At 74.1% G+C, this 115,343-nt stretch carries 55 protein-coding genes (1 of these 55 running past the window's edge); 46 read left to right on the top strand and 9 right to left on the bottom strand.

Translation table 11 applies throughout. The features are described from left to right. The 3 genes in view from AB0D44_RS10890 to AB0D44_RS10880 are tightly spaced (each overlapping or abutting the next) and all read left to right on the top strand, a layout consistent with a single transcriptional unit that may run on beyond the window. Positions 1–6,673, top strand: partial view of an amino acid adenylation domain-containing protein gene (locus AB0D44_RS10890; RefSeq protein WP_362587664.1) — the 3' portion only. 635 nt of this gene lie to the left of the window's left edge; only the last 6,673 of its 7,308 coding nucleotides appear in the window; the start codon falls outside the window, past its left edge; the stop codon is at positions 6,671–6,673. Further along, positions 6,670–12,630 (top strand): amino acid adenylation domain-containing protein, encoded by a 5,961-nt coding sequence (locus AB0D44_RS10885; protein WP_362587661.1) that lies wholly within the window; start codon positions 6,670–6,672, stop codon positions 12,628–12,630. The genes AB0D44_RS10890 and AB0D44_RS10885 overlap by 4 nt, the downstream gene beginning before the upstream one ends. Continuing rightward, positions 12,627–15,956: an amino acid adenylation domain-containing protein gene (locus AB0D44_RS10880; protein ID WP_362587658.1), complete on the top strand. Its 3,330-nt coding sequence runs from the start codon at positions 12,627–12,629 to the stop codon at positions 15,954–15,956. Before AB0D44_RS10885 ends, AB0D44_RS10880 begins: the two co-directional genes overlap by 4 nt. A gap of 64 nt (positions 15,957–16,020) precedes the next feature. Here the strand turns inward: AB0D44_RS10880 and AB0D44_RS10875 are convergent, their stop codons facing one another. Then, positions 16,021–16,776, bottom strand: a complete 756-nt coding sequence (locus AB0D44_RS10875; protein ID WP_362587655.1) for a 2OG-Fe dioxygenase family protein — start codon at positions 16,774–16,776, stop codon at positions 16,021–16,023. 352 nt (positions 16,777–17,128) lie between these two features. Here AB0D44_RS10875 and AB0D44_RS10870 point away from each other — a divergent pair, with 352 nt between their 5' ends. The 4 genes from AB0D44_RS10870 (at position 17,129) to AB0D44_RS10855 (ending at position 22,771) form a co-directional block, all read left to right on the top strand. Further along, complete coding sequence (locus AB0D44_RS10870; protein WP_362587652.1) at positions 17,129–18,949, top strand: prolyl oligopeptidase family serine peptidase; 1,821 nt, start codon at positions 17,129–17,131, stop codon at positions 18,947–18,949. Beyond that, positions 18,946–19,107, top strand: coding sequence for a hypothetical protein (locus AB0D44_RS10865; RefSeq protein ID WP_362587649.1), 162 nt, complete (start codon positions 18,946–18,948; stop codon positions 19,105–19,107). The genes AB0D44_RS10870 and AB0D44_RS10865 overlap by 4 nt, the downstream gene beginning before the upstream one ends. Continuing rightward, positions 19,107–20,207, top strand: a complete 1,101-nt coding sequence (gene rsgA, locus AB0D44_RS10860; protein ID WP_362587647.1) for a ribosome small subunit-dependent GTPase A — start codon at positions 19,107–19,109, stop codon at positions 20,205–20,207. The genes AB0D44_RS10865 and rsgA overlap by 1 nt, the downstream gene beginning before the upstream one ends. 155 nt (positions 20,208–20,362) lie before the next feature. After that, positions 20,363–22,771, top strand: coding sequence for an AAA family ATPase (locus tag AB0D44_RS10855; protein ID WP_362587644.1), 2,409 nt, complete (start codon positions 20,363–20,365; stop codon positions 22,769–22,771). A 115-nt stretch (positions 22,772–22,886) separates the two neighbouring features. On the opposite strand, the gene AB0D44_RS10850 is transcribed toward AB0D44_RS10855, so the two are convergent. Further along, complete coding sequence (locus tag AB0D44_RS10850; protein ID WP_362587642.1) at positions 22,887–24,671, bottom strand: 3-hydroxyacyl-CoA dehydrogenase NAD-binding domain-containing protein; 1,785 nt, start codon at positions 24,669–24,671, stop codon at positions 22,887–22,889. Then, positions 24,668–26,035 (bottom strand): crotonyl-CoA carboxylase/reductase, encoded by a 1,368-nt coding sequence (gene ccrA, locus AB0D44_RS10845; RefSeq protein ID WP_362587696.1) that lies wholly within the window; start codon positions 26,033–26,035, stop codon positions 24,668–24,670. Before ccrA ends, AB0D44_RS10850 begins: the two co-directional genes overlap by 4 nt. A gap of 184 nt (positions 26,036–26,219) precedes the next feature. On the opposite strand from ccrA, the gene AB0D44_RS10840 reads away from it, so the two are divergent. The 8 genes from AB0D44_RS10840 to AB0D44_RS10805 all read left to right on the top strand — a co-directional run bounded on the left by AB0D44_RS10840 (position 26,220) and on the right by AB0D44_RS10805 (position 33,375). Next, positions 26,220–26,987 carry an alpha/beta fold hydrolase gene (locus tag AB0D44_RS10840; RefSeq protein ID WP_362587640.1) on the top strand — a complete coding sequence of 256 codons (768 nt, stop codon included), beginning with the start codon at positions 26,220–26,222 and terminating at the stop codon, positions 26,985–26,987. Then, positions 26,984–28,006, top strand: coding sequence for a beta-ketoacyl-ACP synthase 3 (locus tag AB0D44_RS10835; protein ID WP_362587638.1), 1,023 nt, complete (start codon positions 26,984–26,986; stop codon positions 28,004–28,006). Before AB0D44_RS10840 ends, AB0D44_RS10835 begins: the two co-directional genes overlap by 4 nt. 140 nt (positions 28,007–28,146) lie before the next feature. After that, positions 28,147–29,412, top strand: a complete 1,266-nt coding sequence (locus AB0D44_RS10830) for a beta-ketoacyl-[acyl-carrier-protein] synthase family protein (protein WP_362587636.1) — start codon at positions 28,147–28,149, stop codon at positions 29,410–29,412. Further along, positions 29,409–30,653: a ketosynthase chain-length factor gene (locus AB0D44_RS10825; protein WP_362587632.1), complete on the top strand. Its 1,245-nt coding sequence runs from the start codon at positions 29,409–29,411 to the stop codon at positions 30,651–30,653. The genes AB0D44_RS10830 and AB0D44_RS10825 overlap by 4 nt, the downstream gene beginning before the upstream one ends. 56 nt (positions 30,654–30,709) lie before the next feature. Next, positions 30,710–30,976 (top strand): acyl carrier protein, encoded by a 267-nt coding sequence (locus AB0D44_RS10820; protein WP_362587629.1) that lies wholly within the window; start codon positions 30,710–30,712, stop codon positions 30,974–30,976. A gap of 149 nt (positions 30,977–31,125) precedes the next feature. Continuing rightward, entirely contained in the window at positions 31,126–31,389 is a 264-nt protein-coding gene (locus tag AB0D44_RS10815; protein ID WP_362587626.1) for an acyl carrier protein, read from the top strand. A 2-nt stretch (positions 31,390–31,391) separates the two neighbouring features. Further along, positions 31,392–32,471, top strand: coding sequence for a hypothetical protein (locus AB0D44_RS10810; protein WP_362587623.1), 1,080 nt, complete (start codon positions 31,392–31,394; stop codon positions 32,469–32,471). Further along, the gene (locus AB0D44_RS10805; protein ID WP_362587620.1) at positions 32,464–33,375 is read left to right on the top strand and encodes an MBL fold metallo-hydrolase; all 912 of its coding nucleotides are present in this window, start codon (positions 32,464–32,466) and stop codon (positions 33,373–33,375) included. Before AB0D44_RS10810 ends, AB0D44_RS10805 begins: the two co-directional genes overlap by 8 nt. Positions 33,376–33,509: 134 nt before the next feature. Here the strand turns inward: AB0D44_RS10805 and AB0D44_RS10800 are convergent, their stop codons facing one another. Then, complete coding sequence (locus tag AB0D44_RS10800; RefSeq protein ID WP_362587617.1) at positions 33,510–33,962, bottom strand: nuclear transport factor 2 family protein; 453 nt, start codon at positions 33,960–33,962, stop codon at positions 33,510–33,512. Positions 33,963–34,209: 247 nt separating this feature from the next. On the opposite strand from AB0D44_RS10800, the gene fabG reads away from it, so the two are divergent. From fabG to AB0D44_RS10675, 25 genes are all read left to right on the top strand, one after another. Continuing rightward, positions 34,210–34,995, top strand: coding sequence for a 3-oxoacyl-ACP reductase FabG (gene fabG, locus AB0D44_RS10795; protein ID WP_362587614.1), 786 nt, complete (start codon positions 34,210–34,212; stop codon positions 34,993–34,995). A 22-nt stretch (positions 34,996–35,017) separates the two neighbouring features. Continuing rightward, on the top strand, positions 35,018–35,980 hold the full coding sequence (locus tag AB0D44_RS10790; RefSeq protein WP_362587611.1) for an aromatase/cyclase: 963 nt from the start codon (positions 35,018–35,020) through the stop codon (positions 35,978–35,980). Between the two features lie 232 nt (positions 35,981–36,212). Then, on the top strand, positions 36,213–38,717 hold the full coding sequence (locus tag AB0D44_RS10785; protein WP_362587608.1) for an FkbM family methyltransferase: 2,505 nt from the start codon (positions 36,213–36,215) through the stop codon (positions 38,715–38,717). A gap of 15 nt (positions 38,718–38,732) precedes the next feature. After that, positions 38,733–39,584, top strand: a complete 852-nt coding sequence (locus AB0D44_RS10780) for a 3-hydroxyacyl-CoA dehydrogenase NAD-binding domain-containing protein (protein WP_362587605.1) — start codon at positions 38,733–38,735, stop codon at positions 39,582–39,584. A gap of 68 nt (positions 39,585–39,652) precedes the next feature. After that, positions 39,653–39,907 carry an acyl carrier protein gene (locus tag AB0D44_RS10775; protein WP_069924400.1) on the top strand — a complete coding sequence of 85 codons (255 nt, stop codon included), beginning with the start codon at positions 39,653–39,655 and terminating at the stop codon, positions 39,905–39,907. A gap of 21 nt (positions 39,908–39,928) precedes the next feature. After that, positions 39,929–41,107, top strand: coding sequence for an acyl-CoA dehydrogenase family protein (locus AB0D44_RS10770; protein ID WP_362587602.1), 1,179 nt, complete (start codon positions 39,929–39,931; stop codon positions 41,105–41,107). Between the two features lie 3 nt (positions 41,108–41,110). Next, positions 41,111–42,196, top strand: coding sequence for an HAD-IIIC family phosphatase (locus AB0D44_RS10765; protein WP_362587599.1), 1,086 nt, complete (start codon positions 41,111–41,113; stop codon positions 42,194–42,196). 65 nt (positions 42,197–42,261) lie between these two features. Further along, positions 42,262–54,018 carry an amino acid adenylation domain-containing protein gene (locus AB0D44_RS10760; RefSeq protein ID WP_362587596.1) on the top strand — a complete coding sequence of 3,919 codons (11,757 nt, stop codon included), beginning with the start codon at positions 42,262–42,264 and terminating at the stop codon, positions 54,016–54,018. Continuing rightward, positions 54,011–54,868 (top strand): alpha/beta hydrolase, encoded by an 858-nt coding sequence (locus tag AB0D44_RS10755; protein ID WP_362587593.1) that lies wholly within the window; start codon positions 54,011–54,013, stop codon positions 54,866–54,868. Before AB0D44_RS10760 ends, AB0D44_RS10755 begins: the two co-directional genes overlap by 8 nt. A gap of 15 nt (positions 54,869–54,883) precedes the next feature. Next, complete coding sequence (locus AB0D44_RS10750) at positions 54,884–56,179, top strand: cytochrome P450 (protein ID WP_362587590.1); 1,296 nt, start codon at positions 54,884–54,886, stop codon at positions 56,177–56,179. Between the two features lie 7 nt (positions 56,180–56,186). Beyond that, the gene (locus AB0D44_RS10745; RefSeq protein ID WP_362587587.1) at positions 56,187–56,729 is read left to right on the top strand and encodes an antibiotic biosynthesis monooxygenase; all 543 of its coding nucleotides are present in this window, start codon (positions 56,187–56,189) and stop codon (positions 56,727–56,729) included. Positions 56,730–56,807: 78 nt separating this feature from the next. Next, the gene (locus AB0D44_RS10740) at positions 56,808–57,320 is read left to right on the top strand and encodes a DinB family protein (RefSeq protein WP_362587584.1); all 513 of its coding nucleotides are present in this window, start codon (positions 56,808–56,810) and stop codon (positions 57,318–57,320) included. Between the two features lie 125 nt (positions 57,321–57,445). Beyond that, positions 57,446–58,630: a macrolide family glycosyltransferase gene (locus AB0D44_RS10735; protein ID WP_362587581.1), complete on the top strand. Its 1,185-nt coding sequence runs from the start codon at positions 57,446–57,448 to the stop codon at positions 58,628–58,630. A 167-nt stretch (positions 58,631–58,797) separates the two neighbouring features. Next, positions 58,798–60,042 (top strand): helix-turn-helix transcriptional regulator, encoded by a 1,245-nt coding sequence (locus tag AB0D44_RS10730; RefSeq protein WP_362587578.1) that lies wholly within the window; start codon positions 58,798–58,800, stop codon positions 60,040–60,042. 89 nt (positions 60,043–60,131) lie between these two features. Continuing rightward, positions 60,132–60,302: a hypothetical protein gene (locus tag AB0D44_RS10725; RefSeq protein ID WP_362587575.1), complete on the top strand. Its 171-nt coding sequence runs from the start codon at positions 60,132–60,134 to the stop codon at positions 60,300–60,302. Continuing rightward, positions 60,295–60,507 (top strand): hypothetical protein, encoded by a 213-nt coding sequence (locus AB0D44_RS10720; protein WP_362587572.1) that lies wholly within the window; start codon positions 60,295–60,297, stop codon positions 60,505–60,507. The genes AB0D44_RS10725 and AB0D44_RS10720 overlap by 8 nt, the downstream gene beginning before the upstream one ends. 867 nt (positions 60,508–61,374) lie before the next feature. Beyond that, entirely contained in the window at positions 61,375–62,079 is a 705-nt protein-coding gene (locus tag AB0D44_RS10715) for a hypothetical protein (RefSeq protein ID WP_362587569.1), read from the top strand. 51 nt (positions 62,080–62,130) lie between these two features. Beyond that, on the top strand, positions 62,131–62,547 hold the full coding sequence (locus AB0D44_RS10710) for a hypothetical protein (RefSeq protein WP_362587566.1): 417 nt from the start codon (positions 62,131–62,133) through the stop codon (positions 62,545–62,547). 843 nt (positions 62,548–63,390) lie between these two features. Beyond that, positions 63,391–65,028 carry a family 1 glycosylhydrolase gene (locus AB0D44_RS10705; protein WP_362587563.1) on the top strand — a complete coding sequence of 546 codons (1,638 nt, stop codon included), beginning with the start codon at positions 63,391–63,393 and terminating at the stop codon, positions 65,026–65,028. An 82-nt stretch (positions 65,029–65,110) separates the two neighbouring features. Beyond that, complete coding sequence (locus AB0D44_RS10700) at positions 65,111–77,092, top strand: SDR family NAD(P)-dependent oxidoreductase (RefSeq protein WP_362587560.1); 11,982 nt, start codon at positions 65,111–65,113, stop codon at positions 77,090–77,092. A 195-nt stretch (positions 77,093–77,287) separates the two neighbouring features. Then, on the top strand, positions 77,288–88,168 hold the full coding sequence (locus AB0D44_RS10695) for a type I polyketide synthase (RefSeq protein WP_362587557.1): 10,881 nt from the start codon (positions 77,288–77,290) through the stop codon (positions 88,166–88,168). After that, positions 88,165–100,341, top strand: coding sequence for an SDR family NAD(P)-dependent oxidoreductase (locus AB0D44_RS10690; protein ID WP_362587554.1), 12,177 nt, complete (start codon positions 88,165–88,167; stop codon positions 100,339–100,341). The genes AB0D44_RS10695 and AB0D44_RS10690 overlap by 4 nt, the downstream gene beginning before the upstream one ends. Before the next feature lie 86 nt (positions 100,342–100,427). After that, the gene (locus AB0D44_RS10685; RefSeq protein WP_362587551.1) at positions 100,428–101,993 is read left to right on the top strand and encodes an MFS transporter; all 1,566 of its coding nucleotides are present in this window, start codon (positions 100,428–100,430) and stop codon (positions 101,991–101,993) included. Between the two features lie 104 nt (positions 101,994–102,097). Further along, positions 102,098–102,280 (top strand): DUF5302 domain-containing protein, encoded by a 183-nt coding sequence (locus AB0D44_RS10680; RefSeq protein ID WP_362587548.1) that lies wholly within the window; start codon positions 102,098–102,100, stop codon positions 102,278–102,280. 302 nt (positions 102,281–102,582) lie between these two features. Then, positions 102,583–102,993: an acyl-CoA carboxylase epsilon subunit gene (locus AB0D44_RS10675; RefSeq protein WP_362587545.1), complete on the top strand. Its 411-nt coding sequence runs from the start codon at positions 102,583–102,585 to the stop codon at positions 102,991–102,993. 146 nt (positions 102,994–103,139) lie between these two features. Here AB0D44_RS10675 and AB0D44_RS10670 read toward each other — a convergent pair whose 3' ends face one another. After that, positions 103,140–104,546 (bottom strand): MFS transporter, encoded by a 1,407-nt coding sequence (locus AB0D44_RS10670; RefSeq protein ID WP_362587542.1) that lies wholly within the window; start codon positions 104,544–104,546, stop codon positions 103,140–103,142. A 151-nt stretch (positions 104,547–104,697) separates the two neighbouring features. On the opposite strand from AB0D44_RS10670, the gene AB0D44_RS10665 reads away from it, so the two are divergent. Then, a complete protein-coding gene (locus AB0D44_RS10665) occupies positions 104,698–105,696 on the top strand; it encodes a DMT family transporter (RefSeq protein WP_362587539.1) in 999 nt (332 codons plus the stop codon). 123 nt (positions 105,697–105,819) lie between these two features. Here the strand turns inward: AB0D44_RS10665 and AB0D44_RS10660 are convergent, their stop codons facing one another. Next, positions 105,820–108,573 carry a PKD domain-containing protein gene (locus AB0D44_RS10660; protein ID WP_362587536.1) on the bottom strand — a complete coding sequence of 918 codons (2,754 nt, stop codon included), beginning with the start codon at positions 108,571–108,573 and terminating at the stop codon, positions 105,820–105,822. A gap of 307 nt (positions 108,574–108,880) precedes the next feature. Here AB0D44_RS10660 and AB0D44_RS10655 point away from each other — a divergent pair, with 307 nt between their 5' ends. Continuing rightward, on the top strand, positions 108,881–109,204 hold the full coding sequence (locus AB0D44_RS10655) for a hypothetical protein (RefSeq protein ID WP_362587534.1): 324 nt from the start codon (positions 108,881–108,883) through the stop codon (positions 109,202–109,204). A 103-nt stretch (positions 109,205–109,307) separates the two neighbouring features. Here AB0D44_RS10655 and AB0D44_RS10650 read toward each other — a convergent pair whose 3' ends face one another. Both AB0D44_RS10650 and AB0D44_RS10645 read right to left on the bottom strand, forming a co-directional pair. After that, the gene (locus AB0D44_RS10650) at positions 109,308–110,348 is read right to left on the bottom strand and encodes a vWA domain-containing protein (RefSeq protein WP_362587532.1); all 1,041 of its coding nucleotides are present in this window, start codon (positions 110,346–110,348) and stop codon (positions 109,308–109,310) included. A 181-nt stretch (positions 110,349–110,529) separates the two neighbouring features. After that, positions 110,530–111,264, bottom strand: a complete 735-nt coding sequence (locus AB0D44_RS10645) for a helix-turn-helix domain-containing protein (RefSeq protein ID WP_362587693.1) — start codon at positions 111,262–111,264, stop codon at positions 110,530–110,532. Between the two features lie 234 nt (positions 111,265–111,498). Between AB0D44_RS10645 and AB0D44_RS10640 the strand changes: the two genes are divergently transcribed. From AB0D44_RS10640 to AB0D44_RS10630, 3 genes are read left to right on the top strand one after another with little or no spacing between them, the layout of a single operon-like run. Then, positions 111,499–112,164: a DUF4097 family beta strand repeat-containing protein gene (locus AB0D44_RS10640; protein ID WP_362587529.1), complete on the top strand. Its 666-nt coding sequence runs from the start codon at positions 111,499–111,501 to the stop codon at positions 112,162–112,164. 26 nt (positions 112,165–112,190) lie between these two features. Then, positions 112,191–113,153, top strand: coding sequence for an ATP-binding cassette domain-containing protein (locus AB0D44_RS10635; RefSeq protein ID WP_362587526.1), 963 nt, complete (start codon positions 112,191–112,193; stop codon positions 113,151–113,153). Beyond that, on the top strand, positions 113,150–113,926 hold the full coding sequence (locus tag AB0D44_RS10630; RefSeq protein ID WP_362587523.1) for an ABC transporter permease: 777 nt from the start codon (positions 113,150–113,152) through the stop codon (positions 113,924–113,926). Before AB0D44_RS10635 ends, AB0D44_RS10630 begins: the two co-directional genes overlap by 4 nt. A 129-nt stretch (positions 113,927–114,055) precedes the next feature. Here the strand turns inward: AB0D44_RS10630 and AB0D44_RS10625 are convergent, their stop codons facing one another. Then, positions 114,056–114,511 carry a hypothetical protein gene (locus AB0D44_RS10625; protein ID WP_362587521.1) on the bottom strand — a complete coding sequence of 152 codons (456 nt, stop codon included), beginning with the start codon at positions 114,509–114,511 and terminating at the stop codon, positions 114,056–114,058. A 111-nt stretch (positions 114,512–114,622) separates the two neighbouring features. Between AB0D44_RS10625 and AB0D44_RS10620 the strand changes: the two genes are divergently transcribed. Beyond that, the gene (locus AB0D44_RS10620; RefSeq protein WP_362587518.1) at positions 114,623–115,252 is read left to right on the top strand and encodes a class I SAM-dependent methyltransferase; all 630 of its coding nucleotides are present in this window, start codon (positions 114,623–114,625) and stop codon (positions 115,250–115,252) included. Positions 115,253–115,343: the final 91 nt, after the last annotated feature.

Genomic DNA, 115,343 nt, shown 5'->3' with positions numbered 1-115,343 from the left:
GCACGGCACGGCCGGCCTCACCGGGGCCCTGCCCCGCTGCGTGGCCGCCGTACTCGAGGCCCTCGCCGCCGACCCGCGCCGCAGCCCCGACGCCATCGACGTCCTCGGCGCCGCGCTGCGCGCCGAACTCCTGGACCTCGCCGCCCTGCCGGCCCCCGCCGCCTTCGGCGCCGCCACCCTGACGCGCCTGTTCGACGAGGCCGTGCGCCGCACCCCCGACGCCGTCGCCGTCACCGGCGAGGGCCGCACCCTGACCTACCGGCAGCTCGCCGCCGAGGCCGGGCGGGCCGCCGCCGCGCTCACCGCGCGCCACGGCACCGGCCCCGGCGACGCGGTGTGCGTCCTGGCGCCGCGCGGCGCCGGGCTCGTCACCGGCTTCCTCGCCGTCCTGCGCACCGGCGCGGCCGTCGTCCCCCTCGAACCGCGCCAGCCGGCCGCGCGCGTTGCCCTGCTGGCCCGCCTCAGCGGCGCCCGGCTCGCCCTGCGCGCCGAGGGCGTCGGCCCCGCCGACGCGCAGCTGCCCGTACCGGTGGCGGACCTTGCCGACCTGCTCACCGACGGGCCGGCGGACGTCACGGCGGACGGGCCCGCGGACGGGCCGGCGCGGGACGCGGCGGACGCGGCCGAGCCCGGCGCCCCCGCGATGATCCTGTTCACCTCGGGATCCACCGGCACCCCCCGGCCCGTCGCCGTCCACCACGACCAGCTGAGCCACAAGGTGCTCACGGGGGCCCGCGCGATCGGCATCGACGCCCGGACCCGTACCGCGATGCTCTCCGCGGTCACCTCCGACGCGACCGCCTTCCAGGTCTTCACCACGCTCCTGGCGGGCGGCACCCTCGTCGCCGTCGGCGACCCCGACCGCCTCGACCCGGACGCCCTGTGGCAGCGGGTGCGCGACGGCGAGGTCAACCTCGTCAACTGCGTGCCCGGCCTCTTCTCCGTCCTGCTGCGCGCCCTGCCCGAGGACGGCGAACTCCCGCTGCGCCACCTGCTGCTGGGCGGCGACACCATCCCGCGCGGCCTGCTGCCGCGCACCGTCGGACGGCTGCGCATCGGCACCTTCGCCAATCTGTACGGGCCCAGCGAGGCCACCGTCGACGCCACCATGTTCATCCGCGACGGCGCGATCGCCCAGCGGCTCGACCGGGTCCCGGCCGGCCGCCCCTCGCCCGGCTACGGCGTCTTCGTGGTCACCCCCTCCGGGGAGCTCGCCCCGCCCGGCGTACCCGGCGAGATCCAGATCGCCGGACCCGGCGTCGCCCCCGGCTACCGCGGTGACGCCGAGGCCACCGCCGTCCGCTTCGGACGCTCCCCGCACGCCGGCGACGCCCCCGTCTTCCGCACGGGGGACCAGGGCCGCTGGAACGCCGAAGGCGAACTGGAGTTCCTGGGCCGCTCCGACGGCCAGGTGCAGATCTTCGGCACCCGGGTCGAGACCGGCGAGGTCGAACAGACCCTGGTCCGTCACCCCGGCGTGGTCGAGGCCGTGGTCGTGCCCCGCACCGCCGCCGACGGCACCGTGACCCTGCACGCCTGGTACGTGGCCCGGCCCGCGCCCTCCGGCGCCCGGCTCGAGCCCGCCGCGCTGGCCGGCTGGCTGCGCGAGCGGCTGCCCGCACCGATGCTCCCGGCCGCCCTGCACCGGCTCGGCACCCTGCCGCTCACCGTCCACGGCAAGGTGGACAGGGCTGCGCTCCTCGCGCTCCCCACGGCCCCGCGGGGCCCCGTGTGGCAGCCCGCCGACCCCGTCGAACGCCTGGTGTACGAGGCCTGGACCGAGGTGCTGGGCCGCCCGCCGCTCTCCGCCCACGAGGACTTCTTCCGGGCCGAGGGACACAGCCTGTCCGCCGTCCAGCTCGTCGCCACGCTGTGCGAGCGCACCGGCCGCCCCGACGCCGCCCGGGTCCACGAGGTCTTCGACCTGCGGACCCCGGCCGAGCTGGCCGCCCTCCTGCGCGAACGGGGGGCGCTGCCCCGCGGCCGCGCCGAAGGCACCCCGGCCCGGGCGCAGGAAACCGCGCCCGCCCCCCGCCCCGGGGACACCTTTCCGGCCTCCAACGCCCAGCGCCGGATGTGGCTGCTGGACCGGATGGACCAGTCGCCCGTCCCCCCGTACACGATGGTCGAGGCCTACCGGCTCGAGGGCGTGGTGGACGAACCCCGCCTCGCGGCCGCCGTCGACGCGCTGGTGGCCCGGCACGCGTCCTTGCGCACCGTCCTGCGCCAGACGCCCGGCGGCCTGACCCAGGTCGTCCTCGACCCGCCCGTCGGCGTCCTGCGGACCGAGCGCGACACGACGCCCGAGGAGGCCTTCGCGCGGGCCTGCCGCCACCGCTTCGACCTCGCCGAGGGCCCGCCGGCCAAGGTCGTCTGGGTGCCCGAAGGCCCGGCCGGCGGCGTCCTGCTCTTCACCGTGCACCACGCGGTGTGCGACGGCTGGTCCTTCGGCCTGCTGATGCGCGACCTGCTGAGGTCGCTGACCGGCCCGTCCACGGCCCCGGAGCCCGCGCCCGCGTACAGCGAGCACACCGAACGGCTCGCCGCCCGGCTGGCCGGTCCGCAGGGCACCGCGCACCGCGCGTACTGGCGGGAGCGGCTCGCCCGGCTGCCCGAGCCGCTGGAGCTGCCCGCCGACCGCCGCCGCCCGGCCGCCCGCAGCGCCGCGGGCGGCACCGTACGCCTCGCCCTCGACCCGGAACTGGTCGAAGCGCTGGGCGAGCTGTGCCGCGAGAACGCGGCCACCCCCTTCATGGGCTTCACCGCGGCGCTGCGCGTGCTGCTGTGGCGGCTGTGTGCGGAGCCGGACGTCCTGCTGGGCACCGTCGTCGCGGGGCGGCCCGACCGGCGCTCCGCCGAGACGGTCGGACTGTTCGCCAACACCGTCGTCCTGCGCACCCCGGTGGACACCGGCGGCACCTTCCGCGAACTGCTGGCCGCCGTGCGGACCACCGCGCAGGAGGCCATGACCCACCAGGAATACCCCTTCGAGCAGCTCGTCGAGGACCTCGCGCTGCCCCGCGACCCCAGCCGCAACCCCGTCTTCGACGTGCTCGTCGAGACCGCCCTGGACGACGCCGTCGAAGGCGGGCCGGGCCTGACGGTCCGCCACCTCCCCTTCGAGCAGCCCGTCAGCGACTTCGACCTGGCCTTCAGCTTCCGGGACGGCCGGGCCGGGGACGCCGGCGAACTGTGGGTCGGCTACACCGACGACCTCTTCGACCGCGACAGCGCCCGGCGGATGGGGGAGCGGCTGGTCCACCTCCTGACCGGCCTGCTCGCCCGCCCGGACGCCCCGCTCGCCGAGGTGCCCGTGCTGCCCGCAGCCGAACGGCGGTTCCTGCTCGACGAGGTCAACCGGACCGCCGCCCCCTTCCCCGAGGACCGCACCCTCCTGGACCTGGTCGAGGCGCAGACCGCCGCGGGCCCCGACCGGCCCGCCGTCGTGCACGGCACCACGGTCCTCACCTTCGCCGAGCTCGACGCCCGCGCCGAAGCCGTCGCCACGCGCCTGCGGGAGGCCTGCGCCGCGGGCCCCGGCGCGCTGGTGGCCGTGGTCACCGAGCGCACCGAGTGGATGGTGGTCAGCGCGCTCGCCGTCCTGAAGACCGGCGCCGCGTTCGTCCCGCTGGACCCGGAGCAGCCCGGCGACCGGCTCGCCTTCGCCCTCGCCGACAGCGGGGCCCTCGCGGTGCTCGCCGACGGCGGCCACCACGCCAGGACCGCCGCCCTGACCGCCCTGCCCGTCCTCGACCCGCGCACGGCCGCGTCGGGCGGCGGCGCTCCCGACGGGCTGCCCCCGGCGCGCCGGGCCACCCCGCGCGACCTCGCGTACGTCATCTACACCTCGGGTTCCACCGGCCGCCCCAAGGGCGTCATGGTCGAGCACCGCGGCATCGTCAACACCGTCCACTACCGGGCCGGCTACTACGGGTTCGGGCCGGACGCGGCCGTGCTCCAGGTGCCGCCGCTGCACTTCGACAGCGGGGTCAACGACGTCTTCTCGGCGCTGGTCGCCGGCACCCGGGTCGTGGTCCTCGGCAAGGACCGGCTCCTGGACGTCGAGCACGTGGCCGAGGAGATCGGACGCAACCGCGTCACGCACATCATGCTGGTCCCCAGCCTCTACCAGTTGATGCTGGAACGCTGCGCCCCGCGGCTGGTCTCGGTCCGCCAGATCGTGCTCGTCGGCGAACGGCTCCCCGAGGCGCTCGCCGCCCGCCACGCCGAACTGCTCCCGCACACCGTCCTCTACAACGAGTACGGGCCCACCGAGGACAGCGTGTGGACCACCGTCCACAAGATCACCGACCCGGGTGCGGACGTCCTGATCGGCCACCCCATCGCCAACAAGACCGTCGACGTCCTCGACGCCCACGGGGACCTGGCCCCGGTCGGCGTCCCCGGCGAACTGTGCATCTCCGGCGCCGGACTGGCCCGCGGCTACCTGGGCAACCCGCAGCTGACGGCCGACCGGTTCACGCCCCACCCGCTGCGTCCCGGCCGGCTCATGTACCGCACCGGCGACCGCGCCGCCCGCCGGCCCGACGGCAACCTGCTCTTCCTCGGCCGCATCGACGACCAGGTCAAGATCCGCGGCCAGCGGGTCGAGCCGGGCGAGGTGGCGGCCGTCCTGGCCGGGCACCCGGACGTACGGCGCTGCGCGGTCGTGGCGGCGGCGGACGAGCGCGGCGAACCGGGGCTGGTCGCCTACGTGGTGGGCGCGGCCGCCCCGGGCGCCTTGCGGGCCTACCTCGCCGGGCGGCTGCCGGCCGCGATGGTGCCCGCGGCGTACGTGCAGATCGACGAGCTCCCGCTGAACGCGAACGGCAAGCTCGACCGCCGCGCGCTGCCCGCCCCGCACCGCGAGGAGCGCGCGCCGCGCGCCGGCCTGAGCCCCGCCGGGGAGCGGGTGGCCAAGGTCTGGGAACAGGTGCTCGGCGTGCCGGTCGCCGACCCCGACGCCGACCTGTTCTCCCTCGGCGGCCACAGCCTGACCGCCGCCCGCCTCGCCGCCGCGCTCCAGGAGGAGTTCGGCGTACGGGTCCCCCTGGTCACGGTCTTCCAGCAGCAGACGGTGCGGGCCCTCGCGGCCGTACTCGAAACGCCGACGGCCGACGCGGCGGCGGGCGCGGCAGGCACGGCCGCCACGCCCGCCCCGGCGGCCGTTGCCGCCGTGCCTGCCGTGCCTGCCGTGCCTGCCGTGCCTGCCGTGCCTGCCGTGCCCGCCGTGCCCGCCGCGCCCGCCCCGTCCCGCGCGGCCGCGCCCCCCGCGGAGCTCGGGTCCGCACCCGACGGGGTCGTCCTGCCGCTTTCCCGGGCCCAGCGCCGGATCTGGATGGCGGCCCGCACCAGCCCCAGCCCGGTCGCCCTCAACATCACCGACGCCGTGCGGGCCGGCCGGGCGCTGGACAGCGGCCTGCTGCGGGAGGCCGTCACCGCCCTGGCCGAGCGGCACGAAGTGCTCCGCACCCGGGTGGCCGTCGTCGACGGCACCGCCCGGCAGATCGTCATGGACCGCCTCCCCGACGGTCCGCCGCTGACCGTCGTCCGCGTCGGCGCCACGGACGGGGAGGTCGCCGACGCGGTGACCGCCGCCCACGGCGAGCCCTTCACCCTCGCCACCGGACCGCTGTTCGCCGTCCGGCAGCTGACCGGCCACCCCGGCGGCGACGTCCTGGTGATCACCGCCCACCACCTCGTCTACGACGGCGACAGCGCCGTCCTCGTCGCCCGTGACCTGCTGGCCGCCTACGAGGCCCTCGAGGCGGGAGCACGGCCCTGGGACGGCCGCCCCGCCCGCCCGTACCGGGACTGGGTGGCCGAGGAGGCCGCCTGGCTGGAGGGTCCCGAGGCCGCGCGCCAGCGCGCGTACTGGACCCGCACCCTCGCCGGCCCGCTGCCCCGGCTCGACCTGCCCGGGGCCGGACCCCGTACGGGCGCCGGACGCCAGGGCGCGGGAGTGGTCCGGCGCGCGCTGCCCGCCGCCGTGCTGCACGCGGCGGCCGAGGGCGGCGCCGCCACCCCGTTCACCGCCCTGCTCACCGCCTGGGCGCTCGTGCTGCACCTCCGCTCCGGTAGCGCCGAGGTGATCATCGGCTGTCCGGCCGGTACCCGCGACCGCGCGGACACGGCCGAGGTCGTCGGCTGCTTCGTCAACGCCCTGCCGGTGCGGCTGGCACCCGGCGAGGCGCACAGCACCGCCGAACTGCTCACCCAGGTCCGCGACCGGCTCGCCGAGGCGTACGACCACGCCCGCTTCCCCTTCGACACCACGGTCATGGAGATCGCGGAGCGCCCCGCCCCCGGCCGCCGCCCCGTGTACGACGCGGGACTGAGCTGGGAGACGGCCGAACGCCTCGACGGCGGGCCCGCCTTCCTCCCCGCGGACCCCGCCCAGGCCCCGCTCAGCGACGACCTGCGGATCTACGCGAGCGAGCGCGACGGCCGGGTCCTGCTCGAACTCGCCTACGACCGGGCGCTGTTCACCGAGAGCACGGCAGGCGAGCTGCTCGACGAGGTGGTCGGCGCCCTGCGCTGCCATCCGAACTGGTACCTCGCCGTCCCCGGCCGCCCCGGGGACCGGACCGCGGACGGGCTCGCGGCGCACCGCGAAACCTCCTGCACCGACGAAACCGACCGACTGCAACCCGCAGGGAGCGTACGGCCATGACCGCAGCACCCCTCCAGCTCCCCCAGCCGCCGCTGGCAGGCGCCCCCACCGTGACGCGGGAACCGGCCGCCGCGGCCACGGCGCTGCGGCCCCGGCTGACCCGTGAGAGCGTCCCCGGGCACACCAGGCGCAGCCTGCCCCTGCCCGCCGCCGCCCGTACCTCCCTGCGCCGGGCCGGCGGCCACCCCATGGACGAACTGGTGCTGCTGTGCGCCGCGGCCGCCCTCGCCCTGGCCGCCGCCGAGGACACCGACACCCCGGCCCTGACCGTCGCCGGCCCCGCGGGTCCCGTCGGCATCACCGTCACCACCGCCCCGGCCGGCGGCCAGGAGGGCGCGACGGTCGCGGCCCTGCTCGGGCGGATCCGCGAGGAGCTGCTCGCCGCCCGCCCCGCCGGAGCCCGCGCCGGCACCCTCACCGTCGCCGCGCAGGGCGCGGACCGGCCCGCACCGGCCGGCGAAGCGCTGCTGCTGACCCTGGAGGGCTCCGGCGAGGACCGCGTCCTGCACGCGGACGTGGACACCGGGCGCTGCGAAGCCTGGTTCGCGGACGCCGTGCTGCGCGTCGCCGCCCACCTGCTGGCCCAGCTCGGCGACCCCGGCCGCGAACTCACGGCCCTCACCCTGACCGACGCCACCGACCGGGAGACCGTCAAGGGCTGGGGCCGGGCCGGGTTCTGGCCGCCCGCCACCGCCACCACCCTGCTGGAGCGCCTGGAACGCGGCCACCGGGCGGGCGGCGAAGGCCTGGCCGTCGTCACCGGCGGGGGAACGGACCGCGGCCCCGCCGAACTGGGCCACGCCCAGCTGCGCGCCGAGTCCGTGCGCGCCGCCCGCCGCCTGCACCACGCGTACGGGGTGGGCCGCGGCGACCGGGTCGCCCTGCTGGTCGGCAAGGGCCGCCACGCGCTCACCGCACTGCTCGGCACGGTCCGGGCCGGCGCCGCCTACGTACCGCTGGACCCGGCGCAGCCCGAGGAGCGGCTCGCCGCCGTGCTCGCCGACGTCGGCGCCGCCGCCCTGGTGGCCGAGCCCGAACACCTCGAACTGGCCCGTGCCCTGGCCGGGCGCACGGGGCTGCGCCTGCTGTCCGCCGCCGACCTGGCCGCGGACACCCCGGAGCTCGCCGCCCTGCCCGAGGACGAGCCCGAGCCGCCGCGCCCCGAGGACGTGGCGTACGTCATCTACACATCCGGGTCGACCGGCCGCCCCAAAGGCGTCGTCATCCGCCACTCGGCGATCGACGGCTACCTCGCCTGGAAGCACGACTACCACCGGCTGTCCCCCGACACCTGCCTGCTCCAGGTGCCCGCGCTGTCCTTCGACAGCTCCGTGTCGGACGTGTTCTCCGTGCTCGGTGCGGGCGGCGCCCTGGTCCTGGTCGACGGGGTGCGCCGGCTCGACGGGGCCCACCTGCGCGCGCTCGCCGAGCGGTACACGGCCACCCACATCACCCTCGTGCCCAGCCTCTACGCCGCCGTCCTCGACGAGCTGGCCGCCGCGGGCACGCTGCGCGTGGTCACCGTCGCGGGCGAGGCGATGCCCGGCGAACTCGTCGCCCGCCACCAGCTCCAGCTGCCGCGCACCCGCCTCGTCAACGAGTACGGGCCCACCGAGAACTCCGTCGGGGCCACCGCCTTCGACTACCCCGCGCACCCGCTGCCCGGCACGCCGATCGGCTGGCCGCTGTCCCACACGGTCGTCGAAGTGCTCGACGGCGCGGACCGGCCGGTGCCCCCCGGCTTCCCCGGCCAGCTGCACTTCTCCGGCCCCGGGCTCGCCGACGGCTACCTGCACCGGCCGGAGCTGACGGCGCAGGCCTTCCCCGCCGCGCCGGAGCAGCCCGGCGGCCGGCGCTACCGGTCCGGCGACCGGGGCTGGTGGCAGCCCAACGGCACCCTGCAGTTCCTCGGCCGGGCCGACGACCAGGTCAAGATCCGCGGCAACCGGGTCGAACTCGGCGACGTGGAGGCCGCCCTGGCCGCGCTGCCCGCCGTCGAGGCGGCCGTCGCCGTGATCTGCCGCGGCGCCGGCGGCCAGCCCTCGCTCGTCGCCTTCGTCACCGGCCCCGCCGCCGCGACCCCCGCCGACGTCCACGCGTACGCGGGCACCGTGCTGCCCGCGCCCCTGGTCCCGGACCGCGTCCTGCCGCTGGACCGGGTACCGCTCACCACCAACGGGAAGATCGACCGGCGGGACCTGGCCGAGCGCGCACAGGCGGCCGCTGCGGCCGCCGAACCGGCGCCGGCCGCCTCGCCCGAGGCCCCGCAGAGCCTGGAGGAGCGCGTCGGCGCCGTCTTCCGGGAGATCCTCGGCGTCGACGAGATCGGCCCCGACGACAACTTCTTCGCCTGCGGCGGCCACAGCCTGCTCGCCGTCGACGTCATCGCCGCCCTCGAACAGCGCCATGGCCTGCTCCTGGGCATCGACGAACTCCTCGACGGCCCCTCGGTCCGCGAAGCCTGCGCGGCCCTGCGCGGCCGCGGCGCGGACGACGCCGGGCCGGGGACGGCCGCCGGGGCCGAGGAGGGCGCCGACCACCCGCTGTCCGCCGCCCAGCGGCAGCTGTGGACCCTGTCCCGGCTCGACGACGGAGCGGACAGCGTCCACCACCTCACCGACGTCTTCCGCATCGACGGGCCGCTGGACGAGCGCCAAGTCGCCCAGGCCCTCGCCGACGAGGCCGCCTGCGCGCAGCTCCTGCGCGCCCGCTTCTTCGTCCGCGACGGCGAACCCCGCCAGCGCTTCGTCTACGGGGACCGGCCGCCGCTCACCGTCCTGTGGCCGGCAGCCGGCACCGATCCCGCCGCCACCCTGCGCGCCGAGGCCGGACGCCCCTTCGACCTGGAACGGCAGCCGCCGCTGCGCGCGCTCCTGCTGCGGTTCTCCCCGACCAGCGCGCTCCTGGCGCTGACGGTCCACCACATCGCCTGCGACGGCGAATCGGCCGGCCTGCTGGCCGAGCGGGTCTTCGCCCGGCTGCGGGCGCTGCGCACCGGCACGGCCGCCCCCCGCCCCGCCGACGGCAGCTACCTCACGCACATCGCCCGGGAGGCCGCCGCCCTCCAGGGCCCCGAGGCGGAGCGGGACCGCGCCCACTGGCACGCCGAGCTGGCCGGCCCGCTGCCCTTCCCGCTGCTGCCGGCCGACGGCGCACGCGGCGCCGCGCCGGGCCCCGGCGGCTCGAGCCGCCTGCGGCTCTCCGCACGCGACAGCCAGGCCGTGCGGGCGCTCGCGCGCACCTGCGGCACCAGCATGTTCGGCACCGGGCTGACCGCCCTGGCCGAACTGCTCCGGCGGTTCACGGGCGAGCAGCGGATCCTCGTCGGCACCCCCGTCACCCGCCGAGACGACCCCGCCTACGCGGGGGTGATCGGCCCGTTCCTCAACACGGTGGTGCTGACCTGCGAGGTGGCACCGGAGCTCGGGTTCGCCGAGCGCGCCGTCGCCACCCGCTCCGCGGTGGCCTCGGCCATGGCCCACCGCGCCCACCCCTTCGAGCGGCTCGTGGCCGAGCTGCCGGGCGCCCGCGACGGCGGCCGCACGCCCCTGTTCACGGTCATGTTCACCGCCGACGAGCGCGGCGCGGCCGGCACCGGCGACGGCAGCGAGCTGGACGCCGGGCCCGGACTGACCGTCCGACGCGAGCGGTACGCCGACGACGCGAGCGAGTTCGAACTCAGCTTCCACCTGGACAACTCCGCGGAGCTGCTCGAGCTCACCGCCGAGTACGACGGCGCGCTGTTCAGCGCCGCCCGCGCCACCCGGCTGCTGCGGCACTGGGCCGACCTGCTGCTGCGGGCCGCCGCCGACCCCGGCCGCACCCCGGCCGGTACGCCGCTGCCCGACGCCGAGCGCGCGGAACTGGCCGCCCTGGCCGACAGCGTCGCCGCCCACCCCGGCGCCCGGATCACCGACGCGGCGGGGCGGCCCGTCCCGGTCGGCGTCCCCGGCGACCTGAGCACCGTCGCCGGGGCGACCGGGCTGCGCGCCCACTGGTCGGAGCGGGGCGAGCTGGTGCCGCGCGGCCGCGCCGGGCGGCTCGTGCCCGACCCGGACCGCCCCGGCACCCACCTCGACCCGGCCGAGGCCGAACTGCTGCTGCTGGCCCACCCGTCGGTGCGCTCCGCCGAGGTCCGCGCCGCGGAGCCGGGCGAGCCGGGACCCCTGACCGCCCACGTCACCGCGCACCCGGGGCACACCGTGAGCCCGGGCGCGCTGCGCACCCTGCTGCGCCGGGCCCTGCCGCTGCGGCTGACCCCGGCCACGGTCCACGTCACGACGGAACCGGACGGGCAGGCGCAGGCGCAGGCGCCGGAGCCGGTGGCGCGGCAGCCCCTCGCGGGCTGCGCCGCGGGCCCCGTCGCGCTCGTCGCCCAGGCCGTCGCCGAGGCGCTCGGTCACGAACGGGTCGGACCGGACGAGGACTTCTTCGACCTCGGCGGCAGCTCCCTGGACGCCGTCGCCGTGGCCGCCCGGCTGCGGATCTCCCTCGGCCGGGACGTCTCGCCCCGGCTCGTCTTCGACTCCCGCACCCCGGCGGCGATCGCGGGGGCCATCGGCGACTGCGGCCCCGCACCGGCCGCCGTCGCAGCCGCCGTCGCCGAGCACGACGGCCCGGTGCGCGGACCGGCCGGCGGCCCCGTACCGCTCAGCACCGAGCAGGCCGAGATCTGGCAGGCCCTGCAAGGCGGCGCCGCCCCCGCCGCGTTCGTCGTGTTCGAGGCGCTGCGCGCCACCGCCCGCAGCGTCGACCCACACGCCCTGCGCCAGGCGGTCGAGCACACCGCCGCCCGGCACGACGCCCTCTCCTCCCGGCTCGTCGCCACCGAAGCCGGCCCCCGCTGGCAGCCGCTGACCGTGCCCCGCACCGGCTGGGCCGAGGACGACCTGTCGGCGCTCCCCGAAGCCGACCGGGCCGCCGCGCTCGACGCGCTGGCCCAGCGCCACCTGGAGGAGCCCTTCGACCTCGCGGCCGGACTGCTGCTGCGGGCCCGGCTGGTGCGCCTGGCCGCCCACGAGCACGTCCTGCTGCTCGCCGTGCACCACATCGCCGTCGACGGGCGCTCCATGGAGCTGCTCGTGCACCAGACGGCGGCCGCCTACGAGGATTTCGCCGCCGGACGCTGGCCCGCGGACCCTGCCGGCGAGCCCCCGCTGCGACTGGCCGACGTGGCCCGCTGGCAGCAGGAGCGCACCCCCGCCGGCGGCGACGAGGACTGGCGCCGCGCCCTGGCCGGCGGCGAGCCGCCGCGGCTCCCGCTGCCCTACGACCGGCCCCGCCTGGTGCGCGGCGCACTGATGCCGACGGAACTGCCCTTCGCGTTCCCCGCCCCCGGCGCCGGGGCCTTCGGCCGCGCCGGAGGCCTGAGCCCGTTCACCCTCGGCCTCACCGCACTCGTCGAGGCCCTGGCCCGGGGCGGCGACGGCACGGACGGGCCCCCGGACGAGGTGTGGCTCGCCACCGTCCTGTCCACCCGCTCCCGGCCCGGCCTCGCGGACGTCGTGGGCCCGCTCACCGGCACCGCCCTGCTGCGCGTGCCGCTCGCGGGCGCCCGCACCCACCGCGAGCTGGCCCGCGCCGTCGGGCACGCCCTGCTCGCCGCCCACGACAGCCCCGCCGCGAACCTGGGCGCCGTGGCCGCCCTCGCCGAGGGCGAGTTCGGCGTGGACCGGGCCCGGCTCAGCCAGGTCCTCGTCGTCGCCCAGGAGGACGCGGCCCCGGCCCCCGGCGCCCTGTTCACCCCCGACGGCTCCATCGCCGCCACCCGACCCACCGCCACCGCCTTCGACCTCGTCTGGTCGCTGCGCACCGGGGAGGACGACGCGGACGGTGTCCTCACCTACAAGGGGGAGCTCTTCGACGACGCGACCGCCCGGGGGCTCGTGGAGCGCACCCGGCAGGCCCTGGCCGCGCTGGTCTCCCACCCCGACACGCCCTGGAGGGAGCGGCCGTGACCCCGGCTCCCGGCCCTCGCGCCGTACCCGCCGACGCCGAGGCCGTTGCCGTGACCGCCGACCCAGGCACCCCCGGCGACCCCGGCACCCCCGCCGGGAGCCCGGCGGCCTGGCAGCGGACCCTCGCCGCGCTCAACGACACGGCCGCCCCCGTCCCGGACGGGCCGGTGGCCGCGCTGCTCGCCGAGCGGGCCCGACCGTTCGCCGGCCGGCCCGCCGTGGTGGCCCGCGGCCGCGCCCTCACCCACGGCGAACTGCACACCCGTGCCGAGGAGCTGGCGGTCCGGCTGCGCGCCCGCGGCGCCGGGCCCGGCGTACTGGTCCGGGTCTGCCTGCCCCGCTGCGCGGAGCTGGTCGTGGCCGTCCTGGCGGTGCTGCGGGCCGGCGCCGCGTACGTGCCGCTGGACCCGGACCACCCGGCCGAGCGGCTCGCCCAGCTGGTCGACAGCGCCCCCGCGCCGCTCACCCTGACCACCGCCGCACTGGCCGGGCTGTTCCCCGGCCCGGGCGTGCTCACCGTGGACCTCGACGCGCGCGACGCCCTCGACGCCGCGGCCGCGTCGCCCGCCGCCGGGGAGGCCGTCCCGCCGGTCGGCGGGCCGGCCCCGGGCCCGGACGACCTCGCGTACGTCATCCACACCTCGGGCTCCACCGGCCGCCCCAAGGGCGTGGCCATCGAGCAGCGGTCCCTGGTCAACCTGCTGGAGGCCACCGCCGTCCCCTTCGGCCTCGGCCCGGACCGGCGCGTGCTGCAGTTCGCGAGCCCCGCCTTCGACGTCTCGGTGTGGGAGATCCTCGCGCCGCTGTGGGCCGGCGCGGCCGTCGTCGTCTTCGACGAGCCCGTCGCCTCCGCCGAGGCCCTGGCCGCGCTCGTGCGCGAACGCCGCGCCGACACCGTCTTCCTGCTCGCCGCGCTGCTGGCCCTGCTGGACCCGGCCGCCTTCCCGGACGTGAGGACGGTCGTGACCGGCGGCGAGTCCTTCAGCCGGGCGCTGGTGGACCGCTGGGCCCCGGGCCGGGACCTGATCTACGTCTACGGGCCCACCGAGGCGACCGTCTTCCAGTCCTGGCACCGGTGCCCGCCGGGCCTCCCGGACGAGCCGCCCACCATCGGCCGCCCCATGGCCAACCTGCGCTACTCGGTGCGCGACGCCTCCGGGGCGCAGGTCGGCCCGGGCGTGGAGGGCGAACTGTGGATCGGCGGCACCGGCGTGGGCCGCGGCTACCTGGGCCGCCCCGACGAGGGCGCGGCACGGTTCGTACCCGACCCCGACGACCCCCGTCCCGGGGCCCGGCTCTACCGGACCGGGGACCTGGCCCGCCACCGCCCGGACGGCACCCTCGACTTCCGCGGGCGCGCCGACCGGCAGGTGAAGATCCGCGGCTTCCGCATCGAGCCCGGCGAGGTGGAGGCGGCGCTCGCCGCGCTGCCGGGCATCGCGGCGGCCGCCGTGGTCGTGCCCGACGGGACGGCGCAGCCGCTGCTCGCCGGATACGTCGTCACCGACGGCCCGTTGCCCGGCGACTGGCGGGCCCGGCTGTCGCAGCGGCTGCCGTACTACATGGTCCCGGCGGCGGTGATCCCCGTGGAGCGGATGCCCAGCACCCCCAACGGGAAGATCGACCGCCGCGACTTGGCCGCCCGCCCCCTGCCGGACACCCCGTCCGCGCCGTCCGGAGCGGACACCCCGTCGGGGGAGCCCGGGCCGTCAGGAGGCGAGGCGGACGACGCCGTACGGAGCGTGCTGCGCGGCCTGTTCGCCGAGGCGCTCGGCCGGCCCGTCGCGGACGACGGCGACTTCTTCCTCCTCGGCGGGACCAGCCTCGCGGCCGCCTCCCTGGCCGCGGCGGCCGCCCGGCGGCTGTCCGCGCCGGTGCGGCTGGTCGACGTGTTCGACTGCCCGAGCGTCGCCGCCCTCGCGGCGCGCCTCGCTCCCCGCGCCGGCACCGCCTCTGCCGGGGCACCGGCCACCGGTGCCCCGGCCGTCGGGGGGCAAGGGCGGGCCTCCGCGGTCCAGCGCTGGCTCTGGCTGGAGGACCGCACCCGGGGCGCGGGGACGGCGGGCACCGCCGCCTACCACGTGCCGATGCTGCTGGACTGCCACGGCGCAGCCGATCCCGCGGCCCTGCGCGCCGCCTTCGCCCGGCTCCAGGAACTCCAGCCGCAGCTGCGCACCGTCTTCCGCGAGGAGCACGGGCAACCGGTGCCCGGCCCCGCGCCCGCGCCCGCCCGCCTGGAGGTCCTCGACCTGCCCGACGAGGCCGCGCGCGAGGCCCTCGTACGGGAGTGGGCCCACCGGCCCTTCGACCTGGCGGCCGGGCCGCTGGTGCGGGCGGCCCTGCTGCGCCTCCCCGGCGGCCGCGACCGGCTGCTGGTCGTCCTGCACCACATCGTCGCCGACCAGACCTCCCTCCAGGTCATCGCCCGCGCGCTGGCCGGGGCCGGCGGGCAGCAGGCCGAAGCCGCCCCCGATCTGGCCCTGCCCGGCCCGCACGAGCTGTCGTACGAGACGCAACTGTCCTACTGGCGGCAGCGGTTGACCCCGGCGCCCGCCCCCCTCCCGCTGCCCGTGGACCATCCCCGCACCGGCCCGGCCGGCCGCGGCACCGCCGTCACCACCGTCCGCCTCGACGCGCAGGAGCTCGGCGCGCTGGAACGGCTCGCGCGCGGCCACCGCACCGGCCTGTTCGGCGTGCTGGCCGCCGCCGTGGCCGCCGGCCTGCACGGGGCGACCGGCGCCTGCGACCTCACCCTCGGCACCGCCGTCAGCCGCCGCACGGCCCTCGGTCCGGCCGACGCGGCCGTGGGCTGCCACGTCAACACCGTGGTCCTGCGGACCGCCGTCCACGGGGAGCTGCCCTGCGCGGAGCTGATCGCGGACCTCGCCGCCCAGGCGGTCGGCGCGATGGACCACGGCGGGGTGCCCTTCGGCGAGCTGGTGCGCGCCCTGGACCCGCCGCGCGTGCCCGGACGCAATCCGCTCTTCGACGTGTGGGTGACCCTCTGGGACGAGATCGACACCGGGCCGGGCGCGCTGCGGCTGACGGGCGGTCCGATCCCGCTGGACGAGGGCCTGTTCGACCTCTCGTTCCAGTTCGCGCGGTCGGCGGACGGCTTGACCCTGCTCCTGCAGTACGACCGCGCCCTCTACGAACCGGACACGGCCCGGTCCCTGGCCGAAGGGGCCGCCCACGCCGCACGGCGGCTCGCCGCGGCCGGCCCGCGGGCCCGGGTCTCCTCGCTCGCCCCGCAGGCCCCGGCGCCGCAGACCCCCGCCGCCCGCCCGGCGTTCGCCGGATTCTCCTGGGGGGATCCGCGGCCCTGAGCGCGCCGCGGCGCCCGGGCGGTCCGCTGCCCCCCGAGCGCGGGGGGCAGCGCCGGGGGACCGGTCAGCCGATGCGGCGGTAGCTGGTGAGCAGCATGTCGCGGTAGCCGTGGGTGCGGCCGGCCGCCGGGTCCAGGCGCACCGGCTCGGTGCCGTGCAGGATGCGGCGGTCGTCCGCGTACAGCGAGTCCAGCGGCGCCGCCAGCAGCGGGCGGGCCAGCGGGCGCTGCTGCGGGTCGCAGACGATGCTGCGGCCGCCGGTCACCCCGGCGCGGCCGATCAGGTGCAGGGAGATGTAGTCGAAGCCGTCCCGGTGCACGCCCTCGGGGGACGGCAGCCCCTCCTCCTGGGCCCTGGCCCGGATGCGCACCAGGTGCACGTCCACCTCCCAGTCCAGGGTCCGCCCGGGCTCCGCGCCGGCCAGTTCGGAGAACACGTCGACGCCGTGCAGCAGCAGCCGGTGCAGGAACGGGTTGACCCGCACCGCTCCGGTGACGGGCGCGAACCAGCGCGGCGAGCCGCCCGCGAAGGGGTTCACCTCGGCGCTCTGGTAGTAGGGGCCCGGCGGGTGCGCGCGCAGCATGCCCTGGGAGGCCGTCCGGTGGGTGTAGCGGACGTGCCGGCGGAAGCGGTACGCCCCGCCGTCGGCCAGGTACGCGTCCGGCTCGAGGTCCTCGTAGGCCTGGCTCAGCTGCCGGAACGCCTGCGCCCCGGGGCCGGTGTCGAAGCCGGCTCCCGGGGCGAAGACCCAGCCCTGCTTGCGGATCGCCTCCCCGATGTCCGTGCGGGTCAGCGGGCCGGGAAGAACTGCGGAGGGCATATGAGGTCTCCTTGCATCAGCCTCTTCGAATGCGGAGAAATTCGGCCGGGCGGCTCGGGGGAGTGGCTCTGCGCCGCCCTTCGGCCGATTTCCCGATGGATTCCGGCTCGCTGCCGAGAATCGCGGTCTGCGTCTTCAATCGGTAGGGGTCGAGCCTGCTGCTCAGGCCATTGAGCTCCGGTGACCTGCATCGATGGTCTCCTTCGCCCGGTCCTCAACTCCTGTCCGAAGAAAAGGAAAAGGAATGCGCGAAGCGCAGGTACGGTGCCTCGGGAATGTCATCCCGCCGCCCTGTGGCTCGAATTGGATATTCGCTCTTCCTAGGCCTGTTGGTCGTCTGCATAATGGCCTGGTGACTGTATATACCGCTGCGCTCGAGCCGGAGTCGAGACCGGTGGACCGGTGCACCGCGCCCGCCGTCGAGCTCCCCTTCTGGGGCCGGCTGCGGCCCGAGGTCTGCGCGCTGCGGGGCAACGCCACGGGCACCGCGCAGTTCTACCTCTGGGACCGGGCCGGCGGCGGGATCCGCCAGCTCACGGACGCCCCGCACGGGGTCGAACTGGGCCTGCTCGACCCGGCCGGACGCTGGCTGTGGTGGTACCACGACGCGGACGGCACCGAGCACGGCACCTGGATGCGGGCCCCGCTGCGCGGCGGCCCCGCAGTCCCCGCCCTGCCCGGCGTCCCGCCCGGCACCCCCGAGGGCCTCGCCGTCGGCGCCTCGGGCCTCGCCGTCGCCGGAATCACCGCGGCCGACGGCCGTACGGGCATCCACCTGCTCCGGGCCGGCGCGGACCGGGCCGAACCCCTCCACTGCGCGGACACCCCGCTCTTCCTCGGCGGCCTCAGCGACGACGAGGCGTACGTGCTGGTGCTGCACGCCGAGTACGGCGATCCGCAGCGGCCCTCGCTGCGCGTCCTCGACCAGGACGGCGCGCTGGTGGGGGAGTTGAGCGACTGGCCGCACGGCGGGCTGCACGTCGTGCCCTACGGCTCCCCCTTCCTGCCCGGCGGCCGGCTCGTGCTGGCCACGCACACCCGCGGCGGCCGCCCCGCCCCCCTGCTGTGGGACCCGGTCACCGCAGAGGTCCGGGAGATCGACACCGGCCTGCCCGGCGACGTACGCGCCCGGTTCGTACCCGACGGCACCGCACTGCTGCTCCACCACCGCACGCACGGGCGCAGCGAGCTCTACCGCTACCGGCTCGCCGACGGGCACCTGGAGCAGCTGCCCGTGCCGCGCGGCACCGTGCACACCGCCGTCGCCCGGCCCGACGGCGACTGCTGGTACACCTTCTCCTCGGCGTCCACCCCGCCCGTCCTGCGCGACCTCGCCGGCAAGGAGCTGCTGTCCGTGCCCGGACCGGTCGTCCCGGCCGCCCCGGTCACCGAAGTCCCCGTGCCGCACGACGAGCTGACGGTCCCGGTCTTCCTCAGCGTGCCGGCCGCCGGCCGGGCCCCCTACCCGACGGTCTTCCTGCTGCACGGCGGCCCGCACACCGCCGACGGCGACGAGTACAACGGCCCTGCCGCCGCCTGGAACGACGCCGGCTACGCGGTGGCCCGCGTCAACTACCGGGGCTCCGCCGAGAACGGCACGGCCTGGCAGTTCGCCCACCGCGAGGACGTCGGACACACCGAACTCTCCGACGTGGCCGCCGTCCGCGCCCACCTGGTCGCATCCGGCGTCGCCGACCCCGGCCGCTGCGTGCTCGCGGGCAGTTCCTGGGGCGGCTACCTGACCCTGCTCGGCCTCGGCACCCAGCCCGGCCTGTGGGCCTGCGGGCTCGCCGAAGGCGCCGTCGGCGACTACCCGGCCGCCTACCGCGAGCAGCTGCACAGCCTGCGCTGGGTGGACCGCGCCATGTTCGGCGGCACCCCCGACGAGGTGCCCGAGCGCTACGCCGCCGCCTCCCCGCACACGTACGCCGACGCGGTCCGCGCACCCCTGCTGGTCCTGGCCGGAGACCGCGACGCCCGCTGTCCGGTCGGCCAGATCGAGTCGTACGTACGGGCGCTGGCCGCCCGCGGTGCGGACGTCGACCTGCGGCTGCGCTCCACCGGCCACGCCAGTGCCCGCGCCGAGGTCGGCGCGGACGCCATGTCAGCCCAGATCGCCTTCGTGCGGAGCCGCATCGGCGACGCCGCACCGACCCGGAAGCAGGACGCATGACCGAGCAGAACACCCCCGGCAACGACGCCGCCGCCTCCCGCCACGACGCCGCCCCCGCCCCGCGCCGCCGCTTCACCGTCCAGCGCGGCGGCTGCGGCTGCGAGGGCAAGCCCTCCCCGACCGCCCAGGCCAAGCCCCAGCCCACGGAGAACAGCTGATGACGTCGGAACCCGACTTCGCCGCACTCGCCCCGCTGGGCTGGCGGGAGGACCTCGCCGCCGCCTGGCCCGAGCACCTGGCCGCACTCGGCGGCCGCACACCGGGGGAGACCCGTTTCCCCGGCCGCGTCGGCCAGGTCGACCGCGGCGCCGCCACCGTCCTGACGCCCGGCGGCGAGCTGCGCGCGCAGCTCGGCCCCCGGCTGTTCAAGGACGGCGAACCGCCGCTGGGCGGGGCCCAGCTGGCCACCGGCGACTGGGTCGTGGTGGGCGGCCCCGCCCCCCACCTGATCCTCGACGTCCTGCCGCGCCGCTCGGCCTTCGTCCGCGGCACCGCGAACCGCAGGACCGAGTCCCAGATCGTCGCCACCAACGTCGACACCGTCTTCGTGGTCGCCGCCCTCACCGGCGAACAGCGGCTGCGCCGCATCGAGCGCTACCTGGCCGTCGCCTGGCAGAGCGGCGCCCAGCCCGTCGTCGTACTGAGCAAGGCCGATCTGCACCCCGATCCGGCCGCCGCGGCCGAGGAGGTCGAGCGCATCGCGCTCGGCTCCCCCGTCCACACCGTGTCTTCCCGTACCGGCGAGGGCCTCGACGCCCTGGACCGGTACGTCGAACCGGGCCGCACCGTCGCCCTCGTGGGCCTGTCCGGCGTCGGCAAGTCCACGCTGACCAACCGGCTGCGCGGCGAGGAGGTGCTGTCCACCCAGGAGGTCCGCTCGGACTTCAAGGGCCGGCACACCACCACCCACCGCGAGCTCGTGCCGCTGCCCGGCGGCGGCCTGCTCATCGACACCCCCGGCATGCGGGCGCTGGCCGTGTGGGACGCCGAGGAGGGCATCGACAAGGCCTTCGCGGACGTCGAGTCCCTCACCGGGGACTGCCAGTTCCGCGACTGCCGCCACCAGGACGAGCCGGGCTGCGCCGTCCGCGGCGCGGTCGTCACCGGCTCCCTGGACGCGGACCGGCTCGGCAACTGGGAGAAGCTCCGGCGCGAACAGCGCATGCTGGAACTGCGCCAGGACGCCCGCGCCCGCTCCGAGGACAAGCAGCGCATCCGCACGCGGGCCCGGGCCCTGAAGAAGCGCCCGCACCGCTGACCCCCGGACCCCCCCCGTCCGGTTCCGTGCCCCCCCGGCTCCGCGGCTCCGCGCCTTCCCGGCCGGGGCTCGAGCGAGCCTCAGGCCACCCACCAGCGGCTTTTCCCCCGGCCCCGGCACACTGCCCAGAGCGGCACCGCACGGGGGGAGAGCCGATGACACCAAGGCCGCAGGAACTGGTGCGGCGGGACCGGGAACTCGCCGGGCTCCGGGAGCTGCTCGCGGTGACCCGGCGCGGCGAGGGCCGGGCCGCCCTGGTCACCGGCAGTCCCGGCACCGGCAAGACCGCGCTGGTGCGGGCCTTCACCGCCGAGGCGGCGGACGCCGGGGCCTTCGTCCTGCACGCGTCCGCCTCCCCGGCGGAACAGGGCATCCCGCTCGGTGTCGCCGGACAGCTGCTCAGCGCCGTACCCGGATTCGCCGGACCCGATCCCGAGCCCGAACCGGCCGCCGCCCTGCCGGTCGTACGGGACGTCCTGACGGAGCTGGCCGCCACCGGCCCGGTCGTCGTCGCCGTCGACGACATCGAGTACACCGACGAACTCTCCGCGCGCTGCCTGCTGTACCTGTGCGGCCGCATCGGAGCCGCGCGCATCATGCTGCTCGGCGCGGGCTCCACCGATCAGCCACCCCACCGGCCGGCCGCCGCGCTGCCGGTCGCCGAACTCGCCCGCCACCCCCGGTGCCTGGCCGTCGCCCTCACCACCCTCGACGAGGACGGCGTCGCCGCGTTCCTGCGCGCCCCGGACGGCGGGGCCCTGGACGCGGCCGAGGCCCGGCGGCTCGCCCCCGCCTGGCACCGGGCCAGCGGCGGGAACCCCCGGCTGCTGCACGCCCTCGCCGAGGACCGGTTGCAGTGCGGACCGCTGCGCTCCCTGCGCCCGGTGGCCGCCGCCGCCTTCAAACGGGCCGTCACCGGCTGCCTGCGCCCCGGCGGCACCCGGGACGCCGCCCGGGCGCTCGCCGTACTCGGTCCCTCCGCCACCCTCACCGCCCTCGCCCGGCTGCTCGGCGTCCACGAACGGGCCGTGGGACCGCTGATGGACGTCCTCACCGACACCGGACTCCTGGACTCGGGACGGTTCCGCCACGAGGCGGCGCGGGCCGCCGTTCTGGAGGAGCTCCCGCCCCACGAGAGCGCCAGGCTGCACGCCGAGGCCGTCGCGCTGCTGCGCGCCGACGGCGCCGGGGCCGAGACCGTCGCCCGGCACCTGGTCGCCGCCGACGGGCCGGGCCCGGCGGCCGCGGAGCCGTGGGCCGTCGACGTCCTGGCCGAGGCGGCCGAGCAGGCCCTGCGGGCCGCCCGGCCCAAGGCGGCGGCGGGCTTCCTCGACGCCGCGCACCGCCGCTGCCCCGACCCCGAACGCCGGGCGGCGCTGCTCGACGCGCTGGCCGGCGCCGAATGGGAGAGCGACCCCGCCGCGGTGACCCGCCACCTCCCGGCCCTCGAACAGGCCCTGGACGAGGGACGGTTCGCGGCGGACCGGGCCGCCGGCCCGCTCGGGCTGCTGCTGTGGCACGGCCGGCCGGACGCCGCGGCCCGCGCCCTCGACACCCTCGACGCCGAGGGCGGGCCGGGCGGGGGAGAGCGGGCCCGGCACCTGCGCGCCGGGGCGGCGTACGTCTATCCGGAACTGGGCCGGGCGGACGGCCCGCGGCACGACCCGGCGGGCGGCCCGGTGAACGGCCCGGAGCACGGCCGGGCGAACGGCCCGGCCGACGAAGCCGACCGTACGGCCGCCGTGGAACGGGCCGCCGCGGCCCTCGTGTCGCGCCAGCACCCGGCTCCCGGTGTGACGGCGGCCCTGTGCGCCCTGCTGTACGTCGGCGAGAGCGACCGGGCCGAGCACTGGCACGCCCTGCTGCGCGAGACGCGGACCACCCCGGGAGCCCTGGACACCCCGGCCCGCCGCGCGGTGTCCGCGGCTGCCGCCGCCCTGGTGCACGGCCGCCTGGGCCGGCACGCGGAGGCGGCCGCCGAGGCGCAGCGCGCGCTGGGCCTGCTGGCGCCCGAGGCCTGGGGGATCGCCGTCGGGATGCCGCTGGCCGCGGCGGTGCTGGCCGCGACCGGGCTCGGCGAGCACGAGGAGGCGGCCCGGCTGCTGCGCGTGCCCGTACCCGAGGCGATGTTCCGCACCCGCGTCGCCCCCCACTACCTGCTCGCCCGCGGCCGGTTCCGGCTCGCCGCCGAGCAGCCGGTGGCCGCCCTCGGCGACCTGCACGCCTGCCGGGACCTGATGGCCCGCTGGGGCATCGGGCCGTGCGAGGCCCTGGACTGGAGCACCCCGGCGGCCCGCCACCAGGACCCCGTCGCCCGGCTGAGCCGGGCGGAACGGCGGGTGGCCCTCCTGGCCGCCCAGGGCTGCACCAACCAGGTCATCGCCGCCCGCCTGTTCGTGACCGCGAGCACGGTCGAGCAGCACCTGACGAAGATCTACCGCAAACTCCACGTCCGCTCCCGCACCGACCTCGCCCCCCTGGTCGGCCCGGGCCCGCCGCCCGTCCCGACACGGCGCGGTGGCCGCACGCCCGTCGGCGCAGGGGCAGAAACCTGCACCACCTGACGCGAGTCCCCCAGCCCCTCGTGGCCAACGTGTACTGCTCGGACTGACGCCATGTGAGGGCACCTGCGCTGACCGCCGGGGCCGCCTCGCAGCGGCCACGGCGGCGGACCGCCGTTCAGCCGCGGCGTTCGCCGGTGCGGAAGCCGCGCTGGTTCTTGCGGCCGAGCGCGCCCGCCGCGACCAGCTCGGACAGGGACTGCGACGGCACCAGCTCCGGGAGGCCGAAGCTGTCGTAGAGCCGTTCCTGGATGGCGAGGGAGACGTCCAGCCCGATCGTGTCCAGCAGGGCGAACGGCCCCATGGGGTAGCCGTACCCCTGCTCGAGCGCCGCGTCCGTCGCGGCGATGTCCGTGCCGGCCCGCTCGAGCAGGTCCAGTGCGTCACCGAGGTACGGGAACAGCAGCCGGTTGACGATGAAGCCGGTCCGGTCCGGGCACTCCACGGCCGTCTTGCCCAGGTCGCGGCACAGGGCCCGCGCGGTCGCCAGCGCGTCCTCGTGGGAGTCGGGGGTGTGCGCCAGCTCCACCAGCCGCATCACCGGGGCCGGGTTGAAGAAGTGCAGGCCGATCACGTCGGCCGGGCGGCCCGAGGCCTCGGCGCACGCCGCGACGGACAGGCTCGAGGTGGTGGTGGCCAGGACCGTGCCCGGTGCGCAGACCTCCCCGAGGCGGCCGAACAGGGCCCGCTTCGCGTCGAGGTCCTCGACGATCGCCTCCACGACCAGGTCGCACCCGCCGAGCGCCGCGAGGTCGTGGGAGGTCTCCAGCCGGCCCAGCGCCGCCTCCCGCTCCGCGGGAGCGATCCGGCCCCTGCGCACCCGGCGGGTCAGCGAGTCGCCGACCGCCGTCAGGGCCCGCTCGGCCTGCTCCGCGCCGCGCGCCACGAGCACGGTGTGCCGGCCGCCGACCGCCAGGACCTCCGCGATGCCGCGGGCCATGGCGCCCGAGCCGACCACGCCGACGCGGGTGACCGGCCGGGCCGTGCCCGCGCCGGGGCCGCCGGCCGCAGGGGTCACCACGGCGCCCAGTTCGTCGTAGGCGGCGAAGCCCTCGCCGCTCTTGCGGCCCAGACGGCCGGCCGTGACCATCCGGCTGAGCAGCGGCGACGGTTCGAACGCGCAGTCCCCGGTGCGCCGCCAGCGGGCGAGGAGCGCCGCGTGGACCGAGTCGATGCCCATGAGGTCGAGCGTCTCGAGCGGGCCCAGCGGAAGACCGCAGCCCAGCCGCATCGCGGTGTCGATGTCCCGGGCGCTCGCGTAGCCCTCGTCGCACAGGATCGCGGCGCGGTTGAGGTAGGCCAGCACCAGGTCGTCGGCGTCCGCGGCCGACGGGGCGGCGACGGCGGCCGGCCGCAGGCCGAGCTCCGCCACCAGGGTGTCCAGCGCCGCCGCGGTGGCGGCCGAGGCCAGCGGGGAGTGGACGGGCAAGGCGGGCCCGCCGGCGGCGGGCGGAGTGAAGAACCGCAGGCCCGCGACCGATCCGGGACTGCCCGAGGCGATGGCCAGCCGGGGCACGGACAGGGTCGTGGTGGTGGTCAGTACGGGCACGCCGGGCGCGCACCGGGCGACGACGTCGCGCAGGACGGCCCGCTTGACGGCCTCGTCCTCGCCGACGGCCTCGATCACCAGCTCCGCCCGGGCCAGCGCGGCCGGGTCCGTGGTCAGGGTGACGGCGGGCCGCGCGGCCCCGTCCGCACGCCCGGACCCCTCGGCCCCGTCCGCCCCCTCCGCACGCGCGGCGTCGGCGGCCTTGAGCCGCCGGGCGGTGCGGTCCAGCGCATCCAGGGCGGTGTCGACCGCGATGACCTCGTGCCCGGCCTCGTGGGCCAGGCGCAGCAAGGCCTCGCCGACCGTGCCCAGTCCGACGATCCCGGTGATCGGGGTGCGCTGCGCGGCGGTCACTGTCCGGCCTCCCGGCTCTCGGCGCCGCCGTCGGTACGGAACCGGTTGATGGCCTCGAGGTGCGTGGCGCGCAGCTCGTGGTTCCGTACGCCCAGGCCCTCGGCCGGGGCCAGCGCGAGGACGCCGACCTTCCCGTGGTGCAGGTTCTGGTGGACCTCGTACGCGGCCTGGCCGGTGTCCTCCAGGCGGTGGACCTTCGACAGGGTGGGGTGGATCTTGCCCTTGGCGATCAGCCGGTTGGCCTCCCAGGCCTCGCGGTAGTTCGCGAAGTGCGAGCCGACGATCCGCTTCAGCGACATCCACAGGTAGCGGTTGTCGAACTCGTGCCGGTACCCGGAGGTCGAGGCGCAGGTGACGATCGTGCCGCCCTTGCGGGCCACGTACACCGAGGCGCCGAAGGTCTCGCGGCCCGGGTGCTCGAAGACGATGTCCACGTCCTCGCCGCCGGTCAGCTCGCGGATGCGCTTGCCGAAGCGCTTCCACTCCCTCGGGTCCTGGGTGTCCTCGTCCTTCCAGAACCTGTAGCCCTCGGCGCTGCGGTCGATGATCGCGGTCGCGCCCATCCGACGGCAGATCTCGGCCTTCTGCGGACTGGACACCACGCACACCGGGTTGGCGCCGCCGGCCAGGGCCAGCTGGGTGGCGTAGGAGCCGAGGCCGCCGCTGGCTCCCCAGATCAGGACGTTGTCGCCCTGCTTCATGCCGGCGCCGTTGCGGGAGACCAGCTGGCGGTAGGCGGTGGAGTTGACCAGGCCGGGGGAGGCGGCCTCCTCCCACGTCAGGTGCTCGGGCTTGGGCATCAGCTGGTTCGACTTCACCAGCGCCAGCTCCGCCAGGCCGCCGAAGTTGGTCTCGAAGCCCCAGATGCGCTGCTCCGGGTCGAGCATCGTGTCGTTGTGGCCCTCGGCGGACTCCAGCTCCACGGACAGGCAGTGGGCCACGACCCGGTCGCCGGGCTGCCAGCGGTTCACGCCGGGGCCGGTGCGCAGCACCACGCCGCACAGGTCGGAACCCAGCACGTGGTACGGGAGGTCGTGGCGCCTGGTCAGTTCGCTGAGCCGGCCGTAGCGCTCCAGGAACCCGAAGGTCGCCAGCGGCTCGAAGATCGAGGACCAGACGGTGTTGTAGTTGACGGCGCTCGCCATGACGGCGATCAGCGCCTCGCCGGGGCCCGGCTCGGGGGTGGGCACGTCCTGCAGGTGCAGCGACTTGCGGGGGTCCTTGTCCGCGGTCGCCATGCCTTCGAACATGCCGATGTCTTCCTTGCGGACCACATTGCCGCGGTAGCTCTCCGGCAGCCGCAGGTGCTGGAAGTCACCCGGGGCCGCGTCCTCCGAGAGCAGAGCACTGATGATCTCGTCCACGTGATGTCCCTTGAAGTCGAGGAGCGCCTCAGCCAAACGTAGGAACCGGCTCCCCGGACCCGGCACCCCAGACGTTCCCCTAGGCCTGGGCGGCGCCGCGGCCAGGGGGGTTCCAGGGGATCCGGACGCGGCGGCGCCACCCGCAGGCTGGGTATCGAGCTCTGTCCGGGAATGAGGAGATCCGATGACGCGAACGACCGACGGAAGTCCCTGGTTCAGGAACTACCGGCCCGCCCCGCAGGCGCCCGTCCGGCTGTTCGCCCTGCCGCACGCGGGCGGCTCCGCAAGCTACTTCCACCCCCTGGCCACCGTGCTCTCACCCGCCGTGGACGTCTACGGGGTCCAGTACCCCGGCCGCCAGGACCGCCGCTCCGAACCGGGCGAGACCTCGCTGGAGCGGCTCGCCGACCGGATCGCCGCCGAGCTCCTGCGGCTCGACGACGGCCGCCCGTACGCGCTGTTCGGGCACAGCATGGGGGCGATGCTGTCCTTCGAGGTGGCCCGCCGGACGGAAGCGGCCGGGCAGGGCCCCGCCCACCTGTTCGTCTCCGGCCGGCCGGCCCCGTGCCAGGACAGCTACGAGGCGTGGTTCCCCCGCACCGACGAGGAAGTCGTGCGCGAACTGCGCGCCCTGAACGCGACGGACGACGGACTGCTCGACGACCCGGAGGTGCGGCGCATGCTGCTGCCGCCCCTGCGCACCGACTACCGGGCGGTGCGCGAGTACCGCTTCCGGCCCGGGCCGCCGCTGCGCACCGCCCTGACCGCGCTGACCGGAGACGCCGACCCCATGGCCGAGGTCGGCAAGGTGGACGCCTGGCGCGCCCACACGGACGCCGCGTTCGAGCTGTGGGTGCTGCCGGGCGGCCACTTCTACCTCAGCGACCGCCTCGAGGAGGTCGCGGCCGCCGTCACCGACGCGCTGGTGCGGCCCTCGGCGGTGGCCGCGTGAGCGTCCACTCGCCCGGCCTGGGATCCATCGGCATCCTCGGCACCGGCTCGTACCTGCCCGAGCGGATCGTGCCCAACGAGACGATCGCCGCCCGCGTCGGGGTGACCCCCGCGTGGATCGAGCGCAAGACGGGGATCAGGGAGCGGCGGTACGCGGCCCCGCACGAGGCCGCCTCCGACCTGGCGGCCGAGGCCGCCCTGCGGGCCCTGCAGGACTCCGGCACCGACCCGCGGGACCTCGCCTGGATCGTCGTCGCCACCTCGACGCCCGACCACACCCAGCCGGCCACCGCCGCCCTCGTACAGCACCGGATCGGCGCCGACCAGGCCGCCGCCTTCGACGTGAACGCCGTGTGCAGCGGCTTCGCCGCGGCCCTGCACACCGGCGCACGGCTCCTCGCCGCCCCCGAGGCGGACGGCCGGCGCCGCCCCGTGCTGGTCGTCGGCACCGACGTCTACTCCCGCATCGTCGACCCCGCCGACCGCAGGACGGCCCCCCTGTTCGGCGACGGCGCGGGCGCCGTGGTCCTCGGCCCCGTACGCGAGGGGTACGGCCTGATCGGCACCGGCCTGCGCACCGACGGCAGCCTGCACGCCCTGATCGGCGTCGGCGCCGGCGGCAGCCGCAAGCCCGCCGCCCTGAAGACCGTGGCCCGCGGCGAGCACTACTTCGCGATGCGCGGGCGCGACGTGCGCGACTTCGTCGTACGCGAACTGCCCGGCGCGGTCGAGGAGATCCTGCGCACCTTCGGCGTCGCCCCCGGGGAAGTGGCCCACTTCGTCCCGCACCAGGCCAACGGCGAGATGCTCCGCTCCCTGACGGGCCCCCTCGGCCTGACCCGCGCCACGGTCCACCTGCCGGTGGAATTCCACGGCAACACCGGCGCCGCCTCCATCCCGCTGGCCCTGGACCACGCCGTACGCGGCCCCGGCGGCCCGTCAGACGGCGACCTGGTCCTCCTCGCGGGCTTCGGCGGCGGCATGAGCGTGGGGACGGCGCTGGTCCGCTGGGGTGGCTGATTCCCGTCGTCCTCGACGGGTCTTGGACCGGTCTTCCAGCCGGGCTCCAGGCCGAGCGGCGAGGCTCGCAGTGCTGAACCCGTCGTGCGGTGCGAGCCCGCCCGGTGCCGGGCCTGGAGGAGAACAGTGAAGGACAGTCGATGAGACGGGTAGTCATCACCGGTATCGGGGTCGTCGCCCCGGGAGGGGTGGGCACCAAGGCGTTCTGGGAGCTGCTCACGGCCGGCCGGACGGCGACCCGCGCCATCAGTCTGTTCGACGCCTCCTCCTTCCGGTCCCGCGTCGCGGCCGAGGCCGACTTCCACGCCGCCGACCACGGCTTCGACGCGCGCGAGGCCGCCCGCCTTGACCGCGCCGCCCTGTTCGCGCTCACCAGTGCCCGCGAGGCGATCGCCGACAGCGGCGTCGCCGACGCACTGGACCCGCTGCGCACCGGCGTCAGCCTCGGCAGCGCCGTCGGCTGCACCACCGGGCTCGACAACGAGTACGCCGCCGTCAGCGAGCTGGGCCGGCTCTGGAACGTCGACCACTCCCGGGCCGTGGCCCACCTCTACGACTACTTCACCCCCAGCTCGCTCGCCGCCGAAGTGGCCCGGGACAGCGGCGCGCAGGGGCCCGTCTCGCTCGTCTCCACCGGCTGCACCTCCGGGCTGGACTCCATCGGCCACGCCGTCGAGCTGATCCGCGAGGGCAGCGCCGACGTGATGGTCACCGGAGCCACCGAGGCGCCCATCTCACCGATCACCGTGGCCTGCTTCGACGCGATCCGCGCCACCTCGACCCGCAACGACGACCCGGCGACCGCCTCACGCCCCTTCGACCGCACCCGCAACGGCTTCGTCCTCGGCGAGGGCGCCGCCGTGCTGGTGCTCGAAGAGCTGGGCCGGGCCCGCCGCCGCGGCGCCCGCATCTACGCCGAGGTCTCCGGTTTCGCCAGCCGCAGCAACGCCTACCACATGACGGGACTGCGCTCCGACGGCGCGGAGATGGCCGAGGCCATCACCGCCGCGCTGACCGAGGCCCGGCTGGACGCCTCCGCCATCGACTACGTCAGCGCCCACGGCTCGGGCACCAAGCAGAACGACAAGCACGAGACCGCGGCCTTCAAGCGCAGCCTGGGCCGGCGCGCCTACGAGGTGCCCGTCAGCTCCATCAAGTCGATGATCGGGCACTCGCTCGGCGCCATCGGCGCGCTGGAAGTGGCCGCCAGCGCCCTGGCCATCGTGCACAACACCGTGCCGCCGACCGCCAACCTGCACGAGGCGGACCCGGACTGCGACCTGGACTACACCCCGCTCACCGCCCGCGAGCACCGCACCGACGCCGTCGTCAGCGTCGGCAGCGGCTTCGGCGGCTTCCAGAGCGCCATGGTCCTCAACCGCCCGAGCCTGAAGGAAGCCGCATGACCGCCGCCGCACCCGACCCGTCCGGCGCCCCGGCGCGCGGCGCCGACGCCGTGTTCACCGGTGTCGGCGTCACCGCCCCCAACGGGCTGGGCGCAGAGGCCTGGTGGGACGCCGTCCTGCAGGGCAAGAGCGGCATCGGGCCGGTGACCCGGTTCGACGCGAGCGGCTACCCCGTACGCCTCGCCGGCGAGATCCCCGGCTTCGTCGACGCCGACCACGTTCCCAGCCGGCTGCTGCCGCAGACCGACCGCGTCACCCGGCTCTCGCTCGCCGCCGCCAAGGAGGCCCTCGACGACGCGGGCGCCGACCCCGCCCAGCTGCCCGAGTACGCCGCGGGCGTGGTCACCGCCTCCTCCGCCGGCGGGTACGAGTTCGGCCAGCGCGAGCTGGAGGCCCTGTGGAGCAAGGGCGGCCAGTACGTCAGCGCGTACCAGTCCTTCGCCTGGTTCTACGCCGTCAACTCCGGCCAGATCTCCATCCGCCACGGGCTGCGCGGCCCCAGCGGCGTCATCGTCACCGAGGGCGCGGGCGGCCTGGACGCCGTCGCCCAGGCCCGGCGCCAGCTCCGCAAGGGCGCCACCTTGATGGTGACCGGCGCCGTCGACGCCTCGCTGTGCCCGTGGGGCTGGGCCGCGCACCTGGCCGAGGGCCGGATGAGCCAGGTCCCGGACCCGGCCCGCGCCTACCTGCCCTTCGACGCCGATGCCACCGGCCACGTCGTCGGCGAGGGCGGCGCCCTGCTCGTCCTGGAGGACGCCGGGACGGCCCGCGCCCGCGGCGCCCGTATCCACGGCTCCTTCGCCGGGTACGCGGCCACCTTCGACGGCCCGGACACGCCCCGGCTCGCCGATGCGGCCCGCCTCGCGCTCGCCGACGCGGGCCTGGAAGCCGCCGACGTCGACGTCGTCTTCGCCGACGCCGCCGGCGAACGCGCGGCGGACCGCGCCGAGGCCGAGGCCATCACCGCCCTGTTCGGCCCGCGCGGGGTCGCGGTCACCGCCCCCAAGTCGATGACCGGACGCCTGCTCTCCGGCGGGGCCTCCCTCGACCTCGCGGCCGCCCTCTTCAGCCTGCGCGACCAGGTGATCCCGCCGACCACCGGCACCGTGCGGCCCGCCGACGACTGTCCGCTCGACCTGGTCACCGGCGCCCCGCGGACCGGTGGCGACCTGCGCACCGCCCTGGTGCTGGCCCGCGGCCGGGGCGGCTTCAACGCCGCCGCCGTGGTCCGCGCCGCCTGACGCCGCCGCGCGCGGCACCCCGCCCGTCCCACCCCGAACCGCCAAGAGGAGACCCCATGCGGCACCTGGAGCTGACCGACCTGACCCGCCTGCTGAACGACTGCGCCGGCACGGAGGAGGGCGTGGACATGGACGGCGACGACGTCCTCGACACCCTCTTCATCGACCTCGGCTACGACTCGCTGGCGCTCCTGCAGGCCACCGGCCTCATCGAGCGCCGGTACGGGATCACCCTCGACGAGGAGGCCATGGACGAGGCGGAGACCCCCCGCAAGTACCTCGAGCTCGTCAACCGGGTGCTCTCCGTCCGCGTCACCGCCTGAGCCGGCCCGCGCACGGGCCGCCGGCGGCGCACCGGCCGCCAGCGGGATTCCGACGATCCTCCAGCCGCCGGAACCACGATCGGGACGAGAGGCCGCCCGAGCACGCGGGCCCGCGGCGGCCGGGTCGTACTTCACCGAGGAGAACCGACATGCCACGCATCCAGGCGATCAAGGAGTTCATGGTCCGCGAGTTCCTGCCCGACCTCCCCGCCGGCGAGCTGGACGCGGACTTCGACTTCCTCGCGGCAGGCGTCGTCGACAGCCTCGGCCTGCTCAAGGTGATCGCGTGGCTGGAGGACGTCCACCACATCGACACCGACGAGTTCGTCCTCGACCCGGAGGCCTTCCGCTCGGTGGCGGCCATCGACGAGTTCATCACGGACGCGTCCCGCCCGCAGGTGGAGGCCGCGTAACCATGCACGAAGCCGTCGCCGCCCTCATCGGGCAGGACCGGCCGGTCGACCTGCCCGCCTGGCGCTCGTTCTGGGACGCGCTGCACGAGCGCGGGGCACGCCCCGAGCACGGCACCCACCCCGAGCGCGGGCTGCGCCGGGGCGAGGCCGTCGCCCTGCTCGCCTCGCTGTCCACCACGATGCCCGGCCGCACCACGCTGACCGCGCTGCTCGACTCGCTCGCCGAACGCCGCCCGGGCGGTGCGGCAGGCGCTCCGGGCGCCTTCGACGGCGCGGTCGACATCACCGGCACCGGCGGCGGCCCGCGCACCTTCGACACCGCCACCGCGGCCGCCCTGGTCGCCGCCGCGATGGGCACCCCGGTCGTCAAGACCGGCCTGCCCGCGTACGCCTCCCCGACGGCCCCGGCCGGCCTGCCGGAGCTCCTCGGCATCCCGCTGAGCCGGTCGTACGAGGAGACCCACGCGATGCTGGAGGACTGCGGCATCGCCTTCGCAGGGTCCTTCGTCTACCCGGCGGAACTGGCCCTGCTGGCCCGCGCCGTCCTCCCGCTGGACATCCGCGGGCTCGGCCGCTGCTTCCATGCGCTCGGCCCCTTCCTCGCCGACGTCCCGGTCTCCGCACAGGTCACCGGGTTCTGCGACGCCCGCCCGGCCCCCGCCCTGCGCACCGCGGCCGCGCACACCGCCCGCGCGACCGGCCGCCGGGTGTGGCTGGCCGGCAACGACCTGGGCACCGAGGGACTCGCCGGCTGCGCCACCAACCGGGTGTACGTCCACGAGGCGGGCGGCGAGGACGAGTTCACCCTCGACCCGGTCCCGCTCGGGCTGCGCCCCGGCACCCTGGAGGGCCTGCGCCCGCGCGGCGCCGACCCGGTGGCCCACGTCCGCGCCGTGCTCGGCGGCGAGGGGACCCGCGAGGCCGAGGACACCGTCTGCCTGGGCGCCGCCGCCCTCGCCGTCGCCGGCCACACCACCGGCGACTGGCACGGGGCACTGGCCGCTGCCCGGGCCGTGATCCACGACGGGGGCGCGCTCGCGCTGCTGGAGCGGCTGCGGACGCGGACGGCCGTCCATGCCTGAGCCCGACGCCTCGCTCACGGAGATCGCGGACGGCGTCCACGCGTACGTCCAGGGCGACGGCGGCTGGTGCCTGAACAACGCGGGCCTGGTCACCGGCGGGAACGGGCAGAGCCTGCTCGTCGACACCGCCGCCACCGAGCGGCGCGCCCGCGACCTGCGCGAGCGCGTGCTGCGCCTGGTCCCCGGGCCCCCGCGGGCCCTGGTCAACACGCACTTCCACGGCGACCACACCTTCGGGAACTACCTCTTCCCCGAGGCCCTGGTCATCGCCCACGAGCAGACCCGCACCATGATGGACCTGGCCGGGCTGCACCTGACCGGCCTGTGGCCGGACGTCTGCTGGGGCGACCTGGAACTCGCGCTCCCGGACGTCACCTACCGCGACGCGCTGACCCTGCACATCGGCGGCGTACGGGCCGAACTGCTGCACCTGGGACCGGCCGCGCACACCACCAACGACACCGCCGTGTGGCTGCCCGAACAGCGCGTGCTGTTCGCCGGCGACCTGCTCATGGCGAACGCCGCCCCCTTCTGCCTGATGGGGTCCGTCGCCGGGTCCCTGTCCGCGATGGAGCGGCTGCGCGCCCTCGGCGCCGAGACGGTGGTCCCCGGCCACGGCCCGGTCGGCGGACCCGAGCTGATCGACGCCAACGAGGCCTACTTCCGCTGGATCGCCGAACTCGCCGGGCGCGGGGCGGCGGCCGGGCTGACCCCGCTGGAGCTGGCCGCCGAAGCGCAGGGGGGCCCGTTCGCGGACCTGCTCGACGCGGAGCGCCTCGTACCGAACCTGCACCGGGCGTACGCCGAGCTGGCCGGGGCCGCTCCCGGTACTCCGCTCGACGTGGGCGCCCTGTTCCAGGAGATGGCCGAGTTCCACGGCGGACTGCCCGCCTGCCGCGCCTGATCTTCCCGCGCCACGGGAACAGACCGGCGGGGCCGCAGCCGCTCTCGCGGCTGCGGCCCCGCCGGTCACTTCTGTCCGCGGTCCGGTTGCTGGCGTGCGCCGCCCGGTGGCTTGCGCGCGCCGCCCGCCCGGGATCAGGCCAGGTCGTCGCGGGTCACCCGGCGGGCCGCGACGTGCAGCGCGCCCTCGACGCGCACCAGGACGTCCTCGCAGACGCACACCCGGTGCACCTGGGAGTCGCCGCCGATGTCGGAGGCGTACACGATCGCGTACGAGCGCACGTGCAGGGAGCCGTCCGGGCGCTCGGAGACGTCGAACATGCCCATGAAATGACGGTGGCGCTGGCCGGCTTCGGCCAGCTGGGCGGCGGTGCGGCTGGTCGCCGCGACCAGACCCGCCCGGCCGCGCACCGGCTCCGGCAGCGTCGGCACGTCGAAGGTGGCGTCCTCGGTGAACGTCCCGGCCCAGCGCTGCGCCTCACCGAGGTCCAGCAGCTGCATCTGGTGGGCGTAGAACTGCTGCACCTCGGCGTACAGGGCGCCGAAGGCCGCGGCGGCCTGCTGCCCGATGCCGGCCTGGATGGTCATGGAGGACTCCGATCTGGTCAGTGTCCCCAGCCTCGCCGCTGCGGGTCGAGCGGGATTCGAAGACGTCTCGAACCGGCACGGGAACGGGCCCCGAACCGGCACGAAGACCGGCCCCCGAACCGGCACGAAGACTGGCCCCGCACCACCGCCGCGCACTTTCCGCGACCCGTCCTCAAGCGGCGTTCGTGCGGGCTTCGAGGGGTCCAGGACACGGTCGGACCATCAACGCCGTTCTGGAGGGACACCGATGACGACAGAGACGAAGCGGGTAGCCCTGGTCACCGGGGGTACGAGCGGGATCGGGCTGGCCGTGGTCCGCGATCTCGCCCGCCGCGGACACCGCGTCTTCCTCTGCGCCCGTACCGAGCAGCAGGTCAAGCAGACGGTCGAGGACTTGCGGGCCGAGGGCCTGGAGGTCGAGGGCACCGCCGCCGACGTCCGCGACCCCGCGTCCGTCAAGGCGCTGGTCGCCGCCGCCGTCGAGACCTTCGGGCCGATCTCCGTCCTCGTCAACAACGCCGGCCGCAGCGGCGGCGGGCCGACCGCAGAGCTCACCGACGAGCTCTGGTACGACGTCATCGACACCAACCTCAACAGCGTCTTCCTGCTGACCCGCGAGGTGCTCAAGAACGGCGGCCTCGAGGGCGCCCCGTACGGCCGGATCATCAACATCGCCTCCACCGCGGGCAAGCAGGGCGTGGTGCTCGGCGCCCCCTACTCCGCCTCCAAGCACGGCGTCGTCGGCTTCACCAAGTCCCTGGGCAACGAGCTCGCCCCCACCGGCATCACCGTCAACGCGGTCTGCCCCGGATACGTCGAGACCCCGATGGCCCAGCGCGTGCGCACCGGCTACGCGGCCGCGTACGACACCTCCGAGGAGCAGATCAAGCAGAAGTTCACCGCGAAGATCCCGCTCGGCCGCTACTCCACGGCGGACGAGGTGGCCGGCCTGGTCGGCTACCTGACCACCGACGTGGCCTCGTCCATCACCTCGCAGGCGCTCAACGTCTGCGGCGGCCTCGGCAACTTCTGATCCGGAAAGCAGGAACTCCACGATGCCCGCTGAGCGTGTGCACCGCACGACGCACGAGGTGACCGTCGCCGCCCCCGCCGGAGTGGTCTACGGCCTCATCGCCGACGCGGCCAAGTGGCCGCTGTACTTCCCGCCCAACGTGCACGTCGAGCAGCTGGAGTCCGACGGCTCCCGCGAGCACCTGCGCATGTGGGCCACCGCCAACGGCGAGGTCAAGTCCTGGACCTCGCGGCGCACCCTGGACGTGGCGCAGCGCCGCATCGAGTTCCGCCAGGAGGTGCCCGCCTCTCCGCTGGAGTCGATGGGCGGCACCTGGATCGTCGAACCGCGCGGCGCGGCCTCCTGCCGGCTGGTGCTGCTGCACGACTTCACGGTCGTCGGCGACGACCCCGGCTCCGTCGCCTGGGTCGAGAGCGCCACCGACACCAACAGCCGCGCCGAGCTCGGCAACATCAAGCAGCTCGCCGAGGGCTGGGAGCGCCTCGACGACCTGGTGATGTCCTTCGAGGACTCGGTACGCGTCGACGGCCCGGCCGAGCGCGTCTACGAGTTCCTGCACCGCGTCCAGGACTGGCCCGCGCTGGTCCCGCACGTCTCGCGCCTGGACCTGACCGAGCCCGAGCCGGGCGTTCAGGTCATGTCCATGGACACCCTGACCGCCGACGGCAGCGCGCACACCACCGAGTCGGTCCGCATCTGCTTCCCGCACGCCCGGCGCATCGTCTACAAGCAGACGGCGACGCCCCTGCTGATGTCGGCCCACACCGGCGAGTGGTCGCTCGTCGAGGACGAGGCCGGCGTGAGCGTCACCTCGCAGCACAGCGTCGTGCTGCGCGAGGAGAACATCGCCCGGGTCCTCGGCCCCGAGGCCGGCATCGCCGAATGCCGCCGCTACGTCCGCGAGGCGCTCGGCCGCAACAGCACGGCGACCCTCAACCTCGCCAAGGCCTACGCCGAGTCCCGGGTCCCGACCCCCGCCGCCTAGCCGGCAGCCGCGTCCACCGCTGCTCCGGCTCTGCTCAAGCAGTCCTGACCAGGCTGGTCACGACGGAATCCTCGGACAGATACCAGGGCGGCACGCGGGCGCTCCTCACACATGTGCAGCCCCGGTCACCCAGGCCGGGGTTGCTTTGCGTGCACCTGCGGCACCCGCCATGCGGCCCGATCGGCCGCGCACCGGCCGTTCGCCCGGTTTTCCGACACACCCAAGGAGAGGTATGACCCCCAACACGATCACCGCCGAGGAGAGGCACGAAGCGGCTGGTCCGCCGACCGGTCCGCTCCCGTTCCACCTCGACCTGGTCAGCGGGACCAACGGTGCCTCCCTCGACGCGGGACTCGCCGCCCTCAAGGGTGCGGGCTCCGCCGCCCCGGCCGCCGCCCCGGTGACCCGGCGCACCGTCGGTGCCGGCGCCGCCCCCGGCACGCACCGCGGCGCCGTCCTGACCGGACCCGAGGGCCCGGCCGAACTGGGTGCCAAGGAGACCGGCGCCACCTCCGCGCCGCTGGCCTTCCTCTTCCCGGGCCTGGGCGACCACTACCTCGGCATGGGCCGCGACCTGTACCGGGACTTCCCCGTCTTCCGCGCCGAGGTCGACCGCTGCGCCGAACTGCTCGCCCCCGACCTCGGCCTGGACATCCGCGAGGTCGTCTTCGCGGCCGCCGCCGAGCCGGCCGCGACGGAGCCGGCCGGCGACGCCGCGAAGGCGCCCGCCATGGACCTGCGCCGCATGCTGGGCCGCGACAGCGGACCGGTCAGCGCCGAGGAGCGCCGGCTGGGCGCCACGAAGCTGGCCCAGCCCGCGCTGTTCGTCATCGAGTACGCCCTCGCCGGACTCCTGCGCAGCTGGGGCGCCCGCCCCGCCGTCCTGACCGGCTACAGCCTGGGCGAGTACGTCGCCGCGACGCTGGCCGGGGTGCTCTCGCTCAAGGACGCGCTGACCCTGGTCGCCCGCCGCGCCGCGCTCATCGACGCGCTGCCCAAGGGCGCCATGCTCGCCGTCATGCTGCCGGAGCAGGACGCACTGGCCCTGCTCGGACCGAACCTCTCGCTGTCCGCCGTCAACGGCGACGCGTTCTGCGTGGTCGCCGGCCCCGAGGAGGACATCGCCGCGCTGGAGGCCTCCCTGCGCACGCGCGAGGTCATCAACCGCCGGGTCGCCACCACGCACGCCTTCCACTCCACGATGATGGAGCCGATCGCGGACGAGCTGACCGCGCTCGTGCGGACGCTGACCCTCAACCCGCCGAGCATCCCCTACGTCTCGAACGTCACCGGCGAGCTCATCACCGACGAGCAGGCCACCGACCCCCGCTACTGGGCCCGCCACCTCGTCAGCCCGGTCCGCTTCGCCGACGGCCTGCGCGCCATCGGCGAGGAGCACGTCCTGCTCGAGGCCGGCCCCGGCCAGACCCTCGCCAGCCTCGCCACCGAGGTCCGCGGCGTCGGCAACGGCTCCGTCGTCGCCTCGATGCGCCACCCGCTCGAGCGCCGCTCCGACACCGCGGTCGCCCTCAAGGCGCTGGGCCGGCTGTGGCTGGCCGGCGGCGCCGTGGACTGGACGGTCCACCCCGCCGAGGACCTCGCGACCGACGGCGCCGCCCCGGCCCCGGCCGCCGCGGCGGCCGACGGCGGGCCGAGCGCCACCGAGCAGGAGCTGCACGGCCTGTGGGCCAGGCTCCTGAAGAGCGAGGAGCAGCTCCCGCGGGACGTCTCCTTCTTCGAGCTCGGCGGCAACTCGCTGCTGGCCACCCGCCTGATCCTGCGCATCACCCGGGCCTTCTCCGTCGAGCCGACGCTGCGCCAGATCTACGAGTGGGCCACGCTCGCGCGGACCGCGACCGCCATCGACGCGCTGCGCGAGGGCCGCGACCCGCAGGAGGCGCTGGCCGGGGACGGCTCCGGCTCCTCGCACACCGGCAGCTCGCTGGCCCGCTTCCGGCTCCCCAACGGCCTGATGGTCTCCCACCAGAACGAGGCGGAGACCCTCCACTTCTACGAGGACATCTTCGACCACCGCGTCTACGCCAAGAACGGGATCACCCTCCCCGACGGCGCCACCGTGGTCGACGTCGGCGGCAACATCGGCCTGTTCACGCTCTTCGCCCACTACGAGGCCAAGGACGTGACGGTCTACACCTTCGAGCCGGCCCCGCCGCTGTTCGAGCTGCTCAGCCGCAACGTCGCCGAGCACGGTGCCGACGCCCGCCTGTTCAACATCGGCATCTCCGACGCCGAGTCCGAGGCGCAGTTCACCTTCTACCCGCGCAGCTCCGGCATGTCCTCCTTCCACCCGGACGAGGAGGAGGAGAAGCACAACCTGCGCACCATCATCGCCAACCAGCGCGAGGCCGGCGGGGACGAGGCGGCCGACCAGCTCGCCGAGTACACCGAAGAGCTCATGGACGTGCGCTTCGAGGCCATCGAGTTCACCGCGAAGCTGCGCCCGCTGAGCGCCGTCATCCGCGAACAGAACATCGAGCGCATCGACCTCATCAAGATCGACGTGCAGAAGAGCGAGCGCCAGGTCATCGACGGCATCGCCGACGAGGACTGGCCCAAGATCCAGCAGATGGTGCTGGAGGCGCACGACGCCGACGGCGAGGTCGCCCGCCTCGTCGCGCTCCTGGAGAGCCGCGGCTTCACCGCGCACGCCGAGCAGGACGAGCTGTACGCCGGCACGGACATCCACAACATCTACGCCGTACGCGGCGCACGCTAACGGAGTCGACCACCAATGGAATTCACGACAGCAGGAGTCGTCGGAGCCGGCGTCATGGGCGTCGGTGTCGCGCAGAACCTCGCCCAGACCGGCCACCGGGTCGTCCTGGTCGACGTCTCCGAGGAGATCCTGGAGAACGCGCGCAAGGAGCTGCGCCAGAGCCTGCGGGCCTTCGCGATGTTCAACCGCAAGGCCGCGGTGGACCCCGCCGAGGTCTTCGAGAAGATCGAGTTCACGACCGACTACGAGCTGCTCGCCAAGGCGGACTTCGTCGTCGAGAACGTGACCGAGGAATGGGCGATCAAGGAGAAGGTCTACAAGGAGCTCGACCGGATCTGCCGGCCCGAGGTCGTCTTCGCCGTCAACACCTCGGCCATCTCCATCACCCGGGTCGGCTCGGTCACCAGCCGCCCCGAACGCGTCGTCGGAATGCACTTCATGAACCCGGTGCCGCTCAAGCCCATGGTCGAGGTCATCCGCGGCCACCACACCACCCCCGAGACGATCGACACCGCCCGCCGCTTCCTCGCGGAGCTCGGCAAGGAGTGCATCGTCGTCGAGGACGTCCCGGGCTTCGTCTCCAACCGCGTCCTGATGCTCACCATCAACGAGGCCGTCTTCCTCGTGCAGGACGGCGTCGCCCCCGCGGCCGACGTCGACCGCATCTTCAAGACCTGCTTCGACCACAAGATGGGCCCGCTGGAGACGGCCGACCTCATCGGTCTCGACACCATCCTGAAGTCCGTCGAGGTGCTCTACGAGAGCTTCAACGACAGCAAGTACCGGCCGGCGCCGCTGCTCAAGAAGATGGTCGCCGCCGGCCTGCTGGGCCGGAAGAGCGGCCAGGGATTCCACACCTACCGCTGACCGGGCGCCCCCTGCCCGCAGGCCGCCCCCCGCCCCTCCCCGCATCGAAGACGACAGGACGGAACGAGATGAGCACGGACAACAAGGCCAGGATCGCGGAGTACCTCTCCCGCTTCATCCCGGTGCAGGACCTCAAGGACGACCAGGACATCTTCGAGCTCAGCTTCGTCAGCTCGATGTTCGCGATGCAGCTCGTCTCCTTCGTGGAGCACGAGTTCGGCATCACGGTCGAGAACGAGGACCTGGAGCTGGAGTACTTCCGCTCCATCAGCGCCCTCGACGCGTTCGTCAGCCGCAAGCTGGCCGCGTCGGTCCCCCAGTAGGCCGAGCGGAGCCGACCCCAGATGACGACGATGCTCACCGCGGAGCAGGCGCAGGCCCAGAAGGAGTTCCGGGCCTTCGCCGACAGCCGCGTCGCCCCGTACGCCGAAGCCTGGCACCGGGCCCAGCGCACCCCGCCCGAGGCCGTCCGGCTGCTCGCCGACGAGGGCCTGCTCGGGCTGCCCGTCGCGGCCGAGTACGGCGGCGGCGGCAGCGACGCGGTGACGCTCGGCCTGCTCGCGGCCGAGCTCGGCCGCGCCTGCTCCTCGCTGCGCAGTCTGCTGACCGTGCACACGATGGTGGCGCACGCCGTCGCCCGCTGGGGCACCCGCGCCCAGAAGGACACCTGGCTGCCCCGGCTCGCCCGCGGCGAGCGCGTCGCCGCGCTCGCCGTGTCCGAGCCGGGCACCGGAAGCGATGCCTCCGCCGTCACCACGCGGATCACCCGCGACGGCGGGGACTGGATCCTCGACGGCCACAAGAAGTGGATCACGTACGGGGAGAGCGCCGACCTGTTCCTCGTGGTCGGGCGCGGCGAGCAGGGCCCCACCGCCCTGCTCGTCGAACGGGACACCCCCGGACTGCGCACCGAGCTGATCGAGGACATGATCGGCATCCGCGCCTCGATGACCGCCCACGTGTACTTCGACAACTGCCGCGTCCCCGGCGAGAACCTGCTGGCCCGGCCGGGCCTGGGCGTCTCCCACGTGACCGGCGCGGCCCTGGACCTCGGCCGGTACACGGTGGGCTGGGGCTGCGTCGGCATCCTCGACGCCTGCCTGGACGCCAGCACCGACTACGCGGCCGAGCGGGTCCAGTTCGGCGTCCCCATCCGGGAGCACCAGCTGGTCCGCCGCATGATCAGCGAGATGTACACCTCCTCCCGGGCGGCCCGGCTGCTGTGCCTGGAGGCGGGCCGGCTGCGCGACGCCCGCGACCCCGGTGCGCTGGCCGCCACCTCGACGGCCAAGTACTTCGCCTCCACCGCCGCCGCCCGCGCCGCCACCGACGCCGTGCAGATCCACGGCGCCAACGGCTGCGGCCCCGACTACCCCGTACAGCGCCTGCTCGGTGACACCAAGGTCATGGAGGTCATCGAGGGCAGCTCCCAGCTCCATCAGGTCGGCCTCGCCGAGTACGCCTTCCAGGAGCGGGCCCCGTTCCGCCGCACCCCCCTCGCCGCAGCCCGTGGAAGTGAGTGACCGATGACGACGACCACCGAGACGACGACCACCGAGCCGACGTCCGCCGAGCCGGCCGCCAAGGCGGCCACCGTCAAGTGCGTGGTGTGGGACCTCGACAACACCGTCTGGGACGGCGTCCTGCTGGAGGACGCCGAGGTCACCCTGCGCCCCGAGGTCGTCGAGACCCTGCGCATCCTGGACGAGCGCGGCATCCTGCACTCCGTCGCCAGCCGCAACGACCACGCCGCGGCCATGGCCAAGCTGGAGGAGTTCGGCATCGCCGAGTACTTCCTCTACCCGCAGATCAACTGGGGCAACAAGTCCGATTCCGTGCAGGCCGTCGCCAAGGCGATCAACATCGGCATCGACACCCTCGCCTTCGTCGACGACCAGCCCTTCGAACGCGACGAGGTCGCCTTCGCCCATCCCCGGGTGCGCTGCATCGACGCCGTCGACGCCGCGGGCATCCCGGACCTGCCCGAGATGCACCCCCGGTTCGTCACTGCCGACTCCCGCGAGCGCCGCCACCTCTACCGGGCCGACGCGCAGCGCAACGCCGCCGAGGAGTCCCACGAGGGCACCTCGGAGGAGTTCCTCGCCTCGCTCGGCATGCGCTTCACCATCAGCCCCGCCGAGGAGCGAGACCTGCAGCGCGCCGAGGAGCTGACGGTCCGTACGAACCAGCTCAACGCCACCGGCTACACCTACTCCTACGAGGAGCTGGACGCCTTCCGCCGCTCCGCGGACCACGACCTGCTGGTCGCCGGCCTGGAGGACAAGTACGGCACCTACGGCAAGATCGGCCTCTCGCTCGTGGAGCGCGGCCAGGACGTGTGGACCGTCAAGCTGCTGCTGATGTCCTGCCGGGTCATGTCCCGCGGCGTCGGATCCGTGCTGCTCGGCCACCTGATCCGCGAGGCCCACCGGGCCGGGGTCAAGCTGCGCGCCGAGTTCGTGCCCACCGACCGCAACCGGACCATGTACATCACCTACAAGTTCGCCGGCTTCCGCGAGATCGCGAAGAAGGGCGACATCTCGGTCCTGGAGAACGACTTCTCCCGCATTCCCGAGTTCCCCCCGTACATGGACGTCACGCTCGGGAACTGACCCCGGGCCCCGCTTCCCTCCCCCTTCCCGCAGACCACCGACGGCAGTGCCACAGAACGAGACGGATGGCCAAGATGAGCGCCCAGGCGAACGAGGACCGGCTCCGGCGGGCCATGGCTGCGGTGATCCAGCTGCAGCAGCGCAACGCCGAGCTGGAGAACGAGCGGCACGAGCCGGTGGCGGTCGTCGCCATGGCCTGCCGGCTCCCGGGCGGCATCGACACGCCCGAGGAGTTCTGGGAGCTGCTGGCCACCGGCCGTGACGCCATAGGCCCGCTGCCGGCGCGCTGGGACGGGCTGGACCTGTACGACCCGGACCCCACGGCGACCGGCAAGAGCTACGCCCGCGAGGGCGGGTTCCTCGACGCCCTCGAGGAGTTCGACGCCGACTTCTTCGGCATCTCCCGGCGCGAGGCCGTCTCCATGGACCCGCAGCAGCGGCTCGTCCTGGAGGCCTCCTGGGAGGCGCTGGAGCGGGCCGGGCTGCGTCCCGACACGATGGCCGGCAGCCGCACCGGCGTCTACCTCGGCGCGATGCGCTCCGACTACGACACCGGCAACGCACCCCTGGAGGTCCTCGACGGATACCAGGGCACCGGCATCTCCGGCAGCGTCGTCTCGGGCCGCATCAGCTACGCCCTCGGCCTGCAGGGCCCGGCCCTGACCATCGACACCGCCTGTTCCTCCTCGCTGGTCGCCATCCACTCGGCGGTCGCGGGGCTGCGCGGCGGCGACTGCGAACTGGCCCTGGCCGGCGGCGTGACCGTCATGAGCTCGCCCGCCATGTACGTCGAGTCCAGCCGGCTCGGCGCCATGGCACCCGACGGGCGCTGCAAGAGCTTCTCCGCCCAGGCCGACGGCGCCATCTGGTCCGAGGGCGTGGGCATCCTCGTCCTGAAGAAGCTGTCGGCGGCCCGCCGCGACGGCGACCCCGTCCTGGCCGTGATCCGCGGCTCGGCCGTCAACCAGGACGGCCGCAGCCAGGGCCTGACCGCCCCCAACGGGCCCGCCCAGCAGCGGGTGATCCGCGACGCGCTCGACGCCGGCCGCCTGACCCCCGCCGACATCGACGCGATCGACGCGCACGGCACCGGCACCCCGCTCGGCGACCCCATCGAAGCCGGCGCCCTGGCCGAGGTCTTCGGCCCCGGACGCGACGGGGACCGGCCGGTGTGGCTGGGCTCGTCCAAGTCGAACCTCGGCCACACCCAGGCCGCCGCCGGCGTCGTCGGCGTGATGAAGATGATCCTGGCGCTGCACCACGAGGCGCTGCCGCCCACGCTGCACGCCGCCGAGCCGAGCCCGCAGATCCCCTGGGAGGACAGCGGCCTGCGGCTCGTCCAGGAGCTGCGGCCCTGGCAGCGCGGCGAGCGGGTGCGCCGGGCCGGCGTCTCCTCGTTCGGCATCAGCGGCACCAACGCCCACGTGATCGTCGAGGAGGCCCCCGCCCCCGCCCCCGCCCCCGCCGCCTCCGCCGAGGCCGGGTCCGCTTCCCCCGAACCCGTTCGCGCCGAGAACGGCCCGGCCGTGGCCGGGGCCCCCGCCGGCCCCCGCCCGCTGCTGGTCTCCGGCTTTGACGCGGCGGCACTGCGTGCCCAGGCCGCCCGCTGGGCCGCCTGGCTCACCGCGCACCCCGACGCCCACTGGCCGGACGTCCTGCGCACCGCCGCCCTGCACCGCACCCCGCTGGAGGCCCGCGCCTCGGTCCTCGCGGCCGGCCCGGCCGAGGCCGCCGAGGCGCTCACCGCCCTCGCCGAAGGCCTGCCGCACCCGGCCGTGACCTCCGCGACCGCGCGCGAGCGCGGCAAGGCCGTCTTCGTCTTCCCCGGCCAGGGCTCGCAGTGGCTCGGCATGGGCCGCGAGCTGATGGAGCAGAGCCCGGTCTTCCGGGACGCCGTCCAGGAGTGCGACGAGGCCCTCGCCCCGTGGACGGGCTGGTCCGTAGCGGGCTTCCTGCGCGGCGAGGCCGGCCCCGAACTCACCCTGGAGCGCATCGACGTACTCCAGCCCGCCCTGTTCGCCGTGATGATCGGCCTGGTCGCGCTCTGGCGCTCGCTCGGCGTCGAGCCGGCCGCCGTGGTGGGCTCCAGCCAGGGCGAGGTCCCCGCCGCCGTCGTCAGCGGCGCCCTCTCCCTCGCCGACGGCGCCCGGCTGACCGCGCTGCGCTCCCAGGGCCAGCTGCGCGAGTGCAGCGGCCGGGGCGCGATGGCCCTGGTCGAACTGCCCGTGGCGCGCACCCGCGAGCTCATCGAGCCGTACGGGGACGCCCTGTCGGTGGCCGTGGTCAACACCGCCGGCTCCACCGTGGTCTCCGGAGACGTGGACGCCGTCGAACGCCTGCTGGCCGAGCTCGAGGGCAGCGACGTCTTCTGCCGCCGCATCCAGTCCGACACCGCCGGACACAGCGCGCACATCGACCCGATGCTGCCCTGGCTCGCCGAACAGCTGGCCGACCTGCGCCCCGGCGCCTCGGCCGTCCCGTTCTACTCGACGGTGACCGGCACCGTGGTCGAGGGCACCGCCCTCGACGGCGCCTACTGGTGCCGCAACGTGCGCGAGACCGTCCGCATGGACCTCGCCCTGGACCGGCTCGTCGCCGACGGCCACGGCGTGTTCGTCGAGATATCCCCGCACCCCGTCCTCGGGATGCCCCTGACCAGTGCCACCGCCGACAGCGACGGCGCCGTCGTCGGCAGCCTGCGCCGCGACCAGGGCGGGCTCGACCAGCTGCTGCGCTCGCTGGGCGCCCTGCACACCCAGGGCTACGAGGCGGACTGGACGCGGGTCTTCGCCCCGGCCGACGGCGCCGCGGCGCGGCTCGCGGACCTTCCGACGTACGCCTTCCAGCGCAAGGCCTACTGGACCGACGTCCCCGGCTACCGCCGCCTCGACGAGGCCGAGATCGCCGCGCTGGGCCGCCGCGCCCAGGACACCGCGGACGAGGACGCCACCGGCCCCGCCGCCCTGCGCGCCCGCCTCGCCGCCCTGGGCGAGAGCGAACGCCTCGAGGCCCTGACCGACCTCGTCCGGCGCGAAGCGGCCGCCGTCCTCGGCGCCACCGAGCCGGTCCCCGCCGACAAGCGGCTCCAGGAGCTCGGCCTCGACTCGATCATGGCGCTCCAGCTGCGCAACCGGCTGACCGAGCTGACCACCGCCACCCTGCCCGCGAACCTCGCCTTCCAGCACCCCACCGCGCACGAGATCGCCGGGCACCTGCTCGAGCACGCCCTCGGCGTCCTGGAGAGCGCCCCCACCGCGGCCCTCGAACGCTCCGGGCGGCGCGAAGAGCACCCCGCGACCGACGGCCAGCGCCGGCTGTGGTTCCTGGAGCAGCTGCGCCCCGGCAGCGCCGAGTACCACACCCCCCTGGTCCTGCGCACCGCCGGCCGGCTCGACCCCGCCGCGCTGCGCAGCGCCCTGACCTGGGTGACGGAGCGCCACGAGGCGCTGCGCACCTCGCTGACGGGCCGCGACGGCGCCCTCGTGCAGGTCGTCCGGGCCGCCGGAGAGCCGCAGTTCACCCACGAGGACCTCAGCCACCTCGACGCGCAGGAGCTCGACGCCCGCATCCGCGAGGAGGAGCGCCGGCCGCTGCCGCTCGACGGCCCCGGCCTGCTGCGCTGCCTGCTCGCCGACACCCGCGACGGCGGCCAGCTCATCGGCATCTTCCTGCACCACGCCGTCACCGACGGCTGGTCCCTGTCCGTCTTCACGCAGGAGCTCTTCGCCGCCTACACCGCCTACGCCGGGGGCCGCACGCCCCAGGCCCCCGAACCCGCCTTCCAGCTTGGCGACTTCGCCGCCTGGGAGCAGCGCGCCCTGGAGGAGGGCCACTTCGCCAAGGGCCTGCGGGTGATCGGCGAGCGGCTCGCCGGCATGGGCCGCCTCGACCTGCCCGCGGCCGACGGCGCGAGCGAGGGCGGCACCACCGGGTTCACGCTCCCCGCCGAGCTGCGCACCCGGGTGGAGGAGCTGGCCGCCCGCACCGGGGTCACCCCCTACACCGTGTACGCGAGCGCCTTCGCGGTCCTGCTGGCCCGCACCACCGGCGCGTACGACTTCGGCCTGGGCACCGTGTGGGCCAACCGCCAGCTGCCCGGCACCGAGGGCCTGGTCGGCTTCCTCGTCACCACCCTGCCGCTGCGCTGCGAGCTGACCGGCGACCCGAGCTTCGAGCAGGTCCTGACGGCGACCGCGCCGCGCGTCCTGGAACTGATGGAACACCAGGACCTGCCGCTGACCGAGCTCGTCAAGGCCGTCGGCGGGGAGCGCACCGGCGAGGACAACCCGCTCTTCAGCGCCGTCTTCAACTACCGGGCCAGCACCCTGCCCGCGCTCGGCGAGGGCGACGGGGCCTGGGTGCCGTCGGCGGACGCCTCCGTGGGCGGCGGCCCGCGCGGGGTGGCCAAGTCGGCCGTCGGACTGACCCTCGCCCCCGACGGCGGGGGACTGGTCGGCGAACTGGAGTTCCTGCCCGGCATCCTCGGCGCCGAGGCGGCCGCGCGCCTCGCGGACAACTTCCGGACCCTGCTGGAATCGGCCGTCGCCGATCCGGCCCGGCCCATCGGCGCCCTGGACCTGATCTCCGGCGCCGAGCTGGAGTGGCTCCAGGAGCGCGGCGGCCGGGCGCCCGGCGAGGTCACCGGCCCCACCGCCCTGGAGCGGATCCTGGCCCAGGCACGCCGCACCCCCGACGCGGTCGCCCTGGTCGACGGCGGCCGCACCTGGACCTACCGCCAGGCCGTGGCGCGGGCCGCGGCGATGGCCGGCCACCTGCGCTCGGCCGGAGCCGGCCCCGGCACGCTGGTCGGCATCCACCTGCCGCGCTCGGCGGACCTGGTGGTCTCGGTGCTCGCGATCTGGCTCGCGGGCGGCGCGTACGTGCCGCTGGACCCGGACTACCCCAAGGCCCGCCTGGAACACGTGATCCGCGACAGCGGCCTGTCGCTGGTGGTCTCCACCCGCGACGGCTCGCCCGAGGTCGCCTCCGACGACGTCGCCGTCCTGCTGGCGGACGCGCTGGAGCACGGCGCCGGCCAGGACGGCTTCCCGGACGACCCGGACACGCTCCCGGACCTGTCCGACCGCGCGTACGTCATCTACACCTCGGGCTCCACCGGCCTGCCCAAGGGCGTCCAGCTGGAGCACGCCCAGTTCGCCACCTTCTGCACCGCGATGGACGAGCGGGTCGGCGGCGGCCCCGGCGACACCTGGCTCGCCGTCACCAGCCTCTCCTTCGACATCTCCACGCTGGAACTGCTGTGGACCCTCACCCGCGGCTACCGGGTCGTCGTGGGGCAGGGCGGGCCGGCCGGCTGGGCCGACTACCTCCCGTACGCCCCCACCCACCTGCAGTGCACGCCCTCCCTGGCGCGCATGCTGCTGGCCGACGCCGACGGGCGCTCGCTCGTGCAGGGCCTGACGCGGATGCTGGTCGGCGGCGAGGCCCTGGACCGGGGCCTGGCCCGCAAACTGGACCGGCTGTGCCCCGGCGGCCTGATGAACATGTACGGGCCGACGGAAACCACCGTGTGGTCGGCGGCCTGGGACGCGGTACCGGGCGAGGTCTCCCTCGGCCTGCCGCTGCACGGCAACCTGCTGTACGTGCTGGACGCGGCCGGGCGCCGCGTTCCGCGCGGCACCCGCGGGGAGCTGTACATCGGCGGCCTCGCCGTCGCGCGCGGCTACCTGAACCGGCCCGAGCTCGACGCCGAGCGCTTCCTGCCCGACCCGTTCGCCGGGGACGGCGCCCGCATGTACCGCACCGGCGACGTCGTGCGCTACCGGGCCGACGGCTCCCTGGAGTTCTGCGGCCGCGTCGACGCGCAGGTCAAGCTGCGCGGCCACCGCATCGAACTGGGCGAGATCGAGGCCGTCGCCGCCGAGCACGCCGGCGTCGCCGAGGCGGCCGCGGTGGTCCGCGAGGACGTGCCGGGCGACCCCCGGCTGTGCCTGTACCTCACCGCGGCCCCGGGCCGCACCGTCACCGACGAGGAGCTGCTCGCCGCGCTCGCCGGGCGGCTGCCCGCCTACATGGTCCCGTCCCGGCTGGTCCACCTCCCCGAACTGCCGCACACGCCCAACAAGAAGGTCGACCGGGGCGCCCTGCTGCGCCTGGAGGCGCCCGCGCCGGCCGCCGCGGCCGCCCGCGCCGCAGAGGGCCGGGAGCCCGCGGGGGAGGGCGGCATCGAGTCCCTGGTGTCCGGCGCCTGGGCCGAGGTGCTCGGCATCCCGGTCGTCGACCCCGACAAGGGCATCTTCGACCTCGGCGCCAACTCCATGAGCGCCCTGGAAGCCCACAAGATCATCTGCGCGGGCCTGGGCCGGGAGTTCCCGCTCTCCACGCTCTTCCGCTATCCGACCGTCCGCCAGCTCACCGCCTACCTGCGCGACGGCTCGCACGCCACGCTCGCCCGCCAGCAGTCCGCGGCCCGCCGCGAGCGCTCCGGCGAGGACGCCGTCGCCATCGTCGGCATGGCCTGCAAGCTGCCCGGCGCACCCGACGTCGACACCTTCTGGCGCAACCTGCGCGACGGCGTCGAGTCCATCACCCACTTCACCGACGAAGAACTGCGCGCGGCCGGCGCCACCGAGGAGGAGCTGGCCCACCCGGCCTACGTCCGCTCGCGCGGCCTGATCGACGGCGCCGACCTCTTCGACGCCGCCTTCTTCGGCTACTCGCCCGCCGAGGCCGAGGTCATGGACCCGCAGCACCGGCTGTTCCTGGAAGCCGCCTGGCAGGCCCTGGAGCACGCCGGCATCGTGCCCGCCGCGTTCGACGGCAACGTCGCCGTCTTCGGCGGCACCGGCTTCGGCGGCTACCACCAGGACGCCTCGGGCGACCTGTCGTCCTTCTACCGCTCGATGATCGGCAACAAGAACGACTACCTGGCCACCCGCGTCGCCCACAAGCTCGACCTGCGCGGCCCCGCCCTGTCCGTCCAGACCGCCTGCTCCACCGGCCTGGTCGCCGCCCACCTGGCCCGCGAGAGCCTGCTGCGCGGAGAGTCCGACGTCGCCCTGGTCGGCGCCTCCTCGCTGACGATCCCCCTCAAGCGCGGCTTCGTCCACCAGCCCGGCCTGGTCGTCTCCCCGGACGGCAAGTGCCGCGCCTTCGACGAGAAGGGCGCGGGCACCGTCTTCGGCAGCGGCGTCGGCATGCTCGTCCTGCGCCGGCTGTCCGACGCCCTCGAGGCCGGGGACACCGTCTACGCCGTGCTGCGCGGCAGCGCCGTCAACAACGACGGCGCCGCCAAGGCCGGTTTCACCGCGCCGAGCGTCCAGGGCCAGGCGTACGTCATCGCCGAGGCCCAGGCCGCGGCGGGCGTCACCCCCGACAGCGTCGGCTTCATCGAGGCGCACGGCACCGCCACCTCGCTGGGCGACCCCATCGAGGTGCAGGCGCTCCAGCAGGTCTTCGGCTCCGCCGAGCGCGCCGAGCCCTGCGCGATCGGCTCGGTGAAGACCAACATCGGGCACGCGGACGCCACCGCGGGCATCGCGGGCCTCATCAAGGCCGCGCTCGCCGTGCACCACGCGGAACTGGTGCCGAGCCTCAACTACGAGCACCCCAACCCGGAGATGGGCCTCGACCCGAACCTCTTCTACGTCAACACCGAGACCAAGCCCTGGGACGGCGAAGGGCCGCGCCGCGCCGGCGTCTCCTCCTTCGGCATCGGCGGCACCAATGCCCACGTCGTCCTGGAGCAGGCCCCGGTGCCGGCCCGGGAGCCCGCGCCGGACGCGCCGTCCGCCGCCGGGGCGGCGGCGTCCCCGGCCGGCTCCCTGCCCGTGGTCCTCTCCGCCCGGACCGGGGCCGCCCTGCGCGAGCAGGCCGGCCGCTGGGCCGACTGGCTGGAGGACCACCGGGCGGTCCCGCTGGCGGACGTCGCCCACACCGCGGCCCTGCGCCGCACCCACTTCGACCACCGCGCCCTGGTCACGGCCGCCACCACCGACGAGGCCGCCGCCGCGCTGCGCGCGCTCGCCGAGGACCGCTCGCACCCCGCGGTCAGCCGGGCCACCGCCCGCGGCCGCGGCCGCACGGTCTTCGTCTTCCCCGGCCAGGGCAGCCAGTGGGACGGCATGGGAGCGGCCCTGCTCGAGCAGTCGCCCGCCTTCGCACGCACCGTCCGCGACTGCGACGCCCTCCTGGCACCCCGGCTCGGCTGGTCGGTCACCGACGTCCTGCGCGCCGCCGGAGGCCCCGAACTCTCCGCCCGCCGCCTGGACGTCGTACAGCCCGTCATGTTCACCATGTACGTCGCGCTCGCCGCCGCCTGGCGCGAGCTGGGCATCGAGCCCGACGCCGTCACCGGGCACAGCCAGGGCGAGGTCGCCGCCGCCGTCGTGGCCGGCGCGCTCACCCTGGAAGAGGGCGCCCGCATCATGGCCGTCCGCAGCCGCGCCCTCCAGGCGGTCGCCGGGGTCGGCGCCATGGCCGTCGTCGAACTCCCGCTGGACCAGGTCCTCGAGCGCATCGCCCCGTACGGGGAGGCCGTCTCCGTCGCCGCCGTCAACACCCCCACCTCCGTGGCCCTGTCCGGTGACGCCGACGCCCTCGAGGACCTGCTGTTCGCCCTCGACGACGAGGACGTCGTCTGCGGCAAGCTCGAGGCGCCCGTCGCCTCGCACAGCCACTGGATGGACGCGCTCCTGCCCGGCCTCGAGGCGGACCTGGCGGACCTCGCCCCCACCACGGGCCGCCTGCCCTTCTACTCCACCGTCACCGGCACCGTCCTCGACGGCCGCGAACTGGGCGCCGCCTACTGGTGCCGCAACCTGCGCGAACCCGTCCGCCTCGACCTCGCCCAGCAGCAGCTGATCGCCACCGGGCACGACGTGTTCCTCGAGGTCAGCCCGCACCCGGTCCTCGCCATGCCGCTCACCGAAGGCAGCGCGGACGCCCTGGTCGCCGGCACCCTGCGGCGCGGCCACGGCGAGCGCTCCGAACTCCTGCGCACCCTCGGCGAACTGCACACCCACGGCCACCGCGTGCCCTGGGAGCGGATCTTGGACACCCCTGCCACGGTCGCCGAACTGCCCACCTACGCCTTCCAGCGCCGCTCCTACTGGATCGACCCGCCGAAGCCGCAGGACGCCCCCCGGGCCGCCGCCGACCAGGCCTTCTGGGAGGCCGTCGGCGAGGAGGGCCCGGCCCGTCTGGCCGAGCTGCTCGACGCCCCCGAGCGCCTGCGCGAGGGCATCGGGGAACTGCTCCCGCTGCTGTCGTCGTGGTGGCGGGGCCAGGAGGCGCGCGAGACCGTCGCGGGCTGGCTGTACGAGGACGCCTGGGAGCCGGCGCCGGCGCCCGCCGTCCGGGCCGCCTCCCTGGCCGGGCCCTGGGCGCTGGTGACCACCGCCGCCGAGACCGGGGCCGCCGACACGATCGAGGACGCCCTGCGCGCCGCGGGCGCCACCCCGTACCGCGTCGAGGCCGTGGCCGACCGGGCGGCGCTCGGCGCCGCCCTGGCCGCCCTGCCCGAACCGCCCGCCGCGGTCCTCACCCTGGGCTCCCTCGACGCCACCCCGGACGGCTCGGGCTCCACCGCGGGCTTCGCCACCACCCTCACCCTGCTCCAAGCGCTCGCCGACCTCGGGCTCGACGCCCCGCTGTGGGCGCTGACCCGCGGAGCGGCCGACACCGACGGCACCGGCACCCCCGCCCCGCTGCAGGCCCTGGTCACCGGCCTCGGCCGGGTGGCCGCACTGGAGGACCCGCTGCGCTGGGGCGGCACCGTGGACCTGCCGGCGCAGCCCCATGCGGGCTGGGCCGACGCCCTGGTGGCCTGCCTCGCCGCGGGCGACCACGAGGACCAGGTGGCGCTGCGCGCCGACGGCCGCCACGTACGCCGCCTGCGGCGCACCGCCCCGCGCCCGGCCACCACCTGGTCCACCCGCGGCACCGCGCTGATCACCGGCGGCCAGGGCGCCCTCGGCCTGCACCTGGCCCGCAGGCTCGCCGACCGCGGAGCCGAGCACATCGTGCTGGCCTCCCGCCGCGCCGGCGCCGCCCCCGAAACGGAGCTGCTGCGCACCGAACTCGCCGCCCGCGGCGTGGAACTCACCCTGGAACAGGCCGACGTCAGCGACCGCGACCAGGTCGCCGCGCTGCTCGCCCGCACCGGTGACCCGCGCCGCCCGCTGCGCACCGTCGCCCACCTGGCGGGTCTGTCCCGCCCGGCCGCCCTCACCGGGCTGACCCCCGAGGCCGCCGCCGAGGAGAACGCGGCCAAGGTGCACGGCGCCTGGCACCTGCACGAGGCCCTCGCGGGCCGCGAGCTCGACGCGTTCGTGCTCTACGGCAGCGGCGCCAGCCTGTGGGGCGGCGCCGGGCAGGCCGCGTACGGGGCCGCCAACACCGCGCTCGACGCACTCGCACGCCACCGCAGGGCCCAGGGCCTCACCGCCACCGTGCTGCACTGGGGCGGCTGGGCCGGCGGCGGCATGGTCACCGCCGAGGCCGAGCGGGCCGCCCGCTCGCGCGGCCTGCGCACCATGGCGCCCGAACTCGCCCTGGACGCGCTGGAGATCGCCCTGGGTGCCGGCCTGGCGGCCCTCGGCGTCGCCGACATCGACTGGACGGCGTTCGCACCCGCCTACCGGGCGGCCCGCCCGCGCCCGCTGCTCGACACCCTGCCCGAAGCCCGGGAACCGGAGGCCGAGCAGGCACCCGACGCCTCGGCCGGACAGGAACTGCGCACGGCCCTGGCCGGGCAGAGCCCCGAGGAACGGCGGGCCACGCTGACGGACCTGGTCAAGGGCGAGGTCGCCCCCGTCCTCGGCATGCCCGAGGCGGAGCTGGACGCAGACCGCCCGCTCCAGCAGCTGGGCCTGGACTCGCTGATGGCCGTGAAGGTCCGCAACGAACTGAACCGCCGCACGGGCCTCGCGGTCACCACCGAGGCGATCTTGCGCCACGCCACCTGCGAGGGCATCGCCGGCCACCTCACCGGCAAGCTCGCCCCCCAGGGCAGCGCGCCCGCAGCCCCGGCCGCCGACCGGAGCCAGGACAACCCGTGGCTGCGCGTCCTCAAGCCGGCCCGGAACCCGCGGGCCCGCATCGTCTGCGTCGCCGGCATGGGGGGCACCACGGGCGGCCACGTCCCGCTCGTCCGCCACCTGCCCGACGACGTCGAACTCCTCGCAGTCCAGCTCCCGGGCCGCGAGGCACGCGCCGACGAGGCACCCGTCACCGACATGATGGCCCTCGCCGACCAGGTCGTCGCCGCCCTGTCCGGCCGGCTCGCCCCGGCCCCGGGCGCCGCGCCCGTCGTCCTGTACGGCCACAGCCAGGGCTCCTGGCTGGCCTGGGAGGTGGCGCACCGGCTGGCCCACCGGCCCGCCGTCCCGCCCCTCGCCCTCGTCGCGGCCTGCGCGCTGCCGCCGCTGGCCCCGCTCACCCCCGGCCTGGACCGGCTCGGCGAGCTCACCGAAGACCTGGACGGCGCCGACCCGCAAGAACTCGCCGCGCTCCTGGAAGGGCTGCTGCCCGACGAGGTCCTCGCCAGCGAGGAACTGCTCGCCGAATACGTGCAGCGGCTGCGCACCGACACGGTCCTGGCCGAGAACCACCGGGCGGTGCTGCGCGGCATCTCCCGCCCGGCCCTGGACGTACCGCTGTTCGCGGTGTCGGGCACCGCCGACCCGGTGCTGCCCGACGGGTCCATGGAGGTGTGGCGCGAGCTCACCGGCGCCCTCTACGTGCCCCGCGCCATCGAGGGATCCCACGCCGCGCCGATCACCAACCCCGAGGCCATGGCGGCCGAACTCATGAACGCGATCGACACGATCGCCACCAGCCTGGAGGAGAACCATGCCTGAGACCGTGCGCCCGGACGGGGCGCGGATCCACTACGAGGTGCGCGGCACCGGCTTCCCCGTCCTGCTCATCGGCCCCGGCGAGGTCCCCGGGCAGTGCGACACCGAGCGGGCCGCCTTCACCGCAGCTGCCGACGCCCTCGCCGGGCAGTTCCAGGTGATCACGGTCGACGCCCGCCACCAGGGCCTCAGCACCGGCCCCGCCGAGCCCTTCTGCTACGGACGCACCGCCGCGGACCTGCTGGCGGTCCTCGACGAACTCGGCATCGAGCGCGCCCACATCGCCGCCTCCGGCGCCGGCACCGCCCAGGCCTGGCGGCTGGTCCAGGACGCCCCCGAGCGGATCGCCGCCGTCGTCGCCCACGCGCCCGTCGGGCTCGCCGAGGGCAACACCCTCGGCGACTTCCTGGCGACGTTCGACGAGCCCATGCGCCTGGCCCGCGCGGAAGGCATCGACGGCGTCATCGAGGAAGCCGGCCTCGGCGGCGGCTTCGCGGCCCGGCCCGGCGCCGGACCGTACGCCCGCCGGCTGGAGGCCGCAGGCGAGTTCCGCGAGGAGATCACGGCCCTGCGCCGGGAGCGCTACATCGTGCGCCTCGTCCGGTTCCGCGACGGCATCTGGCCGCAGGGCTCCGCCTACTTCTCCGTACCGGAGGAGTGGATGGCGCAGTTCCCCGCGCCGCTGCTGGTGCTGCCGGGCAACAGCCCGCTGGCCCCGGCCGCGCTCGCCAAGCGGCTCGCCGCCGACGTGCCCGGCGCCCGCCTGCTCGACGGCGCCGCCGACACCGACGACCGCCGGACGGAGACCCTCGCGTCGGTCGTCTCCTTCCTCCTCGAGACCACCGCACGCTGAAGGAGACGTACCGACATGCTCACTCTCGAGAACCTCGACATCACCGATGAGGCCGCGTACGCCGCGAACGGCGGCTACCCGCACGCCGAGTTCGACCTGCTGCGCCGCGAGGAGCCGGTGTTCTGGTACCGGCGCCCCGGCTTCGAGCCGTTCTGGGTGCTGACCCGGCACGAGGACATCGCCTACGTCTCGCGCAACCCCAAGCTCTTCTCCAGCGCCCAGCGCGTCACCCTCGACACCCCCGAGGCCGTCGACATGTTCGAGGCCCAGCTGGAAGCGCGGGCCGAGATGTTCGGGCACGCCCCGGACATGCCGCCGGCCCTGTCGTACATGGACGCGCCGCGCCACCGCCACCTGCGCCAGGTCATGGCGCCCTGCTTCACGCCCAAGGCCATCAAGGAGCTGGAGGAGCGGTTCCACGAGCTCGCCGCCGAGTACGCGCAGGCGTTCACCCGCCTGCTCGACGAGAACGGCACCGCGGACGTGGCCAAGAGCCTGTCCGCCCGGCTGCCCGTCGCGGCGATCTGCGAACTGGTCGGGGCGCCCCTGAAGGACTGGGACGACATCTTCGACTGGACCGAGGGCACCACCGGGGCCGCCGACCCGGACAACCAGCGCGACGGCGAGGACGCCGAGGCCACCTTCAACCGCAACATGGGCGCCCTCAACGGCTACGTCGCCGGCCTGGTCCAGCAGCGCATGGCCGAGATCGACGGGACCGGCACGGACGTGCTCAGCCGTCTGGCCCGGGCCCGGATCGACGGCGAGGCGCTGTCCTTCCACGAGATCCTCTACACCATCTTCAACCTGCTCGTCGCGGGCATCGGAACGACCCGCAACGCGACGACCGGCGGCATCCAGGCCCTCCTGGAGAACCCGGACCAGGTGCAGAAGCTCATCGAGGACCCGTCGCTGATCGAGGGCGCGGTCGAGGAGATCCTGCGCTGGACCTCGATCGCCGTGAACTTCGTGCGCACCGCCACCCAGGACACCGAGATCGGCGGCCGGCTCATCCGCAAGGGCGAGACCGTCGCCATGTGGTACCCGGCGGCCAACCGCGACGGGGCGGTCTTCGACGACCCGCACCGCTTCGACGTCACCCGGGACGCCTCCGCCCAGATCGCGTTCGGCGGCCACGGCGAGCACGTCTGCCTCGGCCACCACCTCGCCCGCCTGGAGCTGCGGGCCGTCCTGCGGGCCGTGCTGCCGCTGCTCGCCGAGCTGGAACTCGTGCGCGAGCCCGAGTTCGCCGTGCTCCACCTCCAGGCCGCGGAAATCAAGCGGCTTGTCGTACGACGCAAGGAACGGTGAAAGACCCATGTCCGAGAATTCAGTACCGGAATCGCGGACGGTACCGGCCTCCCTTCGTGAATTCGCGGCCGGGGACGAGTCCGACCTCAATGTGGTCGCACCGTGGGTCGGCCCCGCGGTCGACGCGGAAACCGGCCGGCTGAAGGAACCGATCCGGGGGCGGCACCTGATCGCCACGTCCGTCGGCTGGCCGAAGCCCGGACACGAGCCCGCCGCCATCGCGCTGAACGAGGCCATTCTCGCCGAGCTGTACGTCCGCCCCGGTCTGCTGGCCGTGACGCTGGCGATATCCGAGAAGAACTTCAACAGCACGCGCAGCCTCAGCATCTGGGAGGACGAGCAGGCGCTGAAGGGATTCCTGAAATCCGGACCGCACATGGCGGCGGCGCGCCAGGTGAGAGAGCTCATGTACGACTGGGAAGGCGCGAACTGGGTTTCCGAGGAAACCCTCGAACTGCCGACCTTCGACGACGCCAAGGCGAAACTCGACGAGGTCCGGGCACCCGGACCGAGCGCATTCGAGTCGTATGAAGCGGACCGTCCCGCCTGACATCGCCGAGGACCGCTCGAGAACCCCTCGGGGATCCCTCGAGCCCCGCTCGAGAAAGACAAGAGAAGGAGCAACCGCATGACCGTGACCGCCGAGGCGCCGTCCCAGTCGCTGACCACCCATTTCCTGCACCATTTCGACCTGGCCTACGGCATGGTGCTCGAGCTCGCCGAGGACTTCGACAACGAGACGGCACGCCTGGCGCCGGCCCCGCACAAGCCGCTGGTCTGGTTCCTCGGGCACCTCATCTGCGCCACCGACTACTTCTCCACCCTGCACCAGGGCACCGAGTCCCTCGTCACGGAGGAGTTCTCGCGGCACTACGCGGGCAACGACAACAACGACTGGTCCTGGGGGCCTTCGCTGGAGGAGATGATCGAGCTCTACCAGCAGGTCCACGCCCGGATGCGGGCCTTCGTGGCCGGGCTGCGCCCCGAGGACCTCGACAGCGAGTCCCCGCTGGAGCCGTTCGGCGACGACCGGCTGAAGAACCTCGGAAAGGCGCTGTCCATCATCCAGATGCACGACGCCTACCACTGCGGCCAGATCGGCTGCCTGCGCGTCGCGCTCGGCAAGTCGGTGCCCTTCTAGCCATACCCCTCCCGGTTGGCCGGAAAGCTCCGGTATCCCGGATCCGTGCGGATTCGGGATACCGGAGCCACTGCTACCGTGGCACACGGTTCGCCCGTACCGCGGTTCCAGGAAGAGGGGTTTCCATGCCTTCCCACATTGCGTTCTTCAATTTCCCGGCCATCGGCCACGTGAATCCGACACTCGGCGTCGTCGAAGAACTGGTCAAGCGGGGGCACCGGGTCACCTGCACGGTGACCGACCACTTCGCGCCCGCGATAGAGGCGATCGGCGCCGAGGCCGTCCGCCACGAATCCGTATTCGGTGAGTTCTACCGCTCGCCTTACACGGAGGAGGCCAACGCGGGCGAGGGAATGCGCTGTCTCGACGACTCGCTCGCCCTCGTCGAGCAGGCCGGCCCCTTCTACGAGAAGAACCGTCCCGACGTCATCGTCCACGACTTCATGGCGTGGGGCGCGCGTTTCTACGGCGCCAAGCACGACATCCCGCTCGTCCGCCTCTACCCCACCTACGGCGCCAACGAGCACTTCTCCATCCAGGAGAAGTTCCCGCTGGCCGAATACGCCGACCCGCAGGTCATGGAAATGATCGGCAAGCTCGCCGGTCTGCTCCCGGAATTCAACCTGCCGGCCGACCCCATGGCCTTCTTCCAGAACATCGAGAAGCTCGGCATCATCTTCCTGCCGCGCGACTTCCACTACGACGGCGACACCTTCGACGAGCGCTTCGTCTTCGCCGGCCCCTGCCTGGGTGACCGCTCCTTCCAGGGCGCCTGGGAGCCCGCCTCCGCGGACCGCCCGGTCCTCCTCATCTCGCTCGGCACCGCCGCCACCGGCTGGGCCGAGTTCTTCCGCACGGCCGTCGCCGCGTTCGGCGACACCGAGTGGGACGTCGTCATGGCCGTCGGCGACCACATCGACGCCGCCGACCTCGGTCCGCTGCCCGCCAACTTCGACGTGCGCCGCCACGTCCCGCAGCTCGAAGTCCTGCGCCACACCAAGCTGTTCGTCACCCACGGCGGCATGAACAGCGTCATGGAGTCCCTGTACCACGGCGTGCCCATGGTCGTGATCCCCCAGATGAACGAGCAGAAGGCCAACGCCCTGCGCGTCGACGAGCTGGGCCTGGGCCGCCACCTGACCAAGGACGACACCACCGTCGACAGCCTGCGCGAAGCCGTCGCGGCCGTCGCCGCGGACAGCGCGGTCACCGCCCGCGTCGAGGCCATGGGCGCCGCGATGCGCCAGGTCGACGGCCCGGCGGTCGCCGCCGACGCCATCGAAAAGTACCTCGCCCAGCACGCCGGCTGACCCTCCGGCCCCACGCGAACCCCGCCCCCGGCCGCCCGGCCGGGGGCTTCCGCGTTCCGGATGCGGTCGGGGATCGGGGTGGTGGCCGTGAGACCGGTAGGACCACATGGAAGCGGCCCTGCCGCCTACCCTGTCCGTGTCGAGCTGCAAGGAGAGGGGCAAGGCCCATGTCCACCGATGCTACGCCGGACCCGTACCGCGATCAGTTGCTCTTCGGCCAGAGGCTCCTGATTCTCCGCAATCGGCGAGGGCTCACCCGCGACCAACTCGGCGGTCTCACCGGCCGGTCCGGATCGTGGGTCAAGGCTCTCGAAACCGGGCGTCTGAAGACCCCCCACCTGCCGGTCATCCTGCGCCTGGCCGAAGTGTTGCGCGTCCGGGACCTGTCCGACCTCACGGGCGACCAGTCCCTGCGCGTCAGCCTGTTCACCGGCCCCGGGCATCCCCGCTTCGCCGCGGTCCGCGAAGCACTCAACTCGCTCCAACTCGGCGGCGGGCCCGAAGCCCCGCCCGCCGCGCACCTGTCGGCCCGACTGGCCCGCGCATGGTCGGCCCGTCACTCGGCGCCCAACCACCGTGACGTCATCGGTTCCCTGCTGCCCGACCTGATCCGCGATGCGCAGGCGTGCGTGCGGCAGGCCGAGACGGTCGCCGACCGCAAGGCCGCGCAAGCATCCTTGGCGCAGGTGTACTTCCTCGCCCAGTTCTTCTGCGCCTATCAGCCCGACGCGCCCCTCGTATGGCGGGTCGCCGAGCGCGCCATGATGGCCGCGCAGGACTCCGAGGACCCGCACGCCATCGGTCTGGCCGCGTGGCTGACCACACAGGCGCACCGTGAGAGCGCGCACTTGGATGCGGCGGACGCAGTCAACCTGGAGACCCTCGGCTACCTGAAGCCGCTCCTTCCCGATGCCGGAGCGGACGTGCGGGCTGTGGCCGGCGCGCTCACGGTCGAGGCCGGGCTGACTGCGGCCCGACGCGGGGAAACGGGTACGGCGTGGCGGTACTGGGACGAGGCCCGGGCACTGGCCGAGGGCCTGCCCGCAGGGTACTTCCACCCCGTGACCTCCTTCTCCCGGGCCGTCATCGGCGCACACGCCGTCACGGTGGCCGTGGAGCTGCACGCCGGCGGGGAGTCGGCGCGGCAGGCAGCCCGCGCCGAGGCCGAAGCGATTCCGTCCCGGCCGCGACGGGCCCGGCACCGGATCGAGCAGGCCCGCGCTTATCACCTGGACGCCCAGCCCGACGTGGCACTGGCCACGCTGGCACAGGCCCACGAGGCGGCACCGGAGACCGTCCAGTACAACGGATACGCCAAGCGCATCGTGTTGGAGGAGGCCGAGGCCAAGAGCCCCGCCCGGCGCCGCCGGGCGTCCGCCCTCGCTGCCCGGCTCGGCCTGCTGACCGCGTAATCGAGGGGGCACAATCCGTGCCCCTGCCTCCCCGTGCCCGCCCCTACCGTCGTCCTGACCACCCGCTGACGACGGTAGGGAGCAACCCTGTGACCAGCTGCACCATGCCCCGCTGCACCCGAGGCGTGCTCGGCATCGACACCCCGGACAACGCCCAGGCGGGCATCCGCGCGGTCGGGGAGCCCGGCCCGGACCTCCTCGACCGCGCGCTGGCCGGCTGGGAGCGCTTCCTCGCGACCGGGGGGCTGTCCGATGGCTGAGGCGTACGCGTACGTGCCGCACCGCCTGCTCCGCAAGCGCGTCCGCGACATCGCCTCCGGCGTCGAGGGCGTGCTGATGGCCGTCATCAACGAGAACGTCTCCGCGACCGGCATCGAACACTGGGCGGAGCTGGCCTACATCCGCGGCGCGAACGGCCGTGAGTTCTCCACCGCCGTCGGCAACGTCGAGGCGGTCGGCGACTGATCCGGGCCGGGCGGCGAGCAGGCCGGCGGCCGGCTGCGTTCCGAGGCCCCTCGGCCAAGGCCCGCCACCTGCCGCGCCCTGGCCAGACCCGCACATCCGACCGAGTACGCCCAGGGTCGGTAGCTCCTCAGCCCTGGCGGGCTTGCGGTGCCCCGCCGGGGTGGCCGGTCATCATGGGCGACTGCGCGTCGGACGTGCTGTGAAACATGGAAGCGTGGCTGAGGCCGGAGGTGGTGCGGGTGGCCACTGGCCGTGCTCGTTCGACGAACCGAGCGTCGGGGCGCACATTCGGTGGTGCACGTTCGAGCGGGATGGGCGGAGGGCCGCATGTGAGTGACCCATCACGGTGATGGTCGGTCATATGGCGCTCCAGGGAGTGCAACTGACAGGGGAGCACTCATTCGCCGACGACCGTGGCGGGTTGCTCTTTAGTAAGAGAGCGCCACGTCTTATGGGCCTCTGACCAGCTGGTTCGTCGCACGGCATGTGTCCCCCAGGGCACACTTCCAGTCCCCATATGTGTTCCCAGCGAGCACATTTCGCGAAAGAATCAAGCACCGGTTGATTTTCGGGAGAGGCTGATCGGCTCCGGATCGCTGCAGGTCAGGGGGTTGGGCCTATCGACGTACAGTGCCTCGCAAGCTGCGTGTCTCCTACACCTATGTGCCCTCATTGCGACACGCCAACTCAAGCAGCCGTTGATTTTAGGCGCTTGCGGGCAGGGAAACTTCACGCCTTGTGTACTTCTGGGGCGTGGGTCGAACGGATGCCGGATCGGCGGCGTCTGCAGACCTGTCGACACGTCAAAAGTCAAGCAGGCGTTGATTTTTGGATAGTCTGGGACCGCCTGAAGAACAAGGAGGTCCTGTGACATCTGATCCGCCCGCACGTCGTCGACAGCGCGGGCCCCGGCCTGTACCCGTCCCTGCCGCCACCGGCAGCGAGGCCGAGTACGGCGACATCCTGGCCGTCCTCGGGCAGCAGCTCGGGGAGAAGGTGGCACACGCGGCCGACCCCAGCGGCCGTCGCCGGCTCACGGGAGTCCACTTCGAGTACGCGGCTGACCCGAAGGCCGTGCACGACATGGCCGGGGGAGCCGGTTACAGCCTGGCCAGCAACTGGTTCACGCAGTTGCTGGCCCAGTTGGCCGTCGCGAACAGCATCACCAAGTCCCAGCTCTGCGTGTTCCTCTTCGTCGCCGGGGGACAGGTGCCGGGCACCGGCATCACCCAGTACACGCAGCAGGAGATCACGGACGGACTGAACAAGATTGCCGCTCAGAAGGGCGGCAAAATGATCACGCGCTCCACGGTGAACCGTGCCGTGCAAGCGCTCTGCGGCTACAACTGGGTGGAAAAGGCCGGCAACGGCCGGATCCAGATCAACGTGCGCCTGTGGTTCCAGGGCAACAGCACGGCCCAGCACGAGGTCCTCGCCGAGATCGGCGAGAGGCACGAGTACGACCCGGAGTCGTTTCCGTACGGGGTGGGACCGGAAGGGGCCCATCAGGAAGAGCTGGACCTCGACTTCGGGGTCAAGGAAGATCTCCAGGCAAGGAAGCGAACCGGGTGATGGCGCTGCCAGGCCCGAGCACGGGCGATCGCTCACGAGGAAGGTTGTCCCATGGCCAACGTCATGTCTCCGATCGTCGCGGAGCGCATCTGGGCCCTGCCGCTGTCAGGGTCCGCCGTCAAGTTCCTCCAGTACCTCGTCTCCCGCAGCGAGTTCGGGGGCTCGCTCCCGGTCCGGCAGAAGGACATGGCCGCCGAGTACGGGGTCACGCCGCAGGCCGTCAGCGGGCTCATGGCGCCGCTGTGTGACCTGAACATCGTGCTGCGGCCGCGCAGCGAGGAGCGCGCCGGCAATTCGTACAGTCTTCACCCGCTCGCGGCCAAGTACGAGACCCCGGAGACCATGGAGGAGGCGTTCCGCGCCGCCCTCGTCCGCATCCAGGCGGGGGACCTGCCGAACCTGAAGCTCCCGACCTACCACCAGGCCCCGCCCGCCCCCACGGGACGCCCGAAGCTCCAGGTCGCCTGACCGGGCCCGGAGCCGCACGGGACTCTGAACGATCGAGGCCTAGAGCAGCCGAAGACCGGGCGTACGGAGGAAGTAGTCCATGTCGGCCCACTCGAACAGACACACGGCAAGAACGGCAGCCGCCGTGGGGGCGGCGAACCGCCAGGCCCCGGCCTTCCTCACCGCCCGGGCCTCACCGCGTTCCAGCAGATCAATGCCCAGTCCCCTCGTGGTGAACGCCAGATCGACAGCAGGTCCCCTGAAGCAGACCGATCGCTTCGGTCGGGAGTAAGCGGAAGAGACCGCAACTCGGCACGCCTCGTTGTCCAGGCCGACCGTGATTCCCCTGCGGAGTAGCTTGCGGGACAAGAAACCCGGAGCTGCAAGCCCGTGAGCACGCAGGCGCTGCTCACCTTGGAGGGACAGGTCCCAGTCCTCCCGCGCTTCCGCGGCCGATTGGGCGTCCGCTCGGTCTCCAGGCCGCCGGGTCAGGATGACGGGGCCCAGGGGCGTGCTGGCGCTTGCATATACGGCCTCGTGGCGGGCAGGGGCCCGCCAGGCCGTCAGGGAGACATCCCTCTTCAGTTCCACGTGCCCCCGCCTCGGATATGTGCTTGGGCGATTCCTCGCCCAAGGTAATGACGCTTCCCTCCAGGCAGCCTGAGTGCCAACGCCGAGTGAGCACCGCCCGGTTCCCGGCGTCCACGGTCTGCTCCCGCGCCCCCACCAGTGTCCGTGACGCGAACTCCCCGGCCGGGGGCGAGTCCGGGGGCCCGGGCTGTACGGCGCCTCCAGCGCCTTTCGAGACGGTCTCACGAGGGTGGGGGCGGACGACTCAGCCCTCGGCCCCCTCTGGAAGGCATCGTGAAACGACTGTTGCAGACCGCGGCGGCGGTGATCCTCACCGCAGGACTCCTGATTCCCACGGCGGCCGCCGAGGAAGCCTCCTCCCCGACCCAGCGGCCGGCGCGCTTCGCGCTGCCGGGCTCCCTCTCCTCGCCGTTCGGCAAGGGCAGCTTCCGGTTCGGTGTCTCGAGCTCCGCTACCCAGATCGAGGACCAGAACACCAACACCGACTGGTACAAGTGGACCCAGCCCGTCGCCGAAGGCGGCATGGGCAAGAGCCCCGCCGTCGGCGAGGGCGTCGACGGCTACACGCTGGCCATCGAGGACATCGACCTCATCGCCGCCCTGAAGGTCGACTCGTACCGCTTCGGCATCGAGTGGGCGCGCATCGAGCCCCGCCGCGGCCAGATCGACGAGCAGGCGATCGCCCACTACAACAAGGTGATCGACGCCCTCGTCGCCCGCGGCATCCGCCCGGTCGTCACCATCCACCACTTCGCCAACCCGGTGTGGGTGGACAACCCCGAGGACCTCACCTGCGCGGCGGGCCCCTCGGACACCAACCTCTGCGGGCTCGACCACCCCCAGGGCGGGCCGCTCGTCGTCCAGGCCATGGCCGACCACTCCAAGCTGCTCGCCGAGCGGTTCGGCGACCGGGTCCGCGAGTGGGTGACCCTCAACGAGCCCGGCGTGTACATGATGTTCTCGCACGCCTTCGGCGCGGGCCCGCCCGGCAAGGCCAACCTCCCCACGAACTTCGACACGAAGTTCGCTCCGGCCGTGCGCACGTACATCGCCGCCCACGCCGCCATGTACAAGGCGATCAAGAAGGTGGACCCGGGCGCCAGCGTCGGCCTGACCGCCAGCGTCAAGCAGTACGAGGCCGTCCGCGACGGCAAGATCAGCACCGAGCCCCGCGACATCGCCGCCCGGGACCGCTTCCGCCGCTTCTTCGAGCTGAACTTCCTCGACTCGCTGCGCAACGGCACCTTCGACGCCAACTACGACGGCACGCCCGACGAGCAGCACCCGGAGTGGAAGAACACCCTGGACTGGCTCGGCATCCAGCTCTACGACCGCACCGGCGTCACCGACCCGACCACCCCCGGGCCGACCACCCTGCCCGTCATCAACGTCGACGTGTGCGGCGCGCCGCCCTGCTTCCCGCTCAAGGACCCGACCTACTTCATCCCCGACATGGGCTACGAGTCGGACCCCCAGGGCCTCTACCCGGTCCTCAAGGACTTCAGCCGCCGCTACAAGGGCCTGCCGCTGCTCGTCTCCGAGTCCGGCATGGCCACCGCCTCGGGCACCCGACGCGCCGAGTTCATCGTCCGCGCCCTGGAGCAGATCCAGCGGGTGCGCGCCGAAGGAGTCGACGTCCGCGGCTACTACCACTGGAGCCTGATGGACAACTTCGAGTGGCTCGGCGGCTACAAGCCGCGCTTCGGCCTCTACGCCGTCGACCGCACCACGATGAAGCGCACCCCCACCGAAGCGGTGGGCGTCTACGCCCAGATCGCCGGCTCCCGCACCCTGAGCCCGGCCCTGCGCGCCCAGTACGGCGGCAGCGGCCCGCTCACCCCGGAGCCGGGCAACGCCCCCGCCGCTCCCGCGGGCACCGCCGACCCGGCCGTCACCGGCCGCCGGGACTGACCCCCACGGCCGGGCGCACACCGCGCCCGGCCACCCGTCCTACGCCGAGGCCTCGGTCCGAACGATCTCCAAGGATGCCCAGATGAGCAACGCCCAGGTGAACAGCCCCGCCGCTGACGCACCCGTGCCCGTCGCCGCGGACATAGCCGCGCGGCTGCGGGAGACGATCGCCGGACTCCTGGAGATCGGCGCCGAGTCGGTGGACGAGAACCGTTCCCTGCGGGACCTGGGAATGACGTCCGTCTCCATCGTGGCGATGCTGGAGAGCACCGCAGCCTGGCTCGGCCGCCCCGTCCCCGCCTGGGTCGCCTGGCAGTACCCCACCGTGGCCGCCCTCGCCGGACACCTCGCGGGCGACGACCGCCCCGCGGCTCCCGGCGCCGGCGCCGCCCGCACCCGCACCCGCGCCCACGCGCAGGAACCCATTGCCGTCGTCGGCCTCGGCTGCCGGCTGCCCGGCGGCATCGAGACCCCCGACGCCCTGTGGCAGAGCCTCCTCGACGGCATCGACGCCGTGCGCGAGGTCCCGCGCGACCGCTGGAACGCCGACGAGTGGCTCGACCCCGACCCCCGCGCCCCCGGCCGGATGACCACCCGCTGGGGCGGCTTCCTCGACGACGTCGCCGGCTTCGACGCCGAGCTGTTCCGCATCTCGCCCGCCGAAGCCCGCCAGATGGACCCCCAGCAGCGCATGGCCCTGGAGACCGCCTGGGCGGCCGTCGAGGACGCCCGCATCGTCCACGGCGACCTCGCGGGCACCCGCACCGGCGTGTTCATGGGCACCATGGCGCAGGAGTACCACCTGGCCACCGGCGCCGATCCGGACACCATCGAGACCCACTCCGCCACCGGCTGGGACAACTCGATCATCCCCGCCCGCATCGCCTACACCCTCGGCCTGCACGGCCCCGCCCTCGCCGTCGCCACCGCCTGCAGCTCCTCGCTGACCGCCACCCACCTCGCCGTCCAGAGCCTGCGCTCCGGCGAGTCCGACCTCGCCCTCGCCGGCGGCGTCAACATCATGCTCAGCCCGCACACCACCGTCGCCATGACGAAGTTCGGCGGCATGAACCCCGACGGCCAGTGCCGCGCCTTCGACGCCGGCGCGGGCGGCTACGTACGCGGCGAGGGCTGCGGCATCGTCGTCCTGCGCCGCCTGTCCGACGCCCTCGCCGAAGGCGACCGGATCTACGCCGTCATCCGCGGCAGCGCCGTCAACAACGACGGCGCCTCCAACGGCCTCACCGCCCCCAATCCGCGCGCCCAGACCGAGGTGCTGCGCGCCGCCTGGCAGGACGCCGCCGTCGCCCCCCGGCACGTCTCCTACGTCGAGGCCCACGGCACCGGCACCCTCCTGGGCGACCCCATCGAAGCCGAGGCCCTGGGCAGCGTCTTCGCCGAAGGCCGCGAAGAACCCCTGCGCATCGGCTCCGCGAAGACCAACTTCGGCCACCTGGAACCCGCCGCGGGCGTCGTCGGCCTGATGAAGACCGCCCTCGCCCTGCACCACGGCGAACTCCCCGCCAGCCTGCACTTCGAGACCCCCAACCCGCACATCGACTTCGAGGCCGGCCGCCTCGAGGTCGTCGCCGAGCGCCGCCCCTGGCCGCAGGGCGGCCGCCGGTACGCCGGCGTCAGCGGCTTCGGCTTCGGCGGCACCAACGCCCACATCGCCCTCGAGGAGGCCCCCTACCGGCGGCGCCTGCTCGTACCGCTGGCCGCCGACACCGACGAGGAACTGCGCGACGCCGCCGGGGCGCTGGCCGCCCGCGCCGGCAGCGGCCACGGCTGGTACGCCCCCGAACTCCTCGCCCGCGCCGCCGGAACCCAGCGGATCGTCGCCGCCGTGAACCACCCCGACGAGCTCGCCGACGCCCTGCGCGAGCGCCTCGAGAACCGCACGCCGCGCACCCCCGGCGCCCGCCCCTCGCTGGCCTTCTTCTTCTCCGGCCACGGATCGCAGTGGCTCGGCATGGGCCGCGACCTGCTCGCCGAACCCGCCTTCCGCACCGCACTCGACGCCTGCGACACCGCGATCCGCGAGGCCACCGGCTGGTCGGTCACCGAGGAACTGCTCGCCGGCCCCGACACCTCCCGCCTGGACCGCACCGACGTCGTCCAGCCCGTCCTGTTCGCCGTGCAGGTCGCCCTCGCCCGCACCCTGGAGGCCTGGGGCCTGGAGCCGTGCACCGTCTTCGGCCAGAGCATCGGCGAGGTCGCCGCCGCCGTCGTGGCCGGCGCCCTGCCGCTGGGCGAAGGCGCCCGCCTCATCGGCACCTGGTCGCAGCTCATCACCGAACGCGCCGCCGGCCAGGGCACCCTGCTGCTGTGCGAACTCCCGCTCGAGCGCGCCCGCGAGCTCGTCGCCCGCCACCCCGGCCGGATCTCCCTCGCCGGACACCTCGCCCCCGGCCAGAGCGCCGTGTCCGGACCGCTGGACGCCGTGGCCGCCGTGGAACGCGAACTCGCCGAGGCCGGGGTGCGCTGCCAGCGCGTCCACATCGACTACGCCTCCCACAGTGAGCAGCTCGCCGCCCTCGCCCCCGAACTCGAACGCCGTCTGGGCACCCTGCGCACCCGCCCGGCCGCCATCCCCTTCTGGTCGACCGTCACCAACGGCTTCACCGACGGCACCGCCCTCGACGCCGCGTACTGGGCCCGCAACATGTGCGCCCCCATGCTGATCACCGAGGCCGTCACCGCGCTCACCGACGAACGGGGCCTGGCGATCGTCGAGATCGCCCCGCACCCCGTCGCCCGGCACTCCCTCAAGCGCACCCTGACCGCACTCGCCGAGGCGGGCGCCGACGCCGGCCGCACCGGGCCCGCCCCCGGCCCCTCCACGGTCCTGGTCACCGGCCGACGCGACCGCTCCGCCCGCCGCTCCCTCGAGGACGTCGCCGTCCGCCTGTGGTGCGAGGGCTACGACGTGGACTGGGGCGCCGTCACCGGCCGGCCCCAGCGCCCCGCCCCCACCGCTCCCGTCGCCGTGACCGTCTCCGGCAAGAGCGCCGCCGCCCTCGCCGCGAACGCCGCCGCCCTCGCCGACCACCTGGCCGGCGCCTCCACGGCCACCCTCCTCGACACCGCGTACACCGCCGCAGGCCGCCGCTCGCACCTGGAGCACCGGGCCGTGGCCGTCGCCTCCACCGCCGACGAAGCCGCCGAAGCCCTGCGCGCCCTCGCCCAGGGAGCGCCGCACCGGGCCCTGACCGAGGGCACCGCCCGCCAGGGCGACCTGGCGGTCCTCTTCACCGGGCAGGGCAGCCAGCGCCTCGCCATGGGACGCGCCCTGTACGGGGCCCTGCCCGCCTTCCGCCAGGCCTTCGACGACGTGTGCGCGGAACTCGACCGCCACCTGCGGATCCCGCTCGTCGCCGTCCTGTTCGCCGATCCCGACGGCGCCGACGGGGCACTGGTCCACGAGACCGAGTTCACCCAGCCCGCCCTGTTCGCCGTCGAGGTCGCCCTCTTCCGCCAGTGGCAGGCCTGGGGCGTGCAGCCGCGCGTCCTGGCCGGCCACTCGGTCGGCGAACTCGCGGCCGCGCACGCGGCCGGCGTGCTGGGCCTGGCCGACGCGGCCCGGCTGGTGGCCGCCCGCGGCCGCCTCATGCAGGCCTGCGAGCGGGGCGGGGCGATGGCCTCCGTCGAGGCGTCCGAGGCCGAGGTGCTGGACGTCCTCGCGGACGTGGACGGCCGGATCGCGGTCGCCGGGCTCAACGGTCCGGCGCAGACCGTCGTCAGCGGCGACGCCGCGGCCGTCACCGCCGTCATCGGCCGGTTCGCCGCCCGGGGGCGCCGCACGCGCAGGCTGGAGGTCTCCCACGCCTTCCACAGCCCGCACATGGACGCGATGCTCGACGCCTACCGGGCCGTGGCCCAGGAGTGCGTGTTCGACGCCCCGCGGATCCCGCTCGTCTCCACCGTCACCGGCACCTGGACGGACACCGACCTCGCACCGGGCGAGGGCATGCGCTCCGCGGAGTACTGGGTGCGCCAGGTCCGCGAACCCGTCCGCTTCCTCGACGCCATGGCCACCCTGGAGGGGGCCGGCATCGCCCGCTACCTCGAATGCGGTCCCGCCGCCGTGCTGTCCGCGACGGGCGCCGGCTGCGTCGCGCGCGAGGTCCCCTTCATCGCCTCCCAGCGGGCCGACGAGAGCGACGAGGCCCGCACCCTCGTCCAGGCCCTCGGCGCGCTGCACGTCAGCGGCCAGGACGTCGACTGGTGCAAGGTGTTCACCGGCACCTGCGCCACCGTCACCGACCTGCCCACGTACGCCTTCCAGCGCGAACGCCACTGGATCGAGGCCCCCGACCGGGTCCGCGGCGGCCGCTCCGGCGCCGACGACGCGCTGTGGCAGGCCGTCGGAAGCGGCGCGGCCGACCGCGTCGCCGAACTCCTCGGCATCGCCGACAGCGTCACCGACAGCACCGCCGTCGCCGCCCTGCTGCCCCACCTCGCCGCCTGGCGCGAACGCCAGGACCACGCCGACACCGTCGCCGACTGGCTGTACGAGCAAACGTGGGAGCCCACCCGCACCCTTCCCACACCCGCGGCCACACCGGGCCACTGGCTCCTGGTCACCCCCACCCAGCCGACGACCGCCACCGGCGCCGAGACCCGTGCAGGCTCCGCCACCGGCGCCGAGACCCGGACAGCCTCCGCCACCGGCGCCGAAACCCGTGCAGGCTCCGCCACCGGCGCCGAGACCCGTGCAGGCTCCGCCACCGGCGCCGAAACCTACGCAGCCTCCGCCCCCGGCGCCGAAACCCCCGCCCAGGCGCTCGCCGCGCCCGAAGCCCCGGCCCAGGCCGCCGCCCCCGCCGGGGAGCCGGCCCTCGTCGCCGCCGTCGCCGAGGCGCTCACGGCTGCCGGGGCCACCGTCCACATCCTCCCGGCCCACGACGACCGCACCGGCTACGGGGCCCCGTTGGCCGCACTCGGCGCGGAGCTCGGCGAGCGGCAGCTCGCCGGCGTACTCGCCCTCACCCCCGCCGACACCACCGCCCACCCCGCCCACCCGGCCACCACCACGGGCGCCGCCCAGACCCTGGCCCTCGTCCAGGCCCTCGGCGACGCCGCCGTCCGCGCCCCGCTGTGGCTCGTCACCCAGGGCGCCGTCCACGCCGCACCCGCCGACCCGGCCCCCCGCCCCGACCAGGCCCTCGCCTGGGGCCTGGGCCACGTCATCGCCCTGGAACACGGCAGCCGCTGGGGCGGCCTCGTCGACCTCCCCGCCGACCCCGCCCAGGCCCTGGCCGAAACCCCGCGCCTCGCCGCGGCCGTCACCGCTGCCTCCGCCGGGGGCGCCGGCTCCCGCGAGGAGCACCTGGCGCTGCGCCCCCTCGGCGCGTACGTCCGCAGGCTGCGCCGGGCCACCGTGCCCGCCGCCACCCCCTGGACCCCCCGCGGCACCGTCCTCATCACCGGCGGCAGCGGCGCCCTCGCCGGCCACCTCGCCCAGCGCCTCGCCGAGCGCGGCGCCGAACACCTCGTCCTCGTCTCCAGACGAGGCGCCCGGGCCGAGGGAGCCGCCGAGCTCACCGCCCGCCTCGAGGCCGCCGGCGCCCGCGTCACCTTCGCCGCCTGCGACCTCACCGACCGCGAGCAGACCCAGCGGCTCCTGGACGGCCTGGAGGCGGAGCAGCCGCCCCTGCGCGCCGTCTTCCACACCGCGGGCGTCCTCGACGACCGCCTCCTGGACCGCCTCGACCCCGAGGCCCTGGCCGCCTCCGCGGCGCCCAAGCTCGGCGCGGCCCGCCTGCTGGCCGAGCTCACCCGCGACCACGCCCTCGACGCGTTCGTCCTCTACTCCTCCGTCGTCGGCGTCCTCGGCAACCTCGGCCAGGCCAACTACGCCATGGCCAACGCCGCCCTCGACGCCTTCGCCGAAAGCCTGCGCGCCGCCGACGTGCCCGCCCTCAGCCTCGCCTGGGGACCCTGGGCCGACGGCGGCATGACGCACGGCGCGGCCGAGGCCCAGCTGCGCGCCGCCGGACTGGCCCCCATGGCCGTGGCCCGCGCCCTGACGGCCCTGGACTCGGCGCTCGCCTCGGGCCGCTCCCTGGTCGTCGCCGACATCGACTGGCAGAAGGCCGCCGCCGGCTACGGCGAAACCCGCCCGCGCCGCTTCCTCGACGAGATCCCGGAGGCCCGTACGGCTCCGGCCGCCACCGCAACCGGCGCCGGCGCCGCGGCCGACGGCGGGAACCCGTTCCTGTCCGCAGTCCTGGCCCTGCCCGAGGCGGACCGCGCGGCCCACGTACGGGCCGTGCTCGCCGCCGAGGCCGCCGCCGTACTCGGCATCAAGGACCCGCAGTCCCTCGACCCGGACCGCGGGTTCAAGGACCTGGGCTTCGGCTCGATGATGTCCATCGACTTCGCCGCCGGCGTCCAGAAGCGCACCGGCGTCACCACCCCCAAGACGCTGGCCTTCGACTGCCCGAACCTCACCACCGCCACCGACTGGCTGCTCGCCAAGCTCACCCCCGAGGCTCCCGCGGCCGCCACGGCCACCGCCCCGTCCGGCCCCCGCTCCGGCCACGCGGACGAGCCCCTCGCCATCGTCGGCGTGGGCCTGCGCATGCCCGGCGGCGCCCACGACCTCGACAGCCTCTGGACCGTCCTCGCCGAAGGCCGCGACACCGTCACCACCGTGCCCGGGGACCGCTTCGACATCGACGCCTTCTACGACGCCGACCCGGACGCGGAAGGCCGTACGTACGCCCGCCACGCCTCCTTCCTCGACGACGTCGCCCACTTCGACGCCGCCTTCTTCGGCATCAGCCCCCGCGAGGCCGAGCCGATGGACCCCCAGCACCGCCTGCTCCTCGAAGCGGCCTGGACCTCCCTCGAGGACGCCGGGATCCGGCCCCGCGAGCTGCGCGACTCCCGTACGGGCGTCTTCGTCGGCGCGGGTGTCGGCGAGTACGGCAAGTACCGGCAGGGCGGGGCCCCCGACACGTACACGCTCACCGGCACCCTCCCCAGCTTCAACGCGGGCCGCCTCTCCTACCACCTCGGCCTCCAGGGCCCGGCGCTGTCCGTCGACACCGCCTGCTCCTCGTCCCTGGTCGCCCTGCACCTGGCCTGCGAGGCGCTGCGCAACGACGAGTGCGAACTCGCCCTGGCCGGCGGCGTGCAGGTGCTCGCCGACCCGGGTTCCTTCATCGCGCTGAGCCGCTCGCACGCCCTGTCCCCGGACGGCCGCAGCAAGACCTTCTCCGCCGAGGCCGACGGCTACGGGCGCGGCGAGGGCGTCGGCGTGCTCGCCCTCATGCGGCTCTCGGACGCGCAGGCGCAGAACCGCACGGTCCTCGGGGTCATCCGGGCGACCGCCATCAACCACGACGGCGCCAGCAGCGGCATCACCGCCCCCAACGGCACCTCCCAGCAGAAGGTCATCCGCGCCGCCCTCGCCTCGGCCGGCCTCGCACCCGCCGACGTCGACTACGTCGAATGCCACGGCACGGGCACCTCGCTCGGCGACCCGATCGAGGTCCAGGCACTGGCCGCGGTCTACGGCGAAGGCCGCGCGCCGGGCCGCGAGCTCGGGCTGGGTACCGCCAAGAGCGTCATCGGGCACCTGGAGTCGGCGGCCGGCGTCGCGGGCGTGTGCAAGATGCTCGCCTCCTTCCGGCAGGACGCCCTCCCGGCGACCCTGAACAGCTCGCCGCGCAACCCGAACATCGCCTGGGACGAACTGCCCGTCCGGGTCGTCGACGCGTTCACTCCGTGGGAGCGCGACGCCTCGCGCCCGCGCCGCGCGGGCGTCTCCTCCTTCGGCCTGAGCGGTACCAACGCCCACGTGGTGCTGGAGGAACCCCCGGCCACCGCACCGGCCGCCGCCCCGGACACCGGGACGACCGCCTCCTCGTACCCGGTGGTCGTGTCGGGCCGTGACGACACCGCGCTGCGCGAGCAGGCCGCCCGCTGGGCGGACTGGGTCGAGGAACGGCCCGGCGTGCCGCTGGCGGACGTGGCGGCCACGGCCGCCCGGCACCGGACGCACTTCGAGTCCCGGGCGAGCGTCGTCGCGGCGGACTCCGCCGGTCTGGTGGAGGCGCTGCGTGCGCTCGCCGAGGGCGACGCGCACGACGCGGTCGTGACGGGTTCGGCCGCGCGCCGCGGCAAGGTCGTGTTCGTCTATCCGGGTCAGGGCTCGCAGTGGGTCGGCATGGGCCGTGCGCTGCTCGCCGAGAACGAGACCTTCCGGCAGACGATCGACGCCTGTGACGCTGCTCTGCGTCCGTTCACGGGCTGGTCGGTGCGCGAGGTGCTGGCGGGGGAGGAGGGTGACCACCCGCCGTTCGACCGGGTGGACGTGGTGCAGCCCGCCCTGTTCGCCATGGGTGTGGGCCTGTCCGCGGTCTGGCGCTCGCTGGGTGTGGAGCCGTCCGCGGTGGTGGGTCACTCGCAGGGAGAGGTCGTCGCCGCTGTCGTGAGCGGTGCTCTGACTCTGGAGCAGGGCTCGCAGATCGTCGCCCAGCGTTCCCAGGCCGTCCTGGCCCTGGCTGGTCAGGGCGGTATGGCTCTGATCGAGCGGCCGGTGGCGGAGGTCGAGGAGTTCATCGCCCCGTACGGGGAGGCACTTTCCGTCGCCGCGGTGAACACGGCCGGTTCGACGGTGATCTCGGGTCAGGCCGACGCGATCGCGAAGATCGTGGCGGAGCTCTCCGAGCAGAACGTGTACGCCCGCAAGATCAACGTGGACTACGCGTCCCACAACGCCCAGATGGACCCGCTGCTCCCCGCACTGGCGGAGGGCTTCACCGGCATCACCCCGCAGTCCGCGGACCTCGCCTTCTACTCCACGGTCACGGGCCAGGTCGCCGACGGCAGCGAGCTGGACGGGACCTACTGGTGCCGCAACCTGCGCGAGCCGGTCCGCTTCGACCGGGCCCTGAACCGCCTCCTGGACGACGGCCACGGCGTGTTCGTCGAGATCAGCGCCCACCCGGTGCTGTCCATGCCGCTGACCGACGGCAGCGCCGAGCACGGCGGCATCGTCGTCGGCTCGCTCAGCCGCCGCGACGGAACGCCGGCCCAGCTGCAGCGCAACCTCGGCCTGCTCCACGTCCAGGGCCACGACCTCGACTGGGACCGCGTCCTGGGCGCGGGAAACCTCGTACCGCTGCCCTCGTACGCCTTCCAGCGCGAACACTTCTGGCTCCCCGTCGCCCAGACCTCCGGCGACGCCGGCTCCCTGGGCCTGGAAGCCTCCCGGCACCCCTGGCTCGGCGCGGGCATCGAACTCGCCGACGCCGACGGCCACGTCTTCACCGGCCGCCTCTCGCTCACCGACCAGCCGTGGCTGCGCGACCACACCGTCTTCGGCTCGGTCATCGTCCCCGGCACCGGCCTGCTCGAACTGGCCACGGCCGCCGCCCACGAGGCGGGGGCCGCCGGCATCGCCGAACTCACCCTCGCCGAACCGCTGGTCATCGAGGACGCCGTACGCCTCCAGATCACCGTGGGCGCCCCGCACAACGGCCGCCGCCCGATCGCCCTCCACAGCCGGCCCGACGGCCCCGGCCGCGCCTGGACCCGCCACGCGAGCGGCGAGCTGCTGCTCGAACCCGACCACCACGCCCAGAGCACCCAGAGCACCCAGAGCGCCCAGCTCGTCCGCGACGGGTTCGCCGACCTCCGCAGCTGGCCGGTGGCCGGCGCCGAGCGGGTCGGACTCGACGGGTTCTACGACCGCTTCGAGGCCCAGGGCATCGACTACGGCCCGGCCTTCCGGGGCCTGACCGAGCTCTGGCGCAAGGGCAGCACGGCCTACGGGCTCGTACGCCTCCCCGACCCGGCCGCGGGCGCCGACTACAACGTGCACCCCGCCCTCCTCGACACCGCCCTGCACGTCATGAAGGGCGCGACGGCGGGACAGGACGAACCCGAGGGCGCACTGCTGCCGTTCGAGTGGACGGACGTCGAGCTGTTCGCGGCAGGCAGCGCGGAGCTCCGCGTCCGCATCGACGTCGAAGAGTCCGCGGCCGGCCAGTCCGTCCAGGTCTGGGCCGCCGACGCGGCGGGTGCCCCCGTCGTCCGCGTCGGCGCGCTCCACCTGCGCCGGGCCACCGCCGACCAGCTGCGCGCGGCCCGTTCCACCGGTGCTCAGGACCTCCACCGGCTCGCGTTCCTGCCCGTACCGGCGTCCGCCGCGGCCTCCGGGTCCCGCACCGCGGACCTGGTGCTCGGCGGAACCGGGGAACTCGCCTCGCTGCTCGGCACCGAGACGCTGCCCGGCATCGAGCCCCTGTCCGCGCGGCTGGCCGCGGGCGCCCCGGCACCCGCCCGCATCGTCGTGGACACGACCGGCCGGGCCCCCGCCATGAGCCCGTCCGAAGCCGTCTTCCGCGGGGGCGAGTACACCCTCGCCCTGCTCCAGGCCCTGCTGGCCGACGAGCGGCTGGCCGGCACCGAACTCGTCTTCGTGACCCGCGGCAGCATCGGCGCCGTGGAGGGCGACCCGGTCGACGGACTGGCCTACGCACCCCTGTGGGGCCTGGTCAGGTCGGCCCGCGCCGAACACCCCGGCCAAGTCCTGCGCCTGCTGGACCTCGGCCACGACAGCACCAAGGACGCCGTCGAGACCGCACTGGCCTGCGCCGACGAGCCGGAACTCGCCCTGCGCGGAGGACAACTGCTGGCCGCCCGCCTGGTCCCGGCCGACCGGCCCACCGCCACCGGCACGGGCGCCGGTACGGCCGCCGGCGCCGCTCCCGGTGAGGCCCGCGCGCTCGATCCGCAGGGCACCGTCCTGATCACGGGCGGCGTCGGCGAGCTCGGCCGCGAGGTCGCCCGCCACCTGGTCCGCCGACACGGCGTCCGGCACCTCGTACTCACCTCACGGCGGGGCGCCGATGCGCCCGGAGCCGCGGAACTCATACACCAGCTCATGGAAGAAGGCGCGGAATGCGTGCGGGTAGAGGCCTGTGATGTCGGTCGTCGCGATGACGTGGAGAAGGTGCTCGGTCTTGCTGAGGAGGGTCGGCCCTGGACGGCGGTCCTGCACCTCGCGGGCGTCCTGGACGACGGTCTGCTCCTCGGCCAGGACGCACAGCGGCTCGCTCATGTGATGGAGCCGAAGATGACCGGCGCCGTCCACCTCGACGAGGTGACCGCCGGCATGGGCCTGGACCTCGCCGCGTTCGTGTTCTTCTCCTCCGCCGCCGGCACCGTCGGCACGGCGGGGCAGGGCATCTACGGCGCGGCCAACGCCTGCCTCGACGCGTACGCGGCCCACCGCCGGGCCGCGGGACGCCCGGTCACCAGCCTCGCCTGGGGCCTGTGGCACCAGGCCGGGGTCGGCATGACCTCGCACCTCGGCACGGCGGAACTGGACCGGATGCGCCGCCAGGGCATCGCCCCGCTCGGCTTCGCGCACGGTCTGGACCTGCTGGACGCGGCACTCGCCCGCCCGGCCGGCAACTTCGTACCCCTGCAGCTCGACCTGCGCGCCGCGCAGAGCGAGGTGGACCAGGGCAGGGCGGCGCCCGCCCTGTTCCGGTCCCTCGTACGGTCCCGGCCGCGCCGGGCCGAGGCCCCGGCCGCCGCCTCCGGCAGCCCGGCCGGCCTGCGGGAGCGGCTGCTGGCGGTGCCCGGGGACCAGTGGGCCGACCAGGTGACGGAGCTGGTGCTGCGCGAGGTGGCCGCCGTACTGGGCCTGAACTCGACCGGATCCCTCTCCCCGCAGGAAGTGCTCAAGGGGCTCGGCCTCGACTCGCTGATGGCGGTGGAGCTGCGCCGGCGCCTGGCGACGGAGAGCGGGGTACCGCTGCCCGCGACCCTCGCCTTCGACCACCCGACGCCCGAGCACATCGCGCGGCTGATCCTGAGCCGGCTGGACCTCCCGGCTCCGGTACCCGCCGCGGCGGCGGCCGCTGCGACGGCGACGGCGACGGCGACGGCGACGACGGCGACGGCGGCGGCTGCGGCTGCGGCGATCGAGGACCTCGGCGTCGCGGACGACGCCGCGGACGACGGCGAACGCTCCGTCGAGGACCTCAACGCCGAACTCGACGCCCTGTTCGCGGCGGAGGGATTCGGCCTCGACTAAGGCCTCGCAAAGCCTCCTGCAAGGCCTCCCGCAACGCCTCTAGAAAGGCCTCCCGCAAGGCCTCCGAGGCCGCGCCACTGGGCACACCAGGTCACGTTGACCCGGGCTCAAGTGTTTGCCGATTGGCTGGTCCGGTCCCCGTGTTGTGTCGACGGGGACCGGAAAGCTCGCGGTGGCCGCGCAGAGAGGCGCTCGATGGTGTCGAATACAAACCAGGACCGGATGCAGGCTGCCCTGCCGGCGATCCGTGCGTTGCAGAAGCGTGCGGCAGACCTCGAGGCGAAGCAGTCCGAGCCGATCGCGGTCGTGTCCATGGCCTGCCGCCTCCCTGGCGGGATCGACACCCCGGAGGCCTTCTGGGAGCTGCTCGCCTCCGGCGGGGACGCCGTCGGCGGCCTGCCGTCGCGCTGGACCGGCCTGGACCTGTACGACCCGGACCCCGAGGCCGTCGGCAAGACGTACTCCCAGGACGGCGGATTCCTCGACGGAGCCGAGGACTTCGACGCACCGTTCTTCGGCATCTCGCCGCGCGAGGCCCTCTCGATGGACCCGCAGCAGCGCCTGGTCCTGGAGGCCTCGTGGGAGGCGCTGGAGCGGGCCGGTATCCGCCCGGACGCGCTGATGGAGAGCCGCACGGGCGTCTACCTCGGCACCATGAGCTCCGACTACGGACACCTCGGCCGCGACCTGGACGCCCTCGACGGCTACGTCAGCACGGGCAAGGCGTCCAGCGTCGTCTCGGGCCGCGTCTCCTACACGCTGGGTCTGCAGGGCCCGGCCGTCACCGTCGACACCGCCTGCTCCTCCTCCCTGGTCGCCCTGCACCTGGCCGTGCAGGCGCTGCGGCAGGGCGAGTGCGAACTCGCCCTCGCGGGCGGCGTCACCATCATGAGCGCCCCCTCCCTCTTCGTGGAGTTCTCCCGCCTGAAGGGCATGGCGGCCGACGGGCGCTGCAAGTCGTTCTCGGCCGGCGCCGACGGCGCCGGCTGGGCCGAAGGCGTGGGCGTGATCGCCCTCAAGCGGCTCTCCGCCGCCCAGCGCGACGGCGACCGCGTCCTGGCCGTGATCCGCGGTTCGGCGGTCAACCAGGACGGCCGCAGCCAGGGCCTGACCGCCCCGAACGGCCCCTCGCAGCAGCGGGTGATCCAGGACGCGCTGGCCGCGGCCCGGCTGACCCCGGCGGACATCGACGCGGTCGAGGCCCACGGCACCGGTACCTCCCTGGGTGACCCCATCGAGGCGGGCGCACTGGCCGAGGTCTTCGGCCCGGGCCGCGAGGAGGGCCGGCCGGTCTGGCTCGGTTCCTCGAAGTCGAACATCGGGCACGCGCAGGCCGCTGCCGGTGTCATCGGCGTGATCAAGATGGTCCTGGCGCTGGAGCACGGGGTGCTCCCCAAGACGTTGCACGCCGAGGAGCCGACCCCGCTGATCGAGTGGGACACCAGCGGACTGGAGCTCCTTCAGGAGGCGCGTGCGTGGGAGCGGGGCGCGGAGCGCACCCGCCGCGCGGGCGTCTCGTCCTTCGGCCTCAGCGGTACCAACGCCCACGTCGTGCTGGAAGAAGCCCCGGCCGAACAGCCCGCCGAACCGGCAGCCGAGCTGCCGACCGGTCCCCTTCCGGTGGTCGTGTCGGGGCGTGACGAGGCCGCGCTGCGGGAGCAGGCGGGCCGTTGGGCGGACTGGCTGTCCGGGCGTACCGAGGTTCCGCTGGCGGACGTGGCGGTCACCGCTGCCCGGCACCGGTCGCACTTCGAGTCCCGGGCGAGCGTCGTCGCGGCGGACACCGAAGGCCTGGTGGAGGCGCTGCGTGCCCTCGCCGGGGGCGACGCGCACGACGCGGTCGTGACGGGTTCGGCCGCGCGCCGCGGCAAGGTCGTGTTCGTGTACCCGGGCCAGGGCTCGCAGTGGGTGGGCATGGGCCGCGAACTCCTCGCCGAGAACGGGGTCTTCGCCGAGACGGTCGATGCCTGTGATGCTGCTCTGCGTCCGTTCACGGGCTGGTCGGTGCGTGAGGTGCTGGCGGGGGAGGAGGGTGATCACCCGCCGTTCGACCGGGTGGACGTGGTGCAGCCCGCCCTGTTCGCCATGGGTGTGGGCCTGTCCGCGGTCTGGCGCTCGCTGGGTGTGGAGCCGTCGGCCGTGGTGGGTCACTCGCAGGGAGAGGTCGTCGCCGCTGTGGTGAGCGGTGCTCTGAGTCTGGAGCAGGGCTCGCAGATCGTCGCCCAGCGTTCCCAGGCGGTCCTGGCCCTGGCTGGTCAGGGCGGTATGGCTCTGATCGAGCGGCCGGTGGCGGAGGTCGAGGAGTTCATCGCGCCGTACGGGGAGGCACTTTCCGTCGCGGCGGTGAACACGGCTGGCTCGACGGTGATCTCGGGTCAGGCCGACGCGATCGCGAAGATCGTGGCGGAGCTCTCCGAGCAGAACGTGTACGCCCGCAAGATCAACGTGGACTACGCGTCCCACAACGCCCAGATGGACCCGCTGCTCCCCGCACTGGCGGAGGGCTTCGAGGGGATCGCCCCGACGGGCACGGACATCGCTTTCTACTCCACCGTCACGGGCCAGATCGCCGACGGCACGGACCTCGACGGCTCGTACTGGTGCCGCAACCTGCGCGAGCCGGTCCGCTTCGACCGGGCCCTGAACCAGCTCCTGGACGACGGTCACGGCGTGTTCGTCGAGATCAGCGCCCACCCGGTGCTGTCGATGCCGCTCACCGACGGCAGCGCCGAGCGCGGCGGTATCGTCGTCGGCTCCCTGGCCCGTCAGCACGGTGAGCCGGCCCAGCTGCTCCGCAACCTCGGCCTGCTCCACGTCCAGGGCCACACCCTGAACTGGGACCGCGTCCTCGGCGCAGGCACCGGCACCGGCACCCTCGTACAGCTCCCCACGTACCCCTTCCAGCGCGAGCGGTACTGGCTCGAGTCGGACGAGCGCGCCGGCGACGTCCGGTCGCTGGGCCTCACCGCCTCGGCGCACCCCTGGCTCGGCGCGGTCACCGCTCTCGCCGACGGCGAGGGGTACCTCTTCACCGGCCGCCTCTCCTCCGCCCAGCACCCCTGGCTCCAGGAGCACGCGGCCTTCGGCACGCCCCTCGTCCCCGGCACCGGCCTGCTCGAGCTCGTCCTCACCGCCGCCCACCACATCGGCGCCCCGGGCGTATCCGAACTCGTGCTCACCGAACCGCTGTTGCTCGGCCCGGACGGCGGCGCGGTCCGCCTCCAGGTCGCCGTCGGCGCACCCGACAGCACCGGCCGCCGCCCGGTCGCGGTCTACAGCCTCCCGGAGAACGCGGCCGACGACGCCCCGTGGCGCCGGCACGCGGCCGGTTCCCTCTCCCACGCCCCGACCGCCGACCACGACACCTTCGCCGAGCTGGCCCAGTGGCCGGTCCCCGGCACCCAGCCCGTCGACCTCGACGGGTTCTACGACCGCCTCCGCGTCCGCGGCCTCGACTACGGCCCCGCCTTCCAGGGCCTGACCGCACTGCACCGCGCCGGCAACACCGCGTACGCGCAGGTCCGGCTGCCGGAAGGGCTGAAGGCCGACGAGTTCGGCATCCACCCCGCACTCCTCGACGCCGCCCTGCACGCCCTGGTCGGCGTCCAGGACACCGCGGCCACCGACGACGCCTCGCAGGTCCTGCTCCCGTTCGAGTGGACGGGCGTCGAGCTCCTCGCCGCCGGAGCCACCGAGCTCCGCGTACGCGTCGAACTCGACTCCCAGCAGAACAGCGTGCGCGTCACCGCCACCGACCCGGCCGGCCGGCCCGTCGCCCACGCCGAGGGGCTCCAGCTGCGCGCCGCGGGCGCCGAACAGCTGAAGGTCACCGAGACCGTCGACCACCTCTACCAGGTCGCCTTCCAGGCCCCGCCCGTCCTGGAGGAAGCGGCACAGGACGGCCCGACCTGGGTCCTGGGCGAGGAGTCCCTCGGCTTCGCCGCCGTGCACCCGGACGCGGACGCCCTGTTCACCGCCCTCTCCGCCCTCTCCGCCCACGACGCAGACGCGGACGCGGACGCGGGCGCCCCGGTCCGCATCCTCGTCGACGCGACCCGCCCGGCCGGCGCGACGGCCCTCGACGAGGCCACCGCCGGACTGGAACTGCTGCAGCGCCTGCTCGCGGAACCGCGCCTCGAACAGACCGAGCTGATCTGGCTGACCCGCGGAGCGGTGGACGCGGACGGTGGCCCCGTACGCGACCTGCCCCGCGCGGCCCTGTGGGGCCTGCTGCGCACGGCCCGCACCGAGCACGCCGACCGGGTGATCCGCCTCGTCGACATCGACGCCGAGCCGGCTGCCGTGGCGGCGGAGGTGGCGCGAGCCCTGTCGGTGACCGGTGAGCCGGAGCTCGCGGTGCGCGGGGGTGAGGTCCGGGTGGCGCGTCTGGTGCGCGCGGAGTCCGGTGGTGAGCTTCCGCGGTTCGCGGCGGACGGGTGCGTGCTGGTGACGGGTGGCACGGGTGAGCTGGGCCGTACGCTGGCCCGTCACCTGGTGACCGTCCACGGTGTCCGGCATCTGGTCCTGACGTCCCGGCGTGGCCCGGATGCTCCGGGGGCCGCGGAGCTCGTGGCTGAGCTGGAGGCGGCCGGTGCGCAGAGCGTGCGGATCGTCGCGGCGGACGTCTCCGACCGCGCTCAGGCCGAAGCGCTTCTGGCGGCGCCCGACCGTCCTTGGACGGCCGTCTTCCACCTGGCCGCCGTACTCGACGACGGACTCCTCGTGTCGCAGGACGCGGAGCGTCTGGCGCGCGTCTGGCAGCCGAAGGCGCAAGCCGCGCTGCACCTGCACGAGCTCACGCAGGGCCTGGACCTTGCCGCGTTCGTGCTGTTCTCCTCGGCCGCCGGTGTCCTGGGTGGTGCCGGTCAGAGCAACTACGCGGCCGCGAACACCTTCCTCGATGCCCTCGCCGCGCACCGCCGCTCCCAGGGCCTGCCCGCGACGAGCCTGTCGTGGGGTCTGTGGCAGCAGGCCGGGCACGGTCTGACCGCCACCCTCGGCCAGGCCGAACTCGCCCGGCTCCGTCGCCAAGGTGTGGCCGCGCTCACCGAGCAGCAGGGCCTCGCCGCTCTGGACGCGGCCCTCGGCTCCGCACACGGCCACCTGGTCCCCGTACGCCTCGAACTCACCTCGCTCCAGCGCGAGCTGGACGGGGGCGGGACCGTGCCGGCCCTGTTCCGGGGCCTGCTGCGCGCCCGCCGCCAGCGGGCCGGCCAGTCCGGCGGCACGCCGACCGGGCTGCGCGAGCAGCTCGCCGCCCAGCCGGAAGCTGAGCGGCTGCCGTCGCTGATCCGGCTGGTGCAGCGCGAGGCGGCCGTCGTCCTCGGGATCGCCGCGGCCGACGGGATCGGCGCGCAGCAGGTCCTCAAGGAACTCGGCATCGACTCCCTGATGGCCGTCGAGCTGCGGCGCAGGCTGTCGTCCGAGACCGGGGTCACGCTCCCGTCCACGCTCGCCTTCGACTACCCGACGCCCACCGCCATCGCCGGCCTGCTCCTCGACAAGCTGGCCCTGAGCACCGGCAAGCCCCAGCAGAACCAGAAGCAGAACACCCTCCGGCACGGCGCCGCCCCGGCCGCCGACGACCCAATCGCGGTCGTGTCCATGGCCTGCCGCCTCCCCGGCGGGATCGACACCCCCGAGGGCTTCTGGGAGCTGCTCGCCGCGGGCGGGGACGCCGTCGGCGGCCTGCCGTCCCGCTGGGACAGCCTGGGCGTCTACGACCCCGACCCCGAGGCCGTCGGCAAGAGCTACTCGCGCGAAGGCGGCTTCATCGAGGACATCGAACGCTTCGACGCGTCCTTCTTCGGCATCTCCCGGCGCGAGGCCGTGTCGATGGACCCGCAGCAGCGCCTCGTCCTGGAAACCTCGTGGGAGGCCCTGGAGCGGGCCGGCATCCGCCCCGACTCGCTCAGCGAGAGCCGCACCGGCGTCTACCTCGGCGCCATGACCTCCGACTACGGCCACCAGGGTCACGACCTGGAGGCCCTCGACGGCTACACCAGCACGGGCTACGCCTCCAGCGTCGTGTCCGGCCGCGTCTCGTACGCGCTGGGCCTGCAGGGCCCGGCCGTCACGGTCGACACCGCCTGCTCCTCCTCGCTGGTCGCCCTGCACCTGGCCGCCAGCGCGCTGCGCCAGGGCGAGTGCGAGCTCGCGCTCGTCGGCGGCGTCACCGTCATGAACAGCCCCGCTCTCTTCGTGGAGTTCTCCCGCCTGAAGGGCATGGCCCCCGACGGTCGCTGCAAGTCCTTCTCGGCGCAGGCCGACGGCGCCGGCTGGGCCGAGGGCGTCGGCATCCTGGTCCTCAAGCGGCTGTCGGCCGCCGAACGGGACGGGGACCGCGTCCTGGCCGTCATCCGCGGCTCCGCCGTCAACCAGGACGGCCGCAGCCAGGGCCTGACCGCGCCGAACGGTCCCTCGCAGCAGCGGGTGGTCCAGGACGCCCTCGAAGCGGCCCGCCTGACCCCTGCCGACATCGACGCGATCGAGGCGCACGGCACCGGAACCTCGCTGGGTGACCCGATCGAGGCGGGCGCGCTGGCCGAAGTGTTCGGCCCCGACCGCGACGAGAACCGTCCCGTCTACCTCGGCTCCTCCAAGTCCAACATCGGCCACGCGCAGGCCGCCGCGGGCGTGGTCGGCGTGATGAAGATGATCCTCGCCCTCCAGCACGAAACCCTGCCCAAGACCCTCTACGTCGACGAGCCCAGCCCGCACGTCGCCTGGGACGGCAGCGGCCTCGAGCTGCTGAACGAGGCGCGGCCGTGGGAGCGGGGCGCGCAGCGCACCCGCCGTGCGGGCGTCTCCTCCTTCGGCCTGAGCGGTACCAACGCCCACGTGATCGTGGAGGAGCCGCCCGCGGCGACTCCGGCGCCCGTGGCCGGGACCGCTACGGAGGTACCGCTTCCGGTGGTCGTGTCGGGCCGTGACGAGGCCGCGCTGCGGGAGCAGGCGGGCCGTTGGGCGGACTGGCTGTCCGGGCGTACCGAGGTCCCGCTGGCGGACGTGGCGGTCACCGCTGCCCGGCACCGGTCGCACTTCGAGTCCCGGGCGAGCGTCGTCGCGGCGGACACCGAAGGCCTGGTGGAGGCGCTGCGTGCCCTCGCCGAGGGCGACGCGCACGACGCGGTCGTGACCGGAGCCGCGCGTGAGCGCGGCAAGGTCGTGTTCGTGTACCCGGGCCAGGGCTCCCAGTGGGTCGGCATGGGCCGCGAACTCCTTGCCGAGAACCGGGTGTTCGCCGAGACGATCGATGCCTGTGATGCTGCTCTGCGTCCGTTCACGGGCTGGTCGGTGCGCGAGGTCCTGGCGGGGGAGGAGGGTGACCACCCGCCGTTCGACCGTGTCGATGTGGTGCAGCCCGCCCTGTTCGCCATGGGTGTGGGCCTGTCGGCGGTCTGGCGCTCGCTCGGTGTGGAGCCGTCCGCGGTGGTGGGTCACTCGCAGGGCGAGGTCGTCGCCGCTGTCGTGAGCGGTGCTCTGACTCTGGAGCAGGGTTCGCAGATCGTCGCCCAGCGTTCGCAGGCCGTCCTGGCCCTGGCGGGTCAGGGCGGTATGGCCCTGATCGAGCGGCCGGTGGCGGAGGTCGAGGAGTTCATCGCCCCGTACGGCGAGGCCCTTTCCGTCGCCGCGGTGAACACGGCCGGTTCGACAGTGATCTCGGGTCAGGCCGACGCGATCGCGAAGATCGTCGCGGAGCTCTCCGAGCAGAACGTGTACGCCCGCAAGATCAACGTGGACTACGCATCCCACAACGCCCAGATGGACCCGCTCCTGCCTGCCCTGGCGGAGGGCTTCACCGGCATCACCCCGACCGGCACGGACCTCGCCTTCTACTCCACGGTCACCGGAGAGGTCGCCGACGGCAGCGAGCTGGACGGGACCTACTGGTGCCGCAACCTGCGCGAGCCGGTCCGCTTCGACCGGGCCCTGAACCGCCTCCTGGACGACGGTCACGGCGTCTTCGTCGAGATCTCGGCGCACCCGGTGCTGTCGATGCCGCTCACCGACGGCAGCGCCGAACACGGCGGCATCGTCGTCGGCTCCCTGGCGCGCCAGCACGGTGAGCCGGCCCAGCTGCTCCGCAACCTCGGCCTGCTCCACGTTCAGGGCCACACCCTGAACTGGGACCGCGTCCTCGGCGCAGGCACCGGCACCGGCACCGGAAACCTGGTGCCCCTGCCCACGTACGCCTTCCAGCGCGAGCACTACTGGCTCGAGACCGCCAAGCCCACCAGCAACGTCCGGTCCGTCGGCCTCGACGTCCCCGAGCACCCGTGGCTCGGCGCGGTCACCGCCCTGGCCGACGGCGAAGGACACGTCTTCACCGGCCGGATCTCCCTCGCGGACCACCCCTGGCTCGCCGAACACGCGGCCTTCGGCACCGTCCTCGTCCCCGGTACCGGCCTGCTCGAACTGGCCCTCACTGCCGCCCATCACGTCGGCGCGGCGTCCGTCGCGGAACTCACCCTGCTGGAGCCGCTGACCCTGACCGAGGAATCGGTCCTCCGGCTCCAGGTGGTGGTCGGACCGTCCGACACCGCCGGCCGCCGTCCGGTCACCCTCTACAGCCGCCCGGACGAGGTCTCCGACTCCGGCTGGCACCGCCACGCCACCGGCGAACTCGCGGAAGCCGCGGAGCCCGCAGAGCTCACCGCCGCCGACGCCGACACGTTCGCCGAGCTGGCCCAGTGGCCGGTCCCGGGCGCCGAGTCCGTCGATCTCGACGGCTTCTACGACGGTTTCCGCGAGCGCGGCCTGGACTACGGCCCGGCCTTCCAGGGCCTGACCGAGCTGTGGCGCAAGGGCGACACCGCGTACGGCCTCATCCGGCTCCCCGAGGGCCTGAGCGCCGATGACTTCGGTGCGCACCCGGCCCTCCTCGACGCCGCGCTCCACACCCTCATGGGCGTCCGCGGCCAGGACCCGAACGACCGACAGGTGCTGCTCCCGTTCGAGTGGACGGGCGTCGAGCTCCTCGCCGCCGGAGCCACCGAGCTCCGCGTGCGCATCGACCTCGACGAGACCCGCACCAACACCCGCATCTGGGTGGCCGACCCCGCCGGCCGGCCCGTCCTGCGCGCCCGCGGCCTCGCCATCCGCGAGGCGAGCCCGGAGCAGATCCGCGCCGGCGAGCGCGCCGAGCACCTCTACCGCGTCGACTTCGCCGCCCGCGGCACGCTGGCCCACGAGGACACCCCGGCGGGCGGCACATGGATTCTCGGCGACAACGCCGGGACGTTCCCAACACTGGAGGCCGACTATGTGGCTGATGTGGATGTACTCCTTGCCCAGATCGATGAGCGGGCCGAGCTACCCGTTCGACTGGTTTTGGATGCGACGCGAGGGATAGGGCGGAGCGCGCAGGAACTGACCGCCTCCGCACTCACCACGCTCCAGCGTCTGCTCGCAGAACCCCGGCTGGCCTCGACCGAGCTCGTCTGGGTGACCCGCTCGGCCGTGGACACGGGCGACGGCGTGGCCGACCTGGCCCACGCCCCGTTGTGGGGCCTGGTCAGGGCGGCCCGCACCGAGCACGCCGACCGGGTGATCCGCCTCGTCGACATCGACGCCGAGCCGGCTGCCGTGGTGGCGGAGGTGGCGCGAGCCCTGTCGGTGACCGGTGAGCCGGAGCTCGCGGTGCGCGGGGGTGAGGTCCGGGTGGCGCGTCTGGTGCGCGCGGAGTCCGGTGGTGATCTGCCGCGGTTCGCGGCGGACGGGTGCGTGCTGGTGACGGGTGGCACGGGTGAGCTGGGCCGTACGCTGGCCCGTCACCTGGTGACCGTCCACGGTGTCCGGCATCTGGTCCTGACGTCCCGGCGGGGCATGGAGGCTCCTGGGGCCCCGGAGCTCGTGGCCGACCTGGAGGCGGCCGGTGCGCAGAGCGTGCGGATCGTCGCGGCGGACGTCTCCGACCGCGCTCAGGTCGCCGGTCTGCTCGCGGATGCGGACCGTCCCTGGACGGCCGTCTTCCACCTGGCCGCCGTACTCGACGACGGACTCCTCGAATCGCAGGACGCGGAGCGTCTGGCGCGCGTCTGGCAGCCGAAGGCGCAAGCCGCACTGCACCTGCACGAGCTGACGCGAGACCTCGGCCTTGCCGCGTTCGTGCTGTTCTCCTCGGCCGCCGGTGTCCTGGGCGGTGCCGGTCAGAGCAACTACGCTGCGGCGAACACCTTCCTGGACGCCCTGGCGGCCCACCGCCGTGCCAACGGCCTGCCCGCGACGAGCCTGTCGTGGGGTCTGTGGCAGCAGGCCGGCCAGGGTCTGACCGCCACCCTCGGCCAGGCCGAACTCGCCCGTATGCGCAGGCGCGGCATCGCCGCGCTCAGCGAACGCCAGGCCCTGTCGGCCCTGGACGCCGCCCTGGCCTCCGCCGAGCCGCACCTGGTCCCCGTACGCCTCGAACTCACGCCCCTCCAGCGCGAGCTGGACAACGGCGGCGACGCCCCCGCCCTCCTGCGCGGCCTCCTGCGCGCCCCGCGCAAGCGCGCGGGCGGCGAGGCGGCGACCGGCGGCAACGGGCTGCGCGAGCAGCTGACCGCACTGCCGGAAGCCGAGCGCCTGCCGCGGCTCGCCCAGCTGGTGCAGCGCGAGGCCGCCGTGGTCCTCGGCGCCTCCGGCAGCGCGGGAGTCGGCGCCCAGCAGGTCCTCAAGGAGCTCGGCATGGACTCCCTGATGGCCGTCGAACTGCGCCGCCGCCTCTCCGCCGAGACCGGCACCTCGCTGCCCTCGACCCTCGCCTTCGACTACCCGACGCCCACCGCCATCGCCGGCCTGCTCCTCGACAAGCTGGCCGTGGGAGCCGGGGGAGCGGCACGGACCGGACAGCGCGTGACGAAGAACCAGATCGACAACCTCGTGGAACTCCTGCGTTCCGCGACACCGAAACAACTCGAGGAGCCGGGCCTGGCCGCCGGGCTGCTGGCGCTGCGCGACGGCCTGGCCAAGGCCTCGGCAGCGTCCGGCCCGGCCGAAGCCGCCGAGGCCGCCGACACCGAAGCGGAGCTCGGCGGCGACAGCACCGATGACCTCCTTCAGTTCCTGGATCGCAAGCTTGGAGTGAGTGAATGAGCGCGTCCGAAGTCGAGAAGCTGGAAAAGCTCGAGGCGTACCTGCGGCGCACGGCGAACGCGCTCGTCGAGACCGAGAAGGAACTCAACGCCGAGCGGGCCTCCCGTACGGAACCGATCGCGGTCGTCTCGATGGCCTGCCGCCTCCCCGGCGGGATCGACACCCCCGAGGGCTTCTGGGAGCTGCTCGCCTCGGGCGGGGACGCCGTCGGCGGCCTGCCGTCCCGCTGGGACCGCCTGGGCGTCTACGACCCCGACCCGGAAGCCATCGGCAAGAGCTACGCCCGCGAGGGCGGCTTCATCGAAGGAGCCGAGGGCTTCGACGCCCCGTTCTTCGGCATCTCGCCGCGCGAGGCGCTCTCCATGGACCCGCAGCAGCGCCTGGTCCTGGAAACCTCGTGGGAGGCGCTCGAGCGGGCCGGTGTCCGCCCCGACTCGCTCAGCGAGAGCCGCACGGGCGTCTACCTCGGCACCATGAGCTCCGACTACGGCAACCAGCAGGGCCACGACCTCAACGCCCTCGACGGGTACAGCACCGGCAACGCCAGCAGCGTCGTCTCGGGCCGCGTCTCCTACACGCTGGGCCTGCAGGGCCCGGCCGTCACCGTCGACACCGCGTGCTCCTCCTCCCTCGTCTCCATCCACCTGGCCGTGCAGGCACTGCGGCAGGGCGAGTGCGAACTCGCCCTGGCCGGCGGCGTGACCGTGATGAGCACCCCCGCACTGTTCGTGGAGTTCTCCCGCCTGAAGGGCATGGCCGCCGACGGGCGCTGCAAGTCGTTCTCGGCCGGCGCCGACGGCGCCGGCTGGGCCGAGGGCGCGGGCGTGATCGTCCTGAAGAAGCTCTCGGACGCGCAGCGCGATGGCGACCCGATCCTGGCCGTCATCCGCGGCTCCGCCGTCAACCAGGACGGCCGCAGCCAGGGCCTGACCGCCCCCAACGGCCCCTCGCAGCAGCGCGTCATCCACGACGCCCTCGAAGCAGCCCGCCTGACCCCCGCCGACATCGACGCGATCGAGGCCCACGGCACCGGAACCCCGCTCGGCGACCCCATCGAGGCGGGAGCACTGGCCGAGGTCTTCGGCCCCGACCGCGACGGCAAGCGGCCCGTCTACCTGGGCTCTGCCAAGTCGAACCTCGGGCACGCCCAGGCCGCTGCCGGTGTCATCGGCGTGATCAAGATGGTCCTGGCGATGGAGCACGGCGTGCTCCCCAAGACCCTGCACGCCGAGGAGCCCAGCCCGCACGTCGAGTGGAAGAACAGCGGCCTCGAGCTGCTGAACGAGGCGCGCGCGTGGGAGCGGGGCGCGGAGCGCATCCGCCGTGCGGGCGTCTCCTCCTTCGGCCTGAGCGGTACCAACGCCCACGTCGTCCTCGAGGAGCCCCCGGCCGCGACTGCGGCCCCCTCCCCGTCCCCGTCCCCGTCCTCGTCCCCGTCTCCGACCGCCGAGCCGACCGGAGCAGCACCGCTCCCGGTGGTGGTGTCGGGGCGTGACGAGGCCGCTCTGCGGGAGCAGGCGGACCGTTGGGCGCAGTGGCTGTCGGGCCGTCCCGGGGTACCGCTGGCCGATGTGGCGGTGACGGCTGCCCGTCATCGTTCGCACTTCGAGTCGCGGGCGAGCGTGGTCGCGGCGGACTCCGCCGGTCTGGTGGAGGCGCTGCGTGCGCTCGCCGAGGGCACTTCGCACGACGCCGTGGTGACCGGTGCCGCGACTGAGCGTGGCAAGGTCGTCTTCGTCTATCCGGGTCAGGGCTCGCAGTGGGTCGGCATGGGCCGTGCGCTGCTCGCCGAGCACCCGGTCTTCGCCGAGACGATCGACGCCTGTGATGCTGCTCTGCGTCCGTTCACGGGCTGGTCGGTGCGCGAGGTCCTGGCCGGTGAGGAGGGTGACCACCCACCGTTCGACCGTGTCGATGTGGTGCAGCCCGCCCTGTTCGCCATGGGTGTGGGCCTGTCGGCGGTCTGGCGCTCGCTGGGTGTGGAGCCGTCCGCGGTGGTGGGTCACTCGCAGGGCGAGGTCGTCGCAGCTGTCGTGAGCGGTGCTCTGACTTTGGAGCAGGGCTCGCAGATCGTCGCCCAGCGCTCGCAGGCGGTCCTGGCCCTGGCTGGTCAGGGCGGTATGGCTCTGATCGAGCGGCCGGTGGCGGAGGTCGAGGAGTTCATCGCCCCGTACGGTGACGCGCTCTCGGTCGCCGCGGTGAACACGGCCGGTTCGACGGTGATCTCGGGTCTGGCGGACGCGATCGCGAAGATCGTGGCGGAGCTCTCCGAGCAGAACGTGTACGCCCGGAAGATCAACGTGGACTACGCGTCCCACAACGCCCAGATGGACCCGCTGCTCGCCGCACTGGCGGAGGGCTTCACCGGCATTACCCCGACCGGCACGGACATCGCCTTCTACTCCACCGTCACGGGCCAGATCGCCGACGGCACGGACCTCGACGGCGCGTACTGGTGCCGCAACCTGCGCGAGCCGGTCCGCTTCGACCGGGCCCTGAACCGCCTCCTGGACGACGGCCACGGCGTGTTCGTCGAGATCTCGGCCCACCCGGTGCTGTCCATGCCGCTGACCGACGGCAGCGCGGAGCGCGGCGGCATCGTCGTCGGCTCCCTGGCCCGCCAGCACGGCGAGCCGGCCCAGCTGCTCCGCAACCTCGGCCTGCTCCACGTCCAGGGCCACACCCTGGACTGGGACCGCGTCCTCGGCGCCGGACGCCTCGTGCAGCTCCCCTCGTACGCCTTCCAGCGCACCCGCTACTGGATCGACGCCCCGAAGACCTCCGGCGACGTGCGCGGCGTCGGTCTCGACGTCCCCGAGCACCCGTGGCTCGGCGCGGTCACCGCTCTCGCCGACGGCGAGGGGTACCTCTTCACCGGCCGGATCTCCCTCGCCGAGCACCCCTGGCTGGCCGGTCACGCGGCCTTCGGCTCGGTCCTCGTCCCCGGCACCGGCCTGCTCGAACTGGCCCTCACCGCCGCCCACCACGTCGGCGCCCCGGGCGTTGCCGAACTCGTGCTCACCGAGCCGCTCTTGCTCGGTTCGGACGGAGCCGTCCGCCTCCAGGTCGCCGTCGGCGCACCCGAGAGCACCGGCCGCCGCCCCATAACCGTCTACAGCCGCCCCGAGGGCAGCGACGAGGAGTGGCGCCGGCATGCCACCGGTGAACTCGCGGAGCCCGCAGACCTCACCGCCGCCGCCGACGCCGACACGTTCGCCGAGCTGGCCCAGTGGCCGGTCCCGGGCGCCGAGTCCGTCGATCTCGACGGCTTCTACGAGGGTTTCCGCGAGCGCGGCCTGGACTACGGCCCGGCCTTCCAGGGCCTGACGGAACTCTGGCGCAAGGGCGACACCGCGTACGGTCTCATCCGTCTCCCCGAGGGCCTGACCGCCGACGAGTTCGGTGTGCACCCGGCCCTCCTCGACGCCGCGCTCCACACCCTCATGGGCGTGCGCGACGAAGAAGCGCGGCAGCGCGTGTTCATGCCGTTCGAGTGGACGGGCGTCGAGCTCCTCGCCGCCGGAGCCACCGAGCTCCGCGTACGCATCGACGTCGCGTCCGGCGCGGACGAGCACCTCACCCTCACCGTCGCCGACGGCACCGGCCGCCCCGTCGTCCGCACCCGCGGCCTGGCGATCCGCGAGGCGAGCGCCGAGCAGATCCGCGCCGGCGAGCGCGCCGAGCACCTGTACCACCTCGAGTTCCGCCCCACCCGGACCCCGGGCGACGCGGAGCCGGCCGGAGAGACCTGGGCCCTCGAAGGCGACGCCGGGATCGCCGCCGCCCTCGGTGCGCAGGTGTTCGCCGACGCCGACGCGCTCCTCGCGCACCTGGCCGAAGGAGCCGACGCCCCGGCCCGTGTCCTCGTCGACGCCACCGGCACTGCGGCCGCCGCCGACGCCCGCGAGCTGACCGCCGCCGCGCTCGGAACCCTCCAGCTCCTGCTGGCCGAACCGCGCCTCGAACAGACCGAACTGGTCTGGCTGACCCGCTCGGCCGTCAACGGCGTTAACGGCGTTAACGGCGTTAACGCGGGCGACGGCGTGACCGACCTGGCCCACGCCGCCCTGTGGGGTCTGCTCCGCGCGGCACGCGCCGAGCACACCGACCGGACCCTCCGCATCATCGACCTCGGCACCGACCGGGCCCGGGACGACCTCGCGCTGGCCCCGGCCCTCACCCTCACCGACGAGCCCGAGATCGCGCTGCGCGACGGGGAGATCCGTACCGCCCGCCTCGTCCGCACGGCCAAGGCGTCCGACGCCCCGCGCCTGGACCCCGACGGTTCGGTTCTGGTGACGGGTGGTACGGGTGAGCTGGGCCGGGCTGTGGCCCGTCACCTGGTGTCCGTGCATGGCGTACGTCATCTCGTACTGACGTCCCGGCGTGGCCCGGATGCTCCGGGGGCCGCGGATCTGGTGGCCGAGCTGGAGACGGCCGGCGCCGAGAGCGTGCGGATCGTCGCGGCCGACGTCGCCGACCGTGACCAGGTCGCCGGCCTGCTCGCGAATGCGGACCGTCCCTGGACGGGGGTCTTCCACCTGGCTGCCGTACTCGACGACGGACTCCTCGAATCGCAGGACGCGGAGCGCCTGGCCCGTGTCTGGCAGCCGAAGGCGCAAGCCGCACTGCACCTGCACGAGCTGACGCGAGACCTCGGCCTTGCCGCGTTCGTGCTGTTCTCGTCGGCCGCCGGTGTCCTGGGTGGCGCCGGTCAGAGCAACTACGCAGCGGCGAACACCTTCCTGGACGCCCTCGCCGCGCACCGCCGTGCCAACGGCCTGCCCGCGACGAGCCTGTCGTGGGGTCTGTGGCAGCAGGCCGGACAGGGTCTGACCGCCACCCTCGGCCAGGCCGAACTCGCCCGCATGCGCCGCATGGGCATCGGTGCGCTCACCGAGCAGCAGGGCCTCGCCGCCCTCGACACCGCCCTCGGCTCCCCGCACCCGCACCTGGTCCCGGTCAAGCTCGACCTGGTCACCCTGCAGCGGCGCCCCGACGAGGTGCCCGCCCTGCTGCGGGCCCTCGTCCGCGCCCCGAAGAAGCGGGCCGGGCAGTCCGGTGGTACGCCGACGGGACTGCGCGAGCAGCTCGCCGCCCAGCCGGAAGCCGAGCGGCTGCCGTCGCTGATCCGGCTGGTGCAGCGCGAGGCGGCCGTCGTCCTCGGGATCGCCGCGGCCGACGGGATCGGCGCGCAGCAGGTCCTCAAGGAACTCGGTATCGACTCCCTGATGGCCGTCGAACTGCGCCGCCGACTCTCCGCCGAGACCGGGGTCACGCTGCCCTCCACCCTCGCCTTCGACTACCCGACGCCCACCGCCATCGCCGGCCTGCTCCTCGACAAGCTGGCCCTGACCACCGGCCGGCCCAAGCCGAACCAGAAGCAGAACACCCTCCGGCACACCGCCGCCCCGGCCGCCGACGACCCGATCGCGGTCGTGTCCATGGCCTGCCGCCTCCCCGGTGGCATCGACACCCCCGAGGCGTACTGGAACCTCCTCGCCACGGGCAGCGACGCGATCGGCGAACTGCCCTCGCGCTGGGAGAACCTCGGCGTCTACGACCCCGACCCCGAGGCCGTCGGCAAGAGCTACGCCCGCGAAGGCGGCTTCATCGAGGCCGCCGCGGACTTCGACGCCGCCTTCTTCGGCATCTCGCAGCGCGAGGCCCTCTCCATGGACCCGCAGCAGCGCCTCGTCCTGGAGACCGCCTGGGAGGCCCTGGAGCGGGCCGGCATCCGTCCGGGCACGCTCAGCGAGAGCCGCACGGGCGTCTACCTCGGCGCGATGAGCTCCGACTACGGCGAGCAGGGCCGCGAACTCGACGCCTTCGACGGCTACGTGAGCACCGGCAACGCCTCCAGCGTCGTGTCCGGCCGCGTCTCGTACGCGCTGGGCCTCCAGGGGCCGGCCGTCACCGTCGACACCGCCTGCTCCTCCTCCCTCGTCTCCCTGCACCTCGCCGCGACCGCCCTGCGGCAGGGCGAGTGCGAGCTCGCGCTGGTCGGCGGCGTCACCGTCATGAGCACGCCCCGGCTGTTCGTGGAGTTCTCCCGCCTCAAGGGCATGGCTCCCGACGGCCGCTGCAAGTCCTTCTCCGCCCTGGCGGACGGTGCGGGCTGGTCCGACGGCGTCGGCATACTCGTCCTGAAGCGGCTGTCGGCCGCCGAGCGCGACGGGGACCGCGTCCTGGCCGTCATCCGCGGCTCGGCCGTCAACCAGGACGGCCGCAGCCAGGGCCTGACCGCACCGAACGGCCCCGCCCAGCAGCGCGTCATCCTCGACGCCCTCGAAGCGGCCCGGCTGACCCCCGCCGACATCGACGCCGTCGAGGCCCACGGCACCGGCACCCCGCTCGGCGACCCCATCGAAGCGGGCGCGCTGTCCGAGGTCTTCGGCCCCGACCGCGACGAGAACCGTCCCGTCTACCTCGGCTCCTCCAAGTCCAACATCGGCCACGCGCAGGCCGCCGCCGGTGTCGCGGGCGTCATGAAGATGATCCTCGCCCTCCAGCACGAAACCCTGCCCAAGACCCTCTACGTCGACGAGCCCAGCCCGCACATCGCGTGGGACGGAAGCGGCCTGGAACTCCTGCGGGAAGCCCGGCCCTGGACCCGGGAACCCGAGCGCACCCGCCGTGCGGGCGTCTCCTCCTTCGGCCTCAGCGGCACCAACGCCCACGTCGTCCTCGAAGAACCCCCGACCGCCGCCCCGACCCCGGCCATCCCGGCGACGGGAGCCACCGGAGCCACGGGAGCGACGGCAGCCACGGGAGCGACGGCAGCCACCGGAGCGACGGCAGCCCCGGGAGCGACCGAAGCGACCGAAGCGACGGAACCGTCCATAGCGACCCAAGCGACCCAAGCGACCCAAGCGACCGAAGCGACCCAGACGCCCCAGGCACCCGCCGCTTCCCAGGCACCCGCAGCCCCCGAGGCCCCGCGGGCCCCCCTCCCCCTGGTCCTCTCCGGCCGCGACGAGTCCGCCCTGCGCACGCAGGCGACCCGCTGGGCCGACTGGCTCGAGGGCCGCCCCGAGGGCCGCCCGGAGGTTCAGCTCGCCGACCTCGCGTACACCGCGGCCCGCCACCGCACGCACTTCGAGCACCGCGCCGCCCTCACGGTGACCACCACCGCCGAAGCGGTCACCGCGCTGCGCGCCCTCGCCGACGGCCGCACCCCCGCGGGCGCCGCCGAAGGCACCGCGGCCGAAGGCCCCCTCGCCGTCCTGTTCACCGGACAGGGCAGCCAGCGTCCCGGCATGGGCCGCGCCCTGCACGCCGCCCTGCCCGTCTTCCGGCAGGCCTTCGACGCAGTGTGCTCCGCGCTCGACCCGCACCTGAACCAGCCGCTGGCCGAGCTCGTCCTCGGCGGCTCCGCACTCGTCCACGAGACGGAGTACGCCCAGCCCGCCCTGTTCGCCATCGAGACCGCGCTCTTCCGCCAGTGGGAGGCCTGGGGCGTGCGCCCCGCCGCGGTCGCCGGGCACTCCATCGGCGAACTCGCCGCCGCCCACGTCGCCGGAGTCCTCACCCTGGACGACGCGGCCCGCCTGGTCGCCGCCCGCGGCCGCCTCATGCAGGCCTGCGAGCGCGGCGGAGCCATGGCGTCCGTGGAAGCCTCGGAGTCCGAGGTCCTCGACACCCTGGAAACCCTCGCCGACGTCCCCGGACGCATCTCGATCGCCGGCATCAACGGGCCCGCCCAGACCGTCGTCAGCGGGGACGAGGCCGCCGTGGCCGCCGTCACCGGCCACTTCACCGAACTCGGCCGCCGCACCCGCCGGCTGACGGTCTCCCACGCCTTCCACTCCCCGCACATGGACGCCATGCTCGACGCCTACCGGCAGGTGGCCGAGGACATCACCTTCGCGGCCCCGCGGATCCCCGTCGTCTCCACGGTCACCGGCACCCGGATGGGCCCCGACCTCGCGCCCGGCGAAGGCCTGCGCGACGCCGGATACTGGGTACGGCAGGTCCGCGACGCCGTGCGCTTCCTGGACGCCGTACGCACCCTCGAGGCCGACGGCATCGGCCGCCACCTCGAATGCGGCCCCGCCGCCGTCCTGGCCGCCATGGGCGCCCACTGCGTCACCGACCCCGCCGTGTTCGTCGCCTCCCAGCGCGCCCCCAAGGACCCCGACCAGACCCCCGACGAGGTCCGCGCCCTCATCGAGGCCCTCGGCACGCTCCACGTCAGCGGCCAGGAACCCGACTGGGAGCAGGTGTTCACCGACCGGACCGCCGCCGCACGCGCCCGTACGGCCGAACTGGCCGCCGAGCTGCCCACGTACGCCTTCCAGCGCGAGCGCTACTGGCTCGAGCCCGCCCGCGGCAGCGGCCGCGGCGCCCGCGACACCGGCCTCGTACCGGCCGGGCACCCCTGGCTCGCCGCCGTCCTCACGCTCGCCGACGGCGAGGGCCAGCTGCTCTCCGGCCGGCTCTCGCTCTCCGACCACCCCTGGCTGGCCGACCACGCCGTCTTCGGCAGCGTCCTCGTGCCCGGCACCGGCCTGCTCGACCTCGCCCTGGCCGCCGCCCGGGCCGTCGGGTCCGAGCGGGTCGCCGAACTCACCCTCGCCCAGCCGCTCGTCCTCACCTCCGGCGCGCCCCTGCGGCTCCAGGTCAAGGTCGCCGCCCCGGACACCGAAGGACGCCGGAAGATCACCGTCCACAGCCAGCCGGAGGCATCCGCCGACCCGGCCGCCTGGACCCTGCACGCCTCCGGGGAACTCGCCGACGACCCCGCCGGCGACACCCCCGAGGGACTGGCCGAACTCGCCCACTGGCCCGTTGCGGGAGCCGAGCCCATCGGCCTCGACGGCTTCTACGAGCAGCTCGGCGGCGAAGGCCTCGCCTACGGGCCCGCCTTCCGCGGCCTGACCGCCCTCTCCCGCCAGGGCCACGTCGCCTACGGCCGCGTCGCCCTGCCCGAACCGCTGCGCCAGGCCACCGACGGCCACGGAGTCCACCCGGCGCTCCTGGACGCGGCCCTGCACGTCCTGGCCGGCGTCACCCCCGGCGGACCCGGCCGGCCCGAGGGCACGGTGCTGCTCCCCTTCGCCTGGACCGACGTCACCCTGTACGCCACGGACAGCACCGAACTGCGCGTCCGCATCGCACTGGACCCGCAGGACGGCGGCCACGACCCGCAGTCCCCGGCCGCCGGCCTGTCCGCCACCGTCCTGGTCACCGACGCCACCGGCGAGCCCGTCCTGTCGGCAGCGCTCCAGATCCGCGAGGCCACCGCCGACCAGCTGCGGGTCACCCGCCCCGAGGGCGAGCACCTGTACCGCGTCGACTTCCAGCCCGTGACCGAGCCCGCCCCAAGCGCCCCGCAGCCCGCGACCACCCTGGTGATCGGCGGCAGCGGAGCCCTCGCCGACGTCCTCGGCGCCCCCTGGTCGGCCGGCCCCGAGCCGCTGCTCGCCGACGGCCCCGCCCCCGAGCGCATCATCATCGACGCCACCACCGCCACACCCGCCCCCCTCGACACGGCCGAGCCGAACACCCTGGCCGCGCTGGACCTCGTACAGCACCTGCTCACCGAGAAGACCGCGGAATCCGAACTGGTCTGGATCACCCGCGACGCCGTCGCGGCCCGCCCCGAGGACACCGTCACCGACCTCGCCCACGCCCCCCTGTGGGGCCTGGTACGAGCCGTGCGCGGCGAGGTCCCCGACCGCACCCTGCGGCTGCTCGACCTCGACACCCCCACCCCCGACGCGACGGCCCTGGCCGCCGCCCTCGCCACCACCGACGAACCCGAACTGGCCCTGCGCGGCGACGCCCTGTTCGCCCCCCGCCTCGTGCGCACCGCCCGCGCCGCGGCCGCCCACGGCGGCGGGGCCCTCACCCCGCCCGACGGCGACGGACCGTGGCACCTGGACATCCGCGAGAAGGGCAGCATCGACAGCCTCGAACTCGTCCCCGTCCCCGTCGACGGCCCCCTCGGCCCCGACGAGGTCCGCGTCGCCGTCCGCGCCGCCGGCATGAACTTCCGCGACGTCCTCAACGCGCTCGGCATGGTCGCCACACCCAAACTGGGCCTGGAGTTCGCCGGCACCGTCCTGGAAACCGGATCCGCCGTCACCCACCTGCGCCCGGGCGACCGGGCCATGGGCCTCGCGCTCGGCGCCTTCGGCACCGAGGTCCGGGGCGACGGCCACCTGATGGCCAAACTGCCCGACACCCTCACCTTCGAGGAGGGTGCCACCATCCCGCTGGCCTTCCTCACCGCCTACTACGCCCTCACCGACCTCGGAGCGCTGCGCCCCGGCGAGAAGCTCCTCGTCCACGCGGCCGCCGGCGGTGTCGGCATGGCCGCCGTCCAGCTCGCCCACCACCTCGGCGCCGAGGTCTACGGAACCGCCAGCCGCCCCAAGTGGGACACGCTGCGCGCCCTCGGACTGTCCGACGAGCGCATCGCCTCCTCCCGCGACACCGCCTTCGAGCAGCGGTGGCTGACCGCCACCGGCGGGGCCGGCTTCGACGCCGTACTGAACTCCCTCGCCGGCGAGTTCACCGACGCCTCGCTGCGCCTGCTGCCGCACGGCGGACGCTTCCTGGAAATGGGCAAGACCGACATCCGCGACGCCGACGCCGTCGCCGCCGCCCACCCGGGCGTCGCCTACAGCGCCTTCGACCTGATGTCCCTGGAACCCCGCCACCTGCACCGGATGCTCACCGAGCTGTCCGCCCTGCTCGCCGACCGGGTGATCGCCCCGCTGCCCTACCTCGCCTACGACGTACGGGAGGCCCCCGCGGCCTTCCGCCACATGGCGCAGGGCCGCCACACCGGCAAGCTGGTCCTCACCGTCGGCCGGACCCTCGACCCGGAGGGCGTCGTCCTGCTCACCGGCGGCACCGGCGAACTCGGCCGCAACCTGGCCGCCCACCTCGTCGCCGAACACGGAGTCCGCCACCTCGTCCTGACCTCCCGCCAGGGCATGGCCGCTCCCGGCGCGCAGGATCTGGTGGCCGACCTTGAAGCCGCCGGCGCAGCCGGCGTGCGCATCCTGGCCTGCGACGTCTCCGACCGCGACGCGGTGGCCGGCCTGCTCGCCGAGGCCGGCAGCGAGCGCCCGCTGACGGGCGTGGTGCACCTCGCGGCCGTGATCGACGACGGTGTCGTGCACAACCAGACGCCCGAGCGGTTCGCCCGCGTCCTGGCCCCCAAGCTGGCGGGCGCCCGGCACCTCCACGAGCTGACCCGCGAACTGGACCTGGCCGCCTTCGTCCTCTTCTCCTCCGTCGCCGGCACCCTCGGCTCGCCGGGCCAGTCCAACTACGGCGCCGCGAACGCCTTCCTGGACGCGCTCGCCGCCCACCGCCACAAGCGCGGCCTGCCCGCCACCAGCCTCGCCTGGGGCCTGTGGGCCCAGGGCGGCGCCGGAATGACCGCGCAGCTCGGCGAGGCGGAACTCGCCCGGATGCGCCGCCAGGGCGCCCAGCCCCTGACCGCCGCCGAGGGCCTCGCCCTCTTCGACACCGCCCTGGCCCGCCCCGAACCGCACCTGGTGCCGCTCAAGCTCGACACCGCCCGCCTGGCCGCCGACGACTCCGCAGCGCGGCCGCCGGCCCTGCTGCGGGCCCTGGTCCGCACCCAGCCCAGGAAGGCCAAGGAGGCCACCGAGCGCGGCTCCGCCTTCCGCGACCGGCTGGCCGCCCTGCCCGCCGAGGAACGCGAGGGCGAACTGCGCAAGTTCGTCCAGCAGGAGGTCACCGCGGTCCTCGGCCTGTCCGGCAGCGTCCCGCTCGACAAGCCCATGCGCGAGTTCGGCTGGGACTCCCTGATGGCCGTCGAACTCAAGAACCGACTCGCCCGGCACACCCAGGTGGCCGTGCCCAACACCCTCGCCTTCGACTACCCCACGCCGCGCGCCATCGCCGGATACCTGCACGGCAAGCTCTCCTTCGACGGCGTCGGCGGCGCACCGCAGACCGCGGCCGCCTCCGACACCCCGCCGCAGGACCCGGCGCAGGCCGCCCAGTGGGCGGTGGCCCGGATCGGCGTCGAACGGCTGCGCCAGAGCGGTCTGCTGGACCGCCTGCTGGAACTCGCCGCCCCCGCCACCGCCACCGCCGAAGCCCCCGCCGACGCCCTGCAGACCGCCCAGGAACTCACCGACGACGAGATGGACGCGGCCCTGGACGCCGTGCTCGGCGGCATCTGACCCCCGGGGGCCGCCTCCCCCAGGCCGGCCCCCGGGTTCCCTCCCCCCACTCCGATCCCCCCGACCCCTTCCCAGGAGTTGATCACGTGTCCTCGTCCACCCCGCCGGAGCCCGTGGCGGACGCCACGGCCGTAGCGCCTCCCCCCACCGCTGCCTCCCGGCGCCGGTGGATCGCGCTCGGCGTCGTACTGCTCGCCGCCTTCCTCGACAACGTCGACGCGACGATCGTCACGGTCGCCCTGCCGGCCATCCAGCAGGACCTGCACGCCGAGTTCGCCACCGCCCAGTGGACGCTGGCCGGCTACGCACTGGCCTTCGCGGTCTTCCTGATCACCGGCGGCCGGCTCGGCGACATCTACGGCCGCAAGCGGCTGTTCATCACCGGCGTGCTCGGCTTCACCCTCGCCTCGACGGTGTGCGGGCTCGCCACCACCCCGGGCGTACTCGTCGGCGGCCGCCTGCTGCAAGGCCTGACGGCGGCGCTCATGGTGCCCCAGGTGATGTCCGTCATCATGACGATGTTCGACCAGAAGGAATGGGTCGTCGCCTTCTCCCTGATGGGAGCCGTCCTCGGGCTGGGCGGCGTCAGCGGCCCGCTGCTGGGCGGCGTACTGACCGACCTCGACCTCTTCGGCCTGGGCTGGCGCTCGATCTTCTTCGTGAACATCCCCTTCGGGATCCTCGCCATCGCCCTGGCCGCCTGGACCATGCCCGAGAGCAAGTCCGACCAGTCACCACGCCTGGACATCACCGGCGTCATCCTCGTCACGCTGGCCTCGCTCGGGCTGATGTACCCCCTGGTGCAGGGCCGTGAACAGGGCTGGCCGGGCTGGATGTTCGTGCTGGCCGCGGCCTCCGTGCTGCTGTTCGGCGCGTTCGGCCTCCACCAGAAGCGCAGGCACCGCCGCGACGGCTCCGCCCTGGTCCCGCCGACCCTCTTCCACCACCGCTCGTTCCGGGTCGGCGTCGTCGTGGTCATGCTGGCGTTCTCCGGCATCACCTCGTTCTTCCTGGTGCTGACCTACCACATGCAGCTCGGACTCGACTGGTCCGCGCTGCGCACCGCGCTGGTGACCGTGGCGTTCCCGGTCGGCATCATGGCGACCTTCCAGATCGCCTGGCGCAAGGGCACCGCCAACGGGCGCACGTTCGTCGCCCTCGGCACGTCCGTGATGACCCTCGGCACCCTCGCCATGATCCTCGCGGTGTCGACCCAGGGCGCGGGCATCGACTGGTACCACGTCGCCGGCGCCGAACTGATCGTGGGCCTCGGCATGGGCCTGTGCTCGCCGATCCTGACCAACGTCGTGCTCGGCGACATCCCGCCGCAGGACGCGGGAGCCGGATCCGGCGTGGTCAACGCCGTCATCCAGTTCGGTACGGCCGCGGGCATCGCCATCGTCGGCGTCATCTTCTTCAGCCTCACGGGCAGCGAGGTCACCGGCGCCGCCGACCGCGCCGACCGCTTCAGCGACGCCACCTCCGTGACGCTCTGGTACAACGTCGCCGTCTTCGCGCTCGTCGCCCTCCTCAGCCCGCTCCTGCCCGCCTCGAAGACCCCTCAGGCCGCGCCGGAGGAGACCCCCGAGCAGCCCTCCGCACAGACCGCGGCGCCCGCCGCGAAGGACCGGCTCCTCCTTGACACCGCCTGACCCCGGAAATGGCGAATTCCATTGCCCGGAGCCGGTAATGCGGGGTCGTCATTCCAGGAATTCTGTGCCAGACTTTTTCTGTCGATTGATTGCAGGAGGTACGTATGACTGACAAGTCGTTCGACGGTGGCGTTGCAGAAGATGCCAAGGAAAGGTTCCGTGCTGCACTGGAGCGCAAGTCCAACGCATCGCGCGCCCGCACGGCTCACGAAGAGGGCCGCATGAAGGTGAAGAACATGAGCGGTTCGGCCGGCCAGAAGCGGTATTTCCGCAGGAAGACCGGCTGACCCAGCCCGACTCCACCCCTCATGTGCCGCTGCGGTCCATTCCGCTGGAATGGACCGCAGCGGCTTTTTCGTGCGCCTGTAATATCCACTCGAATGACGCTGGAATGAGACTCGAATTCTTCTGGATTTTCACTGGAGAATCCCACCCGGGGCGTCGCGATCCGGCCATGATCCAAAGTGTTCGCGAGCCATTCCGTACGCATTCCCGTGCGGAACCCGAGCCGGGCTGTAGCGCCCGAACGGAACCTGGAGTGTCCGGCACCAGGCGCTTCCCGGTGCGACCGTGTCGAAAGGGGCCACCCATGATCATCGTCGAGGAACGTCCGCTGCCGACCGCCCCCGCGGTGCGCGTCCCCCCTGCGGGGGACCACCCCGCCGCCACTCCCGCTTCCACGGACCGCCCGGCCCCCACGGACCGCCCGCACAGCCCATCGCCCACGGGGAGCCCGGAGCGCCCGGAACGCGAGGACCGCCCGGAGCTTCCCGGTGCGGGCGCCGCCGAGGACTCCTCACTGGCCCTCGCCATGGCCTCGATCCGGATCTCCAGGGGCAACCCCACCGCCGAGGAGACGGCCGCCATCGCCGTCCTCCTCACCGCCCGCCTCCGCCGGCTCCACGAGGCCCGGCGGCCCGCACCCTCCGCGCAGGCCACCCGCACGCTCCCGCCCGCACCGTGCCCGCCGTTCCGCCCGCCGGGCGCCTGGGCTTCCTGACCACCCGGCACGACGGTCCGTGCGAAAGCGACATGGGGCGGCCATGCCGCCCCATGTCGCTTGCGCACGGCGCTACGGCCGCCCGACGCGGCGAAGCCGGACACCGCCGAAACGGTTCCGCCCCGAGCCGGTTCCGCCCGAGACGGTCAGGCCCCGGCGCCGCCCTCCGCACCCGCACCGGGCCGGATCAGCAGCGCGGCAAGCAGCGCGATACCCGCGCACACCGCGCCCGCCGTGAACCCCAGGGACATCCCGGAGCGCGAGGCCACCGCCACGAGCATCGCCAGGCCCAGCGAACCGCCCAGCGTCTGCACGGCATTGAGCATGCTGGAGGCCGCACCGGCCTCCCCGCGCCGCAGCCCCGACGTCGCCAGCACCGTCGGCGGGATCACACAGCACGCCATGCCCGCGCCCAGCAGGAGCAGCGGCGGAAGGATGCCGCCCGCGTACGAGGTGTCCGGCCCGAGCTGCGACAGCCACAGGTTGCCCGTGAGCAGCAGGGCGGCGCCCCCCGCCATCAGATAGCGCGGCCCGAGCTGGCGCTCCAGCCGTACGGCCGTCCACGCCATCACCGCCATCGTCGCCGCCAGCGGCGTCAACGCCAGCGCGGCGCCCAACGGCCCGTAACCCGCCTGCTGCTGGAAGTACCGGTTCAGGAAGAAGTACGCGCCCATGATCGAACCGGGCACGGCCAGCGTCCCCGCGTACGCGAGCACCCGGTTGCGGGACCGGAACAGGTGCAGCAGGACGATCGGATGCGCGGCCCGCCGCTCGACCCCCGCGAACACCGCGAAGAGCACCAGCGCGCACGCCACGCACATCAGCGCCCGCACATCGCCGAGCCCCTGCTCCGCCGCCCGCGCCAGCCCGTACACGAGCGCAGCCGCTCCCACGGCCGACAACAGCGCACCGGCCACGTCGAAACGGCCCGGGTTGCGACGCGTCTCCGTGATCACCGCCGGCCCCAGCACCAGGATCAGCACGCCGAGCGGAACGTTCAGCAACAGCTCCCAACGCCACGAGCTCAGCGAGGACAGCGTCCCGGCCAGCAGCAGACCCCCGGCCGTACTGATCGCCCCCGCCGCCGTGCACACGGCGATCGCACGCTTGCGCGGCGCACCCTCCTCGAACATGCTCAACACCAGCGCGAGCCCGCTCGGCGCCGCCAGCGCCGCCCCGATCCCCTGGACCACCCGGATCACGGTCAGCAGCTCCACACCCGACGCGAGCCCGCGCACCGCGGCCGCCGCCGTGAACAGCGCCACGCCGGTGAGGAACACCCGGCGGCGGCCGAGGATGTCCCCGGCCCTCCCGCCCAGCAGCAGCAGACCGCCGAAGGCGAGCAGGTAGGCGTTCAGCACCCAGGACGAACCGACGTCCGACAGTCCCAGATCGGCGCGCATGCCGGGCAGGGCGATGTTCACGATGGCGTCGTCGAGCTGGATCATCGCGTTGCAGGAGGCGATGACGGCGAGGGCGAGCCCCGGCCGCGGCCGCCGGGCCTTCGGCGCGGGCTGTGCCTCCACGCGCGGTTCGAGCACGGGCGCGGACATGACCAGCCTCCTGAGGACGGCAAACAGATTCCCGACACTGTCCCGCCGTCCCCTCGAGATCCCGCGGAGCCCAACCGGAGGGCCGCCCCGGCCACCAAGGGCCCCGGAAAACGCGGTGGGCACCCCCCACACCCGTGAGTACCTTGCCCCCATGGATCACAAGGCCGACCGCCCGCCCACCGACCGCCCGCCCACGGACCCCACACCCCCCGCCGGCCCGCCCCTCGCCGGCCCGCCCACCCCCGGCCCGTCCCCCGACCACCCCCACGCCCCCGACAAGCGGGCCCTCGCCGCCGCTGCCGTCACCGTCGTCCTCTGGGCCTCCGCATTCGTCTCCATCCGCGCGGCGGCCCCGTACTACGCCCCCGGAGCACTCGCCCTCGGACGCCTGCTGACGGCTTCCCTCGCCCTCGCGGTCGTCGTCGTGGTCACACGGGTCCCCTTCCCGCCCCGCCAGGCCTGGCCCGGCATCCTCACCTCCGGACTCCTGTGGTTCGGCCTCTACATGGTGGCGCTCAACTGGGGCGAACAGGGCGTGGACGCGGGCACCGCGGCCATGGTCGTGAACATCGGCCCGATCGTGATCGCCCTGCTCAGCGGCTGGCTGCTGAGGGAGGGGTTCCCGCCGATGCTGCTCGTCGGCATGGGCGTCTCCTTCGCCGGCGCCGCCGTGGTGGGCCTGTCCACCTCCGACGGCGGCTCCTCCTCCCTCGGCGGCGTCCTCCTCTGCCTGCTCGCCGCGCTCGCCTACGGCGCCGGGGTGGTCTCGCAGAAGCCGGCACTGGCGCACGCGACCCCGATCCAGGTGACCACGTACGGCTGCTTCGTCGGCACCGCCGTCACCCTCCCCTTCGCCTGGCAACTGCTGACCCAGCTCCCGCACGCACCGCTGACCGCCACCCTCAACATGGTCTACCTGGGCCTCTTCCCGACCGCCCTGGCCTTCACCACGTGGACGTACGCCCTGTCCAGGACCACCGCCGGAAAGATGGGCGCGACCACCTACGCCGTCCCCGCCGTCGTGATCCTCATCGCCTGGATGGCCCTGGACGAGGTCCCGGCCGCCCTGACCCTCCTGGGCGGCGCGATCTGCCTGGCCGGAGTGGCCATCTCCCGCAGGCGCCCCGCCCCCCGCCCCCCGGCCGGGTGAGGCGACCGCACCGACTCCGACCCCGGCACGCACAAGCCCCGGCCCCCGCTCGTCGCGGTGGCCGGGGCTTCCCGTGTCCCTCGTCTGTCTCGGGGCCGACGTGTCCGTCGCGCCGCCCCGCCCCTACGGCGTGAAGTAGCCCAGGAGATCGGTGATCACGTGGGTGCTGCCGCCGTAGCTGTTCCAGATTTCGACGCGCCCCTGCGAGACGGACGTGGTGACGTGGTTCGGGACCGTCTCACCGGGCCGCGTCTGAAGGCTGCTGGTCCCCGGGCGGCCGTACCCGTCCCCGGTGATGCTGAGGAAGCCGGGGGCCGTCGAATCGGTCGCGGTGACGTTCACGACCGCGCCGAGCGCGTTCGCCGCCAGACCCGTGACCGCGGTGACGGCGCCCGGAGCGAGCTTGCCGGTGCTGCGGGTGTCGGCGAGGCGCTGGGGGACGACCGGCGTGAAGAGGGCCCTGCCGTTCCTGGAGTAGAAGCCGGCCGCGTCCAGGACCACATGGGCGGAACCGGTGTTGGTGTAGAGGGTGATGGTCCCGTCCGGACCCACCGGAACGATCGCCTGGTTGGACTTGTCCTTGCCGGGCTCCAGGTTCAAGTTGGACGTCGCGGGCCGGCTCGCCGCATACGGGTAGGCGATGACGTGCGCGTTCTCCGTGGCGCCCGTGCCGGTCAGGTTGACCGCGACGGCGACCGCATCGGCCGGGACGCCGTACACGCCGGCGACCTTGACCGTCCGCGGCTGCCCGCCCTTCAGCGGCTCACCGGTGGTACGGGTGTCGAAGAGACGCGTCTGGGGAGCCGACGAGAACCGGTCGCCGCTGTTCGGCTGGTAGTAGCCCACGAAGTCGACGACGAGCGAGGCCCGGCCCGAATTGAGCTGGGCCAGCACCTGGCTGGCCGCGCCCACCGGCACGGTGACCGTGTTGGACGAGGTACCGCCCGCGCGGACGTTCACGTTCGAGCTCACCGGACGCGGCTGACCGGAAGGCCACACACTCAGGTGCGTGTCCTGCGAGGCCCCCGTCACGGTCACGTTCAACACGGCCGCCGTCGCACCGGCGGCATGCGCGAGCCCCGACTCCTGGTGGGCCACCGGCACGGTCACGGCACGGGCCGTACCCCCCTGCAACGGCGTGTCGGTGGTACGCGTGTCCAGCACCCGGTGCGGAGCGACCGCCACGTAACCGGACGGCGCATAGGCGACCTTGACGCTCCGGCCGACCGTGGACACCGCCCCCTTCACGTCCCGGACCGTGACCTTCACGGTGTACTCACCGGGCTGGGCGTAACCGTGCCGGACGGCCTCCAGGCCGCTGCGCGCCTCGGACGTGCCGTCACCGAAGTCCACCTCCACGCCCTGCACGGGCCACGGCGCCCGGGTGGCGGTCCGCGGGTCGACCTCGATGCTCAGCGGTGCGACGTACGTCTTCATGTCGTACCAGTCGGGCAGCACCGGCGTGTCCGTGAAGCCCGCGGTCAGCGGACCGGCCGCCGTCACCTTCGCCGAGGTCTCCGCGGACGCCTTCGTCCCGGCGTCGTTCACCGCCGTCACCTTCACCACGCACGCGCACGGCGAGCCGTACACGTGCCCGGTGGCCCGCTCCTTGGTGACGACCGGAGCCGTCCCGTCACCGAAGTCGAAGGAATACGTCAGCGCACTGTTCCAGCTGCTCTTCACGGACGCCGTCGCCTTCACCGCCGTCCCCGCCGGCGCCCACGTCTGGTCGAGCTCCACCCGGGCCTCGCCCAGGACGTCACGCGACTCGCGGGCACCGCGGTCGACGTACCCGCCGTCCTTGCCCGTGTTCGCCACCGTCGGGTCGTCCGACGTCGCCATCCCCGTCCGGTCGGTGGGCAGCACGCCCGGCGCCGTCGGGTCACCGGAGTCGATCGTGGGGGAGCCCGGGCTGTCGAAACTCGCCCCCGCTCCCGACGCCCGCAGGACGTCGTGCGCGCCCTGCCCGGTCGCGGCCGTGTAGGCCGCCTGGGTCGTGTAGTCGCCGCCGGCCCACTTGTACGCCACCCGGTTGGCCACCGCCACCCCGGTGATCAGGTTGTAGTCGGCGCGGGTGCCGGCCGCTGCGCTCTGCGACACCACGATGCCGCTGCGCGGAGCGGGGTCCGGGCACGGGAACTCGTCGTCGAGGCGGATCAGGTTGTTGAACACCGCCGAGCCGGTCGAGCCGCCGCCGAGCGAGAGGGCCGCCTCGCATTCCAGGCTCAGCGTGTTGTTGGTGACGACCGTGCCGGGCGCGTCCCACACCTGCACCGCGGGCATCACGTACCCCTGCAGCTCGTTGCGGCTGAGCACGGTGCCCCGCGCGCCGCCCTCGATCTGGGCGGTCGTGGCCAGCTCGCTCCGGCTGACGCGCACGTCCGCGCTCGCCCCGTCGACGACGAGGGAGACGGGCGAGGGTCCCGCGCCGGTGGCGAAGGACCGGTCCAGCTCGACGTCGGTGGAGCCGGTGATCCTGACGCCCCCGTAGACGCGCAGCCCGCGCACGACCACGTGCGAGGCGCCGCTGACGGTCAGGCCCTTGCTGCCGATGGCGACCTGGTCGGAAGGGTTCGGGCCGTCGGCGACGAAGCTGATCGGCCTGCCCGGCTCGCCGGACCGGTCGACGGTGACGGACTCGGCGTACACCTTGCCCGGCTTGATGCGCACGGTCTGCCCCGGCTGTACGGCCTTGGCCGCGGCCGAGATCGTACAGAACGGCGCGGCCTGCGAACCGGCTCCGGTGTCGGTGCAGTTGGCTCCGGCCGTGTTGTTCACGTACAGGCTGGACGGCGTCTCGGCGGCCGCAGCAGCCGGAACACCGAGAAGGGCGACGAGGCCTGCGGTGAGCAGGACCGTCGTACGAGTGGGACGCACCAGAAGGCTTCCTTCGGCAAATGAGCGGTGAGAGCAGCACGAGCGGCACGGCCATCAAGAGCCGGTCCCCCCAACTCTCCCCGGGCACGCGACCCCGTACTGAGGCGATCATCATCCACCGCGCTGACAGCGCATGTCACACCACGGTGGCGATCTCCTGCATTGAACGTGTTCAGTTTTTCTGCGAGCATGGCCGCGGGAACCTGCCGGAGCAGGGGGGATGTGGATCCGCCTGCCCTCGTGACGGGTCGCCATGAGATCCGGAGGTCGGCGCGACATGGTCATCGCCTTTCTTTTCTTCATATGCGTGGGCGCGCTCGTGGTCGCGACGCCCGGCGTGGCCCTCGGCTACGCCTTCGTCGTGACGAGCCGCAAGCTGTCGCCCTGGGCCAGGATCCCCTTGCTGCTGGCCCTGGCGGCAGCCACGTCACAGGTGTGGATGGACGCCCTGGGAGAGGCCGCCCCGTGGCGCTCGTCGGTCGGGACGCTGTCGTTCATCGCCACTCTCACCTCGGGAAGCGCCTTCCTCGTCCGCGAAGCCCGCAGGCGGCGCGCACGCCGGCAGCCCGCCGTGATGTGGCCCGGCTACCCGCCGGCCGGCCCCACCGGCTGGCCGTCAGGCCGCCCGTAACAGTCCGTAACAGCCGGCAACACCCGGGACGCCCCACCGCCTCCCTCGGCGAAAGCCCCGCCCTCCCCGTGCCACTTGGGGGAAGGGCAGGGCTTCCCGGCCGTCAGGCCATGACCAGCAGCCGCGTACGCGGTACGAGCTTCCGGTTCACGCTGGTGCTCTGTACGAAGATCGTGAAGTCGTCGTTGTGGTCCGGCTTGACGCGGACCTCCGAGTTCGGCAGACCGAGCAGGGCTCGGGCCTGCGGTCCCGTGTACACCTGGTCCGTCTTCTTTTCCAGCACCGCGATCTGCTTCTGCGCCTGAATCTTTTCCGACTTGCTCAGCTGGTAAAACGCACAGCCGGTCCGGTACGTGTGCCCGGACTCGACGACCCACTCCCGGATCGCCGCTTCGCGGGCCACGGGAATCAGGTGGTAGTGCGACGGATCGACCGGGGCCAGACCGGCCGCCGCGATGGTGTCCTTGTTGACCGTCTCTCCACCCGTGGAGAACACCGCGCGAGATCCCCGAATGCCCTTGCTGCGGCCTACCATGAAATTCTCGGTGGCCTTCAGGATGACCTGTCCGGCTTCCTCCAGGCCCTGGGTGCTCGTGGCATCCCAGATGGCGATGTTGTCCTTCGGGAATCCGCACTGCATGGCCTCGCGCTTGCCCATCTGGTCCGGCACGAGGACCGCCAGCGTCCAGTTGTCCGCCTGCGTCTCCATCATGGTGCCCACGGCCCGCACCAGTTCACGGGGGTCCTTGCTGGGAGCGTCCGGACAGCGGTGGCTCGCGTTCTCCTGCCCGTCGGTCAGGACGAACGTGAGGAAGCTGTGGTCGCCGTACAGCTGAGCCGTCTGCGCCAGCTCCCGCTGCGACTTCAGCGTGGCCGCCAGCAGGGCCGTCATTCCGCCGGGCCGGTAGAGCTCCTTCAAGGACGGCATGCGCAGCACGTCCTTGTCGTAGATGACGCACTCCGCCTTGTCCGCGAAGACATACACCGTGACCCGGGTTTCCTGGTCCAATTCCTGCGACCGGCGGGCCAGATAGGCAATCTGCTGGTCGGCGACTTCGACGACCTTGCCGCTCAGGTGCGACATGGACGAACTGGCGTCCAATACGAGAGCAACGTGATTGATGTAGTTCTGGTTTCCGGACATGAACGGCTCCCCCGCTTTCCGACTCGATACTCCGATCCTCCCATCCGCCACTGACAATCGATCGCGGACTGCGAGCCGGATCCCGGGACGGCCGCGTCCGGGTGCGGCCGCACGGACCCGGGCCCCGCCCGGTTGCGGCCGCACGGACCCGCGGCCCCGCCCCGCCGTCACCGACGACCCGTCAGCCGACGCCGTCCGAGTCGGCTGCGGGCTTCGCGTGGAGGATCTCGCGGGCCTGCTCGGCGGCGCGGGCGGTGCTCTCCGAGACGAAGTCGAGGAACCGGGCGACGTTCTCGAGGCGGGCGCCGGCCGGGGTGCCGGAGCCGAGGACCCCGACGCCCTGCCGCGCGGTCTCGACGATCTGGGCGGCCGCCCGGGCGCTGGCCAGCATCGACTGGTACCAGATGTCGTCGTCGACGACGTAGCGCTCGCGGCGGCGTTCGTCGCGCTCCCGGCGGACCATGCCCTGGCTGTCGAGGAACGCGATCGCCTTGGAGATGGACGCCGGGCTGACCTGGAGGCGCTCGACGAGTTCGGACGCGGTGAGGCTCCCGCTGTCCGTGAGGGTGAGGCAGGCCATCACCCGGGCCATCATCTTGGGCATGCCCGAAGCCATCATGACGGTGGTGAACACCTCCTCGTACTCGCGCACGGCCTCGGCATCGCGCCCGTAGGGCTGCGGTGACGCCTCCACACTCCGGGGCGCGGCCTGCCTGCGCCGCTGCGCGCGGCGTTCGGTGGCGCGGTGGGCCAGGTCGGCGCGGTAGCCGGTGGGGCCGCCGTTGCGCATCACCTCACGCGTGATCGTCGAGGTCGGACGGTCGAGGCGTCGGGCGATCTCGGCGTAGGCGAGGCCGTCTGTCACCCCCAGTGCGATCTGCTGCCGTTCCTGCTGGGTGAGCCTGCCTCCCGGCATCGCCATCTCCTTGGTCGTCGTTCGCGCGGCGGTCCGCACCCCCACTATAGCGTTCACTCCCGGCTCATTGCAATGACCGCACCCTTCTTCGTTGCGTTAACTTGCCACCCCTTGCAACACTTTCCAGCCTCTCACCTGCATAAACACAAAGTCAGTGCAACGAACTAGTTGTCGTCCTTCAGAAAGCAACGTAGCGTTTCTGTCATCGGAAACAACGAGTCGCAGGAGACCACCATGCAGAAGTTCGCCACGGCCACCCCGATCTCCGCCGTCCTGGACCTCCCCGCCGGACGCGTCCAGTTCATCGCCGCGGACCGGGCCGACACCACCGTGGAGATCCGGCCCGCCAACCCCTCCAAGAGCCGCGACACCAAGACCGCCGAGCAGACCACCGTCGCCTACGCCGACGGCGTCCTGCGGATCACGGCCCCGGCCCCCGACAACAAGCTCTTCGGCCCCTCCGGATCCCTGGAGGTCACCGTCCAGCTGCCCGCCGGCTCCCGCATCGAGGGCAGGGCCGCCGCCGCCGAGCTCCGCGGAGTGGGACGGCTCGGCGACGTCGCCTTCGACGGCGCGTACCGCCAGATCAAGATCGACGAGGCCGCGAGCGTCCGCCTCACCGCGGTCGACGGCGACGTCGAGATCGGCCGGCTGGCCGGCCCCGCCGAGATCAGCACCGCACGGGGCGACATCCGGATCACCGAGGCCCTGCGCGGCACGGTCGTCCTGCACACCCAGTCCGGCGACATCGAGGTCGTCGCCGGCGCCGGCGTCTCGGCCGCCCTGGACGCCGGCACCGGCTACGGCCGCGTCAGCAACGCCCTCAAGAACGACGGCACCGCCCAACTCGACATCCGCGCCACCACCTCCCACGGCGACATCACCGCCCGCAGCCTCTGATCCGCAGCCTCCCGAGGAGCATCCCCATGACCAACATGGCCATCGCGGCGAACGACCTGCACAAGTCCTACGGCGACAAAGTCGTGCTCGACGGCATCGACCTGCACGTCCCGCCGGGCACGGTCTTCTCCCTGCTCGGCCCCAACGGCGCCGGAAAGACCACCGCCGTGAAGATCCTCTCCACCCTCGTCTCACCCGGCCCCGGCTCCGGCGAGATCCGCGTCGGCGGCCACGACCTGACCGCAGACCCGCAGGCGGTCCGCGCCGCGATCGGCGTCACCGGACAGTTCTCCGCCGTCGACGGACTGATCACCGGCGAGGAGAACATGCTCCTCATGGCCGACCTGCACCACCTCCCGCGCCACCGGGGACGACGGGTCGCCGCCGAACTCCTCGAACGCTTCGACCTGGTGGAGGCCGCGAAGAAGCCCGCCTCCACCTACTCCGGGGGCATGAAGCGCCGCCTCGACATCGCCATGACCCTGGTCGGCAACCCGCAGATCATCTTCCTCGACGAGCCGACCACCGGCCTCGACCCCCGCTCCCGCCACACCATGTGGCAGATCATCCGCGACCTCGTCACGGGCGGCGTCACCGTCTTCCTCACCACCCAGTACCTCGAGGAAGCCGACGAACTCGCCGACCGCATCGCCGTCCTCGACAACGGCAAGATCGCCGCCCAGGGCACCGCCGAGGAACTCAAGCGCCTCGTCCCCGGCGGCCACGTCCGCCTCCGCTTCACCGACCCCGCCGCCTACCGGACCGCCTCCACCACCCTGCGCGGGACCGCCCGCGACGACGAGGCCCTGGCCCTGCAGATCCCCAGCGGCGGCACCCAGCGCGAACTGCGCTCCCTCCTCGACCGGCTGGACTCCGCCGGCATCGAAGCCGACGAACTCACCGTCCACACCCCCGACCTCGACGACGTCTTCTTCGCCCTCACCGGCGAGACCACCCTCCCCCACCAGCCCAAGGAGACCGTCCGATGAGCGCCCTCTCCCTCGCCGTCCGCGACTCGACCACGATGCTGCGGCGCAACCTCCTGCACGCCCGCCGCTACCCGTCGCTGACCCTGAACCTGCTGCTCACCCCGGTCATGCTGCTGTTGCTGTTCGTCTACATCTTCGGCAACGCGATGAGCGGCGGCGCGGGCCGCTCCGCCTACATCGCCTACATCGTCCCCGGCATCCTGCTCATGACCATCGGCTCCACCGTCGTCGGCACCGCGGTGTCCGTCTCCAACGACATGACCGAGGGCATCATCGCCCGCTTCCGCACCATGGCGATCCACCGCGGCTCGGTGCTCATCGGCCACGTCATCGGCAGCGTGCTGCAATCGGTCGCCAGCGTGGTCCTCGTCGGCGCCGTCTCCGTGGCCATGGGCTTCCGCTCCACCCACGCCACCGCCCTGGAATGGCTCGCGGCATTCGGCCTGCTCGTCCTCTTCGCCCTGGCGCTCACCTGGATCGCCGTCGGCATGGGCCTCATCAGCCCCAACGCCGAGGCCGCCAGCAACAACGCGATGCCGCTGATCCTCCTCCCCCTCATCTCCAGCGCCTTCGTGCCCATCGACGCCATGCCCGGCTGGTTCCAGCCGATCGCCCAGTACCAGCCCTTCACCCCGGCCATCGAAACCCTGCGCGGCCTGCTGCTCGGCACCGAGATCGGCCACAACGGCTGGCTCGCCCTTGCCTGGAGCCTGGGCCTCGCAGTGCTCGGCTACTTCTGGTCGGCCTCGAAGTTCAACAGCGACCCGAAGTAACCACCATGACCACGCGGGTCCACCCGCACCCCAGGGCGGCGTACCCCGACACCACGTCGGCGTACGCCGCCCCTCCGTTCCCCCATGCCAGTCGGGACGACCCTTCCGCACCCACCGAAGACCTCCTCGTCACGCGGCACGCCGCAGGGACAGCGCGAACGCGCAGCTGGTGACGGTGAGGACGACGATCGGCGGCGGGGGCAGGAACACGACCGACAGCGCCAGACCCACGAGCGAGACGGCGAGGAGCGTCCACCCGAAGGCAGTGCGCCGCTCGACCAGGGCCGGGGCGTGCCGGGCGGCGAACAGGGCCAGGAGCGCAGTGGAGATGATGAACAGGGCCATGACGGAACTCATGCCGTGGACGACATCGAGAGTGCTGCGCTCCAGACCCAGCAGCGTCACGCTCGATGCCCGCATGGCCGCCGAAGAGGCTTCTTGCTCGGGACTCCGGTCACCCCAGGCCGCAGCAACGGCAAGGGCAAGGTGCCCCGTCCCCAACAACACGAAGCCGCCGGCCCCCACGGTGAAGGGGCGCAGCGGCCCGGCCTTGTGCCGCAGGACGGACGGAACGGTCGCGCTCATCGTGACTCCTCGGGTAGGGCCAATCCCCCTCTACATCCGTAGAGGTCGAGACCGAGTTGCACTCTACACCTGTAGAGTCCTCTCGTCGGCGCGACTGTTAGCTTCTTCTCCGTGACGGAGCACCAGGACGAGACCAGGGCGGCCTACGACGGGGTCGTCGAGCTGTACGCGTCGTTGTTCGCCGATCGGCTGGAGACGCGGCCGTTCACCCGGGCCATGATCGCCGCCTTCGCCGAACTGGTGCGCGGGACGGGGAACCCACGGGCAGCCGACGTCGGCTGCGGCCCCGGACATCTGACGGCGATGCTGCACGAGCTGGGACTGGACCCCCTCGGGCTCGACCTCTCCCCGGCCATGGTCGACCACGCCCGGCGGGCCCATCCGGCCCTGCGCTTCGACGAGGCGCGGATGGAGGCCCTGCCACTCGAGGACGGCGCCCTCGGCGGCGTGCTGGCCCACTACTCGATGATCCACACCCCACCCGCAGAACTGCCCGCACTGCTGGCCGAGCAAGTGCGTGTCCTGACGCCGGGGGGTCTGCTCCTGACCTCGTTCTTCGCGACCGACGGACCGCAGCCGGTCCGCTTCGACCACAAGGTGACGCCCGCCTACAGCTGGCCGGTGGACCGCTTCGCCGAACTGCTGACCGGGGCCGGACTCGTCACGTCCGCCCGACTGGTCCACGACCCGGCCTCCGAGCGTGGCTTCCTCGACGCCCACCTGCTGGCCCGCCGCCCCTAGGGCGTGTCCGCAATGTCGATCGGTCGTTACTCCGTTCGTGGTGCGACGTCATGAACTGACCGATCAGGCATGGGAAATCATCGGACCGCTA

The organism is Streptomyces sp. NPDC048349 (assembly GCF_040651925.1).
In the GTDB taxonomy this organism is placed as follows: domain Bacteria; phylum Actinomycetota; class Actinomycetes; order Streptomycetales; family Streptomycetaceae; genus Streptomyces.
This window is presented reverse-complemented; position numbering and strand designations above follow the sequence as displayed.

What these genes read in the sequence shown, in the direction of transcription:
- AB0D44_RS10630 (WP_362587523.1), top strand. Translation starts at nt 113,150, where the DNA reads ATGAGCGCCCTCTCCCTCGCCGTCCGCGACTCGACCACGATGCTGCGG.
- AB0D44_RS10695 (WP_362587557.1), top strand. Translation starts at nt 77,288, where the DNA reads ATGGTGTCGAATACAAACCAGGACCGGATGCAGGCTGCCCTGCCGGCG.
- fabG (WP_362587614.1), top strand. Translation starts at nt 34,210, where the DNA reads ATGACGACAGAGACGAAGCGGGTAGCCCTGGTCACCGGGGGTACGAGC.
- AB0D44_RS10825 (WP_362587632.1), top strand. Translation starts at nt 29,409, where the DNA reads ATGACCGCCGCCGCACCCGACCCGTCCGGCGCCCCGGCGCGCGGCGCC.
- AB0D44_RS10690 (WP_362587554.1), top strand. Translation starts at nt 88,165, where the DNA reads ATGAGCGCGTCCGAAGTCGAGAAGCTGGAAAAGCTCGAGGCGTACCTG.
- AB0D44_RS10760 (WP_362587596.1), top strand. Translation starts at nt 42,262, where the DNA reads ATGGCCAAGATGAGCGCCCAGGCGAACGAGGACCGGCTCCGGCGGGCC.
- AB0D44_RS10750 (WP_362587590.1), top strand. Translation starts at nt 54,884, where the DNA reads ATGCTCACTCTCGAGAACCTCGACATCACCGATGAGGCCGCGTACGCC.
- AB0D44_RS10765 (WP_362587599.1), top strand. Translation starts at nt 41,111, where the DNA reads ATGACGACGACCACCGAGACGACGACCACCGAGCCGACGTCCGCCGAG.
- AB0D44_RS10625 (WP_362587521.1), bottom strand. Translation starts at nt 114,511, where the DNA reads ATGAGCGCGACCGTTCCGTCCGTCCTGCGGCACAAGGCCGGGCCGCTG.
- AB0D44_RS10830 (WP_362587636.1), top strand. Translation starts at nt 28,147, where the DNA reads ATGAGACGGGTAGTCATCACCGGTATCGGGGTCGTCGCCCCGGGAGGG.
- AB0D44_RS10650 (WP_362587532.1), bottom strand. Translation starts at nt 110,348, where the DNA reads ATGTCCGGAAACCAGAACTACATCAATCACGTTGCTCTCGTATTGGAC.
- AB0D44_RS10640 (WP_362587529.1), top strand. Translation starts at nt 111,499, where the DNA reads ATGCAGAAGTTCGCCACGGCCACCCCGATCTCCGCCGTCCTGGACCTC.
- AB0D44_RS10865 (WP_362587649.1), top strand. Translation starts at nt 18,946, where the DNA reads ATGACCGAGCAGAACACCCCCGGCAACGACGCCGCCGCCTCCCGCCAC.
- AB0D44_RS10775 (WP_069924400.1), top strand. Translation starts at nt 39,653, where the DNA reads ATGAGCACGGACAACAAGGCCAGGATCGCGGAGTACCTCTCCCGCTTC.
- AB0D44_RS10665 (WP_362587539.1), top strand. Translation starts at nt 104,698, where the DNA reads ATGGATCACAAGGCCGACCGCCCGCCCACCGACCGCCCGCCCACGGAC.
- AB0D44_RS10785 (WP_362587608.1), top strand. Translation starts at nt 36,213, where the DNA reads ATGACCCCCAACACGATCACCGCCGAGGAGAGGCACGAAGCGGCTGGT.
- rsgA (WP_362587647.1), top strand. Translation starts at nt 19,107, where the DNA reads ATGACGTCGGAACCCGACTTCGCCGCACTCGCCCCGCTGGGCTGGCGG.
- AB0D44_RS10790 (WP_362587611.1), top strand. Translation starts at nt 35,018, where the DNA reads ATGCCCGCTGAGCGTGTGCACCGCACGACGCACGAGGTGACCGTCGCC.
- AB0D44_RS10805 (WP_362587620.1), top strand. Translation starts at nt 32,464, where the DNA reads ATGCCTGAGCCCGACGCCTCGCTCACGGAGATCGCGGACGGCGTCCAC.
- AB0D44_RS10820 (WP_362587629.1), top strand. Translation starts at nt 30,710, where the DNA reads ATGCGGCACCTGGAGCTGACCGACCTGACCCGCCTGCTGAACGACTGC.
- AB0D44_RS10710 (WP_362587566.1), top strand. Translation starts at nt 62,131, where the DNA reads ATGGCCAACGTCATGTCTCCGATCGTCGCGGAGCGCATCTGGGCCCTG.
- AB0D44_RS10770 (WP_362587602.1), top strand. Translation starts at nt 39,929, where the DNA reads ATGACGACGATGCTCACCGCGGAGCAGGCGCAGGCCCAGAAGGAGTTC.
- AB0D44_RS10755 (WP_362587593.1), top strand. Translation starts at nt 54,011, where the DNA reads ATGCCTGAGACCGTGCGCCCGGACGGGGCGCGGATCCACTACGAGGTG.
- AB0D44_RS10810 (WP_362587623.1), top strand. Translation starts at nt 31,392, where the DNA reads ATGCACGAAGCCGTCGCCGCCCTCATCGGGCAGGACCGGCCGGTCGAC.
- AB0D44_RS10885 (WP_362587661.1), top strand. Translation starts at nt 6,670, where the DNA reads ATGACCGCAGCACCCCTCCAGCTCCCCCAGCCGCCGCTGGCAGGCGCC.
- AB0D44_RS10680 (WP_362587548.1), top strand. Translation starts at nt 102,098, where the DNA reads ATGACTGACAAGTCGTTCGACGGTGGCGTTGCAGAAGATGCCAAGGAA.
- AB0D44_RS10700 (WP_362587560.1), top strand. Translation starts at nt 65,111, where the DNA reads ATGAGCAACGCCCAGGTGAACAGCCCCGCCGCTGACGCACCCGTGCCC.
- AB0D44_RS10840 (WP_362587640.1), top strand. Translation starts at nt 26,220, where the DNA reads ATGACGCGAACGACCGACGGAAGTCCCTGGTTCAGGAACTACCGGCCC.
- AB0D44_RS10780 (WP_362587605.1), top strand. Translation starts at nt 38,733, where the DNA reads ATGGAATTCACGACAGCAGGAGTCGTCGGAGCCGGCGTCATGGGCGTC.
- AB0D44_RS10875 (WP_362587655.1), bottom strand. Translation starts at nt 16,776, where the DNA reads ATGCCCTCCGCAGTTCTTCCCGGCCCGCTGACCCGCACGGACATCGGG.
- AB0D44_RS10815 (WP_362587626.1), top strand. Translation starts at nt 31,126, where the DNA reads ATGCCACGCATCCAGGCGATCAAGGAGTTCATGGTCCGCGAGTTCCTG.
- AB0D44_RS10735 (WP_362587581.1), top strand. Translation starts at nt 57,446, where the DNA reads ATGCCTTCCCACATTGCGTTCTTCAATTTCCCGGCCATCGGCCACGTG.
- AB0D44_RS10730 (WP_362587578.1), top strand. Translation starts at nt 58,798, where the DNA reads ATGTCCACCGATGCTACGCCGGACCCGTACCGCGATCAGTTGCTCTTC.
- AB0D44_RS10720 (WP_362587572.1), top strand. Translation starts at nt 60,295, where the DNA reads ATGGCTGAGGCGTACGCGTACGTGCCGCACCGCCTGCTCCGCAAGCGC.
- AB0D44_RS10800 (WP_362587617.1), bottom strand. Translation starts at nt 33,962, where the DNA reads ATGACCATCCAGGCCGGCATCGGGCAGCAGGCCGCCGCGGCCTTCGGC.
- AB0D44_RS10670 (WP_362587542.1), bottom strand. Translation starts at nt 104,546, where the DNA reads ATGTCCGCGCCCGTGCTCGAACCGCGCGTGGAGGCACAGCCCGCGCCG.
- AB0D44_RS10745 (WP_362587587.1), top strand. Translation starts at nt 56,187, where the DNA reads ATGTCCGAGAATTCAGTACCGGAATCGCGGACGGTACCGGCCTCCCTT.
- AB0D44_RS10740 (WP_362587584.1), top strand. Translation starts at nt 56,808, where the DNA reads ATGACCGTGACCGCCGAGGCGCCGTCCCAGTCGCTGACCACCCATTTC.
- AB0D44_RS10855 (WP_362587644.1), top strand. Translation starts at nt 20,363, where the DNA reads ATGACACCAAGGCCGCAGGAACTGGTGCGGCGGGACCGGGAACTCGCC.
- AB0D44_RS10645 (WP_362587693.1), bottom strand. Translation starts at nt 111,264, where the DNA reads ATGCCGGGAGGCAGGCTCACCCAGCAGGAACGGCAGCAGATCGCACTG.
- AB0D44_RS10635 (WP_362587526.1), top strand. Translation starts at nt 112,191, where the DNA reads ATGACCAACATGGCCATCGCGGCGAACGACCTGCACAAGTCCTACGGC.
- AB0D44_RS10675 (WP_362587545.1), top strand. Translation starts at nt 102,583, where the DNA reads ATGATCATCGTCGAGGAACGTCCGCTGCCGACCGCCCCCGCGGTGCGC.